Annotated in this window: 95 protein-coding genes and 2 other annotated features (2 of these 97 cut by a window edge); of the genes, 14 read left to right on the forward strand and 81 right to left on the reverse strand. The window is 37.5% G+C overall.

The genetic code is table 11. The annotated features are described in order from the left end of the window. From mmsA to AC4G3K_RS00390, 30 genes are all read right to left on the reverse strand, one after another. On the reverse strand, positions 1-1,354 hold the 5' portion of the coding sequence (gene mmsA / locus AC4G3K_RS00245) for a multiple monosaccharide ABC transporter ATP-binding protein (protein WP_491075272.1). The gene continues 182 nt to the left of window position 1, outside the view; only the first 1,354 of its 1,536 coding nucleotides appear in the window; the start codon lies at positions 1,352-1,354; its stop codon lies off the left edge, out of view. Positions 1,355-1,434: 80 nt separating this feature from the next. Further along, positions 1,435-2,514: a multiple monosaccharide ABC transporter substrate-binding protein gene (chvE, locus tag AC4G3K_RS00250; protein ID WP_491075273.1), complete on the reverse strand. Its 1,080-nt coding sequence runs from the start codon at positions 2,512-2,514 to the stop codon at positions 1,435-1,437. Positions 2,515-2,620: 106 nt separating this feature from the next. After that, positions 2,621-3,700: a multiple monosaccharide ABC transporter substrate-binding protein gene (chvE, locus tag AC4G3K_RS00255; protein WP_491075274.1), complete on the reverse strand. Its 1,080-nt coding sequence runs from the start codon at positions 3,698-3,700 to the stop codon at positions 2,621-2,623. Between the two features lie 219 nt (positions 3,701-3,919). Further along, complete coding sequence (locus AC4G3K_RS00260) at positions 3,920-4,990, reverse strand: GntR family transcriptional regulator (RefSeq protein ID WP_491132059.1); 1,071 nt, start codon at positions 4,988-4,990, stop codon at positions 3,920-3,922. Between the two features lie 119 nt (positions 4,991-5,109). Further along, positions 5,110-6,888 (reverse strand): ABC transporter ATP-binding protein, encoded by a 1,779-nt coding sequence (locus AC4G3K_RS00265; protein ID WP_491132060.1) that lies wholly within the window; start codon positions 6,886-6,888, stop codon positions 5,110-5,112. Beyond that, a complete protein-coding gene (locus AC4G3K_RS00270) occupies positions 6,885-8,624 on the reverse strand; it encodes an ABC transporter ATP-binding protein (protein ID WP_491132061.1) in 1,740 nt (579 codons plus the stop codon). The genes AC4G3K_RS00265 and AC4G3K_RS00270 overlap by 4 nt, the downstream gene beginning before the upstream one ends. 758 nt (positions 8,625-9,382) lie before the next feature. After that, on the reverse strand, positions 9,383-10,576 hold the full coding sequence (locus AC4G3K_RS00275; protein ID WP_491132062.1) for a thiolase family protein: 1,194 nt from the start codon (positions 10,574-10,576) through the stop codon (positions 9,383-9,385). Between the two features lie 78 nt (positions 10,577-10,654). After that, positions 10,655-11,437 carry an enoyl-CoA hydratase/isomerase family protein gene (locus AC4G3K_RS00280; RefSeq protein WP_491075279.1) on the reverse strand — a complete coding sequence of 261 codons (783 nt, stop codon included), beginning with the start codon at positions 11,435-11,437 and terminating at the stop codon, positions 10,655-10,657. A gap of 22 nt (positions 11,438-11,459) precedes the next feature. Then, entirely contained in the window at positions 11,460-12,230 is a 771-nt protein-coding gene (locus AC4G3K_RS00285; RefSeq protein ID WP_491132063.1) for a 3-hydroxyacyl-CoA dehydrogenase, read from the reverse strand. A 50-nt stretch (positions 12,231-12,280) separates the two neighbouring features. Continuing rightward, entirely contained in the window at positions 12,281-13,432 is a 1,152-nt protein-coding gene (locus AC4G3K_RS00290) for a thiolase family protein (protein WP_491132064.1), read from the reverse strand. Positions 13,433-13,444: 12 nt separating this feature from the next. Continuing rightward, on the reverse strand, positions 13,445-14,581 hold the full coding sequence (locus AC4G3K_RS00295; RefSeq protein WP_491132065.1) for an acyl-CoA dehydrogenase family protein: 1,137 nt from the start codon (positions 14,579-14,581) through the stop codon (positions 13,445-13,447). A gap of 239 nt (positions 14,582-14,820) precedes the next feature. Then, complete coding sequence (locus tag AC4G3K_RS00300; RefSeq protein WP_491132066.1) at positions 14,821-15,909, reverse strand: CaiB/BaiF CoA transferase family protein; 1,089 nt, start codon at positions 15,907-15,909, stop codon at positions 14,821-14,823. Positions 15,910-16,000: 91 nt separating this feature from the next. Then, a complete protein-coding gene (locus AC4G3K_RS00305) occupies positions 16,001-18,148 on the reverse strand; it encodes a sigma 54-interacting transcriptional regulator (RefSeq protein WP_491132067.1) in 2,148 nt (715 codons plus the stop codon). Between the two features lie 113 nt (positions 18,149-18,261). Then, positions 18,262-19,779, reverse strand: a complete 1,518-nt coding sequence (locus tag AC4G3K_RS00310; RefSeq protein ID WP_491132069.1) for a class I adenylate-forming enzyme family protein — start codon at positions 19,777-19,779, stop codon at positions 18,262-18,264. A 44-nt stretch (positions 19,780-19,823) separates the two neighbouring features. Then, entirely contained in the window at positions 19,824-21,026 is a 1,203-nt protein-coding gene (locus tag AC4G3K_RS00315) for an iron-containing alcohol dehydrogenase (protein ID WP_491132070.1), read from the reverse strand. Between the two features lie 35 nt (positions 21,027-21,061). Then, a complete protein-coding gene (locus AC4G3K_RS00320; protein WP_491132071.1) occupies positions 21,062-22,579 on the reverse strand; it encodes an aldehyde dehydrogenase family protein in 1,518 nt (505 codons plus the stop codon). A 33-nt stretch (positions 22,580-22,612) separates the two neighbouring features. Beyond that, positions 22,613-23,518: a R2-like ligand-binding oxidase gene (locus tag AC4G3K_RS00325; RefSeq protein WP_491132641.1), complete on the reverse strand. Its 906-nt coding sequence runs from the start codon at positions 23,516-23,518 to the stop codon at positions 22,613-22,615. Positions 23,519-24,331: 813 nt separating this feature from the next. Beyond that, the gene (locus tag AC4G3K_RS00330; RefSeq protein WP_491132072.1) at positions 24,332-25,885 is read right to left on the reverse strand and encodes an acyl-CoA synthetase; all 1,554 of its coding nucleotides are present in this window, start codon (positions 25,883-25,885) and stop codon (positions 24,332-24,334) included. A 483-nt stretch (positions 25,886-26,368) separates the two neighbouring features. Further along, a complete protein-coding gene (locus AC4G3K_RS00335; protein WP_491075289.1) occupies positions 26,369-27,514 on the reverse strand; it encodes a histidine kinase N-terminal domain-containing protein in 1,146 nt (381 codons plus the stop codon). 340 nt (positions 27,515-27,854) lie between these two features. Next, a complete protein-coding gene (locus AC4G3K_RS00340) occupies positions 27,855-28,157 on the reverse strand; it encodes an alpha/beta fold hydrolase (RefSeq protein WP_491132074.1) in 303 nt (100 codons plus the stop codon). Between the two features lie 427 nt (positions 28,158-28,584). After that, positions 28,585-28,737, reverse strand: a complete 153-nt coding sequence (locus AC4G3K_RS00345) for a lmo0937 family membrane protein (RefSeq protein WP_491075291.1) — start codon at positions 28,735-28,737, stop codon at positions 28,585-28,587. A 93-nt stretch (positions 28,738-28,830) separates the two neighbouring features. Next, complete coding sequence (locus tag AC4G3K_RS00350; RefSeq protein WP_491132075.1) at positions 28,831-29,307, reverse strand: dCTP deaminase/dUTPase family protein; 477 nt, start codon at positions 29,305-29,307, stop codon at positions 28,831-28,833. Between the two features lie 12 nt (positions 29,308-29,319). Continuing rightward, complete coding sequence (locus AC4G3K_RS00355; RefSeq protein WP_491132076.1) at positions 29,320-31,638, reverse strand: helicase C-terminal domain-containing protein; 2,319 nt, start codon at positions 31,636-31,638, stop codon at positions 29,320-29,322. Between the two features lie 272 nt (positions 31,639-31,910). After that, entirely contained in the window at positions 31,911-32,327 is a 417-nt protein-coding gene (locus AC4G3K_RS00360) for a CBS domain-containing protein (protein WP_491132077.1), read from the reverse strand. 97 nt (positions 32,328-32,424) lie between these two features. Beyond that, positions 32,425-33,063 (reverse strand): GTP pyrophosphokinase, encoded by a 639-nt coding sequence (locus tag AC4G3K_RS00365; RefSeq protein WP_491132642.1) that lies wholly within the window; start codon positions 33,061-33,063, stop codon positions 32,425-32,427. 345 nt (positions 33,064-33,408) lie between these two features. After that, the gene (locus tag AC4G3K_RS00370) at positions 33,409-33,606 is read right to left on the reverse strand and encodes a cold-shock protein (protein WP_491075295.1); all 198 of its coding nucleotides are present in this window, start codon (positions 33,604-33,606) and stop codon (positions 33,409-33,411) included. 82 nt (positions 33,607-33,688) lie between these two features. Then, on the reverse strand, positions 33,689-33,889 hold the full coding sequence (locus tag AC4G3K_RS00375; protein WP_066103471.1) for a cold-shock protein: 201 nt from the start codon (positions 33,887-33,889) through the stop codon (positions 33,689-33,691). Between the two features lie 236 nt (positions 33,890-34,125). Further along, entirely contained in the window at positions 34,126-34,683 is a 558-nt protein-coding gene (locus AC4G3K_RS00380; RefSeq protein ID WP_491132078.1) for a mismatch-specific DNA-glycosylase, read from the reverse strand. Positions 34,684-34,849: 166 nt separating this feature from the next. Next, entirely contained in the window at positions 34,850-35,944 is a 1,095-nt protein-coding gene (locus tag AC4G3K_RS00385; RefSeq protein ID WP_491132079.1) for an SEC-C metal-binding domain-containing protein, read from the reverse strand. A gap of 246 nt (positions 35,945-36,190) precedes the next feature. Beyond that, the gene (locus tag AC4G3K_RS00390) at positions 36,191-37,078 is read right to left on the reverse strand and encodes a 3D domain-containing protein (protein WP_491132080.1); all 888 of its coding nucleotides are present in this window, start codon (positions 37,076-37,078) and stop codon (positions 36,191-36,193) included. 356 nt (positions 37,079-37,434) lie between these two features. On the opposite strand from AC4G3K_RS00390, the gene AC4G3K_RS00395 reads away from it, so the two are divergent. Further along, positions 37,435-39,027: an ABC-F family ATP-binding cassette domain-containing protein gene (locus AC4G3K_RS00395; RefSeq protein WP_491132081.1), complete on the forward strand. Its 1,593-nt coding sequence runs from the start codon at positions 37,435-37,437 to the stop codon at positions 39,025-39,027. Between the two features lie 630 nt (positions 39,028-39,657). Here AC4G3K_RS00395 and AC4G3K_RS00400 read toward each other — a convergent pair. The 7 genes from AC4G3K_RS00400 to helD all read right to left on the reverse strand — a co-directional run bounded on the left by AC4G3K_RS00400 (position 39,658) and on the right by helD (position 47,287). Next, on the reverse strand, positions 39,658-40,281 hold the full coding sequence (locus tag AC4G3K_RS00400) for an ECF transporter S component (RefSeq protein ID WP_491132082.1): 624 nt from the start codon (positions 40,279-40,281) through the stop codon (positions 39,658-39,660). Positions 40,282-40,746: 465 nt separating this feature from the next. After that, a complete protein-coding gene (locus AC4G3K_RS00405) occupies positions 40,747-41,307 on the reverse strand; it encodes an HAD-IA family hydrolase (RefSeq protein ID WP_491132083.1) in 561 nt (186 codons plus the stop codon). A gap of 10 nt (positions 41,308-41,317) precedes the next feature. Next, positions 41,318-42,178: a CvfB family protein gene (locus AC4G3K_RS00410; protein ID WP_491132084.1), complete on the reverse strand. Its 861-nt coding sequence runs from the start codon at positions 42,176-42,178 to the stop codon at positions 41,318-41,320. Positions 42,179-42,225: 47 nt separating this feature from the next. Next, entirely contained in the window at positions 42,226-43,128 is a 903-nt protein-coding gene (locus AC4G3K_RS00415) for a DUF1848 domain-containing protein (RefSeq protein WP_491132085.1), read from the reverse strand. A gap of 26 nt (positions 43,129-43,154) precedes the next feature. Beyond that, positions 43,155-43,910, reverse strand: a complete 756-nt coding sequence (locus AC4G3K_RS00420; protein ID WP_491132086.1) for an ABC transporter permease — start codon at positions 43,908-43,910, stop codon at positions 43,155-43,157. Continuing rightward, positions 43,907-44,815, reverse strand: a complete 909-nt coding sequence (locus AC4G3K_RS00425) for an ABC transporter ATP-binding protein (protein ID WP_491132087.1) — start codon at positions 44,813-44,815, stop codon at positions 43,907-43,909. Before AC4G3K_RS00425 ends, AC4G3K_RS00420 begins: the two co-directional genes overlap by 4 nt. Before the next feature lie 129 nt (positions 44,816-44,944). Beyond that, on the reverse strand, positions 44,945-47,287 hold the full coding sequence (gene helD / locus AC4G3K_RS00430) for an RNA polymerase recycling motor HelD (RefSeq protein WP_491132088.1): 2,343 nt from the start codon (positions 47,285-47,287) through the stop codon (positions 44,945-44,947). On the opposite strand from helD, the gene AC4G3K_RS00435 reads away from it, so the two are divergent. Continuing rightward, a complete protein-coding gene (locus tag AC4G3K_RS00435) occupies positions 47,273-47,557 on the forward strand; it encodes a hypothetical protein (RefSeq protein WP_491075308.1) in 285 nt (94 codons plus the stop codon). The two genes, helD and AC4G3K_RS00435, sit on opposite strands and share 15 nt — an antisense overlap. Positions 47,558-47,654: 97 nt before the next feature. On the opposite strand, the gene AC4G3K_RS00440 is transcribed toward AC4G3K_RS00435, so the two are convergent. Further along, the gene (locus AC4G3K_RS00440) at positions 47,655-49,187 is read right to left on the reverse strand and encodes a hypothetical protein (protein ID WP_491132089.1); all 1,533 of its coding nucleotides are present in this window, start codon (positions 49,185-49,187) and stop codon (positions 47,655-47,657) included. A gap of 197 nt (positions 49,188-49,384) precedes the next feature. Between AC4G3K_RS00440 and AC4G3K_RS00445 the strand changes: the two genes are divergently transcribed. Continuing rightward, positions 49,385-49,954 (forward strand): biotin transporter BioY, encoded by a 570-nt coding sequence (locus AC4G3K_RS00445; protein WP_491132090.1) that lies wholly within the window; start codon positions 49,385-49,387, stop codon positions 49,952-49,954. A gap of 61 nt (positions 49,955-50,015) precedes the next feature. Further along, the gene (locus AC4G3K_RS00450) at positions 50,016-50,324 is read left to right on the forward strand and encodes a hypothetical protein (protein ID WP_491132091.1); all 309 of its coding nucleotides are present in this window, start codon (positions 50,016-50,018) and stop codon (positions 50,322-50,324) included. 177 nt (positions 50,325-50,501) lie between these two features. Here AC4G3K_RS00450 and AC4G3K_RS00455 read toward each other — a convergent pair whose 3' ends face one another. Next, positions 50,502-51,020, reverse strand: coding sequence for an NUDIX hydrolase (locus tag AC4G3K_RS00455; protein WP_491132092.1), 519 nt, complete (start codon positions 51,018-51,020; stop codon positions 50,502-50,504). Positions 51,021-51,429: 409 nt separating this feature from the next. Here AC4G3K_RS00455 and AC4G3K_RS00460 point away from each other — a divergent pair, with 409 nt between their 5' ends. The 3 genes from AC4G3K_RS00460 to AC4G3K_RS00470 all read left to right on the forward strand — a co-directional run bounded on the left by AC4G3K_RS00460 (position 51,430) and on the right by AC4G3K_RS00470 (position 55,386). Further along, on the forward strand, positions 51,430-51,954 hold the full coding sequence (locus AC4G3K_RS00460) for an STM3941 family protein (protein WP_491132093.1): 525 nt from the start codon (positions 51,430-51,432) through the stop codon (positions 51,952-51,954). Between the two features lie 606 nt (positions 51,955-52,560). Continuing rightward, entirely contained in the window at positions 52,561-54,219 is a 1,659-nt protein-coding gene (locus AC4G3K_RS00465; RefSeq protein WP_491132094.1) for an FAD-dependent oxidoreductase, read from the forward strand. A 717-nt stretch (positions 54,220-54,936) separates the two neighbouring features. After that, a complete protein-coding gene (locus AC4G3K_RS00470; RefSeq protein ID WP_491132095.1) occupies positions 54,937-55,386 on the forward strand; it encodes a NanQ anomerase/TabA/YiaL family protein in 450 nt (149 codons plus the stop codon). A 230-nt stretch (positions 55,387-55,616) separates the two neighbouring features. Here the strand turns inward: AC4G3K_RS00470 and AC4G3K_RS00475 are convergent, their stop codons facing one another. Next, positions 55,617-56,096 (reverse strand): metal-binding protein, encoded by a 480-nt coding sequence (locus tag AC4G3K_RS00475; protein ID WP_491075316.1) that lies wholly within the window; start codon positions 56,094-56,096, stop codon positions 55,617-55,619. Positions 56,097-56,261: 165 nt separating this feature from the next. Further along, positions 56,262-56,846, reverse strand: a complete 585-nt coding sequence (locus AC4G3K_RS00480) for a TetR/AcrR family transcriptional regulator (protein WP_491132096.1) — start codon at positions 56,844-56,846, stop codon at positions 56,262-56,264. A gap of 128 nt (positions 56,847-56,974) precedes the next feature. Between AC4G3K_RS00480 and AC4G3K_RS00485 the strand changes: the two genes are divergently transcribed. Next, complete coding sequence (locus AC4G3K_RS00485; RefSeq protein WP_491132097.1) at positions 56,975-58,126, forward strand: YhgE/Pip domain-containing protein; 1,152 nt, start codon at positions 56,975-56,977, stop codon at positions 58,124-58,126. Between the two features lie 523 nt (positions 58,127-58,649). Here AC4G3K_RS00485 and AC4G3K_RS00490 read toward each other — a convergent pair. The 8 genes from AC4G3K_RS00490 to AC4G3K_RS00525 form a co-directional block, all read right to left on the reverse strand. Continuing rightward, positions 58,650-60,026 carry a DUF4832 domain-containing protein gene (locus AC4G3K_RS00490; RefSeq protein ID WP_491132098.1) on the reverse strand — a complete coding sequence of 459 codons (1,377 nt, stop codon included), beginning with the start codon at positions 60,024-60,026 and terminating at the stop codon, positions 58,650-58,652. An 80-nt stretch (positions 60,027-60,106) separates the two neighbouring features. Next, positions 60,107-61,552: an exopolysaccharide Pel transporter PelG gene (gene pelG / locus AC4G3K_RS00495; RefSeq protein ID WP_491132099.1), complete on the reverse strand. Its 1,446-nt coding sequence runs from the start codon at positions 61,550-61,552 to the stop codon at positions 60,107-60,109. After that, positions 61,512-62,975 (reverse strand): GT4 family glycosyltransferase PelF, encoded by a 1,464-nt coding sequence (pelF, locus tag AC4G3K_RS00500; protein WP_491132100.1) that lies wholly within the window; start codon positions 62,973-62,975, stop codon positions 61,512-61,514. Before pelF ends, pelG begins: the two co-directional genes overlap by 41 nt. Further along, the gene (locus tag AC4G3K_RS00505; RefSeq protein ID WP_491075322.1) at positions 62,972-64,813 is read right to left on the reverse strand and encodes a DUF2194 domain-containing protein; all 1,842 of its coding nucleotides are present in this window, start codon (positions 64,811-64,813) and stop codon (positions 62,972-62,974) included. Before AC4G3K_RS00505 ends, pelF begins: the two co-directional genes overlap by 4 nt. Before the next feature lie 10 nt (positions 64,814-64,823). Next, a complete protein-coding gene (locus AC4G3K_RS00510) occupies positions 64,824-65,606 on the reverse strand; it encodes a hypothetical protein (RefSeq protein ID WP_491132101.1) in 783 nt (260 codons plus the stop codon). 73 nt (positions 65,607-65,679) lie between these two features. Next, entirely contained in the window at positions 65,680-67,584 is a 1,905-nt protein-coding gene (locus AC4G3K_RS00515; protein ID WP_491132102.1) for an NAD-dependent epimerase/dehydratase family protein, read from the reverse strand. A 77-nt stretch (positions 67,585-67,661) separates the two neighbouring features. Further along, positions 67,662-68,750, reverse strand: a complete 1,089-nt coding sequence (locus AC4G3K_RS00520) for an acyltransferase family protein (RefSeq protein ID WP_491132103.1) — start codon at positions 68,748-68,750, stop codon at positions 67,662-67,664. A gap of 902 nt (positions 68,751-69,652) precedes the next feature. After that, on the reverse strand, positions 69,653-69,988 hold the full coding sequence (locus tag AC4G3K_RS00525; protein WP_491075326.1) for a winged helix-turn-helix transcriptional regulator: 336 nt from the start codon (positions 69,986-69,988) through the stop codon (positions 69,653-69,655). Between the two features lie 146 nt (positions 69,989-70,134). Here AC4G3K_RS00525 and AC4G3K_RS00530 point away from each other — a divergent pair, with 146 nt between their 5' ends. Beyond that, complete coding sequence (locus tag AC4G3K_RS00530) at positions 70,135-70,488, forward strand: DoxX family protein (protein ID WP_491075327.1); 354 nt, start codon at positions 70,135-70,137, stop codon at positions 70,486-70,488. A 269-nt stretch (positions 70,489-70,757) separates the two neighbouring features. Here the strand turns inward: AC4G3K_RS00530 and AC4G3K_RS00535 are convergent, their stop codons facing one another. The 5 genes from AC4G3K_RS00535 to AC4G3K_RS00555 all read right to left on the reverse strand — a co-directional run bounded on the left by AC4G3K_RS00535 (position 70,758) and on the right by AC4G3K_RS00555 (position 76,011). Beyond that, entirely contained in the window at positions 70,758-70,928 is a 171-nt protein-coding gene (locus tag AC4G3K_RS00535; protein WP_491075328.1) for a hypothetical protein, read from the reverse strand. Positions 70,929-70,938: 10 nt separating this feature from the next. Further along, positions 70,939-71,484 (reverse strand): PD-(D/E)XK nuclease family protein, encoded by a 546-nt coding sequence (locus tag AC4G3K_RS00540; protein ID WP_491132104.1) that lies wholly within the window; start codon positions 71,482-71,484, stop codon positions 70,939-70,941. 92 nt (positions 71,485-71,576) lie between these two features. Further along, positions 71,577-72,386 carry an HAD family hydrolase gene (locus AC4G3K_RS00545; RefSeq protein ID WP_491132105.1) on the reverse strand — a complete coding sequence of 270 codons (810 nt, stop codon included), beginning with the start codon at positions 72,384-72,386 and terminating at the stop codon, positions 71,577-71,579. A 277-nt stretch (positions 72,387-72,663) separates the two neighbouring features. Beyond that, positions 72,664-74,103 carry a 6-phospho-beta-glucosidase BglA gene (bglA, locus tag AC4G3K_RS00550; protein ID WP_491132106.1) on the reverse strand — a complete coding sequence of 480 codons (1,440 nt, stop codon included), beginning with the start codon at positions 74,101-74,103 and terminating at the stop codon, positions 72,664-72,666. Between the two features lie 12 nt (positions 74,104-74,115). Beyond that, a complete protein-coding gene (locus AC4G3K_RS00555; protein ID WP_491132107.1) occupies positions 74,116-76,011 on the reverse strand; it encodes a beta-glucoside-specific PTS transporter subunit IIABC in 1,896 nt (631 codons plus the stop codon). A 184-nt stretch (positions 76,012-76,195) separates the two neighbouring features. On the opposite strand from AC4G3K_RS00555, the gene AC4G3K_RS00560 reads away from it, so the two are divergent. Next, positions 76,196-76,906: a GntR family transcriptional regulator gene (locus AC4G3K_RS00560; RefSeq protein ID WP_491132108.1), complete on the forward strand. Its 711-nt coding sequence runs from the start codon at positions 76,196-76,198 to the stop codon at positions 76,904-76,906. A gap of 606 nt (positions 76,907-77,512) precedes the next feature. On the opposite strand, the gene AC4G3K_RS00565 is transcribed toward AC4G3K_RS00560, so the two are convergent. From AC4G3K_RS00565 to AC4G3K_RS00600, 8 genes are all read right to left on the reverse strand, one after another. Next, on the reverse strand, positions 77,513-78,130 hold the full coding sequence (locus AC4G3K_RS00565; RefSeq protein ID WP_491132109.1) for an NAD(P)-dependent oxidoreductase: 618 nt from the start codon (positions 78,128-78,130) through the stop codon (positions 77,513-77,515). Between the two features lie 542 nt (positions 78,131-78,672). Then, positions 78,673-80,103 (reverse strand): glycoside hydrolase family 1 protein, encoded by a 1,431-nt coding sequence (locus AC4G3K_RS00570; protein ID WP_491132110.1) that lies wholly within the window; start codon positions 80,101-80,103, stop codon positions 78,673-78,675. 81 nt (positions 80,104-80,184) lie between these two features. After that, positions 80,185-81,096, reverse strand: coding sequence for an ROK family protein (locus AC4G3K_RS00575; RefSeq protein ID WP_491132111.1), 912 nt, complete (start codon positions 81,094-81,096; stop codon positions 80,185-80,187). 157 nt (positions 81,097-81,253) lie between these two features. Continuing rightward, the gene (locus AC4G3K_RS00580; protein WP_491075338.1) at positions 81,254-82,258 is read right to left on the reverse strand and encodes a LacI family DNA-binding transcriptional regulator; all 1,005 of its coding nucleotides are present in this window, start codon (positions 82,256-82,258) and stop codon (positions 81,254-81,256) included. Between the two features lie 71 nt (positions 82,259-82,329). Next, positions 82,330-83,172, reverse strand: coding sequence for a carbohydrate ABC transporter permease (locus AC4G3K_RS00585; protein WP_491075339.1), 843 nt, complete (start codon positions 83,170-83,172; stop codon positions 82,330-82,332). Then, positions 83,169-84,128 (reverse strand): carbohydrate ABC transporter permease, encoded by a 960-nt coding sequence (locus tag AC4G3K_RS00590; RefSeq protein ID WP_491075340.1) that lies wholly within the window; start codon positions 84,126-84,128, stop codon positions 83,169-83,171. Before AC4G3K_RS00590 ends, AC4G3K_RS00585 begins: the two co-directional genes overlap by 4 nt. Before the next feature lie 86 nt (positions 84,129-84,214). Then, entirely contained in the window at positions 84,215-85,510 is a 1,296-nt protein-coding gene (locus AC4G3K_RS00595; RefSeq protein ID WP_491132112.1) for an ABC transporter substrate-binding protein, read from the reverse strand. 714 nt (positions 85,511-86,224) lie between these two features. Beyond that, entirely contained in the window at positions 86,225-86,944 is a 720-nt protein-coding gene (locus tag AC4G3K_RS00600) for an MBL fold metallo-hydrolase (protein WP_491132113.1), read from the reverse strand. A 231-nt stretch (positions 86,945-87,175) separates the two neighbouring features. On the opposite strand from AC4G3K_RS00600, the gene AC4G3K_RS00605 reads away from it, so the two are divergent. Then, positions 87,176-87,880 (forward strand): type 1 glutamine amidotransferase domain-containing protein, encoded by a 705-nt coding sequence (locus tag AC4G3K_RS00605; RefSeq protein WP_491075343.1) that lies wholly within the window; start codon positions 87,176-87,178, stop codon positions 87,878-87,880. Positions 87,881-87,945: 65 nt separating this feature from the next. Here AC4G3K_RS00605 and trhA read toward each other — a convergent pair whose 3' ends face one another. The 3 genes from trhA to AC4G3K_RS00620 all read right to left on the reverse strand — a co-directional run bounded on the left by trhA (position 87,946) and on the right by AC4G3K_RS00620 (position 91,384). Next, on the reverse strand, positions 87,946-88,590 hold the full coding sequence (gene trhA, locus AC4G3K_RS00610) for a PAQR family membrane homeostasis protein TrhA (RefSeq protein ID WP_491075344.1): 645 nt from the start codon (positions 88,588-88,590) through the stop codon (positions 87,946-87,948). Between the two features lie 67 nt (positions 88,591-88,657). Further along, positions 88,658-90,115, reverse strand: a complete 1,458-nt coding sequence (locus tag AC4G3K_RS00615; RefSeq protein WP_491075345.1) for an NAD(P)H-hydrate dehydratase — start codon at positions 90,113-90,115, stop codon at positions 88,658-88,660. Positions 90,116-90,592: 477 nt separating this feature from the next. Continuing rightward, on the reverse strand, positions 90,593-91,384 hold the full coding sequence (locus AC4G3K_RS00620; protein WP_491132114.1) for a 5'-nucleotidase, lipoprotein e(P4) family: 792 nt from the start codon (positions 91,382-91,384) through the stop codon (positions 90,593-90,595). A 135-nt stretch (positions 91,385-91,519) separates the two neighbouring features. Between AC4G3K_RS00620 and AC4G3K_RS00625 the strand changes: the two genes are divergently transcribed. Continuing rightward, the gene (locus tag AC4G3K_RS00625; protein WP_491132115.1) at positions 91,520-91,831 is read left to right on the forward strand and encodes a hypothetical protein; all 312 of its coding nucleotides are present in this window, start codon (positions 91,520-91,522) and stop codon (positions 91,829-91,831) included. 174 nt (positions 91,832-92,005) lie between these two features. On the opposite strand, the gene AC4G3K_RS00630 is transcribed toward AC4G3K_RS00625, so the two are convergent. The 15 genes from AC4G3K_RS00630 to AC4G3K_RS00700 all read right to left on the reverse strand — a co-directional run bounded on the left by AC4G3K_RS00630 (position 92,006) and on the right by AC4G3K_RS00700 (position 111,160). Continuing rightward, a complete protein-coding gene (locus tag AC4G3K_RS00630) occupies positions 92,006-92,806 on the reverse strand; it encodes an aminoglycoside phosphotransferase family protein (RefSeq protein WP_491132116.1) in 801 nt (266 codons plus the stop codon). A 360-nt stretch (positions 92,807-93,166) separates the two neighbouring features. Next, on the reverse strand, positions 93,167-93,652 hold the full coding sequence (locus AC4G3K_RS00635; protein WP_491075349.1) for a DinB family protein: 486 nt from the start codon (positions 93,650-93,652) through the stop codon (positions 93,167-93,169). A gap of 112 nt (positions 93,653-93,764) precedes the next feature. Continuing rightward, positions 93,765-94,583 (reverse strand): tryptophan synthase subunit alpha, encoded by an 819-nt coding sequence (gene trpA, locus AC4G3K_RS00640; RefSeq protein ID WP_491132117.1) that lies wholly within the window; start codon positions 94,581-94,583, stop codon positions 93,765-93,767. Beyond that, positions 94,576-95,781 carry a tryptophan synthase subunit beta gene (gene trpB, locus AC4G3K_RS00645; RefSeq protein ID WP_491132643.1) on the reverse strand — a complete coding sequence of 402 codons (1,206 nt, stop codon included), beginning with the start codon at positions 95,779-95,781 and terminating at the stop codon, positions 94,576-94,578. The genes trpA and trpB overlap by 8 nt, the downstream gene beginning before the upstream one ends. Continuing rightward, positions 95,781-96,398 carry a phosphoribosylanthranilate isomerase gene (locus AC4G3K_RS00650; protein ID WP_491132118.1) on the reverse strand — a complete coding sequence of 206 codons (618 nt, stop codon included), beginning with the start codon at positions 96,396-96,398 and terminating at the stop codon, positions 95,781-95,783. Before AC4G3K_RS00650 ends, trpB begins: the two co-directional genes overlap by 1 nt. After that, positions 96,395-97,186 carry an indole-3-glycerol phosphate synthase TrpC gene (gene trpC, locus AC4G3K_RS00655; protein ID WP_491132119.1) on the reverse strand — a complete coding sequence of 264 codons (792 nt, stop codon included), beginning with the start codon at positions 97,184-97,186 and terminating at the stop codon, positions 96,395-96,397. Before trpC ends, AC4G3K_RS00650 begins: the two co-directional genes overlap by 4 nt. After that, the gene (gene trpD / locus AC4G3K_RS00660; protein ID WP_491132120.1) at positions 97,171-98,208 is read right to left on the reverse strand and encodes an anthranilate phosphoribosyltransferase; all 1,038 of its coding nucleotides are present in this window, start codon (positions 98,206-98,208) and stop codon (positions 97,171-97,173) included. The genes trpC and trpD overlap by 16 nt, the downstream gene beginning before the upstream one ends. Continuing rightward, positions 98,201-98,794, reverse strand: a complete 594-nt coding sequence (locus AC4G3K_RS00665) for an anthranilate synthase component II (protein ID WP_491132121.1) — start codon at positions 98,792-98,794, stop codon at positions 98,201-98,203. Before AC4G3K_RS00665 ends, trpD begins: the two co-directional genes overlap by 8 nt. Further along, positions 98,775-100,169, reverse strand: coding sequence for an anthranilate synthase component I family protein (locus tag AC4G3K_RS00670; RefSeq protein ID WP_491132122.1), 1,395 nt, complete (start codon positions 100,167-100,169; stop codon positions 98,775-98,777). Before AC4G3K_RS00670 ends, AC4G3K_RS00665 begins: the two co-directional genes overlap by 20 nt. Positions 100,170-100,219: 50 nt before the next feature. Next, positions 100,220-100,457: a binding site (T-box leader), on the reverse strand. Between the two features lie 42 nt (positions 100,458-100,499). Continuing rightward, positions 100,500-100,756, reverse strand: a binding site (T-box leader). Between the two features lie 421 nt (positions 100,757-101,177). Beyond that, positions 101,178-102,425 (reverse strand): 2-oxoglutarate dehydrogenase complex dihydrolipoyllysine-residue succinyltransferase, encoded by a 1,248-nt coding sequence (gene odhB / locus AC4G3K_RS00675; RefSeq protein WP_491132123.1) that lies wholly within the window; start codon positions 102,423-102,425, stop codon positions 101,178-101,180. A 16-nt stretch (positions 102,426-102,441) separates the two neighbouring features. Beyond that, positions 102,442-105,282, reverse strand: coding sequence for a 2-oxoglutarate dehydrogenase E1 component (gene sucA, locus AC4G3K_RS00680; protein WP_491132124.1), 2,841 nt, complete (start codon positions 105,280-105,282; stop codon positions 102,442-102,444). 611 nt (positions 105,283-105,893) lie between these two features. Then, positions 105,894-107,339: an ATP-binding protein gene (locus AC4G3K_RS00685; RefSeq protein WP_491132125.1), complete on the reverse strand. Its 1,446-nt coding sequence runs from the start codon at positions 107,337-107,339 to the stop codon at positions 105,894-105,896. Further along, positions 107,336-108,559 (reverse strand): beta-ketoacyl-[acyl-carrier-protein] synthase family protein, encoded by a 1,224-nt coding sequence (locus tag AC4G3K_RS00690; protein ID WP_491132126.1) that lies wholly within the window; start codon positions 108,557-108,559, stop codon positions 107,336-107,338. The genes AC4G3K_RS00685 and AC4G3K_RS00690 overlap by 4 nt, the downstream gene beginning before the upstream one ends. Positions 108,560-108,778: 219 nt before the next feature. After that, on the reverse strand, positions 108,779-109,306 hold the full coding sequence (locus tag AC4G3K_RS00695) for a hypothetical protein (protein ID WP_491132127.1): 528 nt from the start codon (positions 109,304-109,306) through the stop codon (positions 108,779-108,781). Positions 109,307-109,843: 537 nt separating this feature from the next. Continuing rightward, positions 109,844-111,160, reverse strand: a complete 1,317-nt coding sequence (locus AC4G3K_RS00700) for an aromatic amino acid transport family protein (protein ID WP_491075362.1) — start codon at positions 111,158-111,160, stop codon at positions 109,844-109,846. Positions 111,161-111,975: 815 nt separating this feature from the next. Here AC4G3K_RS00700 and AC4G3K_RS00705 point away from each other — a divergent pair. Both AC4G3K_RS00705 and AC4G3K_RS00710 read left to right on the forward strand, forming a co-directional pair. Beyond that, positions 111,976-112,653: a helix-turn-helix transcriptional regulator gene (locus tag AC4G3K_RS00705; RefSeq protein ID WP_491132128.1), complete on the forward strand. Its 678-nt coding sequence runs from the start codon at positions 111,976-111,978 to the stop codon at positions 112,651-112,653. Between the two features lie 399 nt (positions 112,654-113,052). Beyond that, positions 113,053-113,799 (forward strand): NADPH-dependent oxidoreductase, encoded by a 747-nt coding sequence (locus tag AC4G3K_RS00710; RefSeq protein WP_491132129.1) that lies wholly within the window; start codon positions 113,053-113,055, stop codon positions 113,797-113,799. Positions 113,800-114,012: 213 nt separating this feature from the next. Here the strand turns inward: AC4G3K_RS00710 and AC4G3K_RS00715 are convergent, their stop codons facing one another. Next, on the reverse strand, positions 114,013-115,343 hold the 3' portion of the coding sequence (locus AC4G3K_RS00715) for a methyl-accepting chemotaxis protein (protein ID WP_491132131.1). It continues 373 nt past the right edge of the window; only the last 1,331 of its 1,704 coding nucleotides appear in the window; its start codon lies off the right edge, out of view; its stop codon occupies positions 114,013-114,015.

Below are 115,343 nucleotides of genomic sequence, written 5' to 3' on the forward strand. Positions count from 1 at the left end.
CATTTATAATAGAATAGATTTCATACTTAGCACCCACGTCAATCCCGCGCGTAGGTTCATCTAATATAAAGATTTCCGGTTCAGTAAAAATCCATTTACTTAACACAACTTTTTGCTGATTTCCGCCGCTCAAATTCATCGCTTTTTGCAGGATGCTCGGACTTTTGATATTCATTTTTTTACGATATTTTTCTGCTTCTATAATTTCCTGGTTTTCGTTCACGACTGTATTCTTCGATATTTTATTTAGATTTGCTAATGTTATATTTGTTTTAATATCTTCTTCTAAAACAAGGCCAAATGATTTACGGTCCTCAGTTACGTAAGCAATTCCATTTTTAATGGCTTGCGTAATATTTTTTAACTTCAATTCTTTTCCATTTTTAAAAAGTTGACCAGAAACTTTTTTGCCGTATGCTTTACCAAAAATACTCATCGCCAGCTCAGTTCTCCCAGCCCCCATTAAGCCGGCTATCCCTATGATCTCACCTCTATTTATGTGAAAACTGACATCATCAACAATGTTTCTGTCCGGATTATTTTCATCTTGAACCGTCCAATTTTTCACTTCCAAAATGGTTTCTCCAATATTTGATGTGTGATCTGGATACCGGTTCGTCAGGTCGCGCCCGACCATGCCTTTAATAATTCGATCCTCTGTAACCCCTTTTTTCATATCGAGGGTTTCAATTGTCTTGCCATCACGCAGGATGGTTATGGAATCTGCCACTTTAGCGATCTCATTTAATTTATGTGAGATAATGATGGAAGTCATTCCTTGTCTCTTGAATTCAAGCATTAATTCCAAAAGATTTTCACTATCATCCTCATTTAAAGCAGCAGTTGGTTCATCTAAAATTAGTAATTTCACCTTTTTGGATAAAGCTTTTGCAATTTCAACCAATTGTTGTTTCCCCACACCTAACTGATTAACAGGTGTATCTGGCGATTCATTTAACCCAACAATTTTCAGTAAGTCTAGCGTTTTCACGATTGTTTCATTAAAATTAATGATTCCGTTTTTTGTTTGCTCATTCCCAATAAATATATTTTCAGAGATTGATAGATATGGAATTAAAGCTAACTCTTGATGGATGATAACAATCCCCAAATTTTCACTTTGCTTAATATTTTTAAATTCACATACTTCTCCATTAAATAAGATATCTCCTGAATAAGTGCCATGTGGGTATACTCCACTTAATACTTTCATTAATGTGGATTTTCCTGCTCCATTTTCTCCGCAAAGGGCATGAATTTCTCCTTCTTTGATTTTCAAATTCACTTGATCAAGAGCTTTTACCCCAGGGAATGTCTTCGTGATATTTTTCATTTCCAATAAAATTGATGACACGCCATTCACCTCAATTGTATAAATTGGGATGCCGTTTGATTAATTACATTACAATCAAACAGCATCCACCTATCATTTTGTTACTTACTTAATTCTTCTTCTGTGTAATATCCACTATCTACTAATATTTCTTTATAATTTTCTTTATCTACTATAACTGGTTCTAAAAGATAAGATGGTACGACTTTGCTTCCATTGTCGTATGTTTTAGTGTCGTTTACTTCTGCTTCCTTGCCTTTTAGGACTGCATCTGTCATTTCAACTGCTTTTTTAGCTAATGCTCTCGTATCTTTAAATATGGAAGATGTTTGTTCACCGGCAATGATCGATTTTACTGATGCTAAATCAGCATCCTGTCCAGTAATAATTGGTAATGGTTTACTTTCTGTTCCATAACCAACCCCTTTTAAAGAAGATATGATACCGATAGCGAGTGCATCATTCGGGGATAAAACCGCATCTACACGCTCAGATGAATATTGTGAGCTTAGCAAGTTATCCATACGAGTTTGCGCTGTTGCCCCATCCCAGCGTAAAGTAGCGATTTTCTTCATATCTGTTTGTTTACTTCTAACAATCAATTTCCCTGAATCTATGTATGGTTTTAAGACTGACATTGCACCATCATAGAAAAAGTATGCGTTGTTATCGTCTGGAGACCCGCCAAATAATTCAATATTAAATGGTCCTTTTCCATCTTTAAGACCAAGTTTTTCTTCAATATAGGAGCCTTGTAAAACACCAACTTTGAAGTTGTCAAATGTGGCGTAATAGCTCACATTATCCGTCCCTTTAATCAAGCGGTCATAAGATATAACTTTAATATCCTGGTCTGCTGCTTTTTGTAAAACCTCTGTTAAAGATTCACCATCGATGGAGGCGATCACTAAAATATCTACTCCTTTAGTAATCATATTTTCAATTTGGGCAATTTGATTTTCAATGACATCTTCGCCGTATTGAAGATCTGTTTTGTACCCTAATTTTTCAAATTCTTTGACCATATTCTCTCCATCAAATACCCAACGCTCCGATGACTTTGTTGGCATGGCTATTCCAACAAATCCTTTTTCATCACTGCTGGATTTTTCTTCGCCTCCACATGCCGCCAAGGTAAATACCAACACAAACATCATTATGGCAGTAATAAACTTTCTCATTTTATTATCCTCTCCCTTTTTTAAAAAATAAGGTTCCTAATTCAATTTAGCCCCATAATGAGTTGAATATAGAAACCTTTCAAAAAATGCATAGACTATTATTTTTTTATTTGCTTAATTCTTCTTCTGTATAATATCCACTATCTATTAAAATCTCTTTATAATTCTCTTTATCAACTGAAACTGGCTCCAATAGATAAGATGGAACAACCTTTTTTCCATTATCATAGGTTTCAGTATCATTTACTTCCGCTTCCTTACCTTTTAGGACTGCATCGGCCATTTCAACTGCTTTTTTAGCTAATGCTCTCGTATCTTTAAATATGGTTGATGTTTGTTCACCTGCAATAATCGACTTCACTGATGCCAACTCCGCATCCTGACCAGTAATAATTGGTAATGGTTTACTTTCTGTTCCATAACCAACCCCTTTTAAGGAAGATATAATACCTATACTGATTCCATCAAACGGTGATAGAACCGCATCTACACGATCTGATGAATATTTTGAACTAAGTAAGTTGTCCATACGTGATTGTGCTGTTGCCCCATCCCAGCGTAAAGTAGCAATTTGCTTCATATCTGTTTGGTTACTTTTAACAACTAATTTACCTGAATCTATGTATGGTTTTAAGACTGACATTGCCCCATCATAGAAAAAGTATGCGTTGTTATCGTCTGGTGATCCGCCAAATAATTCAATATTAAATGGTCCTTTTCCATCTTTAAGGCCAAGTTTGTCTTCAATGTATGAGGCTTGTAAAACACCCACTTTAAAGTTGTCAAATGTGGCGTAATAGCTTACATTATCTGTCCCTTTAATTAAGCGGTCATAAGATATAACTTTAATATCCTGGTCTGCCGCTTTTTGTAGTACTTCTGTCAATGATTCACCATCGATGGAGGCGATTACTAAAATATCTACTCCTTTAGTAATCATATTTTCAATTTGGGCGATTTGATTTTCAATGACGTCTTCACCATATTGAAGATCCGTTTTATATCCTAACTTTTCAAACTCTTTAACCATATTTTCTCCATCAAATACCCAACGCTCCGATGACTTTGTTGGCATAGCTATTCCAACGTAACCCTTTTCATCACCGCTTGATTTTTCATCGCCACCACAAGCCGCTAATGTAAATATCAACGCAAACATCATTAATGCAGCAACAAACTTTTTCATCTGATTAACCTCTCCTTTTGTTAAAATATAGTTTCTTATTCAATAAACCTCTTAAAAAATCAGAATATAGAAACCTTTCAAATTAATGGATACGCTTACAATAATATCATACTACTTGTTAGTACAAGTGCGCTACTAAATTATGCTTATTTGCAATTTTTTTACAATAATTTGTGAACAAAATAAAAAACCCATTTTGGTGGGTTTTAGATTATACTCTTATATTTTTTTCGTTGAATTTCGAACAATTAACTCTGGTTTATAAATCATCGAAGGAAGAACCTCATCTTTATTTTCAATCAGCTGGATAATTGTTTCGGCTGCTTTCCTTCCCATTTCACTTTTAGGATGACTGACAGTAGTTAATTTAACTTCAGATGCAGTCGCTAAATTTGAGTCATCGAAACCTACAATTGATAAATCATCAGGTACACTTATTCCGTACTGCCTAATAACATCAAGAGCAGTCAGTGCTATTTCATCATTATAACAGAAGAGCCCTGTAGGTCTTTGTTCAGAATTTAATAGTTTCTTAAATTCTTCATTCAAAACCTTTTCTTTTTCTATTGTTGTATACGGTAGAATCATATTTGGTAAGATCGGGATGCCATGCTCCCGATGTGCTTTAATAAATCCCTGCATCCTCTTAACGCCTTGTTGATCATCCGTTTTAAAGAGTCCTGCGATGCTTGTATGCCCCAATTTAATCAAGTGTTCAGTAGCCATATAAGCACCTAACTCATCGTCTACCGTTAAGCTATAGGGATTGAGTTCAGGATAATAGGCATTAATCATAAGATACGGTATTTTTTTTCTTTCTAAATTTAAATAGTATTTCAAATTGGGGTTATAGAAATTACTTTTAGTCGGTTCGACAATCAAACCAGCAATATTTCTGTTAAATAAATTCTCCAGGCAAATCTTCTCTTTATTTAAATCATTATTCGTACTATAAAGGAGCAGAGTATATCCTTTACTGCTTAAATAGGATTCAACTCCATTAATTATGGAGGGGAATATATAATTTGATATATATGTAGTCAGGAGAGCAATTGTTTTTTCAGCTGGTTGCTTTGCGTTTCGGTCAGCACAAAAGGTACCTGAACCTTGCTCTGTATATAACCAGCCTTCATTGACAAGATCATTAATTGCTTTGCGAACCGTATGTCTGCTAACTCCAAATTTCTGAGTTAACTCAGATTCAGAGCTTATGCGCTGATAAGGTATATATTTTCCACTTTCTATGAGCTTCCTAATCTCTATCTTAACTTGTTCGTATTTTTTCAACATATAAATCACCCCCATATGAACATACAAATCATAAACAGTTTACCATAACTTATATGTACATGTTAGAGGCGTTATTATCAAAAACATTACAGTATAATGATGATCATGATTCAGATAGGTTATATCATTACAGTTTGATTGCCCATTTCAGCTTCACGGCTAAATAACCTTGTATATACCCCATCTTTATTCTCAAGCAGGTCCGCATGTGTACCTGTCTCAATTACTTTTCCATTTTCCATAACTATAATTCGGTCGGCTGATAGGACAGTGGATAGTCGATGTGAAATGATAATGATGGTTTGCGATTCTTTCCTTTTTCTAATTGCCTCATTTATTTTAAGTTCGGTGATTGGGTCCAACGCTGAGCTTGCTTCGTCCAGGATAAGAATTTCAGCCTTTTTTACTAATGCCCGCGCTAAGGATAAACGTTGCTTTTGCCCACCGGATAGCATGCTCCCTCTTTCTCCAACATTCGTTTCCAGCCCATTCGGCAATCCTTCTACATATTCCATTAGCCCGCTGTCTCTAATAGCTATATAAAGTTCTTCGTCTGTCGCTTCCGGATTACCCATTCTTAAGTTATCAGCCAATGTTCCATTCCTCATTTGAACATCCTGAGAAACAAACGCAAGTTGTTGGCGGAGCCACTCAACATCAAACATACGAATATCTTGATGATCGATCTTAATGGAGCCCTCCACAGGATCATATAGACGTAAAAGCAGGTCAACAATCGTGGATTTTCCTGATCCGCTAGGTCCAACAATTGCGGCGATTTCTCCTTGCTTAATCTTAAATGAGACACCCTTTAAGACCTTCTCTTCTTTATTCGGATAGGAGAATACTAGATTAGCTGCCTCTATATTGCCGCCTGTATATTCGGGCTTTTTCCCGGGATTAGTTTCGATTTCAGATTTTGGGATGGAAAGAAGAAGATCTGATCGATCCAGTGCAGGACCTGTTCTTCTTACAGACAGCCACATTCTTAACATCTTTTGCATTTCATTTGCCGCAATGGTTACTAGGCTCCCTGCAGTCAGCATTTGTCCGGTAGTTAATTGACTGTCCCAGATCAAAAGGACACTGAAATAATAGACGCCTGCGAGTGCAATTCCATTATATCCACCAATTACAACAATCGATTGCATACGAGCTTTTAATTCTCTTACGGAATGTTTAACGAAAGACTCCCGAATGGAAATAATGCTCTCCACCTCACGATCGGATACGCCCAATACTCTGGACAGATGAATTCCCGTCACAGATTCACGTAACCTCTCTAAATATCGAGACGCCTCTTCTCTCGCTTTTTGTGAAGCAGACCTTGTTCTTTTACCGACATGGTTAGAAGCTATATAGAAAACAATCCCCAAAATCACACTTGCCATCATCAAGTAAGGATGAATAAAAAATAAGACAAAATTATAAATGAAAACTCCCTGAACAGCAGCCATTAAGGTAGAGCCTTCCCATGCCAGGAAATTGTGCAATGTATCAGGATCATCTGAAACACGAGCCAGTAATTCTCCTGATTTTGCATTCTGGAAGTAGGAAAAAGGTAGATAATGAATATGAGTAAACAATTTTATTTTCTGCCTATTCGTGACGGATTTCGCAATATAATGGCAAAAATATTCATCTATTACCATCATCAGTAAATCAAAGATAGCTACAAACAACAGCAACCACATTAAACCCCATAGCAATGATGAGGATTGCTTAGGAATGACATCATCAACCAGCCAGCTTAAGGCAAATGCCGGGATAACAGATGCACAAATCTGCGCAATGGCAATAACAAAGGAATCTCCCAGCACCCATTTCCAAAAAGGCTTTAAAAAGGCGAGTACACGCCTGCCGTCCCGGTTTTTTTGAATCTTTTGATCAGCACTCATCCTACTCGCCCCTTCTCTAATTCACTGTATTGCGACCTATATAACTCAAAATATTTTCCTTTCAAAGCGAGTAATTCTTGATGTGTTCCTCTTTCAGCAATTTCACCTTTATGTAAAAGCAAGATTTCATCCGTATGACGAACAGTTATTAAACGATGGGCAATTGTAATCGTCGTTCTGCCTGGTATAAGTTTTTCCAGTGCTTCCTGTACCTTCTCCTCCGTTTCTCCATCTAAAGAAGATGTTGCCTCATCAAATATCAAAAGGTGCGGATGCCTTAAAATCGCTCTGGCTAAAGCAATCCGTTGACGTTGCCCGCCGGATAGCTTCAGACCCCTTTCACCTACGACTGTTTCGTAGCCTTCTGGTAAAGACTCAATTAATTCTGTCAATCCTGCCGCTTCAACAGCATGCTGTATATCATTATCAGCAGCGTCCCTTTTTCCATATACAAGATTTTCTCTCAGAGTAGCGTTCAAAAGGAAGGTTTCCTGACTTACAATTCCAACCTGGCTTCTGAACGAATTACGATTATATGTATGAAGATTCTTTCCATCAATCAGGACCTCACCTTCATCAGGATCATACAATCCTAATAAAATCTGAACTAATGTACTTTTTCCGCCTCCACTGGTACCCACAATTCCAATATGGCGGCCCTGTTCAACCGTGATTGAAATATCATTTAATACATTTTCTGTTGATTCGGGATAGTGAAAAGTGATGTTTTTTAACTCTACTTTTCCGGATATCGGACCCATTGCCGGTAGTTGTGCATCATGTTCTTCAGGCAAATTGAAATATTCATAGATTCTTTGCAAAGCAGGAATGGCTTGCTGGATGATCAATGCGTTTTCAGCAAGTGAGCGCACAGGTTGAAACATAGTCGGAATAAATCCTAAACAGGTCACAAGTACCCCAACTGTGATTTCACCTCTCCATACCGAGAATCCTCCTACTAGCATGACAACTCCCGGAGTAGCAATATTGAACATATTCCCAAGGCGCCAATTGACTTTACCAATCAAAGCCGCTTTTATAGAAAAAGACATCCATTTCTCAAGCTTTGATTTCTGCTTATCTATTTCAGCGGTCTGTTGATGGAAGGTGCGGACCAACCTTACAGATTCAATACTTTCTTGCAGATGATGATACATATCGGCACTCATATCCCTTTGAACAGCGCCCATTTCTCTAACCGTTTTTCCAAGTTTAAAAGAAGGATATAAATAAATGACAAATACAATAAACATGATAAATGCAGTTGGCCAATACATAAAAATGACGGTTGAAAAGGCAGCAACTGCGCTGATTATTTGCTGTAGAAATCGTGGAACTACGGTATTATTTAAATTTTGGATAGACTCAACATCGTGCGTCAATCTAAATAACATATCTCCCCTTGGTGTCTTTTGAAAGAAAGACATTGGAGCTTTATGCAATTTCTTAAAAACTCGTAATTGCATATCCGTTATGACATCCAGTCCAACTTTAATCTGCACGTATTCCTGCATACTCTCAAACACTACTTTTCCAATATAAGATACAATAATACCTCCGATGATCCATGGTAGAAGGTCAGTTACATTATGTAAGAGTACATCATCAACCAATTTACCCGTCAGAATAGGCGGAAGAATGGTAAAAGCCCCACCAATCAAGGAGAAAACAACAGCTATTGTGATACTGACCCAATAAGGCTTAAAATGGCCAAGTATCTCACTCGTTAAACGCATATCTTCAAACACCCCCATAAATTGATATTTTATTATATATTCTGAATATAATCACTATTTATTTGAAGAATTTTACATTCTTTTTGTCAGAATAGAATTTGATTCATTTATGAACTACTTTGAAATCAGTTTCTGTTTTTATTTTGATTGTGTACAATTTCCTTGGTGACAGGGGATTTTTATCACTATGAAGATTTAGCACATTGTTTTAAAAGAGCACCTTTAAACAGATTAATCTATACATTTTATTAAACTGATCATTTTCTCTCTTTACAGGTTATCCTATTTTAAAAAGCGATTCATCTTCTTAATCAGTTCATTTATCGTAAGCCGATTTTCTTACATCCGAGAAGTTTGGTGATCTATTTAGGTTTGCTTGTTAGTAAAACAACTATTATTAATACATTTACGAAATATATAGCTTACACACTACTAAAAGAAAGTAAGTCGTTCAAGACATTAGTGACCATTTAGTACAAGGAATAAAAATCTCCAAACACCCTTGGTCGTTGCAGGCAAAAAAAAAAGAGTCGCTAAGAAAAGCGATTCTGGTAACTACTTATAAAAGATAGACTACAATTAACCCACGTATTGCTCTTTTCTTCATCTTTAATTTCTGGAGAATACATGTATAACAATGATACTTGGGATCGCAACAATACAGCTATATATATTTAACAGATTCAAACACTCCTGTTACCGAATAAGAACATCACCATGTACGGATATAGTTCAAAACCATTCATTTGTTCCATGATTTAAACCTGCAAATTCTCAACAATTGAGGATATTCCTAAACCTCCGCCAATGCAAAAGGTGACCAGCCCATATTTCTCTCCCCTGCGCTCCATTTCATGAAGGAGTTTGGTCATCACTATACCGCCGGTCCCTCCAATCGGATGTCCGAGCGCAATTGCACCACCGTTTACATTTACTCGTTTCACATCCATACCCAATTCTTTAATTACGGCTAAAGACTGAGCCGCGAATGCTTCGTTTAATTCTATCAGTCCTATATCCTCCAATTTCAACCCGGCTAACTTCAGTGCTTTTCTCGTAGCAGGTGCAGGACCAATTCCCATAATTTCCGGAGAAACACCGGCAACTGCTTGAGCAATGATTTTTGCTTTACATCTATAGCCCTTTTGAATAGCTGTTTCTTCTGCCATTAACAAAACCAATCCTGCACCATCATTCCTTCCGCTTGAATTCCCGGCCGTAACGGTTCCGTTTTCTTTAAAAACTGGTATAAGCCTTCCCAATTGCTCCATACTTGTCTTTCTTGGATGTTCATCCACCTTGAACAAAACCGTTTCTTTTTTCGTCTTTATCTGATAAGGAATGATTTGATTATCAAACAATCCAGAGGAAATAGCATATTCTGCCTTTTCCTGACTTAAAAGCGAAAATTCATCCTGTTCTTCCCTGCTGATTTCATATTTTTCTGCTAAATTTTCAGCTGTCATTCCCATAGTTAAGTGGCCATATGTCTCAATCGGCTGAGCACGCGGTTGGCTTTCCGTATTGGAATCAAAAATTTCAGCATTACCTATGCCTAATCCATAACGAGCATTCCGTAAATAAAACGGTGCCTGACTCATACTTTCAGCACCTCCGGCAATAACGATATCGGACAAGCCGCACATAATTTGCTGAACGCCATTATGAACGGCCTGCACACCTGAACCGCACTGGCGATGGACCGTATAACCAGGGGTTTCTATTGGAAGTCCAGCACGCAATAAAGCCAACCTTGCCAGGTTAGGCTGATCCGTACTTTGTTTTGCCTGGCCTATTATGACTTCATCAATCTCATTTTTCAAAACTCCTGTGCGTTCAATCAATCCATTCATGGTTGCAGCAGTAAGATAATCCACTTCCTCATTTTTTAAAGATCCGCCTATCCTGCCTACTGCAGTCCGAACCGCATCTACAATCACTGCATTTCTCAAATTACATCCTCCCATCAACCTTGAGTATCACAGAAGACTCCCCCCCAGACTTCTTCGTAAAAGCAATCACTTATATGTTTATTGATGAGTAAATACTGGACGGCGTTTTTCAAGGAAAGCAGTTACTCCCTCTTTCATATCCTCTGTAGTAAAGATTTCCTGGAATAGATTTGATTCTAATTCGAGTCCAACCTGCAATGGACCGTCTGTCCCCTCATTGACTGCCTGCTTGATTCTTCGTAATGCCTGAAGGGAATGCCTGCTGATTTTTCGGGCCAGTTTGCAGGCAGCTTCAATCCCTTCTTCATCTGTAGCTATTTGATTAATCATCCCGAGCTGAAGCGCCTCTTCAGCCGATATGGAATCACCGGTAAACATCAGCTCTTTTGCTTTAGCGGAACCAATTAAACGGGGAAGCCTTTGCGTTCCCCCTCCACCAGGAAATAAGCCGAGCTTTACTTCAGGCAAGCCGAGCTGTACCGTCTCCTTAGCAATACGGAGATCACATGCAAGTGCAAGTTCAAATCCACCGCCAAGAGTTACTCCATTTAAATAGGCAATAGTAGGCTTCGGAAATTCGGAAATCAATCGAAAAACCTCATTTTTCTTACTGGGCTGTTTTCCGACATCCGTACTTTGGCTGATCATGTTGGGGAACTCCTTAATATCTGCTCCAGCCATAAATGCCCGGTCACCTTCCCCCGTTAATATAATTGTAACCACTGAATGATCATCTCTCAGTTCGGTAAAGGCGTCACAAAGATCACTTGCCACTTGTTCACTCAAAACATTCATCGGCGGATTATTAATCACGACCGTTGCAACATTATTCTCTTTTTCAACACGCAGAAATGAGTACATAACACTGCCTCCTCTTAATCTATTATTTTGGCTGCATACGAATCGCCCCATCCAGGCGAATTGTCTCTCCATTCAGCAATGGATTTTCGATAATACTTTTGACGAGCATGGCATATTCTGATGGATATCCGAGTCTTGGCGGGAAGGGTACCATCGCACCGAGAGCCGCCCTGGCCTGCTCCGGTAGCCCTCCAAATAAAGGTGTGTCAATCAACCCTGGAGCAATCGTCATGACACGGACTCCACTTCTCGCTAAATCTCTTGCCAATGGCAAGGTCATGCCGACAATTCCACCCTTTGATGCACTGTAGGCCGCCTGGCCAATTTGCCCATCAAAAGCCGCTACTGAAGCTGTATTAATGACAACCCCTCTTTCTCCATCTTCATTAGGTTCATTCTTAATCATTTGTTCTGCAGCTAAACGAATCACGTTAAATGTCCCGATCAAATTGACCTCAACCACTTTTTTAAATCTGCCAAGATCATGCACTTTATCTTTAGAGACGACTTTTTCACCTACTCCAATCCCCGCACAATTGACGACCGTATTGATATTTCCAAACGTTTCAACACCTTTTTTAATAGCAGTCTGAATCTCTTCTTCACTGGTTACATCCGCTTTTAAAAAGATTACATTTTCATGACCCAGGGATTCAGCCAATGCCAACCCTTTATCCTCCGAGCGATCGATAATTGCTACTTTCCCGCCATTCTCCACGATATTCCTGACTGTAGCCTCTCCCAGACCGGAAGCTCCTCCTGTCACAACAGCAGATATTTTTTGCATTTTCATATTACCAACCTCCATTATTTTAGTTTTCATTCGGTACCTGTTTGATTAATCTATTCAATTCGTTCGATAATAGTTGCATTAGCCATACCGCCACCCTCGCAAATGGCCTGTAATCCATATCTGCCTCCTGTTCTTTCCAGTTCATGCATTAAAGTAACCATAACCCTTGCCCCGCTTGCACCAAGAGGATGACCGAGAGCAATCGCTCCTCCATTCACATTTAACTTATTCATGTCTGCTTCAACTTCTTCCTTCCAACAGAGCGGAACAGGTGCAAAAGCTTCATTGACTTCATATAAATCTATTTCCTGTATCGTCAATCCCGCTCTTTCAAGTGCCATTCTCGTTGCCTCTATCGGTCCTGTTAGCATCAGGGTTGGGTCGGAGCCTATAACCGTTCGGGCGATAATCGAAAATCTTGGTTTTAAGCCTAATTCCAATGCTTTTTCCTTAGACATAATTAACAGGGCTGCGGCTCCATCACTCATTTGACTGGCATTCCCAGCATGAATCACACCATTTTCTTTAAATACGGTTGGCAGTTTCGCTAATTTTTCAAGAGACGTTCCCCGCCGCGGTCCTTCATCCTGTGTAACTAATGTCTTAACCCCGAAATCATCCATAACTTCTACAGGTATGATTTCACGGTCAAAGCGTCCCTCATTTTGGGCTTGAATAGCCCTTTGATGGCTTAATAACGAAAATTCATCAAGTTGACTGCGGCTAAAACCCCATTTCTCAGCAATTCTTTCTGCTGATAAACCTTGATTGATCAATTCATAGCGAGAAGACAACTGTTCACTTGGACCTGCTTTTTTCCTTGTTGAACCCATTGGGACTCTTGTCATGCTCTCCACTCCACCCGCTACAACGATATCCATATCTCCACTCAAAATGGCTTGTGCAGCAAAATGAACGGCCTGTTGGCTCGAGCCACATTGTCGGTCAATCGTCGTACCAGGCACTTTAATGGGGAAATCAGCCATCAAGGCAGCTGAACGTGCAATATTTAAACCTTGTTCTTCAACTTGTGATACACACCCAATAATGACATCCTCAATTAATTCAGAAGAAATACCTGCTCGGTTTACTACTTCTTTTAAAACGTTTGCGAGAAAATCATCCGGACGGACGGAGCTAAATACTCCATTTCGCTTTCCTACCGGTGTTCTGACTGCTTCAACAATTACGGCCTCCCTCATTTAAATCTCTCCTTATAATCCGATTTTTTTAGCGATTATTTGCTTCATAATTTCATTGGTACCTGCATAAATCGAGGTAACCGCTATATCACGGTATCTTCTCGCAATCGCATATTCTTCCATAAAACCGTACCCGCCGTGCAACTGCATACATTGACTGACCATTCTCTTTGCCATATCAGTTACCCACCATTTGGCCATGCTTACTTCTGTGACAATATTCTGACCTTCCATATGTCTCACAATTAAATCATCAATAAATGTACGGCCTATCTTCACCTCAGTGGCCATTTCGGCGATTTTAAATTGTGTATTTTGAAAATCACTGATCGATTTTCCAAAGGCTGTTCGCTGTTTGACATAGTCAATCGTGATTTTCAACGATTCCTCTGCTGCCGCTAATGCCTGAATCGCACACATTAACCGTTCCTGCTGAAGTTTGGCCATCAAATAATAAAAACCTTTATTTTCCTCTCCCAATAAATTGCTGCCCGGTACTCTCGCATCTTCGAAAATTAACTCAGTCGTTTCACCCGCAAGCTGGCCAATTTTGTTCAGCTTTTTTCCACGTATAAATCCGGGTGTTCCTTTTTCAACTACAATCAGACTGATTCCTTTATGTCCTGCATCTGGATTTGTTTTACAGGCCACGATTGTTAAATCGGACCTGAGCCCATTTGATATAAACGTTTTTTGTCCGTTAATAATATAGTCGTCACCATCTTTAACAGCTCTCGTCTGCAAATTCCCTAAATCTGATCCCGTTCCCGGCTCGGTCATTGCAATAGCTGTTGAATACTCACCTGTAATACACTTTGGAATCCATCTTTGTTTTTGGTCTTCTGTACCAAATTCATACAAATAAGGAACAACGATATCATTATGTAAAACACATCCTCCGATTCCACTCCCGACTCTTTCAAATTCCTCAGCAAGTATCACTGAATAAGCAAAATCTGCATTAAATCCGCCATATTTCTCATCTGCCCACGGTACAAGAAACCCTTGGTCACCAAGCTTTTTCCACAAATCTCCAGGTGTGCTTTTCTCCTTCTCCCATTCAAGATAGTAAGGAATCACTTCCTTATCTAAAAATTTCCGAACTGATTCACGAAAAATACGATGCTCTTCCTTTAAATAACTGGTCATCTGTGTACTCCCTTTCCATTCATAGTCTTATATCTGTACAACCTATATATATGCAAGTATCATGCCAAATTATAAAATGGATATTTCGCCAGTTTGAGAGATTGGTTGTATGAAATCTATACAACTTCCCTTTCATCAGTGTCTCGTTCGTTCATAATCGTTTGCTGTAAGAGGACAATGATTTTGGCAAACTATAAAGTAAAAACTGCCGGTATTTACACACAGCAGTTTACTTCTTTTTATTTTTGATAAGTTCGATTACTCTGGCCGAGCTTCGGATAGGTAATTATCATTTCATTCGAGTAGGAATCTGCATGATTTCCGGTCACCATATAGCTAAATGAATCTTTCTCTTGAATTAAATTTCTTTCCTTCATATAGATATGTTTGCTTAGCTCGTTGGCTTCAAGTACAGGCGCCATGCAGCAGTCCACATTCAAAGAGAAATCCATCCACTCCTCAAATGTTTTACTTGCAAACAATCGTCTTATCTCCTGATAAACTTTATTCTGCTCAACTGATTGAGAGAACTGGGCATCTATCCATGTATCCTGTCCTGTTGCCGTGCAAAAATTACGCCAAAATTTTGTTTCCAGCGCACATAACGTCATATACCTGTGATCCTTAGTTTCATAAATTCCATAACATATTACATTACCATTTAATGTTGGAATTCCAGTTTTTCTGCCTGTTGCTGATTCAATAAACACATGATAATTCATTAAAGCAGCAGTTGTATCCAATAATGCAATATCTAAATAGGTTCCTCTACCTATGCGTTCCCTTTGAAAGAGGGCACCAAGTATCGATTCGGTTGCTGAAGACCCACCGATTAAATCCGCAAATGTAAGTGATGGTTGAACAGGCCTGCCATCCCCATCCTTTAACTGAGCCAATACACCGCTCATGGCCATGTAATTCAAATCATGGCTGCCAAGCTGTTGCATGGTACCTTCTTGGCCATAGCCGGATAAGGAGCAATAAATAATCTTTGGATGAAAAGTCTGAATATCTTCATATCCAAGCCCTAATCGTTTCATTACACCGGGCCGGTAACTTTCAATCAAAATGTCTGAATTACGGATGACTTCAATCGCCAATTCTTTGTCCGCTTCTTTTTTCAAATCCAGGGACAAGCTTTTTTTATTACGGTTCATACACCGGAAAAGATAATTTTCTTTTTGATCTTCCTCCAAAGGAAGCCGCGCATGATCTCCAGTGGGAGGCTCTATTTTAATTACTTCTGCCCCTAAATCTGCTAGGCGCAGAGTTGCATAGGGTCCGGGCAAGTTTTGGGTGAAATCAACTACTTTAATTCCCTTTAGCATAAACGCTTCCTCCTTAAATTTACTAAATTTCTATCCTGTTAAAATACGGAACTTTTCCAAACCATAAGGAATGTCTGATTTTCAAACACCATCATTTCTGCTGTTTTAATAGTGGAGATTCAGGCAGTAACCAATCATACTTCTTTAGCTTGTCATACAATACAGATCGGCTGATACCAAGCAGGAGGCAGGCCTTACTTTTGTTCCCTCCTGACATTTCTAACGCTTTATGTATGGCCAGTTGCTCCGCTTTCTCTAATAAAGGCTGTGTTTCTTCATCTTCCTCCTCTTCATTCAAAAAAAGATCGTAGCCAACTTTCTGCAGAATATATTCTGGGATGTCCTCTAGACCGACTTTGCCATCCTCAGCAAAAATCATGGCCCTCTCCCAAACATTCCGCAATTCCCGGATATTTCCGGGCCAGTCATATTCCAATATTGCTTTCTCAAACAATGAATTCCATCCTGTAATGCTTGTCCCGTTTTGTTTATTAAATTCTTTAATAAATGCTTCGCTTAAAAGGAGAATGTCCTTTTTTCTCCGCCTTAAAGGAGGAATCTCAAAGGATATGACATTCAACCGGTAAAATAGATCCTCCCTAAATTCCCCGTCAGCAACCATTTTTTCCAAAGGACGATTGGTAGCGGCAATGATACGAACATTTACACTGATTCGTTCTGTTCCGCCTACTCTGTAAAACTCTCTTTCTTGCAGGACACGAAGCAGCTTGGCCTGTATGGATAAAGACATATCCCCAATCTCATCAAGGAAAAGTGTGCCGCCATTGGCCATATCAAACTTGCCGATTTTCCCTTTATTTTTTGCTCCTGTAAAAGCGCCTTCCTCATATCCAAAAAACTCTGATTCCAACAAGTGCTCAGGTATAGCGGCACAGTTCACCGTAATAAATGGACCCTTTCCAAATGGACTGGCGCTATGAACGGCATGGGCAAATAACTCTTTACCCGTTCCGCTTTCCCCAAATATTAATACTGTGGTCTTTACCTTGGCTGCTTTCATCCCACTCCGCATCAGCTTATCCATTTGCTTATCGTTTGATAGGATCTGATCAAATGTAAATCTTGATTTCTCAAGCTTGGTAGGATTCAGATTCTTCCTATCATTTACCTCTGCACTTTTGAATAACTCACGAACCTCGTGCAGCTGGCGATAAACGATTTTACCAATGGCACCGATGATTTGCTCATCCTGATAAACGGGTATACGGTGAACGATATAGTCTATTCCTTTAACCTGCATAAACTCACTAACTTCCGCTACACCCGTTTTCATCACATGCGGCAAATGAAGATGAGGTAAAACTGATTTAATTTCCTTCATTTCCATTTGCTGATCATACAGGTCAAACAACTCGATCAAACTGGGGCTGATAAAAGTAACTTCCTCTTTTTCATTTATCATGACGAGGCCATCATAGGCATTATGGATAACAGATTGCAAAAGTGTTTTCCATTTCTTTTGAAATTTTAATTCTCTCGTTAAATTCTCTAATTCAGATACATTTTGAAATAGCGTGATATACCCATGTTTACCATTTTCTAAAGCATACTTTGACAAACGTACTATATAATGTTCAGATTGAAAAACCATTGGAAAATGAGCTTCCATTTTCTCAGAAAATTGATTTAATTGAGGGATATAAATCTCGAGGTTTTCATTGATGAGTGATGAATAAGGGATTCCAATCATGTCAGTGATTTTTTCATTCACATAGATGATTTGATTTTTTTCATCTGTCATAATTGCTCCCAAATTGGATGTCTGTAATACTTTTTCAAGCTGTTCTTTTAATAATTTCGTTTCTCTCACGTAATTCATAACGGCATTTGTTTTTGTAAAAATGCCTACAGGAGCACCCTGTTTATTCACGACAATCCCCGTGCCCACCCTGCTCTTTGATATTAATTTTTCCAACAGTTCAGAGTTCACATCCTCCAAAACTGTTCCTACATCTTTTTTGATATAATCACTGATTGTAGTATCTTTAGAAACATCAGTGAGAATCATTTGGTACAATGAACTTCTTGTAAATACGCCAATCAGTTTTCCTGAACTGTTTGTCACCGGGATCGTATTCCACTTTTGCTTGCACATGATAGATAGAGCTTCCATCAATGTGTTCGTTGGTGATAAACAATGTTCGAGCGGACTCATGATTTCTTTAACGGGCTTTATAGTGTTCTCCCCCTTTAAAAGTCTATATATTTTTTTCCACAAATACGTGTAAAACTCCTCTAATTATAGGGAGGGAATAAAAATCGGCAAAATCCTTCTCGTTTAAAGAATCAGGATTTTGCCCACTGAAATCATTTATTATTATTTATTATTTATTATTTAATAGTTTTTTTGTCGTAATCTTTTAAAACAGTTTTTAGCATCTTCCCTGTTCCTGATTTTGGTATTTGATCAATAAAACAAATATAATCAGGAACCTTATACTCTGCCAATCTCTCTTTACAATAGGAAACCACTTCTTCTTCCTGTAACTGTAGATTTTTCTTTGCTACATAGGCTACCGTTTTTTCGCCAAAGACCGGGTCAGGCCTGCCAATAACGGAGCATTCCAAAATATCAGGGTGCGTGTACAATACTTCCTCTAACTCACGTGGATAAATATTAAAGCCGCCTCTGATGATCATGTCCTTCTTCCGGTCCACAATAAAATGGTATCCGTCTTCATCATAATAGGCCAGATCACCAGTATATAACCATCCATCTTTAATCGTGTTAATCGTATCATCTTCCTTTTTATAGTAGCCCTTCATCATGTTGGGACCTCTGAAAACAATCTCTCCTACCGCGTGCGGTTCTACTTCCTTACCTTCCGGATCGACAATTTTCAATTCGACGCCAGGAATAGACACTCCAACAGAATTCAATTTTTTAGCCATATCTCGAGGTGTAGTCATCAGCATAACTGTACTTTCTGTCAGTCCATATCCTTCTGCTATTTCGACACCCAGTGATTGATTGGTCTTATGGAGTATCTCGGCAGGTAAACTTGCCCCACCACAACCAGCTGTCCGAAGATGCGAAAAATCTAAATTTGAAATGGCTGGATTTTGAAGAAAGAAGGCATACATAGTTGGAACACCTAAGAAAATCGAGATTTGATATTTTGATATCTTTTCAAGTGTATCAACAGGGTGAAAACGTTCCTCTAAATAAATCGTACTTCCGTGGGCAATCGGCGCCAGGAATCCTTGTAATTTGGCATAAGCATGAAAAAGAGGCAATACACAAAGGACCCTGTCTTTTGGCGTTAATTGATTAATGACGGCTGCTGTAATCGTCATCCAATTCAAGTTGGCATGTGTAATCATGGCTCCCTTCGGATTACCGGTTGTCCCAGATGTATAAATGATTTGCGCGACATCCTCCGCATGAACAGGGACCACCTTGCTGATTGGAGATACAGACTGCAATTCCTGCCAGTCAGTAAATGGATGGTTTTCCTCTTCTCCAAAATAATAGATTTCTTTCATCTGTTTAAAGTCATTCATAGAGTTTTGAATGACGGCGGATGCAGCAGCCTCAGTAATTAAATATTCTGATTCTGAGTCATTGATAATATAGGTTGTTTCTTTTTCTTTAAAGGTAGGGTTAATGGGCACGACAGTTGCACCATTTGCTAATATAGCAAAATACGTAATGATATATTCCGGCCGATTGGTCATCATCAACGCAACTTTAGTCTCATGAGTAATGCCTATATTTTCCAACCCGGCTGCAATACTGAAAATTTGATCTCTCAGCTCTTGATACGTCAGCACCTGTTCCCGGTAATGAATAGCAGGCTGATTGGGCAAACGCGACACAGTGGACGTAAGCAGTTCAACAATATTCAAAAAATAACTACCTCCTTAAATACTGGATTCTATATATCAGCCTATTAAACAGTCACCTTAGCCACTAAAACCTCTCGGCAAACCTGCTCAATGACTTCATTCGGTATACGATATGTCTGACCGGATGGATCATTTTGAACAACTGATATAAGCTCCGGTATCTCTGCAGAGTTGATATCAAATTCCGAAAAGTCATCCGGTAAATTCACAGCTTTACGAAGAGCGACAATTTCATCAATACATTGCTGCAAACACTCTTCCTCAGTATCAGCAATATCCTTAATACCAAGTGCCTGAGCAAATTCTTTTATCTTAGGAATATAAAGCGGAGCTAAGTTTTTCATAACACTCGGCATTAAAACTGCATTAGCCAGCCCATGTGGAATTCCATACTTTGCACCCAGGGCATGGGCCATGTTATGGATAGGCATTTCGGCAAAAGCTAAGACAAAACTTGTTATAGCCATAGCACTCGCCTGCAGCATATTCGCACGTGCTGCAATGTTGTTCCCTTCATGTACAGCTGTTTCCAAATTGGCTCGAATCAGTTTAGCAGAATGGAGTGCAAATGCATCTCCCATAGTATTTGAGTTATTGGAAAAATAACCTTCCACAGCATGGGTCAAGGCATCCAATCCAGTAAAAGCAGTAACTTTAGCCGGTAGGCCAACAGTTAATTCTGGATCAAGAATTGCGATATCTGAATTGATAAATGGATGGAGCAAATTACACTTCACTCCTAAATGTTCATTATAAACAACCGAAATGCCCGATATTTCTGCACCCGTACCAGCTGTTGTCGCAATCGATATATGAGGTACCCCCATATGCACAGCCTCAGGCCAAACTTCTATTACATTTCCATTCAAGGCATGTTCAATTTTGTCCACTTTTTTATGAAGACACCATTTTATTGTTTTTGCCGTATCCATGACCGAACCACCACCGATGGCAATTATAGAGTCTCCATTACATTGTTTAAAATATTGCAGACCATTATTAATATTAGAAGACTTGGCATCCTGAGTAACATCATCAAATACTCCCGCCAGCTGTATACCAGGCACCATTTCAAATAAGCGCTGTATTTTTTTCGTCAGCCCAGCATGGGTTAACCCTTTATCGGAAAATAGAACCGGACGTTTACCACCCAATGACTGAATTAAGTCCGGAACAAGTATATGCGACCCTGCCCCATTCTTAATGATTGATCGATGGATAAATTCATAATACGAAGTAACCTTCATCTTATCTCCCCATTCCAATTAGTTTTAAAAGAATTCTAGAATATCAGCCCTAAAGCTGCCCTTTGTTCATTTTCAGTTGTAAGTGCTGTTATGATACTCTTCTGCTCTGTATATTCATTGAAAACTTGACTCCCCAATTCTCGTCCAAGCCCGCTTTGTTTATAACCGCCGAATGGTGCATCGTTTCTGAACGCATGCCATTCATTAATCCAAATTGTGCCTGCCTTAAGCTGTGTTGCTATTTCATTAGCTTTGACAACATCACGGGACCATACACCAGCCGTCAAACCATAAATTGTATCATTGGCAATCTCTATTGCTTCCTCTATCGTTGAATACTTCATCACGCAGAGAACTGGTCCAAAAATTTCTTCCTGTGCTATTTTCATATCATTTGTGACATCTGCAAAAATGGTTGGCTCAACGAAATAGCCTTGATCAAGTCCCGGTCCTTCTGCTTTTTTGCCACCGCACACAAGACGGGCACCCTGTTCCAATCCGGATTCTATATAGCCCAAGACTTTATTCATTTGTTTCTCTGAAATGACTGGACCCATTCCGGTATTCGGATCAAGCGGTTGACCTAATTTTATCTTTGCACTCATGGCCACTAATTGTTCAACCACAATATCGTACATCGATTCATGAACAAGGACACGCGTGCTTGCTTCACACACTTGACCAGCGTGGAAAAATACGCCAAGCAAAATCCCTGGTATGGCCACTTCCAAATCAGCATCTGGAAGTACAATTGCAGGTGCCTTCCCGCCAAGCTCAAGCGTAACCTTTTTCACACTTGAAGAGGCTAACTCCATTATTTTCTTTCCTGTTTCAGTTGAACCGGTAAATGCAATCTTTTCCACTTCCGGATGTGTCACAAGCGCCTCTCCTACCTCTGCGCCTGATCCGGTAATGACATTGAAAACCCCTTTAGGCAGCCCCGCTTCAACTGCAATCTCCGCTAATTTCAATGTACCAAGCGGGGTATCAGATGCTGGCTTGACAATAATGGAATTACCCATGGCAATTGCAGGTGCAATCTTCCACATCGCTAATACAAGCGGAAAATTGAACGGTGTAATCGCGGCTACGACACCTAATGGTTCCCGAACCAACTGGGCTCTGTTTGCTCCGAACATTTGCTTTACAGGCAATGCCTCCACAAACTCATATTCAAGGGACATGTTAGCTGTTTGCTGGAGAGAGAGGATGAGCTGCATAATATCCGCTCCTCCAATTTTTCGCAATGTTGCTCCTGTACTGATTCCCTCCAAATAGATTAACTCCTGTGCATGTTCCTTAATTTCATCGGCAAAACGCAACATGATTTGCGCCCTTTCTGCCTGCGTTTTCCTTGACCATACACCTGATTCAAATACTTCTTTTGCATTTAGAACAGCTTTATTCACGTCTTCTTTTGTACCTTTAGGGACTTTAGCAACTACTTCGGATGTAGCCGGATTTATGACATCAAACATTTCTCCCGTAGATCCTGGTGTCCATTCCCCACCAATAAATTGTGCAAATTCCTGTACCTTCACGTCTGTACTCATTCCATATCCTCCCTTTTCCCACTACTATTTTTCTTACTCAAAAATAACTTCGGTGTCATGAATTTCTTCCAGCGTTTTATCTTGGGCACGTGATAGTACCTCAATCCGCGCACTTAATTGTTTAAGTGCATATTCCATTGCTTTTCCTTCTTCAATACCAAGACTTGTCACTTTTTCCCCATCTTCCCTAGTTGTCAGTTCGTAGGCAATTGGAAGCAACTCCTGAAGCCTTATTTGGACACGATCAAATAACTCAGGATGTTCATGAATTAAGCGCTGAATAAGGAATGTACCAAATCCGATATGGCGTCCTTCGTCCCTTTTTACATTCCGTATCCCTTCAATAAATCCAGGGAATAAATTTGCTTTAGACAGAGCTTCATAGAAGAACCAATATCCCGTTTCCGCTAATACCCCTTCGGCAAAGATATTGTATGTGACGGCAGCATCCAACATTGCTTCAGGTGATTGGTCCACAAGTAATCTATTCATTGTCCGAGGAAGGATATCATCAAATAATTTCCTATGCCCAGGTGTCAGTAGATGACTGAGGTCCTCAGTTACACCGATTTCTTCTAAAAATAAACTAAAGAACTCCGCATGCTTTGCTTCTTCAAATAAAAAGGTAGATAGATAGGACTCTTCTTCAAACCACCCTTTCTTGGAAACGGCCATGATCATAGGAAGAATATCCTCCGATACAGCTTCCTCACCCCCAATAAACTGCGCAAATTGAATCAAAACCTCTTGCTGTTGATCAGGGCTAAGCTTTTTCCAATCCTCTTTATCCTGGCTAAAGTCAATATCAACCGGATTCCATATCCCATGTCTTTTAGCTTTTTGATAAAGTTTATACGGGAGTGAATCCTTTTTGATCATTTGTTTTGTAGTCACATATTCACGCACTCGTATCCCTCCTTTGAAAGTAATAAATTTTATTTTTCATGGATGCTTTTCGTATGTATTCCTCCCCCCTCTCTCGATAAAGCGCTTACATTAAATTGCATCCACTTTGCTCAGCCTTCCCTGAACTAATTGCAAGTTCCGTGCCAACATAAAACCCCTGTCCAACTTAAGAAAATAGGTTGGTTTCTATTTAGTAATGATTGATTTCCAAACAACCTTTTTTCCTTGCTGTTTGAATACCACGCATAGGACTTTTGAATGCTCAGACGGACCTGCTTTCCTTAACTGTAACTTATAACCTATACATAATATGTTGTAATTTGTAGGCTCACAAAAAATAGATAGTCTAAATCTATCTCAAAATTTTAAATCTAGACTTATATTCATAGAATTCAATTAAGAAACCAAGAATAAGTATCTCTTTTTTTAAGATTATTATAAAGAACAATGAGTTTTCACTTATTAGGAGTAAATCCACACCCAACTAAACAGTTTAAAAGGCACTTTTTGTCATTATTAAATCGGAAATCCAATATAAAAAAGCGGTTTTTACCAATAATTGAGCCGAAATTGACAGGAATTAAGCCAAACCACTATTTATTGAGCGAAAAGAAGAAAATTGAGCATAGTATTCCATTTTCGCAATACAATACCTTTGAGCTAATATAGCCACTATTTTTCTACCTTGCCTTTTAACATAGAATTCTTTCGTTAGACAAACATAGATGTACCTTTCTCCTTTAAAAAACTCAACTGGCAAAGTCCCTAAAAAGAGGCAGTGATAAGCGTGATAAGCCCCTAAATACCAACTTCACACTGCCTCAGACTAAAACTAGCGGACCATATCTACTTTTCTGTCTCTAAATATCCCTTTCTAAGAACTGTTTTAACAATTTTTCCGGCTGCATTTCTTGGCAATGTATCCACGAAATTGACAATCTTAGGCTTTTTATACGATGCCAATTGTTCCTGGCAATAGAAAATCACTTCTTCCTCTGTCATCGTTTCACCTTTTCTCAGAACGATATAAGCTTGAACCACTTCTCCCCATTTTTCATCAACAGCACCGACCACAGCACTTTCGACAACTTTGGAATGTCTATTTAAAACTTGTTCAATTTCGGCTGGATAGATATTCTCCCCGCCACTAATAATCATATCCTTTTTCCGATCAACGATATAAATAAACCCTTCATCATCCATCCGAACTAAATCTCCACTATGAAACCATCCCCCACGGAATGCCTCTCTAGTTGCTTCTGGATTTTTATAATATTCTTTCATAACGGTTGGTCCACGGTAGACAATTTCCCCGACATCTCCAAGCGGAACATCATTCATATGGTCGTCAACGACCCTCACTTCTACATTGACCACCGGCTTACCCACGGAAGAATTTTTCCGAATAGAATCTTCAGGTTGAAGACAGGTAGTAACCGGACTCATTTCTGTTTGTCCAAAAGGATCGCTCAGTTTCCCATTTGGAAAATATTTTGCAATCCTCTCTTTCAGTAATAGGGAACATGGAGCACTCCCAGCGGCACATCTTTCTAATGATGTTAAATCATATTGTTCAATCGAAGGACATTCAACAAGCATATGCCACATCGTCGGCGCTAAAAAGATAAAATTTATTCGCTCTTTCTCGATGGTTTGAAGCACTTCTTCGGGGTTGAATTGTGAATGAATCACTGTAGTTCCATTAATGGGGTATAAAAGAGTTGATAGGGCAGCAATGTGAAATAAAGGAGCAACTAAAAGTTGTTTAAAAGTTGCGTCAAGTCCTGCTGTTACGACTTGGTTCATACCATTTATACACATGTTTTGATGCGATAAAACTGCACCTTTTGGCCGTCCGGTTGTACCTGAAGTATACATAATAAGCGCTCCATTATCACCCGATAATGAATTGCAAGGCTGATACGTTGAGGAGCGATCGTATATGGTCTCATAAGGTATATGGGAAGAAGTTGAATCTCCATTCACGACAACGATACAGTCAACAAGCTGAATTTGTGATTGAATCGATTCAATCACAGGCAAAAAGACGTGATCGACAAATAAAATTTTGCATTCAGATTGTCCAATGATATACGCCAGCTCATCTTTTGTCAGACGAAAATTTATTGGGACTCCTATCGCTCCAGCTAAAGATGTAGCATAGAATACATCAATAAAAGGAAGTCCATTCAAGAGCATAAAACCAACCTTGTCCTGATATCCTATTCTGTTTTCCTGCAACCATCCAGCTAAATGAAGTGCTTTCTTCTCAGATTCACGATACGTTCGTCTCTCACTGCCATATATGTATGCCTCTCTCTCAGGTGCCGTGTGTGCTGCCCTGCGCAAATACTCTCCGATTACCAGTGATCTGGATAATTCCAAATTAGATGTTGTCACAAATATCCCTCCTTATTTTATCCTGGGCCAAAATGAACAAAAGTTCGTAAACATCAACTTTATTTAGCCATCACTTACATTAATGCAAGTATAATGCCAATCTAAATTTTAGCGATTACATGCATTGATTCAATCATTACTGTCCCCATACCGCACACCACAATGACTACAGGTGTATGATAGCTCAACACATTCCATTTTCATGTTAATTCTGCTATTCCTTTTAGAACATTACTGATCATAAAAAAACAGCACCTTCCCGATGAGGAAAGTGCTGCTTTAATAATATACATCGAAAAAAATTTACGAATATTCCGCCACCTAATTATACTGCGTCATTCACGCACCCATTTTTAGTCTCTCTGGATTATTTCTCAGGAGGCAATCTCATTTACTATTCAAGCATCCTAACAGAATAAGTGTATAACGACAAAATTAATAGTTTAGAAAATAAATAAATGATTAAGAATTCATCCGTGTAACTCACTGTGCTGGTTTGATAATAATAGAATCAGGAAGATAAATACTAAATTTCGTCCATTCGGGATTGGAAGAACATAATAAGTCGCCATCATAACTATCAATAATTTTTTTGCAGACATAAAGGCCAATTCCCGTACCTAATTCCTTTGTAGTGAAAAATGGTTCAAAGATTGACTCAATATTTTCCTTTGCAATCATTGGCCCATTATTGGATAAGCTTATCACTAATTGATCGTCCTTCATCATGGATTTTACTTTAATGACACGCTCGGAAGGCTGATTTTTCAAGGCATCAATTGAGTTAATAAAAAGATTAAGAGCAACCTGCTTCAATCCATTTCTGCTTGCCTTTATGATTAAATCTTCCGGAACATCGATTTCTACCTTAACATTGGTATCTATAATGTTCGCATAGCTTAATTGTTTAATCTCTTCAATCAGCTCTCTGATCGATATATCCATGATAATCTCTTCATTGAATTCAGCTTTTGATGTGTGCAAAAATTGGGTAATCCGAAAATTTAATTGATTGAGCTCATATTCCATGATATCCAAGTATTTCATATCCGGATATTCTTTTCTCAAAATTTTATTAAAGCCCATTACAGCCGTCAGCGGATTACGGAATTCATGCACAAAGCTCGATGATATTTGACCGAGCAGGGCTAATTTATCCTTATGGTTTTCATTGATGAAGGTGGTCTTCTCATCAATGACTTTATTTTTCATTTGTGTATAGGTCGAAACCATTTCATAGCTAAAAATATCATATTGTCTATTGATATTATTAATTGTACTTTGGAGTATATAAGACGGGATATCCATCTTCAGCACAAAATTAACAAAGATACTGCGTCCCTGATTGATATTGTATAAAACATTTCCTATATTAATAGCATCCATGCGTTCAATGGCTGTCCTTCTCGCCACTTCCTTGATCTGACTTTCAGATATATCCCCATTTACCGTGTTAATCAATTGACTGAACATCGTTTTACGTGGTTTCTCCATAGATGCTGTATTTTCCTCATGATGCTGGATCTTGATAGAATCTAAATACTCCTGATATAACCTCCCCTCTTCTTTCATCAGTGATTCCTTAATCAATTTTTGATAATCACTTTGCTTTAATAAAATTGGCTCCATCTATTTAGACCACCATTTCAATTTAGCTTTACATGTATGATTTATATTCGACAGATATACCTAATATCCTTTACTGTAAGTAAAACATTTACAGATTGACATAATTGTTACGTTCTCGTAAAAAGTAAAACTCTCTTTTTGAATCATCTGATTTTTTTCAAACAAAAATCTTTTTCATATTTTTATATTTTCGTACTATCGATTTATAGAAAGACCGTTCACTGATTTAATTACCTAAAATGTATTCGTAAAATGATTTATGTGCTCACTCATTTCTTTATAACGTGTCCAATGAAGATAATGATGTCCCTTTAAAGTGACTATTTGAGATGGAGAGTTATCATTTAGTTGAGCGCGACAGAATGCTATATATTCCAGAAAGAGAATGTGGCATTAAAATATACGGGCCTTCATTATTCGATTTCTTTAGAGCTGTTCTCAACTCCTCTACTATATTTTTTACCGTTCTTTCTTTAGTTGTTAAATCACTCCATCCATAGCCAAAAGGTTCCACTACGACTACTTTATTAGTAAGTGCTAATTCATTTATTAAGGGTTCAAAATCTAACACTGGTGCTGCAGTACCTAAACCACTTAATAAGACGATCGTATTTTCTCCGTCGCCTTTCGTGTAAACATGCATATTATTCTCGTTTACTTCAACTAATTTTCCTGGAGCTTGATAACTTTTTTGTTCATACGTTGTTTTAATCTAATGGAAAGCGACCCATAACAAAATGATTGCTGCAATAAAAGAAAATAGTATTCTTGTCATCATCCAAAATCTAGCTTTCTTTTTTACCTTCAAAATTCCCACTCCTTTTCATATATCCCTAATCTAATTTGTAAATTTTACCATAAATCAAAGATCCATCGTAAGTTTATTCCATCCTCCTACCAAAGATATAGCTATGGAGAAATTAATCCCGTAGATTATACGTCTCTTTGTACATGCAGAAAGTGTCTTTAAACAACAAAAAAGGACTATATGGGAGAAAAAATCCTCCTATATAGTCCTAAATTTTTCTACATCTACTAAGGTACACAGAATGAATATAATTAGAGATTAATTATCTTCTTCCAGATCCTCTGTTTTTAATAATATTAAACACGAACACAAGTGCAGCTATTATTAATAATACGTGGATAATATCTCCGCCAATTTCAAATAGGAAACCTAACAACCATAAGACCACTAAAACTCCGATTAATGTCCAAAGCATTTTGTATCATCTCTCTTTCTAATATAGATATGTATTTACCTATTTTTACCCGAAAGATTAATATTTGAAACAAAATGATTCACTATTCGCAGCTTAGCGTTTTGTGGAACCGAATCCACCAGATCTATTTGCATGCAAGACTTGATCATCATCAGCTAATAAATACTGTTTAAATATACCCTGTGCAATCCGGTCCCCTTGTTTAATCAGCACGGGCGCTTCTCCTCGATTGGTAATAGAAATGCCAATATTTCCATCATTCTCAGGATTCCCATAATAAGATGAATCAATGATGCCAGTACCATTCGATAGAACAAGTCCATATTTGACTCCAAGGCTGCTTCGTATATGAATTTCCAACAATTCGTTTTGTTTCATATAGGTTTTGATATTAGTCCAAAATAAATGCTTCTCACCAACATTCAGTGTGATTGTTTCATTTGAAAAAAAATCATAGCCTGCCGATCCTGCATCACCGCGCAGTGGCAGCTTGATTTTATCCTTATTCATTTGAATCTTAAAATACTCTGGACTCACGATTTCAAATCCTCTTACTCTTTGCTCTCTCATATGAATCTCCTCTTATGTCATTTCTTTGTAGCTTTTAATAATTTTAAATGATTTCCACATTTCCGGGAATAAAGATTGATATTTTTCGGTTAAAAAACGATCATCTATTAGTGTAAGTGTGCCAGTGTCATGCTCACTTCGTATTAAGCGGCCCGCCGCCTGCATCACCTTATTCATTCCGGGATAAATATAAGCATAATCAAATCCGTTTTTTCCGGCTGCCTTATAATAGTCGCGAATTAAATTTCTCTCCTCATTTATTTGCGGTAATCCTACACCAATAATGATTACCCCGCTCAATCGATTCCCTACCAAATCGATTCCTTCAGAAAATATTCCGCCCAATACCGTAAAACCGATGACAGGAACGTTTGAATCCTCTTCAAAAGCTGACAAAAAAGCCTCTCTTTCCTGCTCAGTCATCCCCTGATTTTGTATCAAGACTTTAGATGGACCCTCGAATTCCTCCAGTTCTTCCATTACCATCGTTAAAAATTGGTAGGATGGGAAAAACACTAAAAAATTTCCTTTATTTCGGATTACCGCTTTAATGGTTTTGGCAATTAGAACACTTGAGGCTGCTCGATCATGAAATCGAGTGGAGAGTGGCTGAATCGTGATAGCCAATTGTTCAGGAGAAAATGGAGAACCTATGTTAATCCGGTAATCCCCGTCCTCACTGCCCAGAGCATCCATGTAATAGCCAATTGGTGTTAGAGTAGCTGAAAAGAATAGTTTGGCAGCAAATCCTTTCGTCATCTTTTGCATATTTAAGGCAGGATCTAAACAAAACATTTTGATAGACAGATTATTACTTCCTTTTATCACATGAGTAATATAATTCTTATTATAATACTTGGCAATCCGGAGAAAATTTTGAGATGTAAAATAGATTTCCAATAAATCGCCATGATTGGAAGAGTCACTGACTCCACTCCGGGTTAATTCTGCACCTGCATAAAGGACAAATAGTTCGAGTGCTTCCAGCAATTCTTCTGGTTTGTCCAAATATACAGCTGATTTTTTATCCCCTAATTCTTTCTTCTGTTGAATTAATAAAGCGTTTATTACTTTAGCTGCATTTGATAGCTCTGGATTAGACCCGCTGTATGCCCTCTTTATATCGAGAAACACTTTCTTTTCCAACTCCGCAGAAAACATTTCTCTTCCGCGTTCCACCAGATTATGAGCTTCATCCACTAGAAGAACAGTCCGTTTCCTTTGCTCATCCGAAAATCGCTTCAAGAAAACTCTTGGATCAAAAATATAATTATAATCACAAATTACAATGTCGGCGAGATATGCTAATTCAATCGAATATTCAAACGGACATACGCGGTGACGGTGAGCATACTTCAGAATTGTCTCTCTGTCCATAAGTGACTCATTTTCTAAAATGTCCAAAACAGCATCATTGATTCGATCGAAATGGCCTTCAGCATACATACATTGATCCGTGTTACAAATTCCATCTGGATTCATACATATTTTATCTTTTGCTGTAAGCGTTACGGTTTTCACTTTTAATCCTTGGCCATTCAGGATTTTTACCGTATCCTCAGCCACTTGTCTAGTAATGGTTTTAGCCGTCAAGTAAAAAATCCGTTCGATATTATGGTCATTTTCAGCCATCATTTTAACGGATGGGAAAATAAAAGAAATCGTTTTACCAATGCCGGTTGGTGCTAAAGCAAAAAGATTTTTCTTTTCCGACATCGTTTTCCAGGCCGCTCCAATCAGCTTTCTCTGACCTTTCCTAAAATCCGTGAACGGAAATTCGATTTGTGCGGCTGAAATTAGTTTTTCTTCCTTTATATTTAATTGTAAAGCTGCAAAGGGCGTGAATTCTGTCAGTACCTTCACCATAAATTGTTCTAATTGATCAATCGTTACACTTTTTCGAAATGTAAGTATTTGATTTGTCAGTACTTGTACATAGGTTAATTGAATCTCTATCTGTTTAAGATTCTCATTCAGACAATAGATATACCCATAACACATCGCCTGAGCCCAGTGAACCGGATATGTATTTTCATTAATCGCATCAAGAGTCCCGGACGTTGATTTGATTTCCTCAATAACTGGTCCTTCCGGCCGATGTAGAATCCCATCACATCTTCCTTCAATCTCATAATAAATACCCCCGAATTCCTTTACCATATTCAGTGGTACCTCTTTTTCATCTTTATCCTGATATTCTGCCTGAATAGCCTGATGTATTCTTGTCCCTTCAATCATTGAACTGGACGTGCGAAAACGACTATCCAGATCACCGCTCCGATAAACATATTCAACTAACTGTCTAATGGATATATGATACTCCCCCAACATATATACTCACCCATCCTGATCTTAGTACGATTATCATACCATATAGGGCACAAACGTTCTTACTAACATGTGTGAAAGAAACCTTTCACCAAACAGACTCTGCTTATTTTAATTTTATCGTAATTAAAATCAGCGTAAAAAAAGGGGCATTCCCAAAAAGAGAATCCCCTGTTTCATAAGAAAAGAAATATTCAGGTCCTAAAATGTAAGCTACTAATAGCAGAATTATCCACTGGGTTTTCGTGATGCAGTGGGCCCTACTGGATTCCATCCTACTCTTGTTCAGAAATATCCTGCAAAGCTTCTCCAGCTTCATCAGTACCGGTGTTGCTGACTGACAAATCCCCCAATGATACAATCCCGGCCAGCTTACCGTTTTCAAGAACTGGTAGACGTCTGATTTGATGCTGTGCCATCATGGCTGCCGCTTCTTCCTCTGTCGTGTCAGGGGTGGCCGTAACAACGTTCAAATGCATAACATCCATTACTTTAGTCGAACCGGGTTTTTTCTCAGCAATCCCATCTACTACAAGATCGCGGTCCGTAATAATGCCAATTAGAGATCCATCCTCACAGACAGGAATAACCCCTACATTGTCATTCTTCATTTTCAAAGCTACCTCATATACATTACTATCCGGTGATACAAAGTCTACATTTGTTGTCATAATATCTCTTAAGTTTGTCATGAATTTGTCCCTTCCTTTTTTCCTTTTATTTTTATCTTCCCCTTTTTTAATACATTTGACACATTTTTTTAGAAAGGACTGACAAATAAACATACAATTAGGTTTCACTCTTCAGTTTATCTTTAAATACCTGGACTTCTTCATTAATTCTTAGCATCTTATCATCCAGTTCAGCAATCATAGACGCAGATTCCTTTAACTCCATAAGGAGATGTTCTGGTACCTCTTTACCAAATTTATAATAAATTTTATGCTCTAGGCTTGCCCAAAAATCCATGGCGATCGTTCGTATTTGTATTTCCACCGTCATCCATTTTTTACAGTCTGTATAAAATACCGGTATTTCAGTTATTAAATGAAGACTTCTATATCCATTTGGTTTTGGGTGTTTAATATAATCTTTAATCTCTAAAATATGTATATCATCCTGTTTCCCCAGAGCATCAACAACTGCGTAAATATCAGTTGTAAATGAACAGGAAATACGAACTCCTGCGATATCACGGACATGTTGTTCTGCATTCTCAATCGTAATATCAAGATTTTTCCGTTGTAATTTTTTCATAATACTTTGCGGACTTTTCATTCTCGATTTGATATGTTCAATCGGATTATAATGATGAATAAATTCAAATTCTTGGTTTAAGATATCCAGTTTCGTATTCATTTCACTCAAAGCAAATTTGTAGCCAATTAAAAATTCCTTCCATTCATTTAACTCTTGTAATTCAGGCATATTCACGTGGGTGATTCCTCTTTTCTGTAGTGTTCATTAACTCAACATACGAATAAAACTAGCCATAGGTTTCATTTAGGACCCACTCATCTATCTAATAAATAGGCTCTGCTAAACTTAAATGTTGAGATCTGTTGCTGGCCTTCGCTTTCCGCGAGCAGTACGGGAGCCTCCACGGCGTTTTACGCCTGCGGGATCTACCTCAGGGCTCCGCTTTTCGAAGCAAGGAGTATCAGGCCATCCACAACTATCAACTAACTAATAAATCAACAATGAACTTTAACAAAGCCAATAAAAAAAACAGACCAAATTCAATGGTCTGTTTCTGCGAGAAAGCTGGACGGCTTAATCGTTCCGCCTAGGATTATTAATCGCTTGAAGCATTTTAACTCCTTCTGTCATTTCACTACCACATAATGGACACTTAGGTGTTTCAGTAGCTTTGAAATTGTCACGTACCCAACCTTTACAATCATCAGAAGTACATTCCCACACCTTCGTTTCTTCAGGGATTATTTCCTCAACATTTTTTCGATTATACATAACCGGCACACCTTTCTTTTAGAAGTTAATTATGTAGTAAAAGACTACCCTTACAATTGGATAGCCTTTATTAGCATACTTCTTAAAGTTTAATTACGTTTTCAGCTTGAGGTCCACGAGCGCCTTCTGTAACGTCGAACTGCACGCTTTGGCCTTCTTCTAGAGATTTGAAACCTTCGCCTTGGATAGCGGAGAAGTGTACGAATACATCATTTTCGCCTTCAACTTCGATGAATCCGAAACCTTTTTCTGCATTAAACCATTTTACTTTACCGTTTTTCATTTTGTTTCCTCCAAAAATGTGTGATAAATAAAGATTCACCTACTATAAAAAGTACCGCTCTGTAAAAAGGAGAACACTTTATAAGAAGTGAATGTCTATTTACGGGTAATTTTATATAGCTAAACATTATTAATCATAATACACTACATTTTCAGAAATGTCAATAATCTAGAATGTCATTAATGTGCTCAACTTTCTAATTATAGCATGGCTCTTTTTGCAGGTATTATACCCATTTATTTGGATTGTTTGAGTTTGTTCCACTCATTCAATTGTCGGAAATAACCTATTCTTTCTTCACGTGTATAATGAGCATTTACCCCGCTCGTTGACGGCACAACAAAAATATGGCAGCCCTCCCAATCGGGAGTGGAATAAAACAGTCCATCCTGTAGACCCGGTACTATTTTTCCTTTATGGCGGTTTGTCGCATAACGAAAGGCAGTAATCCCAATGAAACATAAACATTTAGGTTTGTATTGGATGATCAAATCTCTTAATTCGGCGGCACCCTCAAGATATTCCTCTTTTTTTAAATCAGATGAAGAACGGGTTGCTCTGCCGACAATATCAGTTATGCCATACCCATAGTCGAGCAACTTTGCTGTCTCTTCCGGCTTAAATTGATATGGCGTAATCCCACCTAAATACAGCCCCTTCCAAAACAAATTTGCCGGATTGGCAAAATGATACCCTTTAAGTGCTGAGATTCTACCGGGGTTGATTCCGCAAAATACAATATCCAGCCCTGGCTTAATATATGTAGGCAATGTTAAAGATTCAAAATCCTCCATCCAATCCCTCCTTGTTTTTTTCTATGATTTAATCTCATTTCAAGTATGATGATAAAGAACTGTACTCACTGCCATTATAGCATTTCAGAAAAAAACAAAACACGATGTACGATTGATAGCCAAAGCCACTAAGTGTACACCGTGTTTGCATTTACCTTTTATAAAATTAAGCTTTTCCGCAGCATTTTTTGTATTTCTTCCCTGATCCACATGGACAAGGTTCATTTCTGCCTACTTTAGGTTGAGTTTTTTCTACTGGAGCAGAAGTTGCAGGTTTATTAGCAGATGGAGAGGATAATTCAGAAGGTGTATGACCTTTTAAAATCCATAGTCTTGTATTATTTACGACTGTGACCATTTTTTCAACCAATACATTAATATCTTTTTCCGTCTTTAATTCAACTTGTTCTCCAAACCATTTCACCACATCGGGTAAGGATTCACCAAATTGAACTTTATAGATAAAGCGATCTGCCAATTCTACTGCTTCTTCTTGTTTTAGTGAATATGTATCACTTAAATAGTGTACAAGATCCACCAATTGTTCCGTTCTTTCAAATGGTTCAAAACGGTTCACATTTAACATAGTTTCAGCTGGAATTGGGTAATATTTCAAGCCAACTCTGCTTGCCTGCGCCTGCTTAAATCCATCTAATTCTTTGATTGTCTCATGAATGATATACGGTTCATTTAGGCGGAAATCCCCATAGTATTCTTCTAAATAACTGATATAATTGTGTAACCATTCGATATCCACTTCTTCCTGGAGATACCCTTCAATCAATTTATGGGCTTTTTCAATCTCCATAAATCCATAATAACGAACCAAGCCAAACAAGATGTTTGAAACCTTTTGATTACGGTTAACAATAGTCATAATTTCTTTTGGATTTAAGTTGTAAAATTGTTTCATAACTTCAGTTGGCATTACAACCACTGGTTGATCTTCCACTTTGGATGGGTGTATATATCCAATGCTGGATAAGTAAAATACATTTTCAAGCCCGATTTGTTCAATTGGCATTATCCCGCTTTTTGTCATCATCGCTACAATAGCTGTGTATTGATGTAGATCCATCATTTGAACCTTTTCAGGCACAGACGCCGGTATTTTCTCTGCCAATGCTGCTACCAATTCTTTTTTTCTTAATGAACTCATGTTTTTCAAATTTAGATTTCTGCGGATATTCTTTAAAGCATCCATCTTTAAAGAATCTAGCAAATTCTCTAAATTATATTCATCTACAGTTGCGGTTGTCATCAGAATTCCTCCATATTGATTCAAAAACTAATTATATAATAATTCCCTGTCAAAGACTTTGATTTTACTACAAATCTCGAAAAAAATAAACTGTCACTCTATTCCCACAATTAATACCTGATATTTTTTCATTTATGTATGGAAAAAAACATATGCTATTGATACTACTATTCTTTTAATAGAATAGATAGTAAAAAGCAACCCAGACACTGCTGGATTGCTTTTTGGACTTACTTATAATCACTATTAATCTTCAAATATTGTCACTTCAACCGTTTTTATACCCCAGTCTTCCGCCTCTGCTTGAGAAGGAATAAAGACATCAATTTTATTCCCTTTGATTGCTCCTCCTATATCCGCGGCAATCGCATGCCCATATCCTTCTACATAAACTTTAGTACCAAGTGGAATTACATTTGGATCAACCGCGATTACTTTCTGATTCGGATTCGCTTTAAGGTCTATGCCAGTGTATGTTACACCGGTGCCGCCTTCGCAATCAGCCGTATAGGCGGTTGCTTTAACGGTAAGTACTTTTTCCTCCTGTTCAGAATGACCCGAGGATGCCTGTACCTCTTCTTTCGCTTCCTCGTTTACAGTTTCCTGTTCTGTATTAGGCTTTTCGGTAGTCTCATTAATTGTTTTATCCTCTTTATCATTAGGGGTGTTCAACTTAATAGTTTCATCAGCTACAAGAGTTTCACCAGTCTTGTTTTCCTTACCTTTTTCAGTTTTTTCTGTGCTTGGAGAGATTTCATCTATCTCTTCCGTTTTGTTATCTTTATTTATTTGTTCTGGTTTTGGTTTATTAGCCACGTTGGCTGATTCATCAAAACCATGTTGTTGGACATTCCGTTTGCTATCTGGATTATCCTTCAATTCAGAATAAAATGCCGTATATGATGGGATTGTTTCCTCCTTATTAAACGGAATATAAGTTGAGCTTGTTTCTTCTGCCGCCCTATTTATATATTTATAATCAGATAAAGCTGTCATCTCTACCTGACTTATCTTGGTTGAAGGTTGCTGATTCATAACTTGATTTTCATTTGCATTATTTGAGGAAACAAAGCCACTTTGTACAACTCCTGCAAGTGACGTTGAAACTAATAATGCAATAAGTAGTTGATTCATCGGTTAAACCTAACCTCCTTTAAATTTTTCATGATGAATAACAGAAATCATCCTACCAAATAGAAAAACTAATTGTTAAGGACAAACAGATGTAAAACCCGTTACAACTATGTCAACAATATTACAGAAATGTAACAAGTTTACAGAATTTTAAATATGTAAACGCTTATCACATTGATAGTACTGATTCCAAAATTGTTCACCTTTCTCATGAACACTTATTTATTTAACATAAATTACCACACAGTAATCACCTATTCTTGTTTTATTCGCTTGATTGCACTGCATCTCTTTCAAAATATGTACATGTGATGATATAATTTGCTAGATACCAGCAAACGGAGGAAATGAAATAAATGATTACTGTAAATAACGTAGGTCTTCGCTTTGGAGATCGAAAATTGTTTGAAGATGTAAATATTAAATTTACACCTGGAAATTGCTATGGATTAATTGGAGCCAATGGTGCCGGAAAATCTACCTTTCTTAAAATCTTATCAGGTGAACTTGAGCCTCAATCAGGCAATGTTAGTCTAGGCCCTGGTGAGCGTCTCACTGTTTTAAAGCAAAACCACTTTGAATTTGAAGACATTGAAGTCATTCAAGTAGTCATCATGGGCCATGCCCGACTTTACGAAGTCATGAAAGAAAAAGATGCTATTTATATGAAGGAAAACTTCTCCGACGAAGATGGTATGAGAGCTGCAGAACTCGAAGGTGAATTTGCTGAGCTGAATGGTTGGGAAGCAGAGCCTGATGCTGCAATCCTACTTAAAGGATTAGGTATACCAGAAGAGTTACACAACAAAAAAATGGCTGATCTTGATGGTGGAGAAAAAGTGAAAGTATTGCTTGCACAAGCTCTATTTGGTAAGCCGGATGTATTATTACTCGATGAGCCTACCAACCACCTTGACATTAAAGCCATTCAATGGCTAGAAGAGTTTTTAATTAACTTTGAAAACACGGTCATCGTTGTATCCCATGACCGTCACTTCTTGAATAAGGTATGTACGCATATTGCGGACCTTGATTTCGGAAAAATTCAACTGTATGTCGGTAACTATGATTTTTGGTACGAGTCCAGCCAATTGGCACAGAAATTAACATCCGAATCCAATAAGAAAAAGGAAGAAAAGATTAAGGAATTACAAGCATTCGTCGCCCGTTTCAGCGCTAATGCATCTAAATCCAAACAAGCCACTTCCCGTAAAAAACTATTGGAAAAAATCACATTAGATGATATCCGACCATCATCCCGCCGTTACCCATATGTTCACTTTACTCCTGAACGCGAAATCGGTAATGACCTATTACGTGTTGAAGGTCTTTCCAAAACAATCGATGGAGAAAAGGTCCTGAACAATGTAAGTTTTACTATGAATAAAGATGACAAAATTGCTTTAATTGGTCAAAATGACAATGCTAAAACAGTTCTGTTTAAAATCCTGATGGGTGAAACGGAAGCAGATGAAGGATCATTTAAATGGGGAGTAACCACTTCTCAATCCTATTTCCCTAAAGATAACTCTGAATTCTTCGAAGGTAATGACATGACGCTAGTGGACTGGCTTCGTCAATTCTCTCCACAGGATGAAAGCGAATCATTCCTGCGTGGTTTCCTAGGAAGAATGCTCTTCTCCGGGGAAGAAGTTATGAAAAAAGCTTCAGTTCTGTCCGGTGGAGAAAAAGTCCGCTGTATGCTATCTAAAATGATGCTTAGCGGTGCAAATGTTCTTCTATTAGATGAACCGACTAACCACCTTGACTTGGAGTCCATCACGGCAGTCAATAATGGTATGATCAATTTCAAAGGCGCCATGATTTTCACATCTCATGACCACCAGTTCATCCAAACGATTGCAAACCGTATTATTGAAATCACACCAGATGGCATCATCGACAAACAAATGTCGTATGATGAGTATTTAGAAGCAGTTAAAAAATAATTGGATTCGAAATGATCTGACCCTAGAAGGTTAGATATATGATAGTTAGGCTAATTCAAAGACCTGAGCCCAGTATTCCACTGGCTCAGGTTTTTTTATTTGACTGTTTTCTAAAAAAAAGAGAGACAGCTTTTGCTATCTCTCAGACTGTAGACAAAGCCCTTATATTAGGGAGACATTGTCTACGTTTTTTTCATTTCGTTAACACTATTTTCTGCAGAATGGGCTCGCTTTCCGCGGGCAAGCATCAAGCCTCCTCGCGCTTAAGCGCTGTGGGGTCTTGATACGCTTGTTCTTCCCGCAGGAGTCTCACCCATTCTGCAGAAAATAGGACACTGCGTTTTATATAAGATTTCTCGGTGTACGAAAGAAATTCCCGGTGTTTTTAACAAATATAATTAACTATATAGGGCCTAAAAAATAGATGGAGCTAGTTAATACTCCTATTGTGTCGTGTATCAATTAAATAATAGAGGAAGTAGAGATAGCAAAAGCTTATCTCTCAGATTGTAGACAAAAAGGAATTCAGAATGGTTCGATAGTATCCATTTTCTGAATTCCTTCTTTATTTTTGGCTTTTTCACGATGGATATTAAACAAATGTACTTACGTAAAGATTCTAATAAAAAATTATCTTTTCGATATCCTTAATAAAGCTGGAACCACCGCCATCGTTACCACTCCAGCAAGGACTGCTTCAGCAAGTCCATTTGTGAAAAATACAGTTAAAACAGCTTTATAGATGGCACTTGTGCTATCAGCATTTATAGCTTGAGCATATGCGTCTTGAAATAGTATAGAAATAAAACCCATTACCAAAAATGTATGAATAAAAGTTGATAGTACGGCCGTTGTAAATATTGCTGTTTTTTGAATGGACTTTTTCTTCTCTATAGCCTTACGAAATGCTTTGAAAATGTAGTAAGGTATAAACCCAATTACGACTCTGGGTACAAGGGCAATAAACAATGCCCAAAGACTCCCTTGATCTGTACCCAATACAGGAATTGCCGGTGAAAACGCAAATGATAAGAGTGACGGTGAAATCGTATTGACCGCAATACTTGTGAATCCGAATACTAGCCCCAGGAAAGCACCAATTCTTGGTCCTAGTATAATAGAGGCTATAATAATTGGAATATGAATTAGCGTCGCTTTAATGATACCTAAATGGATAAACCCAATTGGCGTGAAAGCAAATAATAGAATAATAGATAAAAAAATGGCTGTTAAAGTAAAATCTTTTATTTTCAACTTTCTAGGCTCCTTCAGTAATCAAATTTCATTAAATACATTAAGGGTAGTATTCTAAATTATAAGGATAAATGATTTCGAAAGTAAAGATATTTCCTTTGAGAATGATAAATAAAACCCGTATCAGGTAAAAAAACAAATCCGCTCTATTATTATTGACATCGGCTGGATTTTTATCAGAACTGGCTCTATTCTTGCTCCTTTCGGCTGGATTATGCTCACAATCGGCTCTTTTATTCATGAAATCCGCTCTATAATTGCTATTTAAAATCTCATAATGCAGACTTTACTATTCATTTTAATCTAAAAGATGTTCGGAAGCTCTTATTTACATACTTTCCAATACAATTTATTACATACTCAGTAATAAATTAGTTAACATTTCGCTACAAAAACAAAAGACAGGTAGGAAAGAACAATTTGTTCTTCTCTCCACCTGTCTATTCTTCTTGATATCAATTTTACCTATTTAACAATATCAAAAAACGTATCATAGCTGTCTACATAATAATCTGCACCGGGCGTATCATTCTGAAATAAGCAGGTTTTAATCCCAATACTTTTGGCAGGTAAAATATCTAACTCCCTATCACCAACCGCGAGATCAATACTGTACTTATCATGCAGATACTGATAACTTGCCGGATGAGGTTTCTTTGGATAGCCGTCATCTATGGCTACGATTTCTGTGAAATATTGATCCATTCCGTTTGCTTTTAAAATGCTCTCGGCACCTTCACGGTATTTATGTGTCATAATGACATTTAAATCCGCAGCCTCTAATACCTTTTTCAAACCGGGAAAGGGTTTAAAATCCAAAGGTTTTAATTGCCTTTCAAGCTTATGAATATGTTTGATTTGTTCCTCGGTAAGTCCCAGTTCCTTAAACGCATGTCCAAACGACACCTTTAATAAGGAAAAGATTTCTTCCTCCGATCGAGTTGTATCCACTGCACCTTTAACCATTCTCGCATATCCTGGATACGTATCAAATAAAGTGCCATCAAAATCCCAAAGTATATTCATTCATATCACCTTATTGTTTCGTAATCTTTGTCCAGCCATCCTCTTGTGTAATTCTGCGGTCCTTCATTAATCGGCCAAGAGCACGTTTAAAAGAAGCTTTACTCATACCAAAACGTTTTTGAATAGACTCTGGATCAGATTTATCCCAGTAAGGCATACTGCCTCCGCGGCTTTCAAGGTAGGTATAGATAGCTTCCGCATCTTCATCAAGGCGTTCATGCGTACGTGGTAAGAGCGAGCCATTTGTACTGCCATCTGGCTTCACCTCTGTGATTCTGCCTTTTACCAATTCACCAAGCCTTGGTTCATTCGCACGTTCACTTTCATGAATGAAACAGCGGTACCCTTCTGTCGTTAAAATAAAGGTTCCTACTTTTAACAAACGATACGCTCTTCCCTCAAAATCTTTATTTTTCAATGATTCAGGAGCATGTTGGCTTAATTCCTGAACAACTGTTTCAGTAGCCAGACGTCCAAACATTCTGCCTCTATTATCAACCTTTAATGTAACATAGAGCTGATCGCCGACTTCTGGCCACAAGCTTTTTAATTTTGGTAAATCGTCACTGGATATTAACAAGTCTTTTTGTAGACCGATATCAAGAAAAACCCCATGGCTTGGATGTACATCCACGACTGGAATCCAATCATATTCGCCTTCGGTTATCGTTGGAAGTTTCATGGAGGCTGTCAAGCGGCCTTCTTTATCATGAAATAGGAAAACCTCTATTTCTTGCCCGATTTCAATTTCACCAACGATTTCATGCGTGTGGAGCAAAACATCTTCTTCTCCATTTGAAAGAAAGAACCCGAACGGAACCTCCCTTTCCACTGTTAATGTTGCTTTAATACCTGGTTGTAAATAACTCATTAACTCTTCACCGCTTCCTTTACTCGATCCTTTAGTCTATCATTATTTTACCCATTCAGGAGTAAATAAGGACTTTTGGGATCATGTTTTTGTCTATTTGTCTGCACCAGTTTTGGGCTTCTTACCGCATAGCAATAAACACAGCCGAATGGGCAAGTATCATAAGAACCCATTTCTTCTGCCACCATACACCCACATTCAGCCCGCTGGTATTTATCCTTGGTACCGGATAACTGCAGGTTAAATACATCTTCTATATAATTTTTATCAATACAAGCTCCATGTTTAATCCCGTATAGATCTAAGTCAATAATCTCTGAACATGTCTCCGGCATCATCCCATATTGCTTTGAAACTGAACCAATGATACTGGCCAATTTATTTAAATCGGAACGACTGGCAGGTTCTAGCCAGTCTTGAAATTGATAGCCTTCCACTTTTTCAAGATTAGCCAGTCTTCCTTTTGTCTTTGTATAAAAATCTTGGAAACTGATCACTACACGCTTTGTAAAACCAGACAATTGTTCTGCTATATAAGTAAATCGTTCGATATGGTACTCAACATTTGTTTTATTGCTTAACACAATGGGGTCGTATCGCCAAATCACTTTATCCGGTCCGATTAAATCCGATATATACTGGAACTCTTTAATTCTGTTAGATAAACTCGGCATTCCCGGTTCAATGTCTTTTGGATAATCATTTAAAGTATATTGAAACATCAAACGATGTCCCATCTCCATCAGTTCAGGAATATATGGATTCATCGGTTTTGGATTCTTTGTCCAAAAACAAATTGCATCCACATTCTCCTTCAAAAGAGAAACCTTCTTTGTTTGATGACGATTAAAAGGATTTACCTTCATATAATAACCTTCCCTGATTCGGTTCATAAACCACTCAGAGTAAAAGGCAGGAATATCAGTTCTCCTACTGGCGCTTATAATCATCACTCTCACCCTTTCAGGCCTTTACTTTATACTGTTACATCCCTTTTTGCAAAGAAAAACCAAGCAACACCATAAAAGAAAATGAAATGCATGATCAGAATGATAATAGAAAAGCCGGGCGACATTCCAGGGAGGATCGGTGTATTACCGAATAAGTATTGGTCCCACTGCGTATTGGCAAAGAGCAGAATTTTCCCGATGGACAGCTCCAACAACTCTGCTACCTCTGTTACAAGCTTCCCGCCAAATAAGGCAGCCATCCCAATTCCAATAGAAAAAGCGCTGTTTTTAAATACGGCAGAAGCTGCATATGTAAAGGTTGAAATCAGCATTAATTCCAAGAATGTAATCCCATAAGTCAATAATACCTTTTGGAACATGAGACCATCACCGGCTCCAAAACCGTATACGATTCCCCCAATAATCCAGGAAAAGATAAATGTACTGATTAATAAATATATACCATACAATTGGACCGTAAGCCATTTAGCAAATAAAACCATCGACCTTGTTCTTGGCCTGATTAATAACAGTTTTATTGTGCCTGATTGAAATTCATCCGCCAATATACTGCCCGCCAACCCGATGGCTAGAAATACGGTAATGATCAGGAAATTGGAAAGCACAGACATAAAGTCCATTACATTTCCGTCTGTTCCTTTGATTAATTTTGTAAAAAAGAACGGCAATACGGAAATCAACAAAGGCATAACCAAAAAAGAGAATCTGACTATTTTCTTGCCTGCGAGTTTGTAGTGTTCATTATAAAGCAATGAGATCATGATATTCCCTTCTCCCTCATAGAAATGGTCTTTAGAAAGGTGCTTTCCAGTTGATTTTGATCATATGCAAGTTGATACACACTCACTTTATTCATAACAAGCCTTTCATTAAGCAACGGAATGTCCTTCTTTTCAATAGATAACCGAATTTGGCTTTCCGTATGTGATATAACATCAAAATCAGTGTTTAATACTGTAAAAGCACGTTGCACATCATCGACTTCGATTACCAGCAACCGCTTGTCAGCCTTCACGCTTGTTACCTCAAGCAATTCCCCGGCTTTAATGATCGCAATTCGGTCACAGAGCATTTCAACCTCAGATAAAAGATGAGTGGAAATAAGAATAGATATATTCTCTTCTTTAGCTAGATAGAGAAGGTGGTTGCGCAAATCATGCATGCCTTCCGGATCTAATCCGTTTGTCGGTTCATCCAAAATCAAAATCGTTGGTTTATGCAGGATAGCTTGGGCAATTCCTAACCTTTGCTTCATTCCTAACGAGTATGTATGTACTTGATCATGAATTCGTTCTGAAAGATGAACTAACTCAACAACCTCTCCTATTCTATCAGAAGATACATTCGGATATAAATTGGCAAACAACTTCAAATTTTGCCAGCCGGTCAAATCATGATAAAAGGATGGATTTTCAATGATTGCTCCTACATGCTGAATGGCCTGCACAAATGATGTTCCGATCTCGTGATTCATGATTCGAATCTCACCGGCATTTTTCTTCATCAGTCCGCAAATCAGACGAATTAACGTTGTTTTTCCAGCTCCATTTGGTCCAATTAAGCCAAAAATTTCTCCTTCTTCTATAGTAAAACTGATATCTTTTAGAATATCAGAACCGGCTATTTGTTTGCTTACTGATTTAATCTCTAGTACGGTACTGTTCATACCCCATTGTAACCTCCTCTCTAGTCAATCTACTTATCCATTTTACACTACTTATAACGAGGTTACCTATAAGCAGAAAAGGCATTTTCCTTAATTCATAGAAAAACGAACAATTTACTCTAACATGTGTCAGAGAATAAATGCCCGTTTCTGTTTTCCCATTAAAATCAGACGGTGAAGAGCTCTGGTCATGACTACATACAATAGTTTAATATCGATCTCATGATTTGCAGAGTATACCTCATTATATGTGACTGCGAATACAGCATCAAACTCCAAACCCTTCGCTAAATACGACGGCACGATCACTAGTTTATCCTTTGGAATTGAGGTCGTTTCTTCAAGTAAATAAAGGTCTAAATTTGTATGCTTTTGAAGGATGGAATACACGATAGTCGCATCTTCATCTGTTTTTGTAATAATGGCAAATGTATTTAATTTTTCTCCCTTCAATTGATTAAATTTCTCAGAAATCTGGCCAGCCCATTCTTCATCAGAAGTTATTTCCATAAATATGGGTGGCTCGCCATGCCGTATAATGGGCTCAACCTCTGGAAATGAAGCAGAAAGCAGTTTTAATAATCGATTGGCTTCGTTCATGATTTCTACAGTTGTCCGGTAACTTTTTTTCAACTCGCGGTAAATGGCTCTTGGAAAGATGGCCTGTCTTACTTCGCCCCAATCCGTAATCCCTCTATAGGAATGAATGCCCTGCGCTAAATCACCAACCAGGGTAAACATATCTGTCTCCAGAGCTGTTTTAAGCCCTTGCAGCTGCATAAAACTATAATCCTGCGCCTCATCAATAACGATATTCTTCGCCTTTTTCTCCGGCTTGACCCCATAAATTTTTGCGTATAAATAAAGGATAGGACCCAAGTCTTCAAGCTCAAATTTTTTCTTAGAAAAGATGTGCTGACTGCTTTTGCAAAGCTCTTCCGCCTCTTTTTTACTGAGCTTATCATCAGAGTATTGTACAAGCTTATCCGGGTCACTGTACAACGCTTTATAAAGTGTCCATATATCCCTCTTATCAAAATAGCGCATATAATCCTGGACGGCTTTTTTGATTTCCTTTTTGAGTTCATTCATTCTCGCCTCTTTTTTATCCAAGGCCAGCGAAATGTATTGCTTCCGCTTTTTCTCATCGCCCTTCCAGTTTAAGGCCCTTTCTATTCTCACATCATAATGCTGGATCACTTTTTTCAACATTTCATCTTTATTCAGGCGAACTTGGTTTTGTAAGACCTTTTTTAACTTTTCTATCCGTTTATAAAGAGGCAGATAGGTATATTCATTGTACAGTAGATGATTAAACTGTTTGGCCGTATACAATTTAAACTTATCAACACGAAAATCCTCATGCACCATTAAGCCGGTTTTGATTTCTTCTATATAATGGTCCAATATCTCCTGAAAAAGAGAGGAACCTTTCATGCTTGATAAATGCACCAATTGTTTATCCTTTAGGATATCATGCAGCTTGGTATCCTCTGCTAATTTAATTTTCTTCCCCAACACCTCTTCCACATATCCATGAAAAGTTCTTTGTCTTACTTTCTCCACACCGAGTTCCGGAAGGGCCTCTGATATATAATCAATAAATAAAAAACTTGGAGCCAAAATTAATAACTGCTCAGGTTCAAAAACATCTTTATAGTGATACAGAAAATAGGAAATCCGGTGCAGAGCAATCGTTGTTTTCCCGCTGCCTGCTGCCCCTTGCACTATAATAGGTTTATTTAAATCCGCTCGTATGATTTGATTCTGTTCCTCCTGAATTGTTGCGACAATCTCTGTTAAGCGATTTGCCGAACTGCCGGCAAGAGACTCCTGCAATAATTCGTCCACGGTCGTCACATCGATATCCCGTAAGTCGAGCAACTCACCATCTTCAATCATGAATTGCCGTTTCAAACTGATAGTACCGTCATAGCTTTCGCCTTCTGACGTGTAACTCACATCTCCCAGGCGGCCTTCATAATATAAGTTAGCAATAGGCGAACGCCAATCGATAATCAATTGCTCCTGATTGTCCCGCTGGAATAAGGATGTCTTTCCAAAATAAAGCTTCTCCATACCCCCAGCCTCACGAGAAGTGAAATCAACCCGCGCAAAATATGGTTTAGGTATTGCTTTAATGAGACTTTCCAGTTCGGACCTTGATAGCTGATAGAAACTGGCACTTGTTAAAAGTTGTGAATATCCCGCACTCTCTACCCAGTCTTCATCTTTAAAGATGTCCTTCATCTTTTCCATAAATTGTTCTTTGTTGGTCTCAGCTGTATCAATTACAACCTGCATGTATTTTTTTATAAATTCGAGCCGTTGTTTCTCCTCTTTAATCTCCTGGTTCCTGCTGTTTGTCACTCTCTCACCTATCCTTTCTTTAAAAACTTTTAGATTGTCTGTTTGAAAGGCAAAACGATTCATCATACTATTACTGGAGGTGGAATCATGTACAGAAGACAAATAGCTTTACTCTTTTCAGATTTCGGATTGAATTCTCTTTATGAAAAATTTGAAGTGCCTCTTGATATTCATGGACTATTGGATGATCCTGATACTCTTAAGATGATGGAAGACTTTCTAACCTGCTATGATTTTCATTCTCCTGATCTTCTCTTATTCGATGAATTTTTAAGTCATTACAACATATGTAAACGAATGTTTCAAAACAATCCGGACTTACCCTTTTTCTATATAGATTTATACAAACCGCGTGATGAGTTCTCCCTCTAAATTGTTTTGATTTAGAGGGTTTTTATTTTGTGAGTTTCAAACGAAAAAATAACCAGACAACCGTTTCATGATTGCCTGGTATTCTTCTAATCAGTATTTACAATAAGTATGGCCCAAATAAACAGGTCATAACTAATAAATTATAGCCAATATAGTAAAATAAGCCAGTAAATAAACCAGTATCCTGATTCATTACCCATCGATAGATTAAATACGTGACGATGCTGATGAGTAATGGCCATATAATCAAACTGCCATCGAAGTTAAGATATGACGGAGCCGCAAAGAATGACCTTTCTGATAAAACTTCATTCAGCATATAAATCATCGTGAATACGTAAAGGAGAATTCCCACGGGTTCCACCCAACTGCGCTCATTCCTTTCAAAAATATCACTCTTGATAAACGACAGGATTCCGTAAAAGACCAGGGGAGGCACAAGCCATACCATCCCCAGCACCAGCATAAAAAAGCCGCTGAATATGCCCGATATAAAATAATATAGAGCCGATATATAATCGTTGCTTGTTATTTTTTGCGAAGAATCGATGTAGCTTTCATTATTTGTTGTCCCATTCAACACATATTCCTTACCATCAAACGTTTGCCATGCGATAAAATTTTGATCAATCCATTGCGGCCTAGCTGGAGTGTCTTCCGTATTACTTCTCCTCTCGGCTACCCAAGCACCGTTTTGCTGCGTGGCGTAGTAAACATTATAACCGGATCGTTTTCCCACTCGATTACCCTCAGCAACAAATAAAATACCCGGTTTTTCTTCCTGATAAGAAATTTGTAAATAGCGAGGGCTGTCTAACTCAGTTCCATCCTGCTCATTATAAAAAGTATACTTCTCATTTTTTTCAATCTTTGAAGTCGCCAAATCAAAACTCAATTCCAATGCTTGATAAGCCCTTTGCCCCTGAGCCATGACATATTTTTCGATAATGGCTGTAGCTTTTTGTCCACTTGCATCATAAACAATATTTTCAATCGTTTCTCCCCCGCTTGCTGAATACTCGAGGATTTTTTTAGATTTATCATTTTGCAACGAATAAAAATGGATATCCATATCAGAAATTTGTAGCCCTATAAAAATAGAATCTTTATTTTTCGCTTGGATGGCTGTATAAATAGGTTGTTCGTATGTATGTATATGATTAATTTCGCCTGTGTCTGCACTATACTCTTTTAGTTCATTCTGATTCCAAAAGAGGACTCCAGTATGGGTTGGTGAAAAAGAGCTGATTTCTTGAGCGATTACCCTATCGGCTCCATCCTGGTTGATGGTTAACTTATGATTATCCATATAAATAAATTGATTTTCAGAAGCCCAAATCGGATCTCCCGGTACCACTTCGGCTTGAATGGATTCTTCTTTTAGGATGTTATATTTTTGATCAAATACTTTATGAGAAACATCCATCTCATCTGGCATAAAAACGTGTACCTGATCCTCTTTTTGAAAACTATAATAATCCACTGGAAATTTGGATGAAGCTTTCAAATTGGTTGATCTCCCCCAACCATCATCAGGCAAAGTAATTTCGAGTTTTACATTGTACATATAATAGAGCAGTAACATCATAAAAGCAGTAATGAATGGTATAATTATGGCTTTTTTATTCAAAAGAATCCCCCTTAATTTAGATCTTTATACTCATATAAATATATCACTATATTGGTTTTATTTGGCATAATTTCCAAAAAATTTTATACAGTTTAAATCTCTATTCACCCCATCATACAAATCTTGTAAACTTCATGTGGAATATGTTAACCTACATCTATATTAGTTTACTTATTTACTGGTTGAGGTGAGGATTAATGACACAAGACAAAACGAAAAAGCTCGTTCTCGTAGCAATGTGTGCGTCTGTAATCTGTCTGTTAGCCCAAGTAACCATCCCTTTGCCTCTGATTCCGATTACAGGACAGACATTAGCCATTGGGATTGTTGCAACTATACTAGGTTCCAGACTCAGCATGATTACCGTATTCGTCTATTTAACACTTGGTCTGATTGGCTTACCGGTATTCTCCCAATTTACAAGCGGATTTGGCATTTTATTTGGCCCAACAGGCGGCTACTTAATCGGCTTCATTCCTACCGCCTTTCTGATTGGGTTATGGGTAGAAAAAACATCCTATACATATCGTCAAGCGTTTATTGCGAACCTGATAGGGATGTCTATCACCCTAGCCATTGGATCCATCTGGCTAAAACTATATGCATCACTCTCATGGCAAGAAGCATTAGTTACAGGCATTTATCCTTTTTTACCAGTTGGCATCATCAAAGCTTTCCTGGCCGCATGGTTTGGCATCACGATAAGACAGCGCCTGAAATCTGCCAAACTATTGCCGACCAAAACAAAAAGATACTCTTCCCTTTGAATGGGTGTGAGTATCTATTAATATTGCCTGAATATCATTATTTGAAAAATGAGGTGAGCGGATGAGCTATACGTGCCCTGTATGCGGGTTTAATGAGCTAGATGATCCAGCTTATGATGAATATAATCTGCCTTCATTTGAAATTTGCCCATGTTGTCGATTTCAATTTGGAGATGATGATGACGTAGAGATATGTGAAGGAGTTTTTATGCAGATAGATGATACTCATACAGCCTATAGAATGAAATGGATGGATAACGGAGCAGAAATCTTTCAGCCTGAATGTTACCCCCAACAATTTCAGCTAGAAGGTAAAGTGACTAAACAACATCTGATAGAACAACTAAAAAATATTGATATAACTCTATAAAAGAAGGAATCATTACTTTATGCTCATGATTCCTTCTCCATATGAAAATATCTTAATAATGCTATACTTTTTATTAAGATTGATAACCTGCTTCTTCCCTTAGGACTGGATTGTTACAACATATGCTGAAGTAGATTCTTTAATTGGGTAACTAATCTATGGTCAACCTTTACTCTATTACCTCCGATTGGTCCCACGCTGTTTTCGGCTATCAAATAGTAATTGAATAAGGCTTTCATAATAAGGAATAAATTCTCCATTTCTAGTCAGAGTCAGGATTTCTTCCTTGCTTGCCCATTTGACATTTTGTACCTCTTCATACTGTAAAGTAAGCGTATGTAACTGCACATTTTCTTCAATTAAATATATGTCATCAAAGCCCTTCTCAAAGTGAATTGTTAAATGAGGACGCATGTGCTGAAAATCTAATTTCAACCCGATCTCTTCATACAATTCTCTTTGTGCTGCCATTTGACTTGTATCCCCAGCTATTGCGCTTCCCCCTACTGTAAGATCCCACAAATTTGGCCATCCCTCTTTAAATGATTGCCTTTGTTGAATGAGCATATCCCCCTTGGAATTAAAAATGCACACATGAATAACTAGATGAAAATCACCAGTTTGCAATTCTTCTCCGCGAACCCAAGTACGATTTGTCTTATTTCGATTTAAATCATAAACATCCCACAATTCCATAAAGTACCTCATTTTTCTGTTATTAGTAACATTTTAATGTATTCCATTTTACCCCTAAAATATTAATTAGAAATTAACCATTTATATATACGTCCACATCTTACTTTACTATCAATCATTTCATAGTCTCAAAGCTGTCATATTCTTTTAAAATAAAGGGCAAAGCCAAAAAACTAGAAAAGCTCATTCAGCGATAAAATTTATTATTTCGTCCCATGCTAAGCATCGCCTTTTCTTATGCTACATAATGAAAAATACTAAAATACGATTGACAAAATACAGCCTTATCTTCTACCATTAAATGGAATATATGAAAAAGGGGGAAATGATCAGAAAATCGAAACTTAAATAATAAACTGATTTTTACAACTACATAATATTATCAAGAACTTGTGAAGAGGTGTTGATTATGAACGAAATGGTGTTTTATCCTTCAAGAACGAAATTTATGTTTTTTTCAATTGTAACATTTTTGATTGGAATCTTTTTTACGTATATACCCATGATGATGCTCTTTGGTTCTACTGAAACAGATTGGATAACAGGGATTTTATTTGCTTTAATAGCAATCATATTATTGCCAGTCTCATATTTTTTGTTTAAAAAAGCTATAAATAAAGAAGATGCAGTTATTATTAACGATAAAGGCATTTCAATCAATATCCATTCACCGAAAATAGGATTTATTCCTTGGGAGGATATAGAGGGATGCTTACTATATTCTGTTCAAGGACAACCAATGATAGGATTTATTATTCCAAATGAAGAAGAGTACGTAAATAAATTTAACGGAATAAGCAAAACAATGCTTGTAGCTAATCAAAAAATGGGGATTCCGGCTATTAACATTAGTTTAAATACAATAAAAGATAAAAAGGGTTTGTTGGAAGCATTAGAAAAACAAAAAGTTGGTTTCTATGAAAAAGAAGCATAAAACTTTTGAAGTGTTTCCAGAAGTAAGACACGGTTATTTCATTAAACAACTTGCTCAAAAGGAGTCTGGTATTGTACCAGACTCTATCTTAATTTAGCCTTCATCCGTTTTGATATAATTTTTAAATTCTTTTTTAAATATTCCACACTTTTAAATTCCTTATTATAAAGATGTTCTGAAATCATAGTTTAAAACGAATAGAACAGCTTACATCTATCCAGAACGCAATAAACTCGATAATCCCCTTCTTATCTTTGGATATCCACCTGCATACTAATCCTGTTATCATATGTAAACCTGGTCAGCAAAATGATTTTATTAAAGGTCTGATATATTTGTGTAAATACCCGCATTACAATTGTACATTTTTCTAAGATAAATCATTGTTTCACACTCTTCCTCTACATTATTTATTAAGTATGATTGAATCCAACTCTGCTTCTGTTCATGAGTATGATAAGTATTCCCAAATATTATTTTACATTTCATTGTATAATGCGTGTTAAATATTGTAAAATATAATTATCTGAATATTCTTTTTCGGGAAGTTAGTACTTTACCGTTTTGTTATTTTGAAAATGGATACGAATCATAGGGGGAAAATACATGTTATGGGATTACGAGTATGATGTTGTAGTAGTCGGCTCTGGCGCATCAGGGTTTTCTGCAGCAATTACTGCAAAAAAAGAGGGATTACGTACACTATTAATCGAAAAAGAAAAGCATTTTGGAGGTGCTTCCGCTTTATCAGGCGGTGGTGTATGGGTTCCGAATAACAGATATCTAGTTGAAGCCGGTGTTGCCGATAGCTTTGAAGAAGCTAAATTATATTTAGATTCTACTGTTGGTGATTTAGTAAGCGATACCATTAAAGAAACGTATTTGAATAAGGGGATTGAAATGCTGGATTATATGCACAATGTGAGTCCACATATGAGATTCTCCTATGCAACTAATTATTCAGACTATTACCCAACACATCCAGGCGGCAAAGGAATCGGCCGGTCAATCGAACCAAAAGTGATTGATTTAAACAAATTACAAGATTGGAAGAACAAACTTATCCCTCCTGCCATGGATACAAAAGGGTTTGTTATGACAGGTCAAGATTTTGTTAAAGTGAATATGATCACGAGATCTTGGGCAGGGAAAAGAGCTTCTTTAACACTGGGATGGCGCTTAATTAAGCATAAATTATTCAAAAAAGATTATGCGGCTTTGGGAAGAGCTTTAATCGCACGATTGGCTTTAACTTATAAAGATTTAAACGGTGAGATTTGGCTTGATTCACCTTTTGTTGATTTTATTTACGAAAACGATAAAGTTACAGGTCTTACCGTAAACAAAAACGGTAAACAAGTAACGATCAAAATCAAAAAAGGCATAATCTTTGGTTCGGGTGGATTTTCGAGAGATCAAGAAAAGCGAGAGAAATATCTTCCAAGTCCACAAGATGTAAACTGGACAAGCTCACCAAAAGGTCAAACTGGTGATATTATTGAACCATTCGCAAAATTGAATGCAAAGTTTGGGTTAATGGACAGAGTTTGGGGTGCACCTACTGTAATTAATCATTTGGGAATGCCATTTTTCTTAGTTGCGGATAGAGGTCTTCCAAATATGATCATCGTTGACCAAGATGGAAATCGCTATATTAATGAACCAACTCCCTACCATGAATTCGTCGATAAAATGTATGAACATAATGAAAAAACAGGCGGTAAAGCCATCACCTCTTGGATTATTTTAGATGCAAGAGCCAAGAAAAGGTATATATTCACTGGTCTTTTCCCGGGGCAAGATTTCCCTCAAGCATATTATGATAATGGTGTTGTTTTAAAAGGGAACACAGTCGAAGAACTAGAAAATACATTAAATATCCCAAAAGGAAATTTAGTCAAAACTATGGATCGATTCAATGAATTTGCTCGAAATGGTAAGGATTTAGATTTCCATAGAGGTGAAACGCCTCATGATCGATATTACGGCGATCCTTCTTTACCAAATCCAAATTTACTTGAAATCAATGAGGCCCCTTACTACGCCATGAAAGTGTATCCAGGCGATATCGGTACTAAAGGTGGGGTTGTGACGGACGAATTAGCAAGGGTCGTAAAAGAAGACGGCACTGTCTTTGAAAATGTATACGCTTGCGGTAACTGTTCATCCTCGATTATGGGTCATTCTTACCCTGGACCAGGAGCAACACTCGGACCAGGTATGACCTTCGGTTATGTCGCTTCCATGCACTGTAAGGATAAATAATAAAACGCATTATTAATAAGATCATTAGAGCAAAGCACTTGAACGTATATATGTTTAAGTGCTTTGTTATTTTTATTTTTCCAGTAAAATGTTCGACTATCATTTACATGAATCCAGGATATGTTCTATGCATATATAACGATGAATAGTATTTGATAATCTACTAATATCCGAGATTGGCTGAATAATTAGCTGTATCGGCTGGATTTTCTTGGAGTTTGGCTGGATTCCATTCTACTTTGGCTGGATACTTGATGGCATCGGCTCACTTATTTAAAAATACTGCATAAAAATTAAATTTAATCACTATTCTCGAAAAGAAAATCATGTGATTTTAAATAAAAGCATAATTTCGTAAAGAATAGTCATTTTTGTCAGCAATACAGTCATTATAAGAGAAAAGGGCTGTCAACAATAGTCCATTTTAAGGTTATTCGGATATATTAAATACATATTCATCAGGAAGTTTATCCGCTTTTCTTGATATTTCCGCTCTTAAATTCTGCCTTCCTTTTACGATAAACTCATCTTTTTTAATCAAAATTTTACCGAAACTGAAGAAGTCCAATATGTGTCAAACCTTATGACCTTATTAATAAATCTGTTATTTGGTTTCCTATAATCAAACTGGTATACAAGTTCTTATATCTCAATTACTGGATATGTTACTATTTTATATACTTGTATAAGATAAATCGTTTATCGGAGGAAACATCTATGATTATTGATCAGTTATCAAATGCACCATTATATGATGGAGTGCATCCAAGATTAAAGAAAGCCTTCGCTTTTTTACTGGAAAATGATTTGCAAGCGTTGCCGGTAGGAAAGTATGAAATTGAAAATGACAAGGTCTTTGTCATGATTCAAGAGTATGAAACAAAGCTTATTGAAGACTGTCGCTTGGAAGCTCACTATACATATACAGATATCCAATACGTCATTAAAGGCGAAGAAAGAATGGTTTATACAAATAAGGAAGAAACAGAAGTTGTAGAGGAACAAAAAGAAAATGATGTTATGTTCTTGAATGGCGAGGGTAATCATCTTATCGTGAAAGAAGGATGTTTTGCTGTGTTTATGCCCCAAGATGCTCATATGCCAGGTGTTTGTGTGAAACAACCGCAAGCTATTAAAAAAGCAGTAGTAAAAGTATTGTGTGATTAATGGCAGAGGCAAAATCAATTCAATGATTTTGCCTCTTTTTTTCGAGCTAGCTCGTTGTCGTATTCTTTTTTGTTCTATGGAATAATCGGATAAATTATAAAGGTCCATGGGCAACGGTTATAGAAAAATGAATGTTTAACGGTTTGGGCTAACCTTATCGAGTTTAAAGAACGACAAGCCATCTTAAAATGCCGAAAATCCCTTTTCTTCTAGGAGAAAAGGGATTTTGGTTAAAAGATCTTTTTGAATGTGGTTGAAGCATGGTCGGTTAGAATATGCGCTGTAGATGAGAGCATATTCCCGACAATAAAGGATAAGAAAGACAATTTATGTTGATTGACGATTTCCCCTAAATAATCAATATACGCTGCATACGGTACACCTGTCAGGATACTCATCGCACCCGCTCCTAACATGATCCAAAGCATCACATATATATATCGGATGATATCCCCAATCACATACCCATGTGTCCAGATAGAGCGATGCTTAAATCCTTGGTAGGGAATCCACATGAACCGCAAGAATCCCCATCTACGATATGGGGTGCTTTTGATATCCAAATCAGGGTTCATCCAATAGGTGCCGATGATATACCCTATAATCACGGATATTCCATGCACATAGTGTTGAGAACTGATTAACACGGCCCCGATTCCAATTGCTAAAAATACCAGATTAATTTTCTTATGTGCTTCCCCGTTTGCCATCCTAATCCTCCGTTATGTTCTTCTTATGATGACTTTCCTGAATCAGCCATTCATTTCCATTATAGGAGATAATCAGCGCAGGGAACACATTTTCGCTCAAAACAAACGTTCGCTCTTCTGTTCATGGATGGAGAACAAAAAAAGCCAAGAATTTGGTTTTTGTCATTACTTCTTTTGAATAAAAGAAATAATATCAATATATAAGGCTGTCATTTCTTCAGGCGTTTTGTCTAAACCATTTTGAACCCATTGTTCGATTAATCCTAAAAAAGCAGATGTGATGAACGATAAAAAATATTCTATAGGCACTTTCAACCTTGTGTTAATCCTTTCGTTTTTCTCTAAATTAGAACGCACCTTTTCTGAAAAGGCATCTCTAAATCGAATGTGAAAACCCGCTCTGCCATGATTGCTTAAAAATATTTGTAATAATGGAGCATGCATTTTTATGGAGCTGAATAGAGTGGCAGCTAATTGCTCTTGCCCTTTTTCAAATGTAAGTGTAGATGAGTAGCTAGAATGTAATTCGTCAATATGCTTTCCTAAATCTCTAAACAATTGTTGTTCGATTTGATCAAGTAAATCGAATTTATCTAGATAGTGTAAATAAAATGTTCCGCGATTTATATGTGCTGCCTTTGCAATATCTCCGATCGTAATCGCTTCAAACGACTTATTCTCTAAAATTCGCAAAAATGATCTTTGAATAAGTTGTTTAGTTTTACGGTTTTTTTCTTCATAAATACTCACAAAAATCCCTCTATCCCATAAAATGAACAATCTGTTCACTTTTGTTCATTGCTTATGTTTACACCCTGATTATAAAATGAACAATATTACTAAACAATATGTTGTTTATTAGGAAAGGAAGACATTGATTGAGATTATTTAAAGAAAAATTAGCATGGGCTGCTCCTATTGCAGTTATATTAATTATTTCTCTTTTCTCCTTAAACTTATTTGCGCAAGGCAATCCACAGGTGAAAAATTTACCGGTAGCGCTAATTGTAAATGATGAAGGCGTACATGTAGACGCCGTGAAATCAGCAGTGGAACAAATGAGTAAAGGCACTAACGGCGGGGAACCTACGCTAGCTTTTACAAATGAAAAGGAAGAGGATATTGAAGAATTGTTTGATGATAAAGAGTACTACGCAGCCCTAGTTATTCCTGAGGGTTATAATGATACATTGCAAAATACAATAACAAACAACTCTCCAGCAACTTTACAGGTATATATTAACCAAGGTTATAACATAACAGGTGCAAACTTTGCGAAGACTGCTTTAACTGCTTTAATTAGTCAATTAAACAACCAATACTCTTCAAACTTTGTTGTACAAATGGACGGTCAACAAATCGAGGCGAACAAAGCAGCAGTTCTTGTGAACCCAATTGTTTCTGAAGAAAGAATATTCAATGCCGTTACAGCCTCTACGGCAAACGGGAGTGCTCCAACCTTAATGGCAGTGCCTGCCTGGGTAGGTGCGTTAATCGGTGGCTTCATTGTATTTTTAGCATCATCAAATATTTTGAAAAAAGAATTATTAACACGTAAACAAGCCTTACACCTAATGGGTGGGCAAGCATTATTCGGCATTATTATTGCCCTATTTTCAGGCTTTACCGTTGCAACTCTTGGTTTGATTGCTGGAATTAATATGCCTAGCTACTTCTTGGTTGGTTCATTCGTATCGTTTGCAGCCTTCTGTTTCTTCTTATTAGTATCAGGTGTTACTGCATGGATTGGTAAACCGGCCATTACATTGTTCATGGTTGTCATGTTATTAGGTATGGGAGTTTTAATGACACCAAAAGAAATGCTTCCTGATTTCTTTGTACACTTCATTCGCCCATGGGTTCCAATCCGTTTTGCCTCTGAAGGCTTACGTGAAATTTTCTACTTCGGCAGCGGCTTCTACACTGGCCAATCATTTAATACTATTTTAGGAATTGGTATTGCAGGTTTAGTGATGTACGTACTGTCTATATTCAAACCTGTACGCGTACAAAAAACAAATGCTAAATAACTGCTTACAACATTTTTAGATAACACAGGTAATAACGGTAAAATTAGTTGGTTATAGTTAATATGCTCCCCAATAAGCAGGCAGATAAAAAAAGAAATTCTGTTTTTCAATTGGGGATTTTTTTATGAGCAAATATTTAAAAAGAATAAAGATCAAAGAAGCCAATTACAATTAAAATAACCAATTCAATCTTAACGAGGTAGCCAGGGTCTATAAAGTGTGTTCTAGAATAATCCAATATTGGAAAATTAATTACCTTTTTTGAGAATTACTTAATAGATACATATGAAGATAAAAAAAGCAAAGGATATATTTCGTTTTATAATTCAGATAACTATCAAGAAAAATTGAGCGGCTTGAGCTCTCTGAAATTCAGGGCTCAAGCCGCATAAATTATTTTTATATTCCACTTTCTTCTTAAAAGGAAGCACTTCACAAAAGGAGTGTGTTTTACAAATAATCAGTAGGGATTTCCTGCTTCATGCAGGTAAATATTCTATCTTCCAAGAAAAAAATACGATTTCTATCTGATCGTTAACTCCCCTATCGTGTATCTTAAATCATCCCTCTTCCCTTCCATTTCCAAATGAATTGCCGGTTCCATTAGCTCTGGGTCAAGTATAGCTACATTAACCTGATAGACACCTTTCTTTAAATCATGAGGGATTGAAATGAATTCTTCAATTGAATGCCGGCCTGGAAGCCACTCTCGAATATCCGCCGACGCAGTCTCTTTATAGATAATATCTCCTTCCGTGTTTGCAAGGGATATTTCCAAGGGCCATTCAAAATAAAATGGAGCTACTCCTCTATTTTCCCACTCCATTTCAAGAGAAAGCTCTGACCCTACCTCAGAAGACTTCTTATACCTAACTTCTGTTAACCGGAAGTGGTACCCAATTTTCTTTAAGAAGCGATTGATTTCATTTTGATATCTTTCATTAGGGCTGTAATACGCTGGTGAACTTGGGCCCAGCCAACTAATATGTGTTGCTTTCAGCTGCTCCATTGTTTCAGAAATTGAACTGGAGGAGAAATAATCCCCCCACTCCTTGGTTGGTGCAAACTCACCCCCTATTGGAGCGGTCTTCCAGGAATCGATCATTGATGGGTTTTTTTCACCGGTTAACCAAAACGTATATCCATTGGTGATCCAGCTATAAAATTCATCAATGGTGTGATCCCTCCTTCCGAACATATCATTGTATAACCCCATATTATTATCCAAAGCTATCTGATGGGGCCTTCTCATTAATAATATCTTGTCTGTAAAAAGCTCCATATAATGCCTAACATAGGTTTCAGCGATTGACAGCTTTGGAAAAGGAATATAAACTCCTTCCTCCTGCAAAGTATGCCATTCTCCCCAATGGCCTAAACTCCCTAATTCTATAAATGCAATGAAAGAATCCTGATTATATCGTTCAGCCAATGCCTCTATTAACTTCTCATGATAGTTAATCAGTTTTGAGTTATTGTAATTAGGGCTGAAACCATTGCCCCACTCATGCTCATACCAATCACCATCTGCATCCATTTCATCGTAAAGCCATTCGGGTATATCCATATGGCCCGCTTTTCCGGGATAATCTAAGACTACCCGGAAAATCAATCTCTTATTACTCGTTTTCCAATAGTCAAAATTAAATTTTTCTTCTATATTATCGAAGTCATAAACTCCTTTTTTCGGCTCAAGCTCCTTCCAAGTAAAATTAGCATAAACGAGTGAATGGTCTTGCTTGTATGGTCCACCCTCTGCAGAGGGCGCAAACCCCATGAACGGATTAATGATGGGTTCACTGGGTTCACCTTCCTTTTCATCATTGAACTTTTGGCCATGATATATAAATACCAGCATTAGAATTGCAGCACTAAGCACGAAAACCATATATTTACTCACTCCATGTTCCCCTTCATTCTCTAATGTATTAAAGCCTAAAAGAGTTTATATATACCCTGAATAAAGAGGCAGGGAGAAAATTAATTCCCCCTCCCCTCTCCATTTATCTCATTCATTCGATTTGCCACCCTGGTTAAAAAGTTGATTTTTTTACTAGCAAACAGTGGTTGAGTACAATACGTATAGTAATCAATATTTTTACCATAATGAAAAATTCTCCATAAGGCGATAACCAGGCCAGTTAATCCTGAGCAGAAACCAGCCAATCCATAATTGCCTCCTATAAGAATTACTGTAATCATGCTCATCATACTAATAACCATATAACTGGCTATGACAAGTAGCGCACCTTTTCGATCATCGAAATAAAGCAAGATTTGCATTAAGATAAACATGATGATGAAGAAGTAATTTCCAATTACCAATATATTATAAATGTGAATTTGTTCTGTTGATAATGGTATGACGGTTATACCAAGAGCAATTGCCAGGATAGTAAAGACCATTTGGATTTCCATGATATAGACTAATTCACGGGTTAACACTTGGAACATTTTAGTTTTCGCTTCATTTATTTGGCCCAAAGAATATTCGCCGCTTACTTTTTCATAGTACCTTTTATAAACTTTATAAAACGATGTTTCCATTGAAACAACAAATACAACCATCGCAGGAATAATAGATAAATAAGCATAGAAGACTGGTACATCATAGAATGGAGCCATTACAAACGTATTACTAACTACCGCTTGAATATCGCTGCCCCAGACAATAAAAATATGGCTAAACAATGATATGGAGTAAAACAAACCAATAAAAAATAGTGATGGGTAATGTTGTATATAGGACAGAAAATCAAAGGAGTTATTATTGGCTTTAGGAAAGCGTTCTTTAATACTTTTTATGAGGAAAACAATGGCTACGATAAATCCTGCAGCCATACAAGCCATCAAATGCTCAGCTTTAAGATAATCCATTAGCTGCAGGCAGAGCCACATTGAAATACCTGCCGTGAGAGCACCGATTCCATATGCCTTAACTATTTGCATATATTTCTTAACTGCCGATATATAAATCGCCAGTATATTTACTATCAGCAATTCCATAAAAAACAGATATGCAACTATTTTAAAGACCATACTTAATGGGGATAAGGCATAAAAAGCAATCGAGGCCAAGCCTCCAATTAAAACTAGAATCGCTATGACACCATAGAGGGAGGACAGAATATTTCCTTCCTTCTCTAAATAGATTTGATCAGATACATATCTTGTAACAACCATTAAGAAACCCCCGGTTATTACTTGTGAAAATACAAAGCTGTACATGGTCCCGGTTAATAAGAGTTCACGCTCCACAAAGGTTGATCCTGAATCCATTAATAGCTTTTGGCCAATCAGTAACTGGATTATACATAAAATCATTGGACCAGAAATGATGACCGAAGAATAGGTAAAAGCTCTGAGACCACCATAATTCTTCCTGTTATCTACTAATTTTTTGAGTTGGAATCCTATCCCTGCCATTCAAATAACCCCTATTCCCATAAATTTTCCGGTATTGCTCAATGAAATTTTCCCAGGAGTAAAGGACATCCATACGCCAGCGTCCGCTCTCCCCCATTCTCGTTCGAAGGGGAGGGTTTTGTGCAAGTCTGATGATTTCCTGTGCCATTCCCACAGAATCCATAACCGAGACCACATATCCAGCCTGGCCAAATGAATCCTCCCTGCCATACAACAACTCCTTACAACTACCAACATCTGTACAGACAAACGGCTTTCCACTTGCCATACCTTCAAGCAGGACAAGTGGCTGCCCCTCACTGATGCTTGAAAGAACCAGTAAATCCATTTTTCCAATGTGCTCCTTAACATTCACCGTTCCAGTAAACTGAATGTCTCGAAGACCTAAAAAATTCACTAATTGCAAGCATTCCTCGTAATATTCCTTGTCTTCATCAACTGGGCCCATAATGTAAAATCTGGCGTTTGGAATCTTTCTTTTCACAATCGCGAAGCTTTGAATCATCGTTTTTATATCTTTAATCGGCACTACCCTGACCACAGCCCCGATGTCTACAAATTGTTTGTCTTCTCCGGTCTTTTGCTGCAAGTCTAAATAATCATCAAGGTGTACACCGTTGGGTATGATACATGTCTTTTCTTCTGGGCAGCCCATTTCAAGCTGGATTTCCCTATTTGCATTGAATAATGTAACGACTTGATTTGCTGATACATAGGCACCTTTCGATAAACTATGGAAATATTTAATCCAAAGCGTTTTCAGCGGTCCTTTAATTTGATCTGATTTAATAATTTCTTCCTCACGCTCTCTTGTATAAATCCCGTGCTCGGTAAGGACATATGGGCTTCCATAATAATGTTTACAATATGAACCGACGATGCCTGCATATCCTGTTGAAATGCTATGATACAGGTCAGCTTTCGGAGGAGGATAAGAAAGAACAGATATTAAAGGTAATAGCATCGATCTTACAGACCAGTATAACTGGGTGAAAGGCAGTTCAAAGTATGACTCGATGCATAACTCTTTAACAATATCTAAAAAATCCCGGCTTGTAACAAGTTCAGCAGCTGATTGGAATTTCCTATGTCTCCCTTTAAAGATAGAAAACAATGCCTCCCAGTTTCCATGATCACTGACCAGTAAAGATTTTATTGCTTGTTTCTCCCATTCCGCCAGTATATTTCCTTTACCTTGCCTTCCAGACCATGCCATCCCGATGTTTAAAAAGATTTCCCGCACTTCAATCAGGTTCGCTGGTAGTTCGTATTTGAATTTCCCCTTGTCTTTTTCGTCTGCGCCAATGGCATAAATAATAAATTCATGCTCAGGCATTGCCGTAATCAAGGATTGTACCCAGCTCGAGACTCCCCCGACAACATATGGATAGGAACCTTCTGCAATCAGGCATATTCTCATCATACATCCTCCAGTTCAATAGTGAACTTAGATGATAGAGCACGTATCAAATAATGATCACCATCTATTTTTTTTACCTTACAGCCCTTGGAATCAGCAATTTTTTTATCACTGCGGAAAACAAAATCCAACTCCCCTTGAAAACCATTTATATATCCTTCTACTTTTTGGTCACTCTCTGAAATAAATACTTGCGCATCCTGATATTTCCTTAATGACTCAGTACTTTTTGAAGCCGTTTGACTTTTCATCCATGGGTATTTTCCTTTGACATCCTTAAGCATTTTACTGTAATTCGCCGACATGTCAGCCCATCTTTTATTTTCATTCCGCTCCTCATCTAAAATATCATCGGGATGGACGAAATGTGAAAACGCCCCATATAATGTTGCCCCATTAGCTACAATCCATTGAACTTCATCCTGGTAATGGTAATCTGAGGTTAATCTCGGTATTTCATAATATTGACCTGAATATTGATACTCTTGAATGTATGCGATAGCCTTATCGTCAGGTATAAGAAGAGAAGCAAAATTGGTGATTGAAGGGATGGCTTCTTGAATCGCTTTCTTTCCATCTTCGCTTAATACATTCGATGGAGGAATATACGTTTTAAAGGTATGTCCCGGAAACACATCTTGTACAAATTGATCCAGTTCCTTCAAAGAATTGACCATATCCTTTTTATCTTTCCAAGCAGTGTATCCCAGGCGATCCACCTGCTTTTGATCCATCGTTAATGATTGATGATTATATCCGTGAACAGCCAGCTCGCCACCCATCTGAATCAAATCACGCCCGAATATTTTTAAGTTCTCTTCCGATAACCGCTCATTAAAAGGGCCGTCGACATCATCGTTATAGCTCTCAATCATTCCTGCTGTATATTTTACGTCATATTCCTTTGCTGCCTTCAGCATATCCGGCCACCAAACCATATGGAAAAAGCTTTTAATATCCATTTTATATTCCCTATAAATAATCTCATTTGTCCCCTCTGGAAAAGGGGCCGGGAAGTCGTCTATATACATTACTTTTGAGTTTATAATGGGGTAAATGAAATTATTATTTAAATAGCTTAGCGCTCCCGCGATGAATCCACGGTTCATTTCATGATCCAGCATTGTTCCATTGAACACCATGAAAGTTCCTTTTCCATACGGTGTGCTCCAAATAAATGGAATGTGATTGCCGGCAACCGCTAAAACCTTGCTATTTTCCTTCAAGCTAATATCCAGCACGGAATTGGAAAAGACAATCTCATCCTGAAACTTCAATCCCTTTGATTTTAACAGCAAATCCGATTCCATCTTGATATTCGAAGTATCTCTGTATGAAGTATCCGCCGCTGACTCATTGATGCCAAGAATGCCATGATAACGCTCATATATAGTTGAATCTGCATCGGGTCTTATTCCAAAAAACACTTCTCCTCCATCGGAAACATAGTTGGTAATGAGGGGGAAGTCCTTAATCGACTCCAGCTTCGGAGTCAAGATGATGATATTTTTATAATCTTGAAGATTTGATGGTGTTTGTGATACAGAAACTGTAGTATATGTCTTTTTCAGGTAAGCCAAAGTCTTCTCGAAATTGCTCATTAAATCAGAACTCTCTTTAATATTCGGATCATAGACAAGCAGAATATTATCCTGATGTATTGTTTGTATTTCTGCTGGAGAAAGAGCTGCTTCCTTCTTTACTCCACCACCTATTACAGGGCTATTATTCAAATTGAACAAGTGGACTGACCCAAGCTGTGAGATAATCACAACAATTCCAAACAGCGCAAGGAACACCACTATGTTGATTATTTTGATCAAATTGATTTTGTTGATCACTGTCATCCTCCTACGTCCAAAAGTGAAGGGCATTTATCCCCGTTGGCGATAATTGAATTGGCCTCCTCTTCAACTTATTCATAATTTCATAAAGTTTTTTCGAATTTTGCATGGTATAAGATACTTTCATAGCTAATAAATAGGGAACCTCATCATCAGGAAATTCTTCCATAAATAGCTGACTATAATACAGGGATTTTTCTAAATCCCCTATTTCCAAATCACAATTAATTTTTTCAACAAAGTGCTTTTTGCAACGAACAGGGCTTTCCAACAAACGATCCAGAAGCTCTGATAACTGGAACCGGTATTTCATTTTGGTCTCTTGATCAACCATATTACTGTCTACATATTTTTTTAATGTTTCTGCGTATCTATCCATCGCTTCAAAATTGGTCGGATTCTCTTCAATTCTTTTATTCAATCCGTGAAGGGAGGTAACAAATTTCTTCTGAATTTCCATAATGGCTGTAGCAGCATAATGCGCTGTTTCCTTGTCATCACTTTTAGTTGCTTTAAATAGGATATCGATATCGTTTATTCCATCTTTTAGACTATCAATAAGCATACTTCTTTTATGGTGATTATCATTAGAAAGCAAGACTTCCTGGAACGGGATAATATTGATTTCCCGCTCCACATCGATCTTGCTGCTTGGAAAAGACGAAAATAAAAACTCCTTAGCGCTTTCCCCACTACTTTCATGTTGGACATTCTTTGACCTTTTAAATAGCAAATAGGATAGGGCATATCCAAGAACCGGGATGAAGATTATAATAATCGCTTTAATCACCCTATTCTCCCTATTGTTCAGCAATAAATAGCTGACATAACAGAGACAAAAAAGATAATACAAAATGAACCACTTAAACATTGGCTATCACCTTATTGGATATTTGATTATTTACGCCCTTATTTTCCATCATGTACTGGTGCTCATAAGCGCAATTCAAGGATGAGGAAATTAGGTCTCCTAATGTGTTTAACATGTTAATGTAAAATATGGACAGTTGTTCAAACCTTAACCCTTCCACACAGATTACACCAGACACCTTGCCATTTACACGCACTGGAACAATTACTGATGGGTGACCCTCTACCAATGTTTTATTGACAAATGTCTTCCCATTTTTTAAAACATCTTTAAAATATGCTTTATGCTCTACATTAAGGATCTCATCTAGTTCAAAATATTCTGATTTCTCTTGCAATCGTAATTCACCAGTTGATAAGTTGAAAATATAGAAAGCGACTTTCTTTGTCTTCAGGATATTTTCCACAATATGAATCGAAGACTCGTAGATTTCATGCGGTTCAAGACTATTCAAACCCTTCATAATTCTAGATACCGTTCCCACACTATTATCTGTATAAAGAATTTGGTTTTGAAGTTCTTCTTTAACCTTCATTGCATCCTCGTATGTTGTATGTAAGAATTGATATTTTTCCTTAATCTCTGCTGCCTCATTTTGATAATTCATAAGAAGGGTTTCCTTTTTATCCAGTACATAACGTATTGCCACTCCGGCAAATATGTATACACTCACATGCACAAGTGAACTTGGGTCAATAAGCATGGAAATAATATCTCTTCCTAATGATATTTTTTCAGCCACGAACCAGATTGTTGCCATACCAATAGATAAAACGGATTGAGCCTTGCCAAATAGGAAGGATGCCATGATGATATATACAAGTTGATAGTCGACCATATAATAATGGACACCCACCACATCACTGATTAAATATACCATTACGAGCAATCCTATATTCTCTAGATATGGAAGTAAAAGATTGTACCGGTTAAGCCACTCTGGCATTTTTATTTTTCTTTTCTTTTTTTCTTTTTTTAGGACACTCTTATTTTCATTAAACCAATGGTAGGTTTTTGCCAAACCATCCTTGTAAGTATGAAATGGTTCCCAATCCAAATCACCCTTAATTTTTGTATTATCCAGGCGTGAATGCTTTATGTCCCCTTGCCGTTCGTTTTCATAGTTTACATTCTTTATGTCAGCAAATTCTCCGATAGTTTCAATTAGCTGATTCACACTGATCCCAGTATTCGTTGATAGGTTGTAGATCCCTGATAGGTCTTTTTCAACTCCCCTGTAAATGGCTTCTGCTACATCTTGCACATAGATAAAGTCCCTTGTTTGCTCCCCATCACCGTAGATAGTTAAATCTTTTCCTTGAGCAGCCCTTTGGATAAAAATCGAGACAACTCCACCCTCGCCAATTGTTCCCTGTCTTGGACCATATACATTTGAAAACCGATAACAAAGGGTATCAAGGCCAAAGATTTCATTCCACTTTTCGCAATACATTTCGCCCACCCATTTATTCATTCCGTAAGGAGATACTGGATCACATTGTGAATTTTCCTTTAATGGTATTTCTTCATTCAATCCGTATACCGCAGCTGATGAGGCAAAAACAACTTTATTTGCTCCATATTTTTTTGCAAGATTGAGCATGTTTGAAATACCGAGTACATTGTATTTTGAATCAATATAGGGGTCATCCATCGATACCGCCACATTTACCTGTGCAGCCAAATGAATCACAACATCAAACTTAAACTTTTTAAAAATTTCCTCACACTTTGGGTCTTCTGCATTAACTTGGTAGAATACATGATTGAATTTTACATTTTCACTATTGCCTGAAGATAAGTTATCTATAATGTGCACCTCATGTCCTTCCATAGTAAACATCTCACCAACAAAAGAACCAATAAATCCATAGCCACCAGTAATTAATACCCTCAAGTTCTCACCCCAAAATTTAGTATTAAGCCCTATCTAGAAAATGACCTGTATTTGAATAGCTCTTATCCATTGCAACTTTAATACTTAACGACAACTGTTTTGATTCCTTTGATTCTGATTCTCCTACCCAGCAGAAGCTTCTTAAGCATGTTAATTAATGGTTTCTCAAGATGAGAATGCACGAGACATCCGATACTGACCATAATGATAAAGAGAATTACGCTTAAAACCCATCCCCCAAAAGCTTGGTAAACATAATACCTGCTAAACATTTCATTAAAAAAATCCAATGGCATATTATGTGATAAATAGATTGAAAAAGCTGCATTTCCTAAATAGTTCAAGTATCTCGGAATACGTATATCCTTCTTAAGATCTATTGATGCAATCCCTATAATAAGAAGAATGGACATAAAGCCAGTCCCAAGATCAAAGTTGATATCGTAAATTGGATTCAATGAGTTTCGCCACATAAAAGGAAATCCCAGTATGCCTGTTATCGTGAACAAAAGCGATAAGAACCAATTGATCCTAACATGCATTACAAAATATGCGGCACACATCCCTCCAAGCAGGATAAGATTAATCTCGTTAAAAATAAATCCAGTAATAAAATTGGTAACCGGAATGTAACCAAGGAAAACGGCGACACACATTCCTCCCCAAATGGCTAAAATGGCTTTTCCTAACCTAGGCTTAGGCATGAATGAAAGAGAAAACATTAAATAAAAAAGAATCGTAAATTTCAATGACCAGGCAGCAATTAGAATTGGAGGATCGTCACTTGGATTTGGACTGAGCAAAAAAGATGAAATGATTGTACCAAGCTTCGTTTCATGTCCTGCTCCATACCATGGATACAAAAGTAAAAAAGGTAGCAAAAACATCGTTAAAATCCAATAAAGCGGATATATTCGTATAAACCGATTAATAAAGTAATTCTTCAATTGTTTCGGTTGGCCAAAATTGTGTTGGTAAACGTAATACATCATAAAACCCGAGAGTGCAAAGAAGTAACTCACCCCACCCGACATAGGAAGTTGGTATAATCCAAGCAAATTAAAATCATAGTATTCATGCATGGATAAAGATAAGTGAAATAGCATTACCACAATAGGTACGAACGCTCGGGAAAATTGAATCATATTTAATCTCTTTCTTGCCATTAATCCACCTCCCAATTAAACCAATTGTTTACCTAGACCCAGTCTTTTTTTGTTCTCAATAAAGAACTCAGACTTAATGATATGCCATATTGTAAAATCTTACAATATTTTTTTATCTTTATTTTTTGCACTTGAGTAGGATCACAGCATCTAAAACTTCATAAAAATAAATTAACAATCTGACCTCTTTCTATTGAGGCTTTCTCCTCTCACACCATTTAAGTCGTTCATGAGCTTTTTATGCTTATATAGCATAGAAATAAATCTTCTCTCCGAATTCAGATCAGGATAAATTTTGTTCCTTTCTTAATTTAATAATGCTAAATTTCATTATCAACAAATATATACATACAATTTTACTCATATAACGAACAAATCAATTCTCGAAGAGCATCAAATTTAAGCGATAATACTACAAAATCTTCCCATTAATTTCTAAGTCATTTATACTATTCTTGGTTTTTCATTAAAAAAAGACTGATTTATACACTTGTATTAATCAACCTTTAAATCCTTGGCAATTATTCGTTTTCTATGTAATTTAGTAATACTTTATGTCAGATTTTATTGAAAAAACAATTGGTGAAACTCCTCATAAAAATAAGATGCCCTCATAACTGAGAGCATCTTTTTTAGATTAATAGGATAGGAGAGCTTCAAAAACATTAATTTATGATACGGTTCTCCGCGATGTATCTAAATGAGATTCTGATATCAATTCTAACTCGTAAGGAATACAGACCAAAATCAGTTCGAACTGCTGTAATATCGGTTCACTATTGGCTATTATCGATCCATTTTTAACTTAGGTCGATCATTATCAACTAACTAAGAATCATCTCTCTTAGTCTTGTAAAATACGTTTACATGCCCAGGGTAATGGTTAGTTAATCATTCTCGGACTAACCCTTTTCTCCGTACAGCACATTCATGTGCTCCATATGTATCTCTCCCCAATCATTCATCGCCTGTAATACCGTACTTAAACTTTTCCCATATTCTGAAATCGAATATTCAACTTTTGGTGGAATTTGATTATAAACTTTGCGATGCACAATATCGTTATACTCAAGTTCTCGTAATTGTTGGGTTAACATCTTTTTATTTATGTTTGGTATTGCCTTTTGAAGTTCACCAAATCTCATTGTTCCATTCGAAATAAGCTGAAGAAGAATGACTGGTTTCCATTTACCAATTAAAATTTCTAGTGCAGATTCAAATTTACAATATTGTTTCATTTAAACGCCCATCTCCCTTTTATTGCGTAAGGTTACTTTTTATTTACTATGTTTAAATAAAGTGCCTACTTCCTTAACTTGGTTATTCTCAGCTATTATACATTTAGAGGGTATAAAATATGAACTTAGGAGGTTAGTATTGTTCAATGAATATGCTAATATCGATCATTCAATGTCTAGTTGCACTGGTATTTATCTACTCAGGGTGGTTAAAAGCCATTCAATATGAAAAAGCCAGAAAATCCTGGGGATGGGTAAATGAGGTTCCAAAACAGTTGGTCATCTTTATTGGGGTAGCAGAATTATTAGGGGCCCTTGGCATTATCCTCCCACAAGCGCTAAATATTGTACCTATATTAACACCGATTGCTGCTTTTGGACTTGCCACAACCGTACTACTTGGAGCCTTATTTCATGTAATACGTAAGGAATATCGGGAGATCACTATGAACATTGTTTTATTTGCATTAACCTTAATGATTGCAATTTATTATATCTAAGATAGATAAAGTTTTTTTAATTTATGATCACTTGATATTTCGTTCTTATAAAACTTCATCCATTTTTTACTACGAAATGTTTGGATCTTTTTAACCTTTATAGAAAAATAGATGAGATTTATCCTGTTTAGATAGGTCTCATCTTTTTTACAACTATTCATAGGAGGAAAATCTCATTTACTTATGATACGGTTCACCCTCTCGTATCCCAAAGCAGGCCTCGCCGCATTTTCATTTCATTATATTTGCAATACCTTAGAACTTTAAAGCTATTTAATTAAATTCTCTGTTTTCATTTCACTAATCACATCATCTATACAATGTTCTGCTTCTTTAAATGACTTGCTGCTTGTCCAATCTGACTTTGAAACTAAAAAAATAAAGTTGCTGCGTCCTGCCCCAGCTGCTTCTCCCCAGTCTAAAAGTAGTTCATTATTCAAATAAAAGGCATCAAATAAATCTTTTTGCCTCAAGGCTTTCAAACGGTTTAATTATAGGCTCATAAAATTGTTCGAGTTTCTGTTGAAATTCTTTAAATAAGAATTGTAGCTTCTCCTCTTTTAGGGGCCATTCTCTGCCTAAAAAAATATCGTAATTTAAAAAGGCAAATTGTGAACTTTTAGGCTTAACAGTTGAATCCAAGGCTAAAAAGATATAGTGGAATTCCATTTGACCAAAAGGAACATTATACCTTTTGGCTATTCGAGTTCTTGCTTCCAAAGATTCATAACGTTTGGTCTGTTCAACCCCCTCAGAAGCACCCATCTTATTTTCTATAATAATAAGTTTCAATCGATTATTGCTTAGTGCTCGAATCACAATGTCAGGTGTACCAATTCTCTCCCCTAAGCCAACACGTGTATCAATATCGAAGACAGTATTTTGATCTGTCTGAAAACCAGATTCATATAAAAATTGAATTAAAAATTCCTCTGAATCCTTAAAACAATTAACAAGAAAATCTGTGATCGTATCTTCTCTATAAAAAATATTCAATGTAATTCTCCCTATTTGTTTCTTATAAAAACCCGCAAAAGTGCTGATTAGTTAAGTTTTAAACCGTTTGCCGATAATGGCCCCTCATATTCTTAATGCTTATTTTTCTGTAATGATAATAGTTGTATGATTGTTTTCATAACAGAGTCTTCTTCATTAGATTGCGTTATAAAATTAGCTGCATCCTTTAATCTATCAACCGCATTTCGTACTGCAAAGCTGTATTTGCTGCGAGTCATGAGCTCTATATCATTGTATCCATCTCCGAAAGCCATCGTTTCTTCCGGAGTAATATTCAAAATTTGTTGCAGATGTTTAACGGTCGTACCCTTATGTACATTCGTATTGGCAATATCAATCCAAGCTTCTTCAGATGCGATAATATACGCCGATTCAAAAAATCGGGATAATTTTTTCCTGGTTTCAAAACATTGGAGTGCCGGATCATGAATGGTTATCTTAACAAAATCCTCTGTTATTTCTTTAAAATCAGATACATGCCTTACTTGTGCATAAGACCTCCTGACGATTGCTGCTTCTTTAGGAGATAAATGATCTTTTATAAATGCACCGGATCTCGTACATACAATAATGGTATGGTCCAGGCTTATTTCTTCAAGTAAATGAATGATTTCCAGTCCCAATTTATTGCTTAACAGTGATTCATAAACAAATTCCCCATTATGCTTGATTCGAGTAGCACTGTCCCCAAGAATCCATAAATCATCTGCATCCTTGCCAAATAACTCTTCTACCCGTTCACATTGCTTACCAGTGACAGGAGCAAAAACAACACCTTTTTCTTTCATAATCTTTTTTACATCCTTATACAATCCCCTGTTAAAGTCACCGCTATTATTCAAAAATGTACCATCCATGTCCGTCAATACTAATTTAATCATTACATTGCCTCCTGTGGAATACCATTCTATATAGCTATGGTTTACAAACTCTTACCTAGTTAAGAGAATCTATAATTCTGTAAGAAGCAATATATATGGAATGCCTGTTTACCCAACGATTTTCAATTAAAAACCTGTATAAATAGGTATTATTTATACAGGTTTTTTAAGTAATCATTCAGTCTAATAGTATTAACTTATATCAAATACTTTAAGGTATACCATACATTGATTCAATCCATTATTCAGTTAATTGAGCAACCTACATCCATCTTATTTATAGAACTCCACCATTGGTTTCAATCACCTTTTTGTACCAATCAAATGAATCCTTCTTAAAGCGTTTCATTGTTCCTCTTCCTTCGTTATCACGGTCAACATAGATCATGCCATAACGCTTTTTCATTTCACCAGTTGTGAAGGATACGATGTCAATGATGCCCCATGGTGTATAGCCTATTAAATCCACACCATCATAGGCAACCGCTTTTTCTAATGCTTCAATATGCGATCTTAAATACTCAATTCTTGCAGCATCATGAACGGAACCGTCCTCTTCCATTACATCTACTGCACCAAAACCGTTTTCTACGATAAACAAAGGAATTTGATAACGGTCGTATAAACGGTTTAAGGTATAACGCAATCCTGTCGGGTCAATAGCCCAGCCCCAGTCACTTTCTTTGATATAAGGATTCTCCACACCATTCTGCAAACCGCCATTCACTATATCCCCTATATTATCCTTTTTAACATCACTTTTTACAGTTGTGGACATATAGTAGCTGAATCCAAGGTAATCAACGATACCATTACGGAGAATTTCTTCATCTCCATCTTCCATCTTGATATCGTAACCTTCACGTTCAAATTCTTTCATCGCATAAGCAGGATAATAGCCACGAACCTGTACATCCGGGAAGAAATAACGCTGGCGCATTTCTTCTTCCGCAAGCATAATATCTTCAGGATTGCAGGAATAAGGATAAATCGGTACATGCGATACCATCGCACCAATCTGGAACTCAGGATTAATTTCCTTCCCTTTCGCAACCGCCAAGGCACTTGCCACTAACTCATGATGCGCAGTTTGATACATAACCTCTTTGGCATTCTCGCCTTCCTTCAGCATCACACCTGAGTTGGTCCATAAGAAAAGCGGATTGTTTACATCCATTTGGTTATTGATTTCATTAAACGTCATCCAATAGTTCACTTTATCCTTGTAGCGCCTGAAGCACGTTTCTGCAAATTTCACAAAATAATCTACTACTGCACGATTGCGGAAACCTCCATATTCTCTGGCCAGATGCAAAGGCATTTCAAAATGAGATAAAGTGATTACTGGCTGAATACCATATTTCAGCAATTCATCAAATACATTATCATAGAATTGAAGACCCGCTTCATTTGGTTCAGCTTCATCTCCATTCGGGAAAATACGACTCCATCCAATCGACGTCCGTAAACATTTCAATCCCATTTCCGCAAACAACGCTATATCTTCCTTATAATGATGGTAAAAATCAATCGCTTCATGGTTCGGGTAAAATTCGTTTTCCTCAATGGTATCTGTAATTTTTCTAGGAACGCCGTGAGCTCCGGCAGTCATGACATCAACTACACTTGGCCCCTTGCCTCCCTCATTCCAGCCACCTTCAAATTGGTGGGCAGCTAAAGCGCCACCCCATAGAAAACCTTTTGGTAATTTATCCATTTCAATTTCCTCCTATTTTACAACTGTGAATAATTTCTGATTTGATGATAGTAGTGTTTGATTATTTTCACTGATAATTTTTTGGAATGATTGTGTGTTTGTAATGATGACCGGTGTAATTGTTTTTAGGCCATGACTTTCTATCAATTCCTTATTAAACTCCATTAAAATATCATTCTGATGAAATTTATCTCCTTCCTTCACTTTCAAATCAAATGGCGTTCCTTCTAGTTTGACGGTATCCAGACCAATATGAACGAGCACTTCAACACCAGTCTCCGAACGGAGCCCAATAGCGTGATTAGTCGGCGCTACCATCACAACCGTTCCGTCAAACGGGCCATATAATTTGTTATCAGATGGCTCAATTGCAATTCCTTCACCCATCGCACCAGAACTGAATACCGGATCTGGTACCTCTGATAATGGAATTACTGTTCCGCTAAGCGGTGAATAGATAACTTCTTCATTTAAATCAGGCTGGCTCATGGCACCGTTTTGTTCAACAGATTTATTCCCACCGTCTGCTTGTTTGGCTGTATCATCGCCATAGCCAAAAATTTGAATCAATATAATAGGAAGAATAATCGCAATCGCTACGCCGATTAATATTCCCCAGATAGATGTTGGGAATTTTTCATTAATTCCGTTTACAATCGTTAACGGACCCGGCAGCCCTGCATAAGCAAAGTAATATGGTTTAAAAAAGCTTGCGACGATGGCCCCGATTGCGCCGGAAATACATCCAAATATAAACGGTTTCTTGAATCTTAAGGTAACACCATAAATTGCAGGCTCAGTAATCCCGAAAATTCCGGTAATTCCAGCCGAAATACTGACTTTTTTTACCTCTTGGCTCTTCGCTTTTAGATAGACCCCAAGAACTGCACCAACTTGCGCGATAACAGCTATGGTTTGATAGGCTTGAAAGGAATCGCGGCCATATAAATCAAAGTTTGCCATAACCATTGGTGTAACTCCCCAATGGACTCCAAAAATAACAATTACCTGCCAGAAGCCTCCAATAATTGCTCCTGCCAGTACTGGAACATGTTCTGCTAAGAAATTATATCCGTTTGCAATTCCGTTTGCCCCTAGAGTTGTAAGCGGACCGATTAAGAGAATCGTTAACGGTACCATAACGACCATACAGATTAGTGGCACAAATAATGGTTTAATCACATCATTCATACGTTTGTTTAGAAATTTTTCAAGATATGACATTATCCAGACTAAAAACAATGGCGGAAGCACAGACGATGTATAAGTCGTTTCCGATAAAGCAATACCTAAAAATGTAATCGACTTTCCATCTGCAATTTGCGCAGCCATCTCGGCCCATGTTGGACTGACTAGTGCGGCAACACTGGCAACCGCTATAAACGTATTTGTCTTAAAATGTTTCGAGGCAGTAATAGCGATAAATATTGGTAGAAAAGTAAACGGCGCCCAAGACATAAAGCTTAACACTTGATATGTGCCTGTATTGGCGAAGCCGTCAAAAAATAGATTGATAATAATCAATACACCCTGCAGAATACCTGCAGCTGCTAAGATATAGATAAAAGGAGCAAACACCGCCGACATGGTTGCAATCACACGATTTAAGATTGTCCCTTTATTTTCATTTTCCTCATTAGTAGTTTCAATGTTTACAAGATTGATAAATTCCTCGTAGACATCGCCGACATGCTGCCCAATGACTATTTGAAATTGACCATTGTTTTCAACAACGGTAATGACCCCTGGTAATGAGGCAACCTCATCTTTTGCTTTTGGATTGGACCTTTTTAATACTAAACGCAATCTTGTTGCACAACGTGTTACACCAACGATATTATCTTCCCCACCCACAGCTGCCAAAATGTCTTTCGCCAGTTGCGGATAATCCCTCACTTTTGCTGACATATTCTGTCCTCCTTAATTTATACTTCCAAGAAAAATTGTATAGCCACAAAAATTGTTTACGGTTTCATTATAATTGTACATGTATAATTTGGCAATAACGGTATAATTTTAATTTAAAGATAATATATGTATTTTCATTATGCTATAATTGGCGTAAACAAAAAAACAATTAGAGGATATAAGAATGTTAAAATACCAACAGATTGCAAATGAAATAGAAAAATATATTGAGACTCATAATCTCCAGCAAGGTCATAAGCTACCGGTTCTGGAAGCATTAATAAAACAGCATGGAGTGAGCAAGAGTACGATTATAAAATCTTTAGATCTCCTAGAAAAAAAGGGGATAGTTTTTCAAGTCCGTGGCAGCGGTATCTTTGTAAGACGACATAAAAGGAAGGGTTATATCAACCTACTTACCAACCAAGGATTTAAAAAAGACCTCGAGGATTCTCAATTAACAACGAAGGTTATTAAATTAGAAGTTATAAAACCGACACTAGAGATGATGGATAATTTAAACATCGGACCAGATAATGATGTCTATCATGTCAAACGAATTCGCTACATTAACGGAGAGACGTTATGTATTGAGCACTCTTATTTTAATAAAGAGATTATTAGCTATTTAAATAAAGAAATTGTTTCCGAATCAATATTTAATTATATTCGTGAAGGGCTCGGACTGAAAATTGGATATACGGATTTGTTCCTTCATGCGGGTATATTAGACGGAGAAGAAGCAGAGCTTTTAGGGTTAGAAACCAACGATCCTAAGTTCTGTATCGAAAGTATTTTCCATTTAACAAACGGTCAGCCTTTCGACTTTTCAAAAGTTACCTATAACTACAAAAAGTCCTATTTCTTTACTCAGGCTAACGGCCAGTTACTGTAGAAGTTTAGGGATTAGAAATAAGCATATTCAATATAAAACTTTGAATAGCCACCATAATCGTTTATAACTTGCCTTGAGGTTCATGTGTAGCTGTCAATGTACTAAATACGTATTATGAGGGAGGGGACTACTCAAATGGAATATGCGAAACTTGGATAATACAGGATTAAATGAATCTCATCTTTGTCTTGGGAGTATGGGATCTGGAGATATGTTTACAATATATAGTCATATTGTAAAATTTCCGCAAGCTTAACCAATACTTCTAACCACTTTGTTTGAACGTTCTAAGAAAAAAGTGCAGTCATCAAACTAATTGTTAAGATGACTGCTCCTTAAATGCTTTTAGAACATTTACTAATAAATGCCTATTTAGTTTATCATTACTGTTCAAAATGGTACTACCCATGTTCAACATGTAACTATTTCCGCTAGGATATGTGATAGAAGGCATAAAACAACTACTTATAGCTAAGCAGGATTCATCTACTAAATGCGTTTTTTAATAGACGCCTTTTTTAGAGACTTAATAAAACTACTGCTGTTTTGAAAATACCTTAATTCAACCATCATTCTACTATTAAAAAGTGCGCGTTATGTAACTACTCAAGTAGAAATTCCAATTGATGTATGATCATAACTTCTATCTCGTAATGCTTTTACGATAAAATGGGCTACGTCAGCACGTGGGATTGACCTTGATTTCTCTGGTACACTTGGTGTAGATTCTCTGTACTTCCCTGTAAAAGGATGATCTGTTAGCCCCATCGGTCTCACAATTGTATAGTTGAGTCCACTTGCTTGAATGCAATCAACTGCAGCTCGGTGATCTATTAGAGGATTCTTGAGCATTCTCATAACTAATTTTCCACTTAACCCCGATAATTCTTTATGGACTCCTGCAGATGCAGTGTAGATAATTCGTTCTACATTATGCTCCTTCATACCAGTAACAATATTTTTAATCATCTCTTGAAGCTCAGTCGACTTTTTCATTCCTTGGCTTGAACCTAAACATGATACGACAGCATCCTGACCCGCAATCGCTTCTGTGACTTCCCCTTGATTAAAGGCATTTCCTTGTATAATCTTTAAATTTTCATGTGAAAAGTCTAGCTTTGATGGAGTACGTACAAAGGCCGTTACTTCAAAACCAGCCTCAATTCCTTGACGCACAACAGATTGACCTACACCACCTGTTGCCCCAAAAACGATAATTTTCATAACAATCCACCTTTCTACCTCATTATCATACCATCATTCTTAGATTGCTCACTTTCGGACCATGATTTTATTATTTTTAAGCCATTCTATAGAAACAATAAAAATTGTTATCAATATAATGAAAATGATTGCTTTTTTATTTATTAGTTTAATATGACATATCTACTTGCACTTGATGGACCTAATAATTTAATAATATTGTTGTCCCTCCATTTTTTCAATTCCCACTACTTAAGAAATTTACGCTTCGTAATATTCATCGTTTTAATTTGTACACAATCTGGGAAAAGATAAAACTCAAAGTGATGGTTTTCGTTGATATAGCCTTCAAGCTGTTGCTAAAAAATGGATATTCCATCTTTTCACTTCTGTAATTCTTATATCGGTGTTTTAATTGGACCCAAAATATCAACCCATTACACCTGCAGCCTACCAGATGGAAACAGATCCTTTCGATTTGCCAAAGATGTTTTAATCCTACAGTAAAGAGACAAATTTGATTTGATTGCAAAAAAAGAAAGCGAAGATAATGCTTCGCTTCCCTAAATTCCATTCGATTCAATAACTTGCTTGTACCAATAGAAGCTATCCTTTTTGATACGTCGTAAGTCATGCGTGCCTTCTTCGTGCTGATTAACATAGACGAATCCGTAACGTTTTTGGAAACCATTCAACCAACTTAGTAAATCTGTGAAAGACCAGACACAATAGCCAATCACTTCGGAACCATCGGAAATGGCGTCTTGAATTGCTTTCACATGAGCCTGAAGGTACTCGATCCGGTAATCATCATGGATTTGGTCATGGTCCTCTACCTTATCAAATGCACCGAGTCCATTTTCACTTATCAATACCGGCAAATTATATCGGTTTGTGATTCGGCGTAGCGCAGTTCTCAGTCCTTGCGGATCAATATTCCAATCCCAATTCGTCCGTTCCAGGTTTGGATTCTTCGTAGTTTTGTATAGTCCGGGAATTCCAGAATCCTTTGATGTACCTTTGATACCCGTCGTATTCATTTCCCCGGCACCCACCCCGTCTTCTAATGGGTTCATCTCAAATGTCGTGCTTTGATAATAGTTTAAGCCCATAAAGTCTGGTTTGCCTTCTCGTAATAAAGCAAAGTCACCTTCTTCCACTTCCGGTGCTAGACCTTCTTCCGCTAAATAGTTCCACGCTGCCTTCGGGTATTTCCCCCAAGTATAGATATCCATCCACCAATGGCTGTTCAGCTCCTCAGCATTCTCTGCAGCCAAAATATCTTCTGGCTTTGAAGAAGCCGGGTAAGCTGGTCCATAAGCAAAGCTCGGACCAATCTGACCATCCGGAACATAGTGACGGAACGCTTTGATGACACTGGCATTGGCCAGATTTGCGTGATGATTCACCTGATAGAACAGCTTCTTATCTTTTACACCCGGCGGATGCGATCCTTTTTCATATCCATGGCTTGTAAAAATATTTTGTTCATTTAAGCTGACCCAGTACTTCACACGGTCTCCAAAACGTTTAAAACATTCCACGCTATAATTCGTAAAGTCCTCAATGATTCTTCGGGACTCCCAACCGCCATATTCGTCCTGCAGTGCCTGAGGCAAATCCCAATGGTACAAGGTTAAGATAGGCTCAATTTGATATTTACGCAGCTCATTAATCAAATCATCATAAAAAGCGAGGCCCTGCTCGTTGATCTCACCTCTTCCGTTCGGAAAAATACGCGGCCATGATACAGAAAAGCGGTAAGCCTTTAACCCCATTTCTGCCATTAAACGGACATCTTCCTTATAACGATGATAGTGGTCTACTGCCACATCTCCCGTCGTCCCTTTATAGGTCTTACCTGGAATACGTACAAACTGGTCCCAATTACTAATCCCTTTCCCGTCTATATCCCATGCCCCTTCAATTTGATAGGCAGCGGAAGCCGCTCCCCATAAAAAGTCTGTCGGAAATGGTTTTACTGTTTTATACATAATTGTTTTAGTCTCCCTTCCGTCAAATGTTGCCTCATTTCTTTTATTACAAAGTCACTGAGACACTCTCGCAATCTAGCTTCAAACCAGAATGGAGTCCTTCTGCCGCTGTAAAAAATGGTACAAAGCACCGATTAGATTAGAGTCATTTCCAAACTGACATCTTTCGACTTTGACTGTTAATCCCTCTGTGTCATATTTCATTTCGTTTAATGTTTCATTAATCTTATCGATAAACCCCTCACGATGACTAATTGCACCACCAATCAAAATCTTCTCCGGATCAAGAATAAATTGTAAATTATAGATGCCCACAGCAAGCCGCCGCATAAATTTATCAATCTCGTTCTGTACTTCCGTATCTCCATTTTCTGCAAGCTCAAATATCATTTTACCGTTAAGAACATCGGGGTCCATGCTTTTCCGTTTAGCCACCTGCTTAATCAATCCGCCAACGGCTGCCAACGTACTATAGGTTTCCGCTGATTGAGTTCCCAGATAGTTCTCCATCATCATATAGCCAAATTCTCCGGCAAACCCATTTTTTCCATGCCTAATCTTCTTATCAAGGACCACTGCACCGCCAACTCCGGTACCAATTACAATACAAAGATAATCCTTTACATCCTTTGCCGCACCAATCCAGCCTTCTGCCAGTCCAGCACAATTTGCATCATTTTCCAATTCAACCGGTAACTCTGTGCGTTCCTGAAGAAGGTCTTTCATATTGGGACCATGAATATAAGGAAGAGCTGTAATCCCCTCAATCATTCCTGTTTCAATATTCACAGCACCCGGCATACTCACAGCCAGACCTTTTAACTGATACTTTTTATCAAACTCTTTAACGATTGAATCGACCGTATCCATAAATTTGGTGAGACTCTTTTTAGGAGTAGGAAGGGAGGATTTTTCAATAAAGCAACCCGTTTCGTCCATAAGAGCATATTTAATGGCAGAACCTCCAACATCAAGTACCACGTAGTAATTCACCACAAAACCTCCAGTCACCCATTTTTTACAAATAAGCTGCTTCTTCCGTTTTATCGTATTTAAATCAAATAATCTTAAATAGACATCTTTTGTTTTATTTAAAATAGATTCTTGTTTATACCTGTACCTGGGAAGCTCAGAATACGGGAGAATTGTTTCAACATGATTCCCGAATAATTAATTCTGAGTCAATAAATACTGGTTTTAATTGGGATCTGTCATTAATTAAATCATCGAGCATATAGGCAGATAATTTACCAAATTTCTCTTTATCCTGTTTCACCGTTGTTAATTTTGGATGACTATAACGGCAAGCTGCAATATCATCACAGCCAATTAACCGGATATCCTCCGGACAGTTTAAGCCTGCTTCTTTAATCGCTTGCAATGCTCCAAGTGCCATCATATCTGATGTCGCAAAAATAGCCTCAGGTAAGGTTTTAGATTGAAGTATTTGCTTCATTGCCACATACCCGCTTTCCTCGTGAAAATCACCGTACTGAATCCAGTCCTCACGAATCTCTAGACCAAATTGATTCAGCGCTTCCAGGAAACCTTGTTTGCGAAAGATCGAAACAGGAGAATCAAATTTGCCGCCAATAAAACCGATTTTTTTAATGGCATTAAGATAGAGATACTCCACTACTTTTCTCGACAACCCTAAATTATCCGTCATAATGTAACTTGCTTTAGGTCCTTTTAATTCAATATCGATTCCAATACATGGTAGACCGTCTAAGGCTAAAGCGTAGGTGGATTCCTCTACTTCTTCACCCGCAATAATTAAACAGCCATCCACATTAAAATGCCGGCATCTTGCCAAATAACTACCATTATCCGATTGAAAGTTTTCGTTTGAAAACATTAAAATATCGTATCCTAGTAAACCTATATTTTTTTTGAATGAAGAGATAACCTCATTGAAATAAGGATGGGTCATATCTACGTTAATTCTTCCTGCATAAATTAACCCAATTAGATTTGATTTTTTCGTTGCTAGGGATCTAGCGGAAAAATTGGGCTCGTAACCATTTTGGTTAATGATATCCATAACCTTTTTCTTCGTTTTTTCACTTATTCCCTCGTAATTATTAAGGACCTTTGAAACGGTACCCTGAGAAACATTGGCCATTTGCGCTATATCTTTAATGGTTAAATTCATGTAAATCCCTTCTAAATCCGAGTCATATAGTATTATCCAATTAGAGTAATAGGAGTTTTAATAGCGATTGTTTATTTAACAGAGCCTTCCGTAATACTAGAAATAAATAATTTATTAAAGAATAAGAATACTAGTAACAGAGGAACTGTTGCCCAAAATACTCCTGACATAATCATTCCAAAGTCCACATTATGTGTATTGCTTAATTGAGCCAATGCTACCTGAATGGTATAGTTTTCAGGATCCCTTAATACAGTGAACTGCCATAAGAACTCACCCCATACTGCCGTGAACACAATAATACCCAATGTTGCAAATGCAGGAAGCGTAATCGGCACGATGATACTGCGATAAATTCTAAAATTAGAACAGCCATCTAATTTTGCTGCTTCAATAAGCTCATCAGGAACCGATTTACTAATATATTGCCTCATGAGGAATATTCCCAAAGGATTTAAAAAGAAAAGCACCATTACACCTGGTAAGGTATCAAGCATGCCAGCCTTTGATATAAGGAAATATTGTGGGATTAAACCCAGTTGCGGCGGAATAATCATCGTTAGCAAAATTGCGACAAATAGTACATTTTTTCCCCGGAACGTAAACTTTGCAAATGCAAAACCGGCCAATGAACTAATGAATAGTACTACGATGGTTACGATGGCACAAATGACAAAAGAGTTCCACATTGAACCGAAGAAATCAATTTGATTTAATACCTTTTTAAAATTTTCAACTAACATATTCCCCGGTGTAAGGGTGGGAGGAATCGAGTTAAAGGCCGAGCTTGGACTAGTCGCCATTACAAACATCCAATAAAACGGGAACAAGGATAATAAGGAGGAGATGCCCAGTAAGCCATAAACTAATAGTTTGCTTATGGAAAATTTCCTTACTTTTTTATTTTTAGTCATTGCCCACCCCTCCTTTTTCTTCCAACTCCAGAAGTTACGTATACATTGATTGCTGCAATCACTGAGATTAATACCAGCAAAATAATAGCTGTTGCAGAAGCAGTGCCAAAGGATTGCAATCTGAAAGCATCACGATACAGGTACATAACAATCGTCATAGCTTCATCTCTTGTAAAGGCACCTGTTCCCATAAAGATAGTAGGCTCGGAAAACAGCTGCAAAGCTCCAACGGTAGAAGTAAAGACCGTCAGTATAATAAATGGTTTTAACAATGGAACCGTTATGTAACGAAACTGTTGCGTTTTATTTGCCCCATCAATCGTGGCGGCTTCATACAATTCATTGGGAATACTCTGAATTCCTGCTAGGTAAATGATCGTATTATAGCCAACCCATCGCCAAAAGACCATAATGGATATCGCAATTTTCGTTCCCCATTCTGAACTTGCCCAGCTTACTGGATCAAGACCTGCTAAACTAAGAACATAATTGGCTAAGGAGGATTCATGATTACTGAACAGCACACTGAAAATCAGGGCTACCGCAACCATTGATGTAATATAGGGCATAAAAATAGTGACTCTGAAGAAGTTTTTAAATCTTAGGAAGGCTAGATTTAACAGATAAGCAAAAATGATTCCAAACACAATTTGCGGAGCCGTGCCCATAATGCCCATAACAATCGTATTGTAAACAGCCTTCCAAAATAGAGGGTCTGTTAAAACAACCTTAAAATTATCCAACCCCACTGAGACCATGGGACTGAGACCATTCCACTTTTGAAACGCTAAATAAATACTGAAAATCATCGGATACAAACCAATAATCGCAAAAATGATAAAGAAAGGAGCAATGTATAAATAAGCGGAATACATATCTTTTTTAGCCTCAGACATAGCTCGCTTCTTTTTAACTTTGATTTCGTTCATACTAGGATTCGCTTTCACTGGATCCATTTCTACACCTCTTTTCTTATCAAAGATGGGAGCGGCGTTTCCATGAAAATCACGCCGATTCCCACCTTATTAGTAATCTATTAAAATTACCTGCTCAATAAGCCCTTGGAGCGCTTAACAGCAGCTTTCCATTCTTTTTCAGGATCCGTTCCTTTATTTTGAACGTTCTTTAAGCCATTCAGTACTTCTGAATAGATTGGAAAGTATTTTTCCCCTTTATAAACAGCTCCACTGATATCTTGTGCTGCTTTAGCAAATACCGGTGCTGTTGCTTGACCGCCAAAGAAGGCATCTTCGTTTGTTTTGAAAGCGTCCATTTCATATACAGATTGTGCGGAAGGGAAAAGTCCCTTGTCTTGGAAGGATTTCAGTTGATTGTCTGGAGAAACTAACCATGAAGTAAATTTATATGCTTCTTTTGCATTTTTCGTTTCGCTTGGTATGGAGATGAATGAACCACCCCAGTTTGCCGCAAATTCAGATGGCAATGTCGCTACTCTCCATTTACCGGAAGCTTCTTGCGCATTCCCTTCCATCCAGCCTTTTAACCAGCCAGCACCTAATTCAGCAGCAAATTCACCTTTATTTACAGCATTTGCCCACTCCGGTGACCACATTTCAAATTTACCGACAATACCCATTTCATTCAATTTCACAGCATAATCATAAGCTTCTTTAACGGCGTTACCATCCTCTTCAATCAATAACTCCCCTTTAGAATTAAGGAATGTTGTCTCTGCACCATCCAAGTAAGCTCTGAATGCCATTTCAATACTATCTATGAATACTTTTCCTGTTTTTTCCTTCACTTTTACACCAGCTTCTTCAAAAGCTTTTGGTGAATTAATCAGCGTGGCTACTTCCTCAGGATCTGTTGGAAGACCCGCAGCTTCAAATAAATCTGCACGATAGTACAAGGCTTTCGGTCCAATATCTGTTGGCAGACCAATCAAGAAATCTCCACTATCATTCTCACCTGTTTTCCATTTCCAATCTAAGTATTGATCCTGAATGTCTTTTGCACCAAGATCATATAAGTTTTCAAAGCGATCCTGTGCTCCTTTAAAACGGTCCAGTTGGTCAATTTCCAACATCGTGATATCAGGCGCTCCGCCTCCAGCAGATAAAGCGGTGAATAAAGCATCATGGTGATCTGCTGTTTCAGCTGCTCTTACTTTAATATTGACGTTTGGATTTTCCTTCTCATATTCCTTCGCAAGATCCTCATAATTCGTAGCTCCAAATGTCCAGAAATCCAAGGTAACTTTTTCTCCACTTTTACCACCGTTTGAAGAAGTCTTTTCATCATCCTTACATGCTGCTAATGAGAATACCAATGCCGTAGATAATCCGATCGCAGCCAGTTTTTTAAAACTTTTCATTTATGAAACCCCCTTATAATTGTTTTGTCTGCCGTACACCGAATCCAAAATGGCTATTATAAATTCTTATCCTTTCCTACCTCCTTTACCATGCTATTCTCTAAAAATATGATAATAGCTCCACTACAGAGAAACCGGTTTCCTAAAAAGTACAATTGTTATGTAAATGATACATAATGAAACCGCTTTCAACATGATTATAAATCCAAACAAATAGAAAATCAACCACTTATTGGAAATTTAATAAGCGATTATGGAAATCGCTTTCGTTAAAGCTCCTCTTAACCTAAAAATCAAATGGGTATTATTTAATGCCTAGTAAGCTAGCCTCAATATCCTATGTTCTTTTTCGTAGATAACGGCTCTTTAAATTGCAAAGACTATTGATTCCTTGGAGCTTCATGCCACTATGGTTATTAAAAATGAAAGGAACAAACTGTAATATACTGATATGAATGATAGAGTTCGCCATGGTTTTTAGTATAATAGTTTCAATTTTATCTCTATAATTTTAAGATAGGCTCCCTGCCGTTCATGTGTGAGTTGTTCCTATCAAAAATTCCTCCTGCACGGAGAAACGCCTGATACTCTCATGAATATATGAAAGAAGCGCCAGGATATCATTCCTAACGCTTCTTCATCGTCTGAGAGAAAACAAACCTTTATTTTTCTTTTCGTTCTGGTGGGTCTGCCTAAACACCACCAAGAAATGGCTTAATTACGAGCAATTAATTCTTTGATTTTCTGATTAATATCTCCACGCATTAGCCCGCCGTGATAACAGACAACATTCTCGATATCAAAAGGTGTAAACTTCTCTAATGATTGAAGAGCCTGCTCCATGTTTACCGTGGAATACGGTGAGGAAGGTTGGAGTTCACCGTTATGGATTACTAAAGCATCACTCGCTATCAACGTCTTACTTGCATGATGATACAGACTAACATGGCCTGGCGTGTGACCCGGCGTATGAATGACCGACAGCCCTCCTCCCATTGGAAGTTTCATTCCATCCGCCAATAGTTGCTTCACATTTGGCTTGGACGACCTTATAAAGACATTTTCGAACGATATGCGTACTTCGTCCGGTAATGATGCTAACTCTGCGGTAAGATTCTCAGGTGGGAACTTTAAAAGGCCAACTTTTCCATCAATTGTATCTCGATCATCTTCATGAGCGTAGACATCAAATGATGCCTCCCCCGATGCATCTAAAAATCCTGGAAAACCTCCAATATGGTCTATGTCCTGATGCGTAAGAATGATAGCTCGAAGTGGTTTCTTAGATATTCCAGCTTTCTCAACATACGAGATGATATCTTCAGCTAAACCGGGCATACCCGTATCAATTAACGTCCAATCGTCCTTATCATTTACGATTACAGGGTGAATCATCATAGAGCGTCCATTAAGCTTCATTTCCAATTCCAACATTTCTAACCCCTCCGCAATACGCATCATCCTTGCCAATCCCGGCACAAAGACCGAGCCTCGGCACACCTCCTTTTTTAGGAATATTTTAACATTATTAAACAACAAGGTATACTGCTTTCACTAAACGGATTAATTAACTCTTTTCACCACTTCCTTTTTTACAACCCCTAACAATAGGTCAAGTGAGTCAATTTATGTTAAAATTACACTTTATAGATGGGAGGAATTATGATGGTCAAAAAGAAAATATTGGCAGTTGTTACGAGCCATGGATATATGAAAAATGAAAAAAATAAAACAGGTTTATGGTTAAGTGAACTTGTACATTTTTATGATTGTCTAAAACTTGCAGGGTATGAGGTTGATATTGTCAGTACAATGGGTGGCAAAGTACCCCTGGATCCAAAAAGCCTTCTCCCTGTTTTGCTGGATAATAGGACAAAGGAATACTATTTGGATCCGTACTTTATCAGTAGATTGGATAAAACCATTTCGATTGATGAGGTTAAGGCTGATGAATATAGCTGTATCTATTTTGCAGGCGGGCATGGCACGATGTGGGACTTCCCTAACCAGTCCAGTATTCAAAAACTGACTGCTGAAATCTATGAAAATGGCGGGGTCGTTTCGGCTGTTTGCCACGGGCCTGCTGCTTTATTAAATGTTGAATTATCAGATGGGACTCATCTATTGGAAGGAAAAACAGTAACCGGTTATACAAATATGGAAGAAACGATTATGTTTGCAGCGAACAATATACCGTTTAAGCTTCAAAATGAGTTATCCGCTAAAGCAGGAAAATTCACAAAATCAGCTATTCCCTTCACCTCACATGTGGTAGAAAATGAGCGAGTAATCACAGGGCAAAATCCACAAAGTGCACGTGCAGTAGGTGAGATGACTTTACGCTTCTTACAAAATCGCAGAACCTATTAAAAAATGTCGATTCAAACTCCAAACCTTTGTTGGAGTATTGAATCGACATTTTTTATGATTTAGATTTACATAGGCAAAACATACAAAAAGATGGATAAAAAGTGGAGGATTGAAGCAACCAATACCATCAAATGCCAAATTGCATGGTGATAAGGAAACCCCCTCCATACATAAAAGATGCTACCTACGGTGTATAATAAACCGCCATACACCAGCATCATTAATCCAGTTGGTGGAACCGCCATTTTCAAAGGCTCCCAAGCTACAATAATCAACCAACCCATTACGATATAAATCATAGTAGAGAGAACGACAAATTTTCTTAGAAAAAGAGCTTTAAAAATAATTCCAGCTATTGCTAAAGTCCAAATGATTGCCAATAATGTATACCCTGTCTTACCTCCAATTGCAATGACTGCATAAGGTGTATATGTCCCTGCAATAAACAAATAGATGGAGGCATGATCAAAAAGTTCCATAACCATTTTGACTTTTCCTTCAGGAAATGCATGTGTCAGAGTCGAAAATGTAAAAAGCATCAGCATCGATATTCCGTAAATTAGAACTACCGATAGTCTATCTTCAGCTCCATTCGTTACAGAAAAAGTAATCATTAAAATGAGAGCTGCAAAGGATAAAGCTGCCCCAATGCCGTGCGTAATTGCGTTTACAATTTCCTCTTTTTGGGTGTATGTATAGACACGATTCATCATTATGCTCCTTTCTCTGTTGTTATTTGTCTATTCCCGCTTTTTTACTAACTTAATACCTAATTAACTATTTTTTAAGTTTTAATTTTTTTATTAGATAGGGCCAAACCTCCATAATGTCGGTTGCAAGCATTGCACTCGGCTCACGGTCATTTGCCCAATATTCTGATGATTTCCCGTGTAGGAAAACAGCATTCGCCACTGCTGAAGAATAGGATGCTGGCCCACCTTGGCACATTAACCCTAAAATGATGCCGAGCAATGTATCACCCGAGCCTCCTTTTGAGAGTCCACGATTACCCGTTTGATTGATATATCCAGTTCCATCAGGAAAAGCAATGACCGTATTTACTCCCTTTAAAACGACCGTCACCTCATGTTCAATCGCATAGTCACGCGCTACCGTGATGCGGTTTTCATTGATCCACTTAGCAGATAAACCCGTTATTCGTGCCATTTCACCAGGATGCGGTGTCAGAATAATGGGTGCCTGTCGCCCCTTTGGATACTCTCTTTTTTGGAGAGCTGCCGCGTCTAGAATAAGAGGCAGATCTGACTGCTCCAGCAAAAACTGTACTTTATTCTCCAAATGACTATCATGATCTAAGCCCGGTCCAATTGCTGCAGCTTTCATACTGGATAATTGTTTATTCTCTTTTAATTGTTGAAGCGGTTGATACCAATAGGTTGCTTCAGGAAGCCTCTGACAAATGATAGTTGATACACTTTTATCAGTTGCAATCGTCAGTTTCCCTATACCGGAACGCATAGCACCGAGTCCGGCCAAAATTGCACATCCTGGCATCTCTCCACTTCCAGCAATTAACAACCCGGTTCCAAATGACCCTTTGTGCGGATTATTGGGTAAAGCGGGCCAGGTTTTTCTGACATCATCCTCTTCCCACACTCTCCAGCCCGATTGCTGGATTAATCCAATATCAAGAGATTTAACTGTGCCGTAATAGTCAGTCGAGGGTACTAAAAAAGCGGAAGGTTTAATTCCATGTAAGCATAAAGTGTAATCTGCTTTAAAAGCTGTCATTACATTTCCTCTATCTGCTTCTACACCGGATGGGATATCTACCGCAATTTTCAATGCTTTGGATTGATTCCAATAGGCCAGCACTCGCTCTGCTTCATCCGATAATGGTGGTTTGAAACCAATTCCAAAAAGCCCATCTACCAGAACATCATATTCATTTTCAATTGTTTGGGTGTATGGATATCCACAAGTAATAAAATAAGAAAAATGTCGCTGAGCGACTTCAGACTTAGGCAGTCCAAACGGTAAGATAAGCCTTGCCTTGTATCCGTAGTTCAATAACAGTCTCGCAAGGACAATCGCATCTCCTCCATTATTTCCATTCCCGGCGAGTATACCAATCTCATCTTCTTTATGGATTAGATTCGTTACTTCTCTGAACAAAGCCTGCCCGGAATTTTCCATCAAAGTAAAGATAGATAACCCGTCTGCCGCGGCTTTACTGTCTATTTTTCTAATTTCATTCGAAAAATAAATATTCATCAATGGACACCTCTCTTCTACTTCTACTTTTAGTATACAACAATAGCATCGAGCAATTTAAGCGATATGACATGTATCCAGGAACTTTGAGTGAGGATAGAGGTGGGATAGGTGCCTGATAGCCGGGGGATAGTCGCTTCATAGCCGGGGGATAGTCGCTTCATAGCCGGGGGATAGTCGCTTCATAGCCAGGACATAGTGGGGCTTTGGCCAGCCTTTCACACGCCTTTGACCCCGGATAGCTGGAGCATAGGTGTCTCATGGCCCGGTGAAAGCAGCTTTCCCCTCCTTTCACACGCCTTTGACCCGGGATAGCGGGTGCATAGCCGCTTCATAGCCGGATGAAAGCACCTTTGACCCGCCTTTCACAGACCTTTTGACTTGCTATAAGCATGATATAAGCGTTGAAAAGCTACCGAAAAAATTTGGCCGATAAAAAATAAGAAGGCCGGCTCCGCAATCGGTGCCGACCTCCATTCAACCATCTGTATCTAGTAAAGTTTTTCGATCAATACCTGGTACTTTTCCTTTATTTAATGCTTTCTCCCAATTTCCATACATCGGATTCGGAAAAAGAATAAACTTATTTCCTATCCTATTCTTCATTAACTCAACTTGTCTTTTTCGTTCTTGGGAATCTAAAGAGTCAAACTCCTTAGAGAAATCAATTAAATTATCACCGAGGAGAAGAATAACGTCATGGTTCTTTTCGATTGCTTGCCTTCTTGATTCTTTACTCACTTCGTCTGTCAGTAAAATTAGATGTCCATTATCTATTTGCGGGAACCCAGCCTTCTTCAAGTTCTTTTCGGTAGCCTCGTATATGTGCTTTTTCCTATTTGTCACATAAAAGATTGTGATGCCTTTCATATCTGCATATTGAAGGAATTCTAATGCTCCGGGTAGTGGCTTGGCATTTGCTTGAGACACCCACTCATCCCAACCTTCATTAAAGGAAATGTTCTTTTGTACTATTTGAGCTAAAAAAGGACTATTATTTAATACGGTCTCATCAATGTCCAAAATAATGGCTTTATCCTTATCTGTCTTATGTTGTAACGCTTGATCAAGTCTAAGTTTTGCCAGTTCATATCCTTGCCTGTATAACGCATCAGCTTCCGCTGACTGTTGATACCAAAGGACCGACATAACATTTTCATCCTGCTGGCTTTTATACATACTTGCTTCAACACTGTATAGCGGCATATTACCCCAAACACAGAATAGAACGATAACGATAAATGCTTTTCTTATCGTATTCCTTTTCATTCCAATCACCTCTCGAACAGTTTCTCCAATGGTATATAATTTAATTAAATTTTATCGTAAAACAAATCAACACCCACTTGGTTATATATGGTAATATCTGATAAAGGATTTATTTATGAGGAGAGTGGTATTGAAATGGCTGCAAAAGTTTTATTAGAAATTATAAGAATTCTTGCTATATTCTTGCTTCTTGGAGCTATGGGCGGATTCTTCCTAGAGTCGATTTATACATTGATTGGTACGGACTCTAAGTATTTTTGGTTAGGCTATATCGCCATTCTTATTTTAATTTTCGTTCTTTACAGAAATAGGTGGCAATTTAGTGGATGGTATAAGGGAAAAGGGATAAAAAGACTTCCGAAAGTAATCTCAAATACACTTATAAACAGCGCAGTTATCCTACTATTATTACCGCCAATTCTAACCTACTTAATGGACTATCTTTAAATTCAGTAAAAAAACTTAAACCATAAACTAGATGGTTGACCATCCTTTAAGATCATCTTTACATTTGTATAATTATATCCTCTAGCAATATCGTTTGAATAACCATTCCTGATTAACAAAAATAGCGCTAAACCATTTAGGCTTAACGCTTTCACTTTTTCATTCATTTATATCTCAGATCCATTCTTTTCCGTGTTCACGAATGAAGTAGATATCTTTTTGATAATGGTCCAGCTCTCCTCGATTAATCATCTGTTGAAAAGCAAGATTGCCTTTACTAGCTTTTTGAAGCATAGTTTGCCTTAAAGCTTGTAAGCGTAACAAGACCATCTCTAAAAACTCTTCTTTCAAGTCCACCATCCCATATGATTCAAAAAATAATTGCACTCTTTGTTTGATACGTTTGGCATCCGTTGAAGATTTATAATAAACCGCCTCACCTGTTTCCGTATGATAAAGCCTACTTAAAGGGACGCACGTATAAAGAGTATAGACGATATCCCAAAGTCTTGGCCCTGGAGCAGCCATATCAAAATCAATAATACCCACCGGTTTTTTGTGGTTAAAAATGATGTTGTATATGGCAAAATCGTTATGACATATAACCTCCATGTTGTTGTCCGGAGTCTGATCCATCGGTTTCCATTCATCTGATAATGGAAAGTCACTTACAGCATCATGATAGAGCCGCAGCATAAGCGCAATGTCTTTTAAGGTATTATTTGACCACATATACTCTTTTAAAGGATAATGACCAGCTTCTCCTTCAATAAATGACAGGATCTCTCTTCCTTTTTCATCAACACCAAAAAACATTGGCGCACTCTTATAACCTTTGTTCTCCAAATGCTTTAAAAGCTTATGAATTTTAGTCCCTTCTGTCTTTAAGTCTCGTCGCACAGTATCACCAATCCGATATACGTTTGAAACGTTTCCACCTGTCAATACTTCTTCACTTTCGTACTCATTTGCCATTTAAATCCCTCCAATTTTGGGGAACTGGAATTGTGTTAATAAAAATGTGTTTACGCCTTGGTAAGAGGAATTTAATTATCCACACCATAAATCCCTTGAATGATTTCCGCTACAAATATTCTTAACAGTGAAGAATCACACCGGCTGAATCATTTCAAAGGGGATACTCATGAGTACTCCGCAATTTACAAGCTGCAAAGGTATAATCTTCCTCTTTAAAAAACTAAACATCCTCTATACAGTGCCATTCAGAAATTAAATAACTGCTATAAATAAAGAAGGAATTCAGAATATAGCCCTTCAAAGACTCCTTCTGAATTCCTTATCTTTAGTAAATGAGCAGGTTTACACCCGCCTATATTAGTACTGATTAGTCGTAGTATGGTGTTTTGTCAATATTTTTAAAGATTGAATCTGTCCCAGATGTATCGCTTCATGATTTAGTAAGAAGTGAAACAGATCGCTTTTTGTTTCAACATTGAATTTTTTTAAAGGGCCGGTTACCTCTTCTCGCCAGTATTCTGGCGGAAGTTCTTTAATTCTCTTTTCCTGTGTGAGGTAATTGGCTTTTATATCTTTCAGAGAAGGCGCGCTTCTTTGCCAATACTTTGGAGAAGTCCCGCTGCAAAAAAATTCACCATATAACTTTGAAAGTGGTGACCCACTGTCAGGATAATCGAATAAGATTGCTTCCGCACTGACTAGGATATGACCTAATTGCCAGCGAATTGTATTATTAAAACCTTCTGGTTGAAAGTCAGCTTCTGCTTCAGTTAAATCCTCAAAAGTTTCATGCAGTTTGGTTCTGGTTAACTCAAATTGTTTTTGCATACCAGACGTTTCCATTTATACCCCTCCAAATTATCTGTATTCCCTTCATAAAATAATGGGCTTCTGTCCTATATACCCAATTTATTCTGAAGAAAAACAGCAGGAAAACAGTCTTTCACATGGTAAATCATACCTTGCCAACTGTATGGCTGGTGGTTTGTTTTTCCTTATTTCGGTTCAGCTCTCCTATAAATGATTCTAATGCCTGGTGAGTCCCTTGATAGAGATGAGTCACAACCTTACTTCCCACAACAACCCCATCGCAATAGTCATACAATTGATTAGCGGTCGTAGAACTGGAAATGCCAAATCCTGCATAAATCGGACAATTTGTATAGTGCTTAAGTTGAGAAATTTGTTCTTTAAAGGTTACATCATTTAACTGAGCCTGTTCCCCTGTCGTACCATTTACTGTTACGGCGTAAATAAAACCTTCCGCTCCATCACAAAGCTCTGCCATTCGAGATGGATTGGCCGTTAATGGCACAAGCCTGATCAACACAATCCCTTCCTTATTTAGAGCTTCTTTAAAAACCAATTCTTCTTCAAGCGGTACATCCGGTATAATACAGGCACTTACGGATGCTTCTCTGCACTTAACAGCAAACTGATGGATTCCCAATCTCAACACTGGATTGGCATACGTCATAACAATCAACGGAATCGCGATAGTTTCTTCGGTATTAATCAGCTCATCCAATATATCCGTTAAGGTAACCCCTAGTTTCAGGGCACGTAGTCCCGCTTCCTGAATGCTTGGGCCATCAGCCACTGGGTCAGAAAACGGTATCCCTATTTCGATGGCGGATGCATCTAATTCTTCAAAGTATTTAATGGTCGAAATGAGCTGATGCACACCTCCATCACCAGCCATAATATAGGGAATAAACCCTTTTCCTCCATGCTCTTTAGTATCTGAAAAATGTTCCACCAACTTATTAGGCATGCTCTCCACCTCCCATTACGTTCATAACGGTATCCATATCTTTATCTCCTCTCCCGGATAGACAAATCACTATTGACTGATTTTTTTCCATGCCAGGTGCTCGTTTGACCGCTTCTGCTATCGCATGCGAGCTTTCCAACGCAGGAATAATCCCTTCCTTTCTTGTTAAAAGTTTAAAAGCTTCCAATGCCTCATCATCTTGTATAGATGTATACTCCACTCTGCCCTCATCCTTCAAAAAACAATGTTCCGGTCCGACTCCCGGATAATCAAGTCCCGCCGAGATGGAGTGCGCTTCCTCCACCTGCCCAGCGTTATCCTGTAAAAGATACATGAGTGCACCGTGTAAAATTCCCTTTTCTCCTTTTGAAATGGAAGCAGCATGCTCTTTCGTACCTAATCCCTTGCCAGCGGCCTCCACACCAATTAAAGAAACCTGATTATCCTCTAAAAACTCGTAAAACATGCCAATCGCATTACTGCCTCCCCCAATACAGGCAATAATTTGATCCGGTAATCTATCCTGTAATGCCAGGAATTGCTCCCTTGTTTCCCGCCCGATTACAGATTGAAAATCTCGCACGATCTGCGGGAAAGGATGCGGACCCATAACGGAACCCAATAAATAATGAGTATCCTCAATATGACTGACCCAATAACGCAAAGCTTCATTTACGGCATCCTTCAATGAACGGCTTCCCTGCTGAACGGATACTACCTTAGCACCTAACAATTCCATTTTCAGTACATTTGGCTTTTGTCTCTTTATATCTTTTTCTCCCATAAAAATAACTGCTTCTAACCCAAGCAAAGCACAAGCAGAAGCGGTCGCGACTCCATGCTGACCGGCACCTGTTTCTGCCACTATCCTCTTTTTGCCCATCGCCTTGGCAAGTAACGCTTGGCCCAGCGTATTATTTATTTTATGAGCACCCGTATGATTCAAATCCTCCCGTTTAAGGTAAATTCGGGCGCCACCTAAATGATTGGTTAGATTTTTCGCATAGTATAACGGAGTTTCTCTTCCTACATAATCTTTTAACAGCAACCTATATTCAGTGATAAATGCCTCATCCTGAGTTATGGTTTTATACGCTTCTTCTAATACAAGCAAAGCAGGTATTAATGTTTCCGGTACAAATCTACCCCCATATTCTCCATATCGCCCAGTTGCATCTGGATATTCTTTTACATTAATCACTTGATTTCCCCCTCTTTTGTCATTTTTATAAATTCATAGATTCTTCGTGTGTTTTTTCTCCCATCTATCTCCACACCGCTGCTGACATCTACCATATATGGATTTACAACATTAATCGCAGTACCTACATTTTCAAGATTCAAGCCACCCGCAAGAATGATGTTTGGGAATTTATGACCCAGTCCTCTTGCCTTCTCCCAGTCAAACGTGACTCCGTTTCCGCCTCTATATTCTCGAGCTGCAGCATCCAACAAAATATAATCCGCATGCTGCACTTGCCTAATATCTAAATCTGCTTGATTGGATGCAATTCCTATGGATTTAATAATCGGTAAGTTTACCTCCAAATAATCCGCCGGGTTTTCTTCTCCATGAAGCTGAATTGCTGTCAATCCACAATCCTGTGCCACTTTTTTCACCCTTTCAACTTCTTCATTGACAAAGACACCAACCTTCCAGCTCTTACTATCCAGTTTAGATATGATGTATTTTGCTACTTCTGGTGTAACCCTTCGCTTACTTTCAGCAAACATAAATCCCAATGCATCCGCACCTGCTTTTTCAGCTGTCAGCGCATCCTCCATTTTTTGGATTCCGCAGATTTTCACCTTCACCGGATGGTCCTTCTTTCGATTTGTTTTATCTCTTGTATGAAAAGATCGGGATCTTGATGTTTCATTAATGCCTCTCCCATTAAAATCGCATCTGCCCCTGCATTGGCAACACGCAGACAATCATCCAAATTCCTGATACCACTTTCACTTATAACGATGATGGAAGGGTCTTGGATTAACTTGATTAAACGTTCAGTAACAGCTAAATCTGTACTAAATGATTGAAGATTCCGATTATTTATGCCAATAAGGTTTGGCTGCAGGGACAGAGCTATCTCCAAATCGTCTTCATCATGTACTTCAAGTAACACTTCCATACCAAGATGGACAGCATACTCATATAAAGCAGTTAATTTTGGTGGTGATAAAATTCTCACAATCAGCAGGATCAAATCTGCACCTGATAAAAAAGCTCGATTAATCTGAGTTTCTTCCAATATAAAATCTTTACATAAGACTGGCAGATTGATATGACTGCTTACAGCCTGCAAATCTTCAAAACTTCCGTTAAAGTGTTCTTTATCCGTCAAAACAGAAATAGCATCTACACCTCCATCCACGTACTTATTAGCTATCTCTATAGGATTGGCGAGAGCATGAATGACTCCTTTTGAGGGAGATGACCGTTTAAATTCAGCAATCACTCCAAGTGTCGACTGACTTTTGACTCGCGCAGTAAATGATCCGCTCACTGGTTTATCTTTAACGCTACCCGGTATTTCAATTGCTTTTAAACTATTTAGTTCTTTTCTCTTCTGTTCCACGATCTTTGTTAAATAGGTTGGCATACACCCTCGGCTCCTTTCTTGTTATCCCGCCCTCTAACTTCAAGTAATTTCTTAAAGACAGCACCCGAATCAATTAATTCAGCAGCATACACGACACCCTCCCGAATCGTCGGAACTTTCTCTGAAACAAATAAGCCAATGCCTGCATTCAGGAGGACGGCATCACGGCATGGATTCTTTTCCCCCTCGAAAATCTCAATCATTTTTTTAGCATTTTCAGCCGGTCCACCACCGGCTAAATGAATATTGTCTGATACGTTTAATCCAACATCATGGGGATGAAGGTTTTCTTCTGATATCTTTCCATTCTGAACGAAGTATAGTTTGTTTTCACCAGCTAACGAAGCTTCATCCATATTTCCTGCTCCATGGATGATGGCAGCCCTCTTTCTGCCTGCTTTCAACAATACTTCTCCATACAAACTTAATAGCTTTTCCTCATACACACCAACCACTTGATAGGTTAATTGCACGGGATTTGTCAAGGGTCCGATTGCATTAAAAATCGTAGGAATTCCCAGTTGCTTACGGACAGCAGCGATCCTTTTTAATTTAGGATGGATATGACTGGCATTCAAAAAAACTAAATTAGACTGATGAATAGCTTCCCTCGCTTGTTCCATTTGATTGATCGTATTAATGCCCAATGCTTTCAGAACATCCATACTGCCAGATTGACTCGTCATATTTTTATTTCCGTGCTTAACCATGTTGATTCCTGCACTTGCCAAAACAAATGCCGAGGCTGTACTGATATTAAAACTGTTGCTCTGGTCACCTCCAGTTCCACAATTATCCATCGCATCAGGGATATCCCCAAGCTGGTGTGTCGACTCCTTCCGAATGATTTCTGCGATAATATGCAATTCCTTACTCCCATATCCCTTCAATCCAATCGCCATCAAAAATGCTGCCAGTTCCGCTTCAGAAACAGCTGGACTTAGCATTTGATTTGCAGCATCCGCAATCTCATCCTCTGATAAACTCTTACCTTTACTTAATTCTAAGAGATACTCATTCATGGACGACCGTCTCCTTCAAAGTTATTTGCAGAAAGTTAGATAGAATCGTTTTCCCAAATGGAGTTCCAATCGATTCAGGATGAAACTGTACACCATATAAGGGATATTCCTTGTGGCGAACAGCCATAATTTCATCGTCCTCCTCAGATTTTGCGATAATCTTAATCTCTTCAGGAAATGGGTCTGTTTTTATAATGAGAGAATGATATCTCATCGCCTGAAAACTTTGAGGGAGATCTTTAAAAATCTCATCTCCTCTATGAATGATTCTTGAAGTTTTACCATGCTTGATTTGTCTCGCTCTGCAAACCGTAGCACCAAACACCTGGCCAATGGCCTGATGACCGAGACATACGCCTAAAATAGGTATTCGGCTGCAGAAATGTTTAATCAATTCAGTACATATTCCACTCTCTTCCGGTCGTCCGGGTCCGGGAGACAGGACAATGGATGTTGGTGATAATTGATTTATATCCTGAATCGTAAGGGAGTTATTTCGTTTAACCAGTACATCTTCTCCTGATTCCAATAAAAGCTGATAAAGATTATACGTAAATGAATCAAAATTATCGATAAGTAAAATCATGGATTCCAACCTCCTTAAACCCTGCTTTATAAAGTGTTTCATACCATTCATTCTCTGGATTGGAATCGTAGACAACGCCGGCACCTGCCTGGATATGGATATGCTGATCTTTAATCACAGCCATCCTGATTGCCAATGCCAAATCCAACTCTCCTCCATAAGAGACAAAGCCAATTCCTCCGCCATATGCCCCTCTTCTTTCTTGCTCAGCTTCTGTAATCAGCTCCATTGCTCTTAACTTTGGGGCACCTGAAACTGTGCCAGCTGGCAGACAAGCTTTAATGGCATCCATTGGATGAACTTCTTCCTTTAATACACCTGCTATTTCCGATACAAGGTGAATCACATTTTTAAATTTTTCAATCTCCATATACCTTTTGATGTCTATACTATGCGGATTGCAGATTTTCCCCAAATCGTTTCTAGCTAGATCCACCAGCATGATATGTTCTGCCTTCTCTTTCTCATCCTCTTTAAAGCTGGACATTTGCTCTTCGTCTTCACTAAGATTTACCCCTCTTGGCCTGGTACCCGCAATTGGATTGGAATAAATGACACCCTGATTGATTGCAATCAATCGTTCAGGTGAACAACCCACTAATTTATAGAATCCAAAATCAATATGAAAATGGAACGTTTCGGGATGGTCTTTCTTTAATTTCTGGTAATAATCTTGTGAATCTCCTGTAAATAAACCGGTCCAACGTTGTGATAAAACGGCCTGAAATATATCACCGTTATTAATTTTTGATTTTAATGAGGTGACTAATTCCATAAATTCTTCCTTATTCGTATTGCTTTTAATACCATGAATCACATACTCTTTATTTTCAGTTATTTTACCTGACAATGATAATTTTTCACGAAAGGATTGCATGGTTTCTATTAACTCTGCCTCTGATTGTTCACCTTCATAATCTAAATGGAGATGGCTGCATTCGGAAAAATCGTCACCACTGTAAACAAAATAATCGGTATGATAAAGAAAGTGTAAATCCGGAATACCAACTGGATTCTTTTCCGGTGGCTTCATATTTTCAAAGTGAAAACTATACGAATAGCCTGCAAATCCAATGGCTCCACCTTTAAATGGAAGATCAGGATAAAGAGATGCATCTATATCAAGTGAAGCTTTTATAAACTCATGCGGATCGTTCACTTTCTTTGCCATTTGACCACCTTGAATAAAAAAGGTTCCATCAATATCCGTCTTTATTTCTGCATATCGATTAAAGGCGATAATTCTGTTTCTGCTGCCACTTGGAGAAGGGAACTCAAGCAAAGCCTTATATGGATCAGTAATTCCACTTATAGCCTCAAGTTTTTTCTGTTCATTAGCTGTCAGGTGTACCCTGATAATGGTCGGTTTTCTCATGTAATCCCCCCTGAAAATAAAAAAATCCTCCATAAGCAAATAAATTGCTTATGGAGGACGTATGATCGTGGTGCCACCCCCGTTGGATCTCTTTCAGATACTCGTTATGGAATGATTCCATCATTTGATATCCTATCCTTTTAACGGCGGAATCCCGTATTCCCCTACTAACCATTCAAGGAATCACTCGAAAGCCCATTCACATAAAGTCTGCATACCGGTTCTCACCCACTCCGGCTCTCTGTAGTGCCATACATCTATGCTACTCCTCTTTCTTAACGTTTATTTATTTAATTTTCACCATACAAAAAGGGCCTCACTTCCCCTATTAAAAAGGACGAGAGACCCGCGGTACCACCTTCATTGAATGCCGAAATCAGCAATCCACCTCAAAACAGCTGCTGTCATCAACAACTAACTGTCAGCCCATAATAACGATCGGCTAAACCGGCCTAAGCATACTGTTTTACTCACGTTCTGCCCGGCAACTCCGAAGTCCATTCACAAATGAAAATGTACCGATTCCCACCACCCATCGGCTCTCTAAAACTTTTTCAAATGCTACTACTCTTCATCAACGCATTCATTGTTTAATTTGTTCTTAACATTAAATTAAATATTTTGAACTGTCAATATATTTTGTTAATTTTAGGTAAATAGATGTGTTTAAATTTCCTATATTTTATAGAATGATATGTTCATAAAAAGAAGTTGTTTTTTTACCTCAGAATTCAGTATTAGTTTATCTATTAGTATAAACAACTATTTCCTATATTTAATCGATTATCACTCTTCTGATGAAAACTCAAAGTCATATAGGAAGGTGGCAGTACATGCTTACAAAAAAGAGTGCAAATTCAGTACGAATTTGACACTCTTTTTAGTAAATTTCACTTGAATAATAAATCATTTATTATTCATTTATCATCTATATTTTTTAATGTGTTTCGATTGTCGCATCAAATCTATTTTCGCTTGATATTTCTTTTTTATTTATTTAATTAAACCTCATCCTTCAAGCAATAAAGATTCCGGATCTTCAATTAATTTTTTGACATTTGCAAGGAAGCTAACTGCTTCTGCTCCATCGACAATACGGTGATCGTAGGATAAGGCGATATACATCATTGGGCGAACTTCGATTTTATCATCTTCAACAGCAATCGGACGTTTTTTTATACCATGCATACCCAGGATACCTACTTGAGTACCATTTAGAATAGGAGTAGACATTAGCGATCCGAAAACACCGCCATTTGTGATTGTAAAGGTTCCGCCTTGTAAATCTGACAGAGCCAATTTATTATCACGAGCTTTTTTTGCTAAACTGCCTATTTCTCTTTCAATTTCAGCAAAATTCATACGGTCTGCATCTCTGACCACTGGAACAACCAAACCTTCAGGAGCAGAAACGGCAACTCCAATATCATAATATTTTTTGAGAAGCAGCTCATCACCTTGAATTTCAGCATTTAAAAGTGGATATTTCTTAAGAGAACCCACAACTGCTTTTGTAAAGAAGGACATAAATCCTAATTTCACATCATTCTCTTTTTGGAATGCATCCTTACGTTTATTACGTAAGTTCATAATATTGGTCATGTCTACTTCGTTAAATGTAGTCAGCATCGCTGTATTATGCTGTACCTCAACTAAACGTTTCGCTATCGTTTGACGTCTACGAGACATTTTCACACGTTCTTCCGGTTTACCAGAAGCCGGTGCAGGTGCTGCTTTTTTAGCTTCCGGTTTTGGAGGCTTAGGTGCAGGCGCACTAGGTTGTGCTTGTCCATTAAAGGATTCCACATCTTGTTTACGTACTCTGCCAAGAGGATCAACTGTCGGGATTTCATTTAAATCAATCCCTTTTTCTCTCGCGAGTTTACGTGCAGATGGAGATGCTACCGGTTTATTTCCCTTTTTCACTTCTATCAGTTCTGGAGCTGGAGCTGCTGCTTTTGGCTCTTCTTTCACTTGTTCTTTTGGAGCAGGTTCTTGTTCTTCACTCTGTGCAGGCGTTCCATCAGCATCTACAAGCGCAATTGCTTCACCAACAAGAACTGTATCTCCCTCTTCTTTTAATTGCTCTGTCAAAACTCCTTCATAGTCGGAGATGATTTCAACATTCACTTTATCTGTTTCAAGCTCTACGATATATTCACCTTTTTCAACCTTTTCACCCGGTTGTTTAAGCCATTGTGCAATTGTTCCCTCTGTAATTGATTCCGCTAATTCTGGTACTTTTACCTCTGCCATCTCTATATTTCCTCCTCTATTCGCGAGTTAATGCGCTGTTAATAATACGATTTTGTCCTTGTTTATGAATAGTTGGATCTCCCTCTGCAGGACTGGATCGTCTTCTTCTGCCGATGTAATCAACTTTAACCCCTTCTGGTGCTGCAATTCTTAAACGTGGCTCTACGAAATTCCATGCGCCCATGTTTTTTGGTTCTTCCTGTACCCATACAATCTCTTTTAAATTCGGGTACGAAGCAAATAATGCTTGAACCCCTTTAAGTGGGAATGGATAAATTTCTTCAATTCTTACGATGTGAAGCCAATCAAGATTTTCTTGAGCTTCAATAGCCTGAGCCAAATCAATCGCAATTCTGCCTGTACAGCAAACGATTCTTTCCACGCTGTCTTTTTTGGTTCCTAAGCCCGGCTGTTCTATAAAGGATTTGAATTCACCCTCACTCAGTTCTTCAGGAGCACTCGCAACAATCGGATTTCTCAGCAAGCTCTTCGGCGTCATCAATACCAGTGGGCGCACTTCTTCTTTTCCTAAAATAGCTGCTTGTCTTCTTAAAATATGAAAGTATTGAGCTGCTGAACTTAAATTAGCTACAGTCCAGTTATTCTCCGCTGCCAATGATAAATAGCGCTCCAAACGTGCACTGGAATGTTCCGGTCCCTGGCCTTCATAACCATGAGGCAATAGCATAACTAAGCCGGATTTTTGGCCCCATTTCGCTCTGCCTGCAGCAATAAATTGATCAAATAATACTTGAGCAGTGTTGGCAAAATCACCATATTGGGCTTCCCATAAAACGAGCGTATCCGGAGATTGTACATTGTATCCATATTCAAACCCAATAACAGCTGCTTCAGACAATGGACTGTTATGAACCGCAAAAGAAGCTTTTGCACCCTCAAGTCCATGTAATGGTGAATAGGTTTCTCCCGTTTCACTGTCATGTAAAACAATGTTTCTGTGAGCAAATGTACCGCGCTCTGAATCCTGTCCAGTAAGACGAACCGGTGTACCATCCTGTAAGATACTTGCAAAAGCTAACGCTTCAGCCAAAGCCCAGTCTACTTTATTTCCTTCGTTCAGGGCATCCTGTCTTCTCATAAGGATTTTATCCAGTTTATTAAATACCTTAAAGTTCTCAGGTCGTTTTAAAAGTTCCGCATTTAGCTGTTTTAATACGTCAAGCCCTACTTTGGTATCTACCTTTGGAATCCCGGATTCAATAATCTTTGGAACATCCGCCGCTTCAAGTGGAGAATCTTCCTTAGCACCCACTTGATTATAGTAATCTTTCAACATATCAAAATGATGCTGTTCTAAACTAGAAACCTCTTCTTCCGTTACAAGTCCTTCTTGAACCAGTTTCTTAGCATACACCTCTCTTGGTGTAGGATGCTCATGCACCATCTTGTACATTTTTGGATTTGTTGTCATCGGCTCATCCATTTCGTTGTGCCCATAACGTCTATATCCAATTAAATCGATTAAAAAGTCTTTTTGGAAGGTTTGGCGATATGAAATAGCTACATACGCTGCAGCCAGGACAGCCTCAGGATCATCTGCATTGACATGGATAATTGGGATTTCATACCCTTTTGCCAGGTCACTTGAGTATCGAGTAGAGCGGGAATCACGGCTTTCTGTTGTAAATCCAATCATATTATTCGCGATAATATGAACAGTTCCTCCCGTTTGATATCCATTAAGGCGACTTAAATTCAAGGTTTCAGCCACAATTCCCTGCCCTGGGAAGGCTGCATCTCCATGAATAATAATTGACATACTGGAGTTTGAATCCTGAACAGGGTATCCTTTTCGGCTTCTGTCATCCTGTACAGCTCTTGTGTATCCGTTTACGATTGGATTGACAAACTCCAAATGACTTGGATTATTGGCCAACGTGATAATTGCTTCTCTCGTATTCTCTTCTTTTATTTTTCGATCTGCACCCAAATGATATTTCACATCACCTGTCCATCCAAACGTAACACCGGTGGATCCTTCAGATGGTACCAATTCTTTATTAGGCGCATGCTGAAACTCAGAGAATATATTTTTGTACGGTTTACCCAGTACATGAGCCAGTACATTCAATCTACCTCTGTGTGCCATTCCAATATTGATAGAAGTAGTCCCGCCGCGAACAGATTTTAAAACCAATTCATCAAGGAGTGGCACTAAAGAATCTACACCTTCAATAGAAAATCTCTTTTGCCCAACAAAGGTTTTATGTAAGAATCTCTCCAATCCATCCACTTCAGTTAAGCGCTTCAACAAATTTTTCTTTTTAGCTGCAGAAATCTCAAAATCAGAAGCTGTTTGTTCAACCATTTGTGTAAGCCACTTTTTCTCTTCCATGTCATGGATATGATCGAATTCAAAAGCAATTGTCCTTGTATATAAAACTTTCAAATATTCGATGGCTTCATGGCCATTTTGAATGTGTCCAGGCAAAACATCACTGATCAGAGAAGCTGGCATCGCTTTCAAATCATCAGTGGTTAAATCATATTTACCCAATCCTAAATTAATATCTTTCTTTTTCTTACTATACAACGGATAAATATCAGCGGCCAGATGTCCGTTTGTTCGAATATCCTCAGCCAATTTAACAGCCTGTGATACTTTGTACATCATCTGTGCTGTGAATTGTCCGTCTGAAATTTCCTTACGTTGATTACCCCTTGTTTGTTCGGTCTCCTCTAATGTTGGAGATCCCCACTCTTCAAATAATCTCACCAAATCCGGATCCACTTGCTCTGGGTCCTGTAAAAAAACTTCGTACATTTCCTGGACGTAACCCAAGTTTGGCCCCTGAAACTCTAGCCAAGGGTTTGTTACAGGTGTATCAAGTTTCATTATGAAATCCCCCTGTTTTACATTGTTTTGCCTTCATCCTGCGACTGAATAATATATAATAATAATGTTTATAAAAAAGTCGGAAGGATAAAACATTTCCGACATTATTCTACCATGTTTTGGTGTTTATACTCAAAGGTTTGCACTTAATTTAACTAGAAAATCAAAACTTTCTAAACTATCAGCTATTATAAAATAGTAAAAAAGATGAGTTGTTATATAACCAGCTCACCATCCGGATTAATTCCAAATTGAATCATGCACGTTTCACATACCCCATCGTATCCTATTCCTGAAAGATTTAATTAGAGGTCGGATTCGATAGATCCGTATACAAACTGCAAAATGAGTATTTCTCTAGCCCTTGCTTCGAAAAGGTATGGACAGAGGAGCTGATATAGCCCTTCCCTCTGTTATATTCACTATGCCTCTCCTCCTCCCTTACCATCTGGAATCCTTTTACAATGATGCTTATGCATTCAAAGGGTATAAAAAATAAAAAATAATAATCTACATAATATTTTTATAAATCACTTTAAAATTGTATAGGTTGATTGTATAAAAAAACAGCAACCCCTCCAAAAAAGGGATTGCTGCTAGTACATTGCTATTTATGTGTTGCCTTTACTCATCATATCTAATATTCCATTTTGTGGCAATTCAATGATAAAGTGAGTTCCTTCAGGACAGCTTTCAGCAATGGATATCGTACCTAAATGCTCTATTATTGTTTTCTTAACAAAAGGTAACCCCAAACCCATTCCCCGCTTATCTATTGAGATAAAGGGATCAAATACACTTTCCCAATTAGCTGTCGGAATACCTTTCCCTGTATCTGTGAAATGAATTAGAATTTGTTCATTTTTTAATTCTGTTGTAATCGTTATTTTCTTATTCGCTCGATCTTCTGGCATAGCCTCCACACTATTCTTGATTAAGTTAATGAAAACTTGCCCCAAATTTGTTCTATTCACATAGGTAATTAATGGTTGATATTTGTTCTGAAACTCAATGTTTACCTGATTCGTACGCAACATTTCAGAAGAAAGGTTAATAGATTCCTGAATAACATCTACTAGGTTTTCCTTTTTTAAGACTATATTGGATGACTTCATGTAATCTTTAAAATTATTGGTTAGTTTACCCAGATGTTCCGAAGACTTTTGAATCATATCCAATGTTCTCTTATCTGCGTCATTTAAATCACCACTAAGACTAAGAAGACTAGAAAAACTCTTGATAATTTGGTTGGTATTTTTCACCTCATGGATTAAACTCCCTGCCAAATTTCCAGTATAATCAAGCTTCTTTTGTCGTTCCATCAATTGGTAGTAACTTTCTTTTAGACTGGTGTTCAATTTAACATAAAAATGAAAAATCGATATTGAGAATATAATTACTCCAATACTACTCGTTATGGCACCCATAGCGGAAGAAAAATTGAATAAGCCCAGTAAGATTAGCCAAATAGAAGCTAAAGAAATGGCTGTTAAAAGGTTTCTAAAGCTCTGGTTAGATATTTTTCTCGAAATCAAGTAGACAAGGAAGACGAAGATGATAAAACCAAACATATGGGCAATGAATATCCATCCTAAAGGTCCATATACTGGATAATAAAAACTGGTTGAAGCAGCTTTTTCTACAGTCAACCCACTAATCCCTAAGTTAGTTAAGTTGATAACATATAAGACCCCACTCCAAATTGTAAAGAAAATGAGTGATTTCTTAGTAATCAAAATCCGAGAAATCCTCAACAACCAATGGGAATCTTTTAACAAAGTAGGCTGATCCTTTATGATTGTGTATGCTAAATAAAGAACAATTGGCACTCCAAAGGTAGGCCCTATTCGTAGTACTTTAAATAGTATTAGAATGGTGCTTTCAGAGAAAGTATCTAAAAAATATAAACTTCCAATATCAAGTTGCCAAATTGTAATAAAGGACAAGTATAAAAAGAGACTTGATGATAAACTTGAATTGTTATACATACTTTTAATAACAAAAGAAACAAGTAATGGACTTAAACCAATGCTACATACTAGTAGACCGATAATCATTTACCTTCGCACTCCGTTGTTGGATTATTAGGTATGTATTTTTGAATATAAGCACAAGCATTATTCCCACCATGTCCATGATTGGTAACAGCTACTTCATTAATTTCCTGATATCTTGTTTCAGTTACAATATTCATATCTTCATAGCCTTTTTTTGTTGTCCTTATAGTAGGTGGGATAAAATTATGTTCTACACTCAATAGTGAAGATATAACTTGTAAGATTCCGCTGGCCCCAAGAGGATTTCCAAACATACTCTTAATTGAGGTGTATGGCGTTTGATGGTTAAATAACTCCCTTGAGCACCTTTCTTCTATACGATCATTTACCTGGATTCCAAGTGCCTGACTGTTGATATAATCCGGGGAACGACCATTTGTTATTTCTTTTAACGCACTAACCAATTGTTCTCCAGTTTCATCCGTACTATAAATGTAAATACCATCATTATTCGAGATAGCGTCTACAAATTCCCCTTTGATAGAAGCGCCACGATGAAGTGCATCTTCTTCTCTTTCTAACACCAGAGCACCAGCAGCTTCAGATATCGCAAACCCTTTACTGTCTTCCTGGAATGGTACAGCTCCCTCTTTCATTTCTTGATCCAGTGGCAACACCCGTGTTCTAGCAAATGCATAAGTGACCGTTCTGTCAATGGAACTTTCCGTTCCACCTACTATAGCTACATCAATTTTACCTGACCTTAAATATAGTAAAGCGGATTCGATTGCTTCCAGACTGGAAGTGCAACCAGTAGTAATGGTTCTAGTTATACCTTTTGCACCTAAAAAGTATGCAATGGATGAAGTAATGCTATGATAATTAACATAGTGAGGGAATGTAACCGGCACTTTTTTATATTCATCATTATTGATGTGTATAACAGAGTCCTGGAAGGGCCTTTCCGTAATTGAACCAAGTGAAGTACCAAAGAATACTCCAACTTTTTTTCCTTCTAGATCTATGCCTGCTGATTCCAGTGCCTCTTTCCCCGCTGCGATTCCTAATTTAGACACTTTAGGCAATCGCTTGATTTTTCTATCTTTCTCCAATTCTTCCAATCCATTACGGATTATTCCTACTATATTAGATTCATTTTTGTACCCCTCATCTTCCAATAATTCCAATGAGTTGACACCTTGTTGTAAATTATATAAAAATTCGTCAATATTTTTTGTATTTGGAGCTATTACCCCGTAACCGCTAACTACTATTTTCATGTCATCTTCCGCCTCAGCTGAGAATATTTACCTATAAAGTATAACAGAAAACGATTTGTATTGACTATAGGAAAAATTAATTGAAAAAAATGTTGGAATAGCGCGAATAATTAAATTTATTGCCGATTTAATAGGCGCGCCTATTTATTGTCATGATTCCCTATATTAACAGATGGTTTTTTAGGCGGTACTAGATATCATATGATTATTACAAGTACATCATTTTCTCCAAATAAAATAACTTATGCTTATTAATAGATCAATGCCTAATACTAACGACCACATTTTGAAAATAGCTAATAATGCCTCCGTTCTGGTTGGATCATTTATCAAAAATATGATACCCAGTAATAATCCAGCTCCGATGCAATAAGCTAGAAGATGTCGTACCCATCCTTTAAAATAATGTTTGGCATACTCAAGCCCAACCCTTTTGATAGGTTTATCTCCTTGCTTTACTATATAATATTGAAATCTTTCATCTGCCCATTGAATCATACTTTTGCCAAACGCAATGGATATACCGATATATACAGCTGAAATGGCATGCGCCTTTGTTGCGGTTGCCCCGTTATACAAATCTATCCCCGTAATAACCAGTAATATCACATCAACAACAGGTGTCATGGCCAAAAGAAATAAACCAAGTTTATCTTTTTTTACTATATATCTAGTTATTAAGCCCACTATAATAAACACCCAAAACAGTATTTCACAAGCTACAATACTCCAAGCAATCGCATTCATTTAATTCTCCTTTTCTAGTTTTACGCCTGCGTAAAATCTATCTATTATGATAAGTCAAATGATGACGTAACTTGACATGCAAGCTTACTTTAAAAAGTTTGTTTTAAAATACTGTTTATGTTCCTTGATGTAATTGAGGATCCTCAACTCAAAAAATTTATCTTAGCCTGACTTATAGGTGTAACATCTCTTTTAATCCAGTATTCATAAGCTCTATACTCCCAGTCCCTTTGATTTTGACACTATGGTCATTCAACTTTAAATCCAAAAAAAAAGAAAATGATATATCACATACTTATGTATTCTTTAAACTGTTGAATTCCCCTCCTAACATTTTGCAAATAATGTAGAAAGCAGTCATGAGTCCTAATAGTCAGAGACAAATTTCGAGTAATACAGTTTACTAAAAATAAAAAGCTGCATTCCATAAAGTACGGAATACAGCCATATCTTGCTTCAAAGCATAAAAACCTTATTAGCTTTTACTTTTTCAGCTTCCAATTAGATTCAATAATCTTAATTCTTATTAAGTGACTATTAGAAGAATACTTTTATACTTGCCAGGATCGTAAGCACACCTACAACAATAACGAACACGTTGCTCATTTTTCCTCTATATTTAGCTAATACAGGTACTTTACGAATTGCATACATTGGTAATACACATAAGATAGCTGCTACTAAAGGTCCGCTGAGGGTATCAATTAGACCAAGAATACTTGGATTTGTATAAGCAACATACCAACATGTTAGGACGACAAAAACTAGAATGGATGTCTTAATTGTTTTTTCTTTTATATTTTTTCCACGCGCTTTACTAGTAGCAATCATCATGTCACGCATAACCTCATAAGCTCCTACATAATGACCAAGGAAAGACTTTGTGATGGCCACGAATGCAATAATAGGAGCTGCAATAGCGATTACTGGCGAACCAAGCTCATTAGCTAGATAAGAAAGAATGGATAAATTCTGTTCTTTTGCCGCGACAAGATCATTTGGAGTTAAACTCAAGACACTGCTCCATACAAAGAACATAACTACAGCGAATGTCATAATATAACAAACTTTTTGTATTTGGGCACATTTGGCATCAGTCGCATCTCTTCCATAGGTTGCCCTCTGTTTCATAACGAAGGACGATACGATAGGAGAATGATTAAAAGAGAATACTATAATTGGCAATATCAACAATATCGTTCCTAAATATCCCGACCCTGATGAAGCAGAAGAAATACTTGAAGCAGTAAAAATCGACGTATTCCATTGTGGAATCAAAGATATGGCGATAAACATCAAAGAAGCTATGAATGGATAGACTAACATACTCATTACTTTTACTGTAATATCTTGTCCAAAATTCAGTATAACGATAAGACCGAGCACCAATACAAGCGACAATATGGCCCTTGGAGGCTCGCTCATATGTAATTGATTCACCATAAAGCTACTTGCCGTATTTGTAAGTGCAACAGAATACATTAGTACAATCGTATAAATGGAGAAGAAATATACTATATTAAAGATGATACTTGCCTTATTTCCGAAATACTCTCTTATAGTACCTGTAATTCCTTCATCAGCTGAATTTGAAGCAGCTATCATTTTAGCAAGTGCCCTATGCGAGTAATACATGACAGGAAAGGCAAGTAAGGTAATTAACAGTAAAGATATTAAACCACCTGAACCTGCGTTTATGGGTAAAAAGAGTACACCCGCTCCAATGGCTGTACCAAAAAGGCTCAAAGTCCAGGTAGTATCTTGTTTATGCCATTTACTGGAGTCTGGAAAATTTTCTTTCACTGAAATATCTTCAACTGGTAAATCGAGTTTTTTCGCTGTATTTCCATCCATAATAAAATTCCTCCTATTATATACCCTTGGGTTTCCCTTAAAGGTTGTAAATATGGAACAACATTCCTTTAAAATTAATTACTTACCAGATTAACACAATCTGAATGGATAAAACTTGATTACAAGATCCTCTTTTATAATGATCAACTTCATTGAATCTCCATAGCGCCCATTCTAAGATGTCTGTTAGCGTTTACAAAATATATAAAAATAAAAAGGTATAGAATGATATTTCAATAAGATTAATAACACTATCCTCTTGCAAGGGTTTTCATTTTTATCTAAAATTTTGAAATCGCATTTATTTTAACTCTCTATCAAAAAAGTTATCACTTCGGATGTATCCTGCTGTAAAACAATAATTGACCAATTCCTAATAGGTTAAGGTTAAATAAATCCGACTCTTGATACACCACCTTTAGCATAATTTGGAAAAGCATAAGGTAATACGGTACCGCAATCTGCTAGAGAACGAACCTTTATAAGTGTTCATTCTACTCTGGAAATCTATTAAATAAATTTCCAATAAATTATTACAGTAGTTATTATTTACTACTGGCTCAAAGTATCACATATATGGATTAATATGTCAATATAAATTAATAAAAACTTATTTCTATAAAAATTTATTATTAGTATGCCTATACGTCTGTTATAATCATTAGTATAAAATACATAAATTGGATATCACTGTAATTTTAGACAATGATTATCAATCATTTCGAGGTTTATTTAAAGCGCTTTCTTTTGCCATATATTTTAAAGATTAAAGATATTCCACTGAAAATTAGTTTCGTATAAGGAGGATTACTTAATTGGATAACGAACTATTTCGACACTATCAAAATATAATGAATTATTTTGGAGACATTTTGGGATCTAATTATGAATTTGTATTACATATTTTAAATCCAGATGGCGGTTCTCATATCGGACATATTGTTAATGGGGATTTAAGTGGAAGATCCTTAAACGCAACATTGACTAACTATGCAAAAAAGTTAATCAACGAAAAAGTTTATTTAAACAAAGAATATGTTGTAGATTATGTTGGAGAAGGCCCACAGGGTAAAAAATTCCGTTCATCGACTTTGTTTATAAAAGATCATAAAGGTCAATTACAAGGACTTTTATGTATTAATTTTGATGCAGACGTTTATCGGAAAGTCGCAAAAGATGTATTAAAGCTGGCTAATCTAAACTTTGACATAAAACATATTGAAATGAAAACTGAACAAGAACAGCCTGTCGAAAAACTTCAGGACCATGTAAGTACTATCATATATACAGTAATCGACAAAGATATACTAGAATCCGGTGCCCAATTATCACCTGAGCAAAAGAAACTTGCTGTTTCAAAATTAAAAGAATATGGGATATTCGATATTAAAGGCACAATAAGTGAAGTTGCGGAAATAATGGGCATGTCGGAATCAAGTGTCTATCGTTACCTTCAAATGGTAACCCGGAACGAAAAAATAGTCCGGATGTAAAAAATGCCGAGGATTGAATTAAATAAGCTGTAGAGTCTGAGAATTTAGACTCTACAGCTTATTTTAAGGATTCATTGATTGAGTTCTTCAGTGCATCAAATCTGTTACATCGTACGGGAAAATATATGTCCACCAAATCTTGGCTAGATTGATTTCCTAATGGATGTATAACATGATCCCAATTACTCCCACTTACCCAATTTTACTCCTGGAAAGTTATATTTTTATCATGCTCCTATTAGTACAGCTTTTGATAATGCTACTGGATGAACCCTTTTAGTTATGTGCGTTCCAATTTTGCGTAAGAAGAATTTCAGGTTTTATCTTTCTATTATGGATCCCATACCCGTTTGTACTATACTAATAACGAAACAAAATACCAAAGGAGGAGACCTCATCATGAACGTAATAATGAAAACCTTATTATCTCACCGCTCCATCCGATCTTATAAAGACAAAACAGTAAATGATGAACAATTGGAACAAATCATTCATGCTGTCCAAGCTGCGCCCAGCTGGATAAATGGACAACAAGTTTCCGTTATTGCAGTTAAAGACCCTATGAGGAAGAAAAAGTTTGCAGAGCTATGCGGCGGGCAGAAACATATTGAAGAGGCCCCTGTATTCCTCGTATTCTGCTCAGATTTTTATAGAGCTTATCTATCCAGCAAAATCGAAAATACACCATTTGCTGTCCCAGAAAATATTGATACATTATTGGTCGGGGCTACTGATGTAGGAATTGCTCTAGAAGCAGCCATTACAGCATCCGAATCATTAGGCCTTGGGACAGTCTGCATTGGCGGTATACGGAGAAATTTAGACGAAGTCATAAAAGAGCTCAACCTACCACCATATGTTCTGCCCATTGCCGGCTTATGTATCGGCTATCCAGCAGAAGATCCGGGATTAAAACCACGCCTCCCACTTAAAGCTGTCTTTCATAGCGAAACCTATCAGCATGATCTACAAGAAGAAATTGAAGCTTATAATCAAATATACTCAGATTATCTATCAGAGCGTACAAAAGGTAAACAGACTGGTTCCTGGACAAAAGCGGTAGCCAGCTTTTATAGCAAAATTTATTATCAGGGTATTGATGAAGCAATTGATAAACAAATGCTGAAAAGTCATAATAAAAAATAGATATTAATCAAAAAGGAAGAGAAGCTTAATACGCCTCCTCTTCCTTTTTGATTTTATACTCTTTAGTAAGTGATACGATATAAAATTCTCTTGGAATTTTTAAAGATTCAATCTCTTTAATCGTTTGGTTAAATGGGGAAAGAAGTGATGAAATTCTTAATTTATAAGAGTAGGCCAAGCACTAAGCCCAACCTTCTTTTCCGATTTATTATATTAAAGTTTAAATTTGTTAACTAAATGATTTAATTCTTCTCCTAATTTAGCCAATTGTTCGGCACTATCTTTTACTTCTTCCATAGAATGTCCAGTTTGTTCTGTAGCTGCAGAAGTTTCTTCAATGCCAGCAGAAGATTCTTGACTAATGGCTGCCATATCTTGAATGGAATGATTCATGGTTAAACTGTCAGATACCACTTCTGTTAAATTCGAAGAGATACCTTGTATGCCTTCAACCATAGATGCTACAGCCAGGTTAATTTCTTTGAATGTATGACTTGTTTTTTTGATTTGCGATGTACCCCTTACTACTTCTTCTGAACCTTTTGATAACGAAATCACAAGGTCTTCAAATTGACTTTGAATGTCTTTCACAATGAGAGTAATGTCTTTTACAGATAAAGCCGTTTGACCAGATAGTTTTTTAACTTCATCGGCTACTACAGCAAATCCTCTACCTGCTTCTCCTGCTCTAGCTGCTTCAATCGCTGCATTTAAAGAAAGTAGATTTGTTTGTTCTGCAACAGTATTGATGACTACGACAAGTTGTGAAATCTCCAGTGATTTTTCATGCAGAGCTTCCATTTTCTTGACGGCATCATTTACAACGGTATTGATGTTTTCCATTTGTTGACTGGATGCTTCCATTAATTGAGTTCCGTCATTTGTCATAAGTAAAACTTCCTTAGAAGAGGCTTCAATTTCTTTACCATAATGGTCTGCTTCTTCTACTTTGACTGCAAATGTATTCGTGATACATGCGATTTCAGCGGATTTAGTAGCTAATTGTTCAGAACCGGAAGATAACTCTTGCATAGTAGCAGAGATTTGTTCAGAACCGGAAGATACTTCTAAAGCTGATTGAGTGAGTCCTTCACTATGATTTGCAACTGTTTCTGAAACTCTGGAAATGTCACTTAGAATATTTTTCAACTCTTCTTGTAATTGATTCATAGCTAATGCCAAGTGACCAGCTTCGTCAGTTCTATCAACAACAAACAATTCATTTGTTAAATCACCTGCGCTAATAAGTTTCAATCTCTCAACAATTCTTTTTATTGGAGCTACAGTTGATTTTATAGCCGTATAAGCGATTAACACGATGATAAGTATTATTAATAACGTAAAAATTACACCGACTAGACGAGCACTATCTCCATATACAACTGTTTCGTTTCCTAACTCTTTAATCTCTTTTTCACGATCAGTCGCTACTTCTTTAAAGCCACTAATTAGTTCACTTTCTAATGGCTGAATTTGAGTTGTTAAAATTTCGATTGCTTTTTCTTCGTTATTATTGTCTACTTCCTCAAGCACTTTATTGCTTA

The sequence above is a fragment of the Bacillus sp. z26 genome, assembly GCF_058313635.1.

Coding starts and splice junctions, on each gene's coding strand:
- AC4G3K_RS00525 (WP_491075326.1), bottom strand. CDS start 69,988: ATGAAACAATATTGTAAATTTGAATCTGCACTAGAAATTTTAATTGGT.
- AC4G3K_RS00300 (WP_491132066.1), bottom strand. CDS start 15,909: ATGCTAAAGGGAATTAAAGTAGTTGATTTCACCCAAAACTTGCCCGGA.
- AC4G3K_RS00285 (WP_491132063.1), bottom strand. CDS start 12,230: ATGAAAATGCAAAAAATATCTGCTGTTGTGACAGGAGGAGCTTCCGGT.
- chvE (WP_491075273.1), bottom strand. CDS start 2,514: ATGAGAAAGTTTATTACTGCCATAATGATGTTTGTGTTGGTATTTACC.
- chvE (WP_491075274.1), bottom strand. CDS start 3,700: ATGAAAAAGTTTGTTGCTGCATTAATGATGTTTGCGTTGATATTTACA.
- AC4G3K_RS00355 (WP_491132076.1), bottom strand. CDS start 31,638: ATGTTGGGGGAGTATCATATATCCATTAGACAGTTAGTTGAATATGTT.
- AC4G3K_RS00375 (WP_066103471.1), bottom strand. CDS start 33,889: ATGAAAAACGGTAAAGTAAAATGGTTTAATGCAGAAAAAGGTTTCGGA.
- AC4G3K_RS00665 (WP_491132121.1), bottom strand. CDS start 98,794: ATGATTTTACTTATCGATAATTTTGATTCATTTACGTATAATCTTTAT.
- AC4G3K_RS00415 (WP_491132085.1), bottom strand. CDS start 43,128: ATGATTATAAGCGCCAGTAGGAGAACTGATATTCCTGCCTTTTACTCT.
- AC4G3K_RS00410 (WP_491132084.1), bottom strand. CDS start 42,178: ATGAGTTATTTACAACCAGGTATTAAAGCAACATTAACAGTGGAAAGG.
- AC4G3K_RS00320 (WP_491132071.1), bottom strand. CDS start 22,579: ATGAGTACAGACGTGAAGGTACAGGAATTTGCACAATTTATTGGTGGG.
- AC4G3K_RS00425 (WP_491132087.1), bottom strand. CDS start 44,815: ATGAACAGTACCGTACTAGAGATTAAATCAGTAAGCAAACAAATAGCC.
- AC4G3K_RS00340 (WP_491132074.1), bottom strand. CDS start 28,157: ATGCATGTTTACACGAAAGGCGACGGAGAAAATACGATCGTCTTATTA.
- AC4G3K_RS00590 (WP_491075340.1), bottom strand. CDS start 84,128: ATGGATCCAGTGAAAGCGAATCCTAGTATGAACGAAATCAAAGTTAAA.
- pelF (WP_491132100.1), bottom strand. CDS start 62,975: ATGATGAGAATATGCCTGATTGCAGAAGGTTCCTATCCATATGTTGTC.
- AC4G3K_RS00360 (WP_491132077.1), bottom strand. CDS start 32,327: ATGACAAACTTAAGAGATATTATGACAACAAATGTAGACTTTGTATCA.
- AC4G3K_RS00630 (WP_491132116.1), bottom strand. CDS start 92,806: ATGGCAAATGAGTACGAAAGTGAAGAAGTATTGACAGGTGGAAACGTT.
- AC4G3K_RS00585 (WP_491075339.1), bottom strand. CDS start 83,172: ATGACTAAAAATAAAAAAGTAAGGAAATTTTCCATAAGCAAACTATTA.
- AC4G3K_RS00605 (WP_491075343.1), top strand. CDS start 87,176: ATGGTCAAAAAGAAAATATTGGCAGTTGTTACGAGCCATGGATATATG.
- AC4G3K_RS00445 (WP_491132090.1), top strand. CDS start 49,385: ATGACACAAGACAAAACGAAAAAGCTCGTTCTCGTAGCAATGTGTGCG.
- AC4G3K_RS00465 (WP_491132094.1), top strand. CDS start 52,561: ATGTTATGGGATTACGAGTATGATGTTGTAGTAGTCGGCTCTGGCGCA.
- AC4G3K_RS00260 (WP_491132059.1), bottom strand. CDS start 4,990: ATGTTGAAAAAATACGAACAAGTTAAGATAGAGATTAGGAAGCTCATA.
- AC4G3K_RS00450 (WP_491132091.1), top strand. CDS start 50,016: ATGAGCTATACGTGCCCTGTATGCGGGTTTAATGAGCTAGATGATCCA.
- AC4G3K_RS00270 (WP_491132061.1), bottom strand. CDS start 8,624: ATGCGTTTAACGAGTGAGATACTTGGCCATTTTAAGCCTTATTGGGTC.
- AC4G3K_RS00520 (WP_491132103.1), bottom strand. CDS start 68,750: ATGGCAAGAAAGAGATTAAATATGATTCAATTTTCCCGAGCGTTCGTA.
- trpA (WP_491132117.1), bottom strand. CDS start 94,583: ATGCCTAATAAGTTGGTGGAACATTTTTCAGATACTAAAGAGCATGGA.
- AC4G3K_RS00280 (WP_491075279.1), bottom strand. CDS start 11,437: ATGTACTCATTTCTGCGTGTTGAAAAAGAGAATAATGTTGCAACGGTC.
- AC4G3K_RS00370 (WP_491075295.1), bottom strand. CDS start 33,606: ATGTATAATCGAAAAAATGTTGAGGAAATAATCCCTGAAGAAACGAAG.
- AC4G3K_RS00530 (WP_491075327.1), top strand. CDS start 70,135: ATGAATATGCTAATATCGATCATTCAATGTCTAGTTGCACTGGTATTT.
- AC4G3K_RS00405 (WP_491132083.1), bottom strand. CDS start 41,307: ATGAATATACTTTGGGATTTTGATGGCACTTTATTTGATACGTATCCA.
- AC4G3K_RS00620 (WP_491132114.1), bottom strand. CDS start 91,384: ATGAAAAGGAATACGATAAGAAAAGCATTTATCGTTATCGTTCTATTC.
- odhB (WP_491132123.1), bottom strand. CDS start 102,425: ATGGCAGAGGTAAAAGTACCAGAATTAGCGGAATCAATTACAGAGGGA.
- AC4G3K_RS00560 (WP_491132108.1), top strand. CDS start 76,196: ATGTTAAAATACCAACAGATTGCAAATGAAATAGAAAAATATATTGAG.
- AC4G3K_RS00570 (WP_491132110.1), bottom strand. CDS start 80,103: ATGTATAAAACAGTAAAACCATTTCCGACAGACTTTTTATGGGGAGCG.
- AC4G3K_RS00615 (WP_491075345.1), bottom strand. CDS start 90,115: ATGAATATTTATTTTTCGAATGAAATTAGAAAAATAGACAGTAAAGCC.
- AC4G3K_RS00565 (WP_491132109.1), bottom strand. CDS start 78,130: ATGAAAATTATCGTTTTTGGGGCAACAGGTGGTGTAGGTCAATCTGTT.
- AC4G3K_RS00685 (WP_491132125.1), bottom strand. CDS start 107,339: ATGATTATCGGTCTACTAGTATGTAGCATTGGTTTAAGTCCATTACTT.
- AC4G3K_RS00390 (WP_491132080.1), bottom strand. CDS start 37,078: ATGAATCAACTACTTATTGCATTATTAGTTTCAACGTCACTTGCAGGA.
- AC4G3K_RS00475 (WP_491075316.1), bottom strand. CDS start 56,096: ATGGCAAACGGGGAAGCACATAAGAAAATTAATCTGGTATTTTTAGCA.
- AC4G3K_RS00710 (WP_491132129.1), top strand. CDS start 113,053: ATGAACGTAATAATGAAAACCTTATTATCTCACCGCTCCATCCGATCT.
- AC4G3K_RS00265 (WP_491132060.1), bottom strand. CDS start 6,888: ATGAGTGCTGATCAAAAGATTCAAAAAAACCGGGACGGCAGGCGTGTA.
- trpD (WP_491132120.1), bottom strand. CDS start 98,208: ATGAATGAGTATCTCTTAGAATTAAGTAAAGGTAAGAGTTTATCAGAG.
- AC4G3K_RS00395 (WP_491132081.1), top strand. CDS start 37,435: ATGATTACTGTAAATAACGTAGGTCTTCGCTTTGGAGATCGAAAATTG.
- AC4G3K_RS00420 (WP_491132086.1), bottom strand. CDS start 43,910: ATGATCTCATTGCTTTATAATGAACACTACAAACTCGCAGGCAAGAAA.
- AC4G3K_RS00380 (WP_491132078.1), bottom strand. CDS start 34,683: ATGGAGGATTTTGAATCTTTAACATTGCCTACATATATTAAGCCAGGG.
- AC4G3K_RS00635 (WP_491075349.1), bottom strand. CDS start 93,652: ATGGAAACGTCTGGTATGCAAAAACAATTTGAGTTAACCAGAACCAAA.
- AC4G3K_RS00700 (WP_491075362.1), bottom strand. CDS start 111,160: ATGGATGGAAATACAGCGAAAAAACTCGATTTACCAGTTGAAGATATT.
- AC4G3K_RS00350 (WP_491132075.1), bottom strand. CDS start 29,307: ATGAGAGAGCAAAGAGTAAGAGGATTTGAAATCGTGAGTCCAGAGTAT.
- AC4G3K_RS00580 (WP_491075338.1), bottom strand. CDS start 82,258: ATGAATTTAACCATTAAAGATATAGCGCAAATGGCCAATGTTTCTCAG.
- AC4G3K_RS00315 (WP_491132070.1), bottom strand. CDS start 21,026: ATGAAGGTTACTTCGTATTATGAATTTATCCATCGATCAATCATTAAG.
- sucA (WP_491132124.1), bottom strand. CDS start 105,282: ATGAAACTTGATACACCTGTAACAAACCCTTGGCTAGAGTTTCAGGGG.
- AC4G3K_RS00595 (WP_491132112.1), bottom strand. CDS start 85,510: ATGAAAAGTTTTAAAAAACTGGCTGCGATCGGATTATCTACGGCATTG.
- AC4G3K_RS00385 (WP_491132079.1), bottom strand. CDS start 35,944: ATGACAACCGCAACTGTAGATGAATATAATTTAGAGAATTTGCTAGAT.
- AC4G3K_RS00335 (WP_491075289.1), bottom strand. CDS start 27,514: ATGGAGCCAATTTTATTAAAGCAAAGTGATTATCAAAAATTGATTAAG.
- AC4G3K_RS00435 (WP_491075308.1), top strand. CDS start 47,273: ATGTACAGAAGACAAATAGCTTTACTCTTTTCAGATTTCGGATTGAAT.
- AC4G3K_RS00670 (WP_491132122.1), bottom strand. CDS start 100,169: ATGAGAAAACCGACCATTATCAGGGTACACCTGACAGCTAATGAACAG.
- AC4G3K_RS00545 (WP_491132105.1), bottom strand. CDS start 72,386: ATGATTAAATTAGTATTGACGGACATGGATGGTACATTTTTGAATAAT.
- AC4G3K_RS00695 (WP_491132127.1), bottom strand. CDS start 109,306: ATGAATGCGATTGCTTGGAGTATTGTAGCTTGTGAAATACTGTTTTGG.
- pelG (WP_491132099.1), bottom strand. CDS start 61,552: ATGGCAGGGATAGGATTCCAACTCAAAAAATTAGTAGATAACAGGAAG.
- AC4G3K_RS00625 (WP_491132115.1), top strand. CDS start 91,520: ATGGCTGCAAAAGTTTTATTAGAAATTATAAGAATTCTTGCTATATTC.
- AC4G3K_RS00600 (WP_491132113.1), bottom strand. CDS start 86,944: ATGTTGGAATTGGAAATGAAGCTTAATGGACGCTCTATGATGATTCAC.
- AC4G3K_RS00345 (WP_491075291.1), bottom strand. CDS start 28,737: ATGCTTTGGACATTAATCGGAGTTTTAGTGGTCTTATGGTTGTTAGGT.
- AC4G3K_RS00555 (WP_491132107.1), bottom strand. CDS start 76,011: ATGTCAGCAAAAGTGAGGGATTATCCGCAACTGGCGAAAGACATTTTG.
- AC4G3K_RS00365 (WP_491132642.1), bottom strand. CDS start 33,063: ATGCCTGAATTACAAGAGTTAAATGAATGGAAGGAATTTTTAATTGGC.
- trhA (WP_491075344.1), bottom strand. CDS start 88,590: ATGAATCGTGTCTATACATACACCCAAAAAGAGGAAATTGTAAACGCA.
- AC4G3K_RS00290 (WP_491132064.1), bottom strand. CDS start 13,432: ATGAGGGAGGCCGTAATTGTTGAAGCAGTCAGAACACCGGTAGGAAAG.
- AC4G3K_RS00455 (WP_491132092.1), bottom strand. CDS start 51,020: ATGGAATTGTGGGATGTTTATGATTTAAATCGAAATAAGACAAATCGT.
- AC4G3K_RS00460 (WP_491132093.1), top strand. CDS start 51,430: ATGAACGAAATGGTGTTTTATCCTTCAAGAACGAAATTTATGTTTTTT.
- trpC (WP_491132119.1), bottom strand. CDS start 97,186: ATGCCAACCTATTTAACAAAGATCGTGGAACAGAAGAGAAAAGAACTA.
- bglA (WP_491132106.1), bottom strand. CDS start 74,103: ATGGATAAATTACCAAAAGGTTTTCTATGGGGTGGCGCTTTAGCTGCC.
- AC4G3K_RS00690 (WP_491132126.1), bottom strand. CDS start 108,559: ATGAAAATAGTAGTTAGCGGTTACGGGGTAATAGCTCCAAATACAAAA.
- AC4G3K_RS00295 (WP_491132065.1), bottom strand. CDS start 14,581: ATGACCAGTTATTTAAAGGAAGAGCATCGTATTTTTCGTGAATCAGTT.
- AC4G3K_RS00470 (WP_491132095.1), top strand. CDS start 54,937: ATGATTATTGATCAGTTATCAAATGCACCATTATATGATGGAGTGCAT.